The 111312-nt window shown below is 65.8% G+C and carries 107 protein-coding genes and 1 pseudogene (2 of these 108 only partly in view); 57 read left to right on the forward strand and 51 right to left on the reverse strand.

Annotated features, from left to right (window positions below; translation table 11 throughout):
- From FAS41_RS06160 to ppnN, 5 genes are all read left to right on the forward strand, one after another.
- Positions 1 to 4646, forward strand: partial view of an Ig-like domain-containing protein gene (locus FAS41_RS06160; protein WP_171049448.1) — the 3' end only. 10948 nt of this gene lie to the left of the window's left edge; the window shows 4646 of its 15594 coding nt (coding positions 10949–15594); its start codon lies off the left edge, out of view; its stop codon occupies positions 4644 to 4646.
- Positions 4647 to 5031: 385 nt separating this feature from the next.
- Entirely contained in the window at positions 5032 to 6453 is a 1422-nt protein-coding gene (locus tag FAS41_RS06165; protein WP_138520727.1) for a TolC family outer membrane protein, read from the forward strand.
- The gene (locus FAS41_RS06170) at positions 6450 to 8558 is read left to right on the forward strand and encodes a type I secretion system permease/ATPase (protein WP_138520728.1); all 2109 of its coding nucleotides are present in this window, start codon (positions 6450 to 6452) and stop codon (positions 8556 to 8558) included. The genes FAS41_RS06165 and FAS41_RS06170 overlap by 4 nt, the downstream gene beginning before the upstream one ends.
- Positions 8555 to 9796, forward strand: a complete 1242-nt coding sequence (locus FAS41_RS06175) for an HlyD family type I secretion periplasmic adaptor subunit (RefSeq protein WP_246084819.1) — start codon at positions 8555 to 8557, stop codon at positions 9794 to 9796. Before FAS41_RS06170 ends, FAS41_RS06175 begins: the two co-directional genes overlap by 4 nt.
- A gap of 305 nt (positions 9797 to 10101) precedes the next feature.
- Positions 10102 to 11496: a nucleotide 5'-monophosphate nucleosidase PpnN gene (gene ppnN, locus FAS41_RS06180; RefSeq protein WP_138520729.1), complete on the forward strand. Its 1395-nt coding sequence runs from the start codon at positions 10102 to 10104 to the stop codon at positions 11494 to 11496.
- 164 nt (positions 11497 to 11660) lie between these two features.
- Here ppnN and FAS41_RS06185 read toward each other — a convergent pair whose 3' ends face one another.
- The 8 genes from FAS41_RS06185 to rsxA form a co-directional block, all read right to left on the reverse strand.
- Entirely contained in the window at positions 11661 to 11843 is a 183-nt protein-coding gene (locus FAS41_RS06185) for a PA3496 family putative envelope integrity protein (RefSeq protein WP_017521020.1), read from the reverse strand.
- Positions 11844 to 11950: 107 nt separating this feature from the next.
- Complete coding sequence (gene nth, locus FAS41_RS06190; protein ID WP_037016056.1) at positions 11951 to 12589, reverse strand: endonuclease III; 639 nt, start codon at positions 12587 to 12589, stop codon at positions 11951 to 11953.
- The gene (locus FAS41_RS06195; RefSeq protein WP_138520730.1) at positions 12586 to 13299 is read right to left on the reverse strand and encodes an electron transport complex subunit E; all 714 of its coding nucleotides are present in this window, start codon (positions 13297 to 13299) and stop codon (positions 12586 to 12588) included. Before FAS41_RS06195 ends, nth begins: the two co-directional genes overlap by 4 nt.
- The gene (rsxG, locus tag FAS41_RS06200; RefSeq protein ID WP_138520731.1) at positions 13292 to 13927 is read right to left on the reverse strand and encodes an electron transport complex subunit RsxG; all 636 of its coding nucleotides are present in this window, start codon (positions 13925 to 13927) and stop codon (positions 13292 to 13294) included. The genes FAS41_RS06195 and rsxG overlap by 8 nt, the downstream gene beginning before the upstream one ends.
- The gene (locus FAS41_RS06205) at positions 13924 to 14964 is read right to left on the reverse strand and encodes an RnfABCDGE type electron transport complex subunit D (RefSeq protein WP_138520732.1); all 1041 of its coding nucleotides are present in this window, start codon (positions 14962 to 14964) and stop codon (positions 13924 to 13926) included. The genes rsxG and FAS41_RS06205 overlap by 4 nt, the downstream gene beginning before the upstream one ends.
- Complete coding sequence (gene rsxC / locus FAS41_RS06210; protein ID WP_138520733.1) at positions 14964 to 17285, reverse strand: electron transport complex subunit RsxC; 2322 nt, start codon at positions 17283 to 17285, stop codon at positions 14964 to 14966. The genes FAS41_RS06205 and rsxC overlap by 1 nt, the downstream gene beginning before the upstream one ends.
- On the reverse strand, positions 17282 to 17836 hold the full coding sequence (gene rsxB / locus FAS41_RS06215; RefSeq protein ID WP_138520734.1) for an electron transport complex subunit RsxB: 555 nt from the start codon (positions 17834 to 17836) through the stop codon (positions 17282 to 17284). The genes rsxC and rsxB overlap by 4 nt, the downstream gene beginning before the upstream one ends.
- Positions 17833 to 18417 carry an electron transport complex subunit RsxA gene (gene rsxA, locus FAS41_RS06220; protein WP_138520735.1) on the reverse strand — a complete coding sequence of 195 codons (585 nt, stop codon included), beginning with the start codon at positions 18415 to 18417 and terminating at the stop codon, positions 17833 to 17835. The genes rsxB and rsxA overlap by 4 nt, the downstream gene beginning before the upstream one ends.
- A 208-nt stretch (positions 18418 to 18625) precedes the next feature.
- On the opposite strand from rsxA, the gene FAS41_RS06225 reads away from it, so the two are divergent.
- Positions 18626 to 19156, forward strand: a complete 531-nt coding sequence (locus tag FAS41_RS06225) for a hypothetical protein (RefSeq protein ID WP_138520736.1) — start codon at positions 18626 to 18628, stop codon at positions 19154 to 19156.
- Here FAS41_RS06225 and FAS41_RS06230 read toward each other — a convergent pair.
- Genes FAS41_RS06230 through metG form a run of 5 tightly spaced genes read right to left on the reverse strand, consistent with a single transcriptional unit; the run spans position 19150 to position 23869 of the window.
- A complete protein-coding gene (locus FAS41_RS06230; protein WP_138520737.1) occupies positions 19150 to 19548 on the reverse strand; it encodes a DUF350 domain-containing protein in 399 nt (132 codons plus the stop codon). The two genes, FAS41_RS06225 and FAS41_RS06230, sit on opposite strands and share 7 nt — an antisense overlap.
- Before the next feature lie 10 nt (positions 19549 to 19558).
- Positions 19559 to 20674, reverse strand: coding sequence for a glutathionylspermidine synthase family protein (locus FAS41_RS06235; protein WP_138520738.1), 1116 nt, complete (start codon positions 20672 to 20674; stop codon positions 19559 to 19561).
- The gene (locus tag FAS41_RS06240) at positions 20674 to 21003 is read right to left on the reverse strand and encodes a hypothetical protein (protein ID WP_138520739.1); all 330 of its coding nucleotides are present in this window, start codon (positions 21001 to 21003) and stop codon (positions 20674 to 20676) included. The genes FAS41_RS06235 and FAS41_RS06240 overlap by 1 nt, the downstream gene beginning before the upstream one ends.
- Entirely contained in the window at positions 21000 to 21797 is a 798-nt protein-coding gene (locus FAS41_RS06245; protein WP_425048988.1) for a DUF4349 domain-containing protein, read from the reverse strand. The genes FAS41_RS06240 and FAS41_RS06245 overlap by 4 nt, the downstream gene beginning before the upstream one ends.
- A gap of 35 nt (positions 21798 to 21832) precedes the next feature.
- The gene (gene metG / locus FAS41_RS06250) at positions 21833 to 23869 is read right to left on the reverse strand and encodes a methionine--tRNA ligase (protein WP_138520741.1); all 2037 of its coding nucleotides are present in this window, start codon (positions 23867 to 23869) and stop codon (positions 21833 to 21835) included.
- Between the two features lie 289 nt (positions 23870 to 24158).
- On the opposite strand from metG, the gene apbC reads away from it, so the two are divergent.
- Both apbC and FAS41_RS06260 read left to right on the forward strand, forming a co-directional pair.
- Positions 24159 to 25253 (forward strand): iron-sulfur cluster carrier protein ApbC, encoded by a 1095-nt coding sequence (gene apbC, locus FAS41_RS06255; protein ID WP_138520742.1) that lies wholly within the window; start codon positions 24159 to 24161, stop codon positions 25251 to 25253.
- A gap of 15 nt (positions 25254 to 25268) precedes the next feature.
- Positions 25269 to 25883 carry a hypothetical protein gene (locus FAS41_RS06260; RefSeq protein WP_138520743.1) on the forward strand — a complete coding sequence of 205 codons (615 nt, stop codon included), beginning with the start codon at positions 25269 to 25271 and terminating at the stop codon, positions 25881 to 25883.
- Between the two features lie 4 nt (positions 25884 to 25887).
- Here the strand turns inward: FAS41_RS06260 and FAS41_RS06265 are convergent, their stop codons facing one another.
- Positions 25888 to 26382: a rod shape-determining protein gene (locus tag FAS41_RS06265; protein ID WP_138520744.1), complete on the reverse strand. Its 495-nt coding sequence runs from the start codon at positions 26380 to 26382 to the stop codon at positions 25888 to 25890.
- A 145-nt stretch (positions 26383 to 26527) separates the two neighbouring features.
- Between FAS41_RS06265 and dcd the strand changes: the two genes are divergently transcribed.
- Together dcd and FAS41_RS06275 are read left to right on the forward strand one after the other, a co-directional pair.
- Complete coding sequence (gene dcd / locus FAS41_RS06270; protein WP_017521037.1) at positions 26528 to 27094, forward strand: dCTP deaminase; 567 nt, start codon at positions 26528 to 26530, stop codon at positions 27092 to 27094.
- Between the two features lie 27 nt (positions 27095 to 27121).
- Complete coding sequence (locus tag FAS41_RS06275) at positions 27122 to 27712, forward strand: hypothetical protein (RefSeq protein ID WP_138520745.1); 591 nt, start codon at positions 27122 to 27124, stop codon at positions 27710 to 27712.
- On the opposite strand, the gene FAS41_RS06280 is transcribed toward FAS41_RS06275, so the two are convergent.
- The 4 genes from FAS41_RS06280 to FAS41_RS06295 all read right to left on the reverse strand — a co-directional run bounded on the left by FAS41_RS06280 (position 27686) and on the right by FAS41_RS06295 (position 31858).
- Positions 27686 to 28243 (reverse strand): AAA family ATPase, encoded by a 558-nt coding sequence (locus FAS41_RS06280; protein WP_138520746.1) that lies wholly within the window; start codon positions 28241 to 28243, stop codon positions 27686 to 27688. The genes FAS41_RS06275 and FAS41_RS06280 overlap by 27 nt on opposite strands.
- A gap of 196 nt (positions 28244 to 28439) precedes the next feature.
- Positions 28440 to 30980, reverse strand: a complete 2541-nt coding sequence (locus FAS41_RS06285) for a penicillin acylase family protein (RefSeq protein WP_138520747.1) — start codon at positions 30978 to 30980, stop codon at positions 28440 to 28442.
- Positions 30981 to 31163: 183 nt separating this feature from the next.
- Positions 31164 to 31364 (reverse strand): SEC-C metal-binding domain-containing protein, encoded by a 201-nt coding sequence (locus FAS41_RS06290; RefSeq protein ID WP_017521040.1) that lies wholly within the window; start codon positions 31362 to 31364, stop codon positions 31164 to 31166.
- Between the two features lie 8 nt (positions 31365 to 31372).
- Positions 31373 to 31858 carry an LEA/WHy family protein gene (locus FAS41_RS06295; RefSeq protein WP_138520748.1) on the reverse strand — a complete coding sequence of 162 codons (486 nt, stop codon included), beginning with the start codon at positions 31856 to 31858 and terminating at the stop codon, positions 31373 to 31375.
- A gap of 122 nt (positions 31859 to 31980) precedes the next feature.
- On the opposite strand from FAS41_RS06295, the gene FAS41_RS06300 reads away from it, so the two are divergent.
- A complete protein-coding gene (locus tag FAS41_RS06300) occupies positions 31981 to 32541 on the forward strand; it encodes a hypothetical protein (RefSeq protein ID WP_138520749.1) in 561 nt (186 codons plus the stop codon).
- Here FAS41_RS06300 and FAS41_RS06305 read toward each other — a convergent pair whose 3' ends face one another.
- From FAS41_RS06305 to FAS41_RS06315, 3 genes are all read right to left on the reverse strand, one after another.
- Entirely contained in the window at positions 32542 to 33168 is a 627-nt protein-coding gene (locus FAS41_RS06305) for a trimeric intracellular cation channel family protein (RefSeq protein WP_138520750.1), read from the reverse strand.
- Positions 33169 to 33291: 123 nt separating this feature from the next.
- Positions 33292 to 33765: a YchJ family protein gene (locus FAS41_RS06310; protein WP_138520751.1), complete on the reverse strand. Its 474-nt coding sequence runs from the start codon at positions 33763 to 33765 to the stop codon at positions 33292 to 33294.
- Between the two features lie 2 nt (positions 33766 to 33767).
- On the reverse strand, positions 33768 to 34256 hold the full coding sequence (locus FAS41_RS06315; RefSeq protein WP_138520752.1) for a DUF6231 family protein: 489 nt from the start codon (positions 34254 to 34256) through the stop codon (positions 33768 to 33770).
- 141 nt (positions 34257 to 34397) lie between these two features.
- On the opposite strand from FAS41_RS06315, the gene FAS41_RS06320 reads away from it, so the two are divergent.
- The 3 genes from FAS41_RS06320 to FAS41_RS06330 all read left to right on the forward strand — a co-directional run bounded on the left by FAS41_RS06320 (position 34398) and on the right by FAS41_RS06330 (position 36209).
- Positions 34398 to 35030, forward strand: coding sequence for a PA1041 family peptidoglycan-binding anchor lipoprotein (locus FAS41_RS06320; RefSeq protein WP_138520753.1), 633 nt, complete (start codon positions 34398 to 34400; stop codon positions 35028 to 35030).
- A gap of 119 nt (positions 35031 to 35149) precedes the next feature.
- Entirely contained in the window at positions 35150 to 35452 is a 303-nt protein-coding gene (locus FAS41_RS06325) for a DUF1145 domain-containing protein (protein ID WP_045209864.1), read from the forward strand.
- Complete coding sequence (locus FAS41_RS06330; RefSeq protein ID WP_138520754.1) at positions 35445 to 36209, forward strand: collagen-like protein; 765 nt, start codon at positions 35445 to 35447, stop codon at positions 36207 to 36209. The genes FAS41_RS06325 and FAS41_RS06330 overlap by 8 nt, the downstream gene beginning before the upstream one ends.
- A 55-nt stretch (positions 36210 to 36264) precedes the next feature.
- Here the strand turns inward: FAS41_RS06330 and FAS41_RS06335 are convergent, their stop codons facing one another.
- Positions 36265 to 36729, reverse strand: a complete 465-nt coding sequence (locus FAS41_RS06335; RefSeq protein ID WP_138520755.1) for a CopD family protein — start codon at positions 36727 to 36729, stop codon at positions 36265 to 36267.
- Positions 36730 to 36851: 122 nt separating this feature from the next.
- Between FAS41_RS06335 and dinG the strand changes: the two genes are divergently transcribed.
- The 7 genes from dinG to FAS41_RS06370 all read left to right on the forward strand — a co-directional run bounded on the left by dinG (position 36852) and on the right by FAS41_RS06370 (position 47215).
- On the forward strand, positions 36852 to 38996 hold the full coding sequence (dinG, locus tag FAS41_RS06340) for an ATP-dependent DNA helicase DinG (protein ID WP_138520756.1): 2145 nt from the start codon (positions 36852 to 36854) through the stop codon (positions 38994 to 38996).
- 79 nt (positions 38997 to 39075) lie between these two features.
- Positions 39076 to 41355 carry a beta-galactosidase gene (locus FAS41_RS06345; protein WP_138520757.1) on the forward strand — a complete coding sequence of 760 codons (2280 nt, stop codon included), beginning with the start codon at positions 39076 to 39078 and terminating at the stop codon, positions 41353 to 41355.
- 132 nt (positions 41356 to 41487) lie between these two features.
- Positions 41488 to 42633: a serine hydrolase domain-containing protein gene (locus tag FAS41_RS06350; protein ID WP_138520758.1), complete on the forward strand. Its 1146-nt coding sequence runs from the start codon at positions 41488 to 41490 to the stop codon at positions 42631 to 42633.
- Between the two features lie 227 nt (positions 42634 to 42860).
- A complete protein-coding gene (locus tag FAS41_RS06355) occupies positions 42861 to 43661 on the forward strand; it encodes an OmpA family protein (RefSeq protein ID WP_138520759.1) in 801 nt (266 codons plus the stop codon).
- Between the two features lie 108 nt (positions 43662 to 43769).
- Complete coding sequence (gene pdxH, locus FAS41_RS06360) at positions 43770 to 44417, forward strand: pyridoxamine 5'-phosphate oxidase (protein ID WP_138520760.1); 648 nt, start codon at positions 43770 to 43772, stop codon at positions 44415 to 44417.
- Between the two features lie 247 nt (positions 44418 to 44664).
- Positions 44665 to 46020 (forward strand): GntP family permease, encoded by a 1356-nt coding sequence (locus FAS41_RS06365; protein WP_138520761.1) that lies wholly within the window; start codon positions 44665 to 44667, stop codon positions 46018 to 46020.
- Positions 46021 to 46075: 55 nt separating this feature from the next.
- Complete coding sequence (locus tag FAS41_RS06370; RefSeq protein WP_138520762.1) at positions 46076 to 47215, forward strand: glycerate kinase; 1140 nt, start codon at positions 46076 to 46078, stop codon at positions 47213 to 47215.
- Here FAS41_RS06370 and FAS41_RS06375 read toward each other — a convergent pair.
- Positions 47200 to 47436: a hypothetical protein gene (locus FAS41_RS06375; protein WP_138520763.1), complete on the reverse strand. Its 237-nt coding sequence runs from the start codon at positions 47434 to 47436 to the stop codon at positions 47200 to 47202. The two genes, FAS41_RS06370 and FAS41_RS06375, sit on opposite strands and share 16 nt — an antisense overlap.
- A 205-nt stretch (positions 47437 to 47641) precedes the next feature.
- Between FAS41_RS06375 and FAS41_RS06380 the strand changes: the two genes are divergently transcribed.
- The 11 genes from FAS41_RS06380 to FAS41_RS06430 all read left to right on the forward strand — a co-directional run bounded on the left by FAS41_RS06380 (position 47642) and on the right by FAS41_RS06430 (position 57683).
- Positions 47642 to 48106 carry an outer membrane lipoprotein gene (locus tag FAS41_RS06380; protein WP_045209875.1) on the forward strand — a complete coding sequence of 155 codons (465 nt, stop codon included), beginning with the start codon at positions 47642 to 47644 and terminating at the stop codon, positions 48104 to 48106.
- A 257-nt stretch (positions 48107 to 48363) separates the two neighbouring features.
- The gene (locus FAS41_RS06385) at positions 48364 to 51162 is read left to right on the forward strand and encodes a monovalent cation/H+ antiporter subunit A (protein WP_138520764.1); all 2799 of its coding nucleotides are present in this window, start codon (positions 48364 to 48366) and stop codon (positions 51160 to 51162) included.
- Entirely contained in the window at positions 51162 to 51503 is a 342-nt protein-coding gene (locus FAS41_RS06390) for a Na+/H+ antiporter subunit C (RefSeq protein ID WP_138520765.1), read from the forward strand. Before FAS41_RS06385 ends, FAS41_RS06390 begins: the two co-directional genes overlap by 1 nt.
- Positions 51500 to 52996 (forward strand): monovalent cation/H+ antiporter subunit D, encoded by a 1497-nt coding sequence (locus tag FAS41_RS06395; protein WP_138520766.1) that lies wholly within the window; start codon positions 51500 to 51502, stop codon positions 52994 to 52996. Before FAS41_RS06390 ends, FAS41_RS06395 begins: the two co-directional genes overlap by 4 nt.
- A complete protein-coding gene (locus tag FAS41_RS06400) occupies positions 52993 to 53493 on the forward strand; it encodes a Na+/H+ antiporter subunit E (protein ID WP_138520767.1) in 501 nt (166 codons plus the stop codon). The genes FAS41_RS06395 and FAS41_RS06400 overlap by 4 nt, the downstream gene beginning before the upstream one ends.
- A complete protein-coding gene (locus FAS41_RS06405; RefSeq protein ID WP_138520768.1) occupies positions 53478 to 53747 on the forward strand; it encodes a K+/H+ antiporter subunit F in 270 nt (89 codons plus the stop codon). The genes FAS41_RS06400 and FAS41_RS06405 overlap by 16 nt, the downstream gene beginning before the upstream one ends.
- Positions 53744 to 54073: a Na+/H+ antiporter subunit G gene (locus tag FAS41_RS06410; RefSeq protein ID WP_138520769.1), complete on the forward strand. Its 330-nt coding sequence runs from the start codon at positions 53744 to 53746 to the stop codon at positions 54071 to 54073. Before FAS41_RS06405 ends, FAS41_RS06410 begins: the two co-directional genes overlap by 4 nt.
- 592 nt (positions 54074 to 54665) lie before the next feature.
- A complete protein-coding gene (locus tag FAS41_RS06415) occupies positions 54666 to 55571 on the forward strand; it encodes a DMT family transporter (protein WP_138520770.1) in 906 nt (301 codons plus the stop codon).
- Positions 55572 to 55609: 38 nt separating this feature from the next.
- A complete protein-coding gene (locus FAS41_RS06420; RefSeq protein WP_138520771.1) occupies positions 55610 to 56710 on the forward strand; it encodes a PLP-dependent cysteine synthase family protein in 1101 nt (366 codons plus the stop codon).
- A 17-nt stretch (positions 56711 to 56727) separates the two neighbouring features.
- Positions 56728 to 57417 (forward strand): aspartate/glutamate racemase family protein, encoded by a 690-nt coding sequence (locus FAS41_RS06425; RefSeq protein WP_138520772.1) that lies wholly within the window; start codon positions 56728 to 56730, stop codon positions 57415 to 57417.
- A 14-nt stretch (positions 57418 to 57431) separates the two neighbouring features.
- Positions 57432 to 57683 carry a hypothetical protein gene (locus FAS41_RS06430; protein ID WP_138520773.1) on the forward strand — a complete coding sequence of 84 codons (252 nt, stop codon included), beginning with the start codon at positions 57432 to 57434 and terminating at the stop codon, positions 57681 to 57683.
- A gap of 16 nt (positions 57684 to 57699) precedes the next feature.
- Here the strand turns inward: FAS41_RS06430 and FAS41_RS06435 are convergent, their stop codons facing one another.
- Positions 57700 to 58368, reverse strand: a complete 669-nt coding sequence (locus FAS41_RS06435; RefSeq protein ID WP_138520774.1) for a COG3650 family protein — start codon at positions 58366 to 58368, stop codon at positions 57700 to 57702.
- A 76-nt stretch (positions 58369 to 58444) separates the two neighbouring features.
- On the opposite strand from FAS41_RS06435, the gene FAS41_RS06440 reads away from it, so the two are divergent.
- Positions 58445 to 58843, forward strand: coding sequence for a DUF488 domain-containing protein (locus FAS41_RS06440; protein WP_138520775.1), 399 nt, complete (start codon positions 58445 to 58447; stop codon positions 58841 to 58843).
- A gap of 225 nt (positions 58844 to 59068) precedes the next feature.
- Here FAS41_RS06440 and FAS41_RS06445 read toward each other — a convergent pair whose 3' ends face one another.
- Entirely contained in the window at positions 59069 to 59668 is a 600-nt protein-coding gene (locus FAS41_RS06445; RefSeq protein ID WP_138520776.1) for a short chain dehydrogenase, read from the reverse strand.
- 96 nt (positions 59669 to 59764) lie between these two features.
- Here FAS41_RS06445 and FAS41_RS06450 point away from each other — a divergent pair, with 96 nt between their 5' ends.
- From FAS41_RS06450 to FAS41_RS06460, 3 genes are all read left to right on the forward strand, one after another.
- A complete protein-coding gene (locus FAS41_RS06450) occupies positions 59765 to 60694 on the forward strand; it encodes a LysR family transcriptional regulator (protein ID WP_138520777.1) in 930 nt (309 codons plus the stop codon).
- 114 nt (positions 60695 to 60808) lie between these two features.
- Complete coding sequence (locus tag FAS41_RS06455; RefSeq protein WP_138520778.1) at positions 60809 to 61270, forward strand: outer membrane lipoprotein; 462 nt, start codon at positions 60809 to 60811, stop codon at positions 61268 to 61270.
- Between the two features lie 20 nt (positions 61271 to 61290).
- Positions 61291 to 61752 carry a sn-glycerol-3-phosphate transporter gene (locus FAS41_RS06460; RefSeq protein WP_138520779.1) on the forward strand — a complete coding sequence of 154 codons (462 nt, stop codon included), beginning with the start codon at positions 61291 to 61293 and terminating at the stop codon, positions 61750 to 61752.
- Between the two features lie 77 nt (positions 61753 to 61829).
- On the opposite strand, the gene FAS41_RS06465 is transcribed toward FAS41_RS06460, so the two are convergent.
- From FAS41_RS06465 to FAS41_RS06475, 3 genes are all read right to left on the reverse strand, one after another.
- Positions 61830 to 63152, reverse strand: a complete 1323-nt coding sequence (locus tag FAS41_RS06465) for an aspartate aminotransferase family protein (protein ID WP_138520780.1) — start codon at positions 63150 to 63152, stop codon at positions 61830 to 61832.
- Positions 63149 to 64234, reverse strand: a complete 1086-nt coding sequence (locus FAS41_RS06470) for a phosphotransferase (protein ID WP_138520781.1) — start codon at positions 64232 to 64234, stop codon at positions 63149 to 63151. The genes FAS41_RS06465 and FAS41_RS06470 overlap by 4 nt, the downstream gene beginning before the upstream one ends.
- 130 nt (positions 64235 to 64364) lie before the next feature.
- A complete protein-coding gene (locus tag FAS41_RS06475) occupies positions 64365 to 65393 on the reverse strand; it encodes an ABC transporter substrate-binding protein (protein WP_138520782.1) in 1029 nt (342 codons plus the stop codon).
- A 308-nt stretch (positions 65394 to 65701) separates the two neighbouring features.
- On the opposite strand from FAS41_RS06475, the gene FAS41_RS06480 reads away from it, so the two are divergent.
- Both FAS41_RS06480 and FAS41_RS06485 read left to right on the forward strand, forming a co-directional pair.
- On the forward strand, positions 65702 to 66436 hold the full coding sequence (locus FAS41_RS06480; protein ID WP_045209895.1) for an SDR family NAD(P)-dependent oxidoreductase: 735 nt from the start codon (positions 65702 to 65704) through the stop codon (positions 66434 to 66436).
- A gap of 72 nt (positions 66437 to 66508) precedes the next feature.
- Complete coding sequence (locus FAS41_RS06485) at positions 66509 to 67195, forward strand: GntR family transcriptional regulator (protein ID WP_138520783.1); 687 nt, start codon at positions 66509 to 66511, stop codon at positions 67193 to 67195.
- Between the two features lie 191 nt (positions 67196 to 67386).
- Here the strand turns inward: FAS41_RS06485 and FAS41_RS06490 are convergent, their stop codons facing one another.
- The gene (locus FAS41_RS06490; protein WP_138520784.1) at positions 67387 to 68586 is read right to left on the reverse strand and encodes a CaiB/BaiF CoA transferase family protein; all 1200 of its coding nucleotides are present in this window, start codon (positions 68584 to 68586) and stop codon (positions 67387 to 67389) included.
- 258 nt (positions 68587 to 68844) lie between these two features.
- Between FAS41_RS06490 and FAS41_RS06495 the strand changes: the two genes are divergently transcribed.
- From FAS41_RS06495 to recJ, 3 genes are all read left to right on the forward strand, one after another.
- Positions 68845 to 70023 (forward strand): GGDEF domain-containing protein, encoded by a 1179-nt coding sequence (locus FAS41_RS06495; RefSeq protein WP_138520785.1) that lies wholly within the window; start codon positions 68845 to 68847, stop codon positions 70021 to 70023.
- Positions 70024 to 70084: 61 nt separating this feature from the next.
- On the forward strand, positions 70085 to 70624 hold the full coding sequence (locus tag FAS41_RS06500) for a YaeQ family protein (RefSeq protein WP_138520786.1): 540 nt from the start codon (positions 70085 to 70087) through the stop codon (positions 70622 to 70624).
- A gap of 67 nt (positions 70625 to 70691) precedes the next feature.
- Positions 70692 to 72407 carry a single-stranded-DNA-specific exonuclease RecJ gene (gene recJ, locus FAS41_RS06505; protein ID WP_138520787.1) on the forward strand — a complete coding sequence of 572 codons (1716 nt, stop codon included), beginning with the start codon at positions 70692 to 70694 and terminating at the stop codon, positions 72405 to 72407.
- 229 nt (positions 72408 to 72636) lie between these two features.
- Here the strand turns inward: recJ and FAS41_RS06510 are convergent, their stop codons facing one another.
- From FAS41_RS06510 to FAS41_RS06520, 3 genes are read right to left on the reverse strand one after another with little or no spacing between them, the layout of a single operon-like run.
- Positions 72637 to 72960, reverse strand: coding sequence for a hypothetical protein (locus FAS41_RS06510; protein WP_138520788.1), 324 nt, complete (start codon positions 72958 to 72960; stop codon positions 72637 to 72639).
- Positions 72960 to 73481, reverse strand: coding sequence for a thiamine pyrophosphate-binding protein (locus FAS41_RS06515; RefSeq protein WP_138520789.1), 522 nt, complete (start codon positions 73479 to 73481; stop codon positions 72960 to 72962). Before FAS41_RS06515 ends, FAS41_RS06510 begins: the two co-directional genes overlap by 1 nt.
- The gene (locus tag FAS41_RS06520) at positions 73478 to 74662 is read right to left on the reverse strand and encodes a PepSY-associated TM helix domain-containing protein (RefSeq protein ID WP_138520790.1); all 1185 of its coding nucleotides are present in this window, start codon (positions 74660 to 74662) and stop codon (positions 73478 to 73480) included. The genes FAS41_RS06515 and FAS41_RS06520 overlap by 4 nt, the downstream gene beginning before the upstream one ends.
- Before the next feature lie 289 nt (positions 74663 to 74951).
- Here FAS41_RS06520 and FAS41_RS06525 point away from each other — a divergent pair, with 289 nt between their 5' ends.
- The 6 genes from FAS41_RS06525 to FAS41_RS06550 all read left to right on the forward strand — a co-directional run bounded on the left by FAS41_RS06525 (position 74952) and on the right by FAS41_RS06550 (position 81632).
- Positions 74952 to 75569 carry a hypothetical protein gene (locus FAS41_RS06525; RefSeq protein ID WP_138520791.1) on the forward strand — a complete coding sequence of 206 codons (618 nt, stop codon included), beginning with the start codon at positions 74952 to 74954 and terminating at the stop codon, positions 75567 to 75569.
- 13 nt (positions 75570 to 75582) lie between these two features.
- On the forward strand, positions 75583 to 75897 hold the full coding sequence (locus FAS41_RS06530) for a transcriptional repressor (RefSeq protein ID WP_138520792.1): 315 nt from the start codon (positions 75583 to 75585) through the stop codon (positions 75895 to 75897).
- Between the two features lie 17 nt (positions 75898 to 75914).
- Positions 75915 to 77090, forward strand: coding sequence for an efflux RND transporter periplasmic adaptor subunit (locus tag FAS41_RS06535; protein WP_138520793.1), 1176 nt, complete (start codon positions 75915 to 75917; stop codon positions 77088 to 77090).
- Positions 77084 to 79027, forward strand: a complete 1944-nt coding sequence (locus FAS41_RS06540) for an ABC transporter permease (protein ID WP_138520794.1) — start codon at positions 77084 to 77086, stop codon at positions 79025 to 79027. The genes FAS41_RS06535 and FAS41_RS06540 overlap by 7 nt, the downstream gene beginning before the upstream one ends.
- Positions 79027 to 80412: an efflux transporter outer membrane subunit gene (locus FAS41_RS06545; RefSeq protein ID WP_138520795.1), complete on the forward strand. Its 1386-nt coding sequence runs from the start codon at positions 79027 to 79029 to the stop codon at positions 80410 to 80412. Before FAS41_RS06540 ends, FAS41_RS06545 begins: the two co-directional genes overlap by 1 nt.
- Positions 80413 to 80525: 113 nt before the next feature.
- Complete coding sequence (locus tag FAS41_RS06550) at positions 80526 to 81632, forward strand: NADH:flavin oxidoreductase/NADH oxidase (RefSeq protein WP_138520796.1); 1107 nt, start codon at positions 80526 to 80528, stop codon at positions 81630 to 81632.
- A 46-nt stretch (positions 81633 to 81678) separates the two neighbouring features.
- On the opposite strand, the gene FAS41_RS06555 is transcribed toward FAS41_RS06550, so the two are convergent.
- Both FAS41_RS06555 and FAS41_RS06560 read right to left on the reverse strand, forming a co-directional pair.
- Entirely contained in the window at positions 81679 to 82071 is a 393-nt protein-coding gene (locus tag FAS41_RS06555; protein ID WP_138520797.1) for a TssQ family T6SS-associated lipoprotein, read from the reverse strand.
- Positions 82068 to 82700, reverse strand: a complete 633-nt coding sequence (locus tag FAS41_RS06560; RefSeq protein WP_138520798.1) for a hypothetical protein — start codon at positions 82698 to 82700, stop codon at positions 82068 to 82070. The genes FAS41_RS06555 and FAS41_RS06560 overlap by 4 nt, the downstream gene beginning before the upstream one ends.
- A 589-nt stretch (positions 82701 to 83289) precedes the next feature.
- Between FAS41_RS06560 and FAS41_RS06565 the strand changes: the two genes are divergently transcribed.
- Entirely contained in the window at positions 83290 to 83619 is a 330-nt protein-coding gene (locus FAS41_RS06565) for a hypothetical protein (RefSeq protein WP_138520799.1), read from the forward strand.
- Between the two features lie 147 nt (positions 83620 to 83766).
- Here the strand turns inward: FAS41_RS06565 and FAS41_RS31405 are convergent, their stop codons facing one another.
- The 11 genes and pseudogenes from FAS41_RS31405 to FAS41_RS06615 all read right to left on the reverse strand — a co-directional run bounded on the left by FAS41_RS31405 (position 83767) and on the right by FAS41_RS06615 (position 96549).
- Entirely contained in the window at positions 83767 to 84498 is a 732-nt protein-coding gene (locus FAS41_RS31405) for a cache domain-containing protein (protein WP_425467700.1), read from the reverse strand.
- A 132-nt stretch (positions 84499 to 84630) separates the two neighbouring features.
- A pseudogene (locus FAS41_RS31410) lies at positions 84631 to 84924 on the reverse strand (methyl-accepting chemotaxis protein); the annotation flags it as partial.
- 289 nt (positions 84925 to 85213) lie between these two features.
- On the reverse strand, positions 85214 to 85690 hold the full coding sequence (locus FAS41_RS06575) for an ester cyclase (RefSeq protein WP_045209913.1): 477 nt from the start codon (positions 85688 to 85690) through the stop codon (positions 85214 to 85216).
- A gap of 86 nt (positions 85691 to 85776) precedes the next feature.
- A complete protein-coding gene (locus FAS41_RS06580; protein ID WP_138520801.1) occupies positions 85777 to 87639 on the reverse strand; it encodes an FAD-dependent oxidoreductase in 1863 nt (620 codons plus the stop codon).
- Between the two features lie 270 nt (positions 87640 to 87909).
- Positions 87910 to 89334 (reverse strand): gamma-aminobutyraldehyde dehydrogenase, encoded by a 1425-nt coding sequence (locus FAS41_RS06585; protein WP_138520802.1) that lies wholly within the window; start codon positions 89332 to 89334, stop codon positions 87910 to 87912.
- Between the two features lie 268 nt (positions 89335 to 89602).
- Complete coding sequence (locus FAS41_RS06590; RefSeq protein ID WP_024766933.1) at positions 89603 to 90409, reverse strand: ABC transporter permease; 807 nt, start codon at positions 90407 to 90409, stop codon at positions 89603 to 89605.
- On the reverse strand, positions 90399 to 91349 hold the full coding sequence (locus FAS41_RS06595) for an ABC transporter permease (RefSeq protein ID WP_425048981.1): 951 nt from the start codon (positions 91347 to 91349) through the stop codon (positions 90399 to 90401). Before FAS41_RS06595 ends, FAS41_RS06590 begins: the two co-directional genes overlap by 11 nt.
- Before the next feature lies 1 nt (position 91350).
- Positions 91351 to 92379, reverse strand: a complete 1029-nt coding sequence (locus FAS41_RS06600; protein ID WP_138520803.1) for an ABC transporter ATP-binding protein — start codon at positions 92377 to 92379, stop codon at positions 91351 to 91353.
- Between the two features lie 203 nt (positions 92380 to 92582).
- The gene (ydcS, locus tag FAS41_RS06605) at positions 92583 to 93728 is read right to left on the reverse strand and encodes a putative ABC transporter substrate-binding protein YdcS (RefSeq protein WP_138520804.1); all 1146 of its coding nucleotides are present in this window, start codon (positions 93726 to 93728) and stop codon (positions 92583 to 92585) included.
- A gap of 119 nt (positions 93729 to 93847) precedes the next feature.
- Complete coding sequence (locus FAS41_RS06610) at positions 93848 to 95302, reverse strand: gamma-aminobutyraldehyde dehydrogenase (protein ID WP_138520805.1); 1455 nt, start codon at positions 95300 to 95302, stop codon at positions 93848 to 93850.
- A gap of 335 nt (positions 95303 to 95637) precedes the next feature.
- On the reverse strand, positions 95638 to 96549 hold the full coding sequence (locus FAS41_RS06615; protein WP_045209919.1) for a LysR family transcriptional regulator: 912 nt from the start codon (positions 96547 to 96549) through the stop codon (positions 95638 to 95640).
- A gap of 250 nt (positions 96550 to 96799) precedes the next feature.
- On the opposite strand from FAS41_RS06615, the gene FAS41_RS06620 reads away from it, so the two are divergent.
- From FAS41_RS06620 to eco, 3 genes are all read left to right on the forward strand, one after another.
- Positions 96800 to 97519: a tellurite resistance TerB family protein gene (locus FAS41_RS06620; protein WP_138520806.1), complete on the forward strand. Its 720-nt coding sequence runs from the start codon at positions 96800 to 96802 to the stop codon at positions 97517 to 97519.
- A gap of 195 nt (positions 97520 to 97714) precedes the next feature.
- Positions 97715 to 98512 carry a tellurite resistance TerB family protein gene (locus FAS41_RS06625; protein WP_138520807.1) on the forward strand — a complete coding sequence of 266 codons (798 nt, stop codon included), beginning with the start codon at positions 97715 to 97717 and terminating at the stop codon, positions 98510 to 98512.
- A gap of 110 nt (positions 98513 to 98622) precedes the next feature.
- A complete protein-coding gene (gene eco / locus FAS41_RS06630; RefSeq protein WP_138520808.1) occupies positions 98623 to 99105 on the forward strand; it encodes a serine protease inhibitor ecotin in 483 nt (160 codons plus the stop codon).
- A gap of 141 nt (positions 99106 to 99246) precedes the next feature.
- Here the strand turns inward: eco and FAS41_RS06635 are convergent, their stop codons facing one another.
- From FAS41_RS06635 to FAS41_RS06645, 3 genes are all read right to left on the reverse strand, one after another.
- Entirely contained in the window at positions 99247 to 99714 is a 468-nt protein-coding gene (locus FAS41_RS06635; protein ID WP_138520809.1) for a BRO-N domain-containing protein, read from the reverse strand.
- A 172-nt stretch (positions 99715 to 99886) separates the two neighbouring features.
- Entirely contained in the window at positions 99887 to 100273 is a 387-nt protein-coding gene (locus FAS41_RS06640) for a hypothetical protein (protein ID WP_138520810.1), read from the reverse strand.
- 158 nt (positions 100274 to 100431) lie between these two features.
- Positions 100432 to 101337 (reverse strand): LysR family transcriptional regulator, encoded by a 906-nt coding sequence (locus FAS41_RS06645; protein ID WP_138520811.1) that lies wholly within the window; start codon positions 101335 to 101337, stop codon positions 100432 to 100434.
- A 124-nt stretch (positions 101338 to 101461) separates the two neighbouring features.
- Between FAS41_RS06645 and FAS41_RS06650 the strand changes: the two genes are divergently transcribed.
- The 3 genes from FAS41_RS06650 (at position 101462) to FAS41_RS06660 (ending at position 105411) form a co-directional block, all read left to right on the forward strand.
- Positions 101462 to 103126, forward strand: coding sequence for a GMC family oxidoreductase (locus tag FAS41_RS06650; protein WP_138520812.1), 1665 nt, complete (start codon positions 101462 to 101464; stop codon positions 103124 to 103126).
- Between the two features lie 230 nt (positions 103127 to 103356).
- Entirely contained in the window at positions 103357 to 104979 is a 1623-nt protein-coding gene (locus FAS41_RS06655) for an MFS transporter (RefSeq protein ID WP_138520813.1), read from the forward strand.
- Between the two features lie 147 nt (positions 104980 to 105126).
- A complete protein-coding gene (locus FAS41_RS06660) occupies positions 105127 to 105411 on the forward strand; it encodes a hypothetical protein (RefSeq protein WP_138520814.1) in 285 nt (94 codons plus the stop codon).
- Between the two features lie 94 nt (positions 105412 to 105505).
- Here the strand turns inward: FAS41_RS06660 and FAS41_RS06665 are convergent, their stop codons facing one another.
- The 3 genes from FAS41_RS06665 to FAS41_RS06675 all read right to left on the reverse strand — a co-directional run bounded on the left by FAS41_RS06665 (position 105506) and on the right by FAS41_RS06675 (position 108229).
- Positions 105506 to 105895 carry a hypothetical protein gene (locus tag FAS41_RS06665; RefSeq protein WP_138520815.1) on the reverse strand — a complete coding sequence of 130 codons (390 nt, stop codon included), beginning with the start codon at positions 105893 to 105895 and terminating at the stop codon, positions 105506 to 105508.
- A 118-nt stretch (positions 105896 to 106013) separates the two neighbouring features.
- Positions 106014 to 107624 (reverse strand): methyl-accepting chemotaxis protein, encoded by a 1611-nt coding sequence (locus tag FAS41_RS06670; RefSeq protein ID WP_246084820.1) that lies wholly within the window; start codon positions 107622 to 107624, stop codon positions 106014 to 106016.
- Between the two features lie 167 nt (positions 107625 to 107791).
- Positions 107792 to 108229 carry a YqaA family protein gene (locus FAS41_RS06675; RefSeq protein WP_138520817.1) on the reverse strand — a complete coding sequence of 146 codons (438 nt, stop codon included), beginning with the start codon at positions 108227 to 108229 and terminating at the stop codon, positions 107792 to 107794.
- 207 nt (positions 108230 to 108436) lie between these two features.
- On the opposite strand from FAS41_RS06675, the gene FAS41_RS06680 reads away from it, so the two are divergent.
- The 3 genes in view from FAS41_RS06680 to FAS41_RS06690 are tightly spaced (each overlapping or abutting the next) and all read left to right on the forward strand, a layout consistent with a single transcriptional unit that may run on beyond the window.
- Entirely contained in the window at positions 108437 to 110056 is a 1620-nt protein-coding gene (locus FAS41_RS06680) for a methyl-accepting chemotaxis protein (RefSeq protein WP_138520818.1), read from the forward strand.
- Positions 110031 to 110543: a chemotaxis protein CheW gene (locus FAS41_RS06685; protein ID WP_138520819.1), complete on the forward strand. Its 513-nt coding sequence runs from the start codon at positions 110031 to 110033 to the stop codon at positions 110541 to 110543. Before FAS41_RS06680 ends, FAS41_RS06685 begins: the two co-directional genes overlap by 26 nt.
- Positions 110540 to 111312, forward strand: partial view of a CheR family methyltransferase gene (locus FAS41_RS06690; protein ID WP_138520820.1) — the 5' portion only. Its footprint extends 472 nt past the window's final position; the window shows 773 of its 1245 coding nt (coding positions 1–773); it begins with the start codon at positions 110540 to 110542; the stop codon falls past the right edge of the window. Before FAS41_RS06685 ends, FAS41_RS06690 begins: the two co-directional genes overlap by 4 nt.

The following is a 111312-nucleotide window of genomic DNA, read 5'->3' on the forward strand; positions in this document are numbered from 1 at the left end:
CAGCGCCGACTGCGCCGAGCGCCAACGTCGCGGCGAACGCTGATGGCGGCCTGACCGTGAGCGGTACGGCCGAGGCGGGCAGCACTGTCACCGTAACCTTCCCGGATGGCACCAGCGGCACGGCAGTCGCCGGCACCGACGGCAGCTACAGCGTCACCACCCATGTGCCGCAAACCAGCGGTGACGTCAGCGCCCTGGCGACCGACGCAGCCGGCAACAACGGTCCGGCCACTACCGCCGCCTACACGGACACCAGCCTGCCGCAAGCGCCGGTGCTCGACCCGCTGGTGAACAATGCCGATGGCAGCGTCACCGTCAGCGGCAGCGCCGAAGCGGGCAGCAGCGTCACTGTGACCTACCCGGATGGCACCAGCGGATCGGTGACCGCCGGGACCGATGGCCGCTTCAGCGTCACCTCGCCGGTTGGCCAGCCCAGCGGCGAAGTCAGCGCCAGCGCCACCGACCTGGCGGGTAACGTCGGCCCGGCTGCCACCGCAGACTTCACCGACACCACCGCACCAGGTGCGCCGAGCGTGAACATCACGGTCAACGCCGATGGCGGCCTGACCGTGAGCGGCAGCGCGGAGGCGGGCAGCACCGTCACCGTGACCTTCCCCAGCGGCGCTACCGGTACGGCCATTGCCGGTTCCGACGGCAGCTACAGCGTTACTACCCACGTCCCGCAGAGCACTGGCGAAGTCAGCGCCGCTGCCACCGACGCGGCCGGCAACACCGGTACGTCCGCCTCCGCGGACTACGCCGACAGCACCGCGCCGCTCGCTCCCAGCGTGCTGGTCAACGCCAATGCCGACGGCACCCTGGTGGTCAGCGGCAACGCCGAAGCCGGCAGCAGCGTCACCGTGACCTTCCCCGATGGTACGCAGCAGACCGTCACCGCCAGCGCCGCGGGCACCTACAGCGTTACCAGCGCTGGAGCCCAGGGCAGCGGCGAGGTCAGCGCCGTAGCCACTGACGCCGCCCATAACAGCAGCGCCAGCGGCAGTGCGCACTACGCGCTGGCGACTGTCAGCGGCATCTCCGAAGACAACGGCCTGAACAGCGGCGACTTCATCACCAACGACAACACCCTGGTGGTCAGCGCCACCGTGGACGGCCAGCTCAACGCCGGCGACAAGGTGCAGATATCCATCGACGGCGGCCAGACCTGGCACGACGCCGTCGATCAGGGCAACGGCACCTATGTCTTCGACAACAGCGGCACCACCCTGGGCGATGGCGACTATGTGTTCATGGCCCGCGTGGTCGGCAGCGAAGGCAATGTCAGCCTGGCTGGCAGCCAGGCGGTACAGATCGATACCCAGGGTCCGTCCGCCAGCCTCACCATCAGCTTCGATGGCATCAGCGACGACAACGGCTACCTCGGCAACGACTTCGTCACCAACGACAATACGCTGCTGTTCCACGGCCACCTGAGCCAGAACCTGGCGGCTGACGAGGGTGTGGAAATCAGCCTCGACGGTGGCCAGACCTGGCAGCGCGTCGAGGTCAACGGCACCGACTGGAGCTTCGACAATACGGGCAAGGTACTGGGTGACGCGGTGTACGACGTGCAGGTACGGGTGGTCGACGATGCCGGCAACGTCGGCAACAGCGCCAGCCACAACGTGCAGATCGATACCGACGGACCGAGCGCCGACAAGACCATTACCCTCGACGCCATCAGCGACGACAATGGCGCCCAGGGCAATGACTTCATCACCAACGACAACACCCTGGTGTTCTCCGGCAAGCTGGGCGTTGCCCTCGGCGCCGGCGAAGGCGTGGAGATCAGCCTGGATGGCGGCCAGACCTGGCAGCGTGCCGAGGTCAATGGCACCGACTGGCGCTTCGACAACACCGGCAAGGTGATCGCCGACGGCAGCTACACCGTGGTTGTGCGGGTGGTGGACGACGCCGGCAACATCGGCCAGAGCGCCCAGCACGACCTGAGCATCGACACCCAGGCGCCGACCTTCACCAGCTTCGTCCTCGACCTGGATACCGCCAGCGACAATGGCAGCAGCACCACCGACAACAAGACCAGCGTGATGACGCCGAGCTTCACCGGCACTGTTGCCGGTCTCTCCGCGGCGGACGCTGCGGCTGCCGCGGCGGGCAAGATCACCGTGATGCTGTTCGACGACAAGAACGGCGACGGCGTCTATGGCGAGGGCGATGTCCTCTACGCCCAGGACCTGGCGCTGACGATGAACGGTACCGGCGGCACCTTCAACGTGACGCTGCCGTCGATGTTCGATGGCAGCTACAACATGAAGGCGGTGCTGGTGGACGAAGCGGGCAACCGCTCGCAGGTCGGCCTGCTCGACAACAATGCCGATGCCAGGCTGGTCATCGACGTGGCCGGTACGCCGTCGGTGGCTTCCAGCACCCAGGCCGCCGACGGCCTCGGCCTGTCGATGTCGTCCATCGGTGACTTCAATGGCGACGGCTACGAGGACTTCGTGGTCTCCGCGCCGCATGACATCTATGGCTCCACCGCGGCCTACCAGTCGGACATCTATGTGCTCTACGGCAGCGCCAATGGCCTGCCGTCGTTGAAGAACATCGACAACCTGACACCCGACCAGGGCTTCCGCATCAAGCAGAGCGGTGTCACCGGCACGGGGGGCGACTCCGGAATCCAGGGGCAACTGGTTACCAACCTCGGCGACATCAACGGCGATGGCTATGACGACTTCGCCATCACCGGCACGCTCAACGACCGCGCCTACATAATCTTCGGTCGTGAAGGCAACACCCTCAGCACCCTCGATCTGCAGAGCCTGGAGAATGGCGCCACCGCCAATGGCTTCGTGATCAAGAACAACAACACCGGTGGCTGGCCGGCCAACAGCATCAGCGGTGGCGACATCAATGGCGACGGCTACGCCGATCTGATCATCGGCTCGCCCGACGGCAACGGCGGCAACGGCATGTATGTAGTGCTCTATGGCCATGCCGGGGATGCGGGCAGTTCCGCCTGGAGCAACCTGCTGCTGCGCAACTACGCCAGCGACGCCGATCCGGGTGGCCTCTACTACGCCACTGGTGCGACCTCGTCCACCCTGGGCTCGCGCGTCGAGAACCAGACCAACGTGCGCACCACCTATGCGCCCGATGCCGATTCCGACCTCGGTTCGGTGATCAAGATCATCGGCGACGTCAACGGCGATGGCTATGCCGACTACATCGTCACCGCCCCACGTACCAATGGGCTGACCGGCAGTACCGTTACCAACAGCGGCACCGCCTACCTGATCTGGGGCAGCGCCAACGGCCTGGGCAACAGCTACAACCTGGCCAACCTGACACCCGACCAGGGCGTGCGCCTGGTGGGTTCGGAAACCGGCGAGTGGCTGGGGGGCGCGACGGTGGACCAGGGTGGCGGCGAGCTGAACGCTGGCCAGTGGTATGCCGAGTTCTCCTCGATCCAGAACATCGGTGATATCAACGGCGATGGCATCGAAGACTTCGCCATCGGTTCGCCGGGCTGGGGTGACAGTGCCGCCGATACCTCCGCACCGGGCCGTGTCTATGTGATCTACGGCAAGGAGGCCGGCGTAGCCTGGGCTGACATCAAGCTGGGCAACCTGAATGGCAGCGATGGCTTCATCATCTCCAGCAGCAGCAACGGCACCGCCATCAGCGGCTCGACGACCACCGCAAATGGCCAGCTCGGCTATGCGGTCAGCTCTGGCGGTGACGTCAACGGCGACGGCATCGACGACTTCCTGATCGGCATGCCCGGCTACGACAACGGCGTCACCAACCGTGGCGCGGTGTACCTGGTGTACGGTCGCGCCGACGGCAGCTTCGACGCCAATACCGACCTGGACGCGCTGGTCGCGGCCGGGCTGGCGGTGAAGTACACCGGGGTCAACGCCAATGACTATGCCGGTACCGGCCTGGCCATGGGCGACTGGAATGGCGACGGCATCGCCGATTATGGCTACGGCGTCTGGCAGAGCGACACCGGAGCGACCAACGCCGGTGGCTACAACATCTACAGCGGCTCCATCGCGCTGCTGACCCACAGCTACACCGTCGGTGACGACGAAATCTGGGCCGGCACCACCAGCCCGGGAGCGTCCGTCATCAACAACGGCGTGGACATCATCAGCGGCGGCCAGGGCAACGACATCATCCACGGCATCGGTACCGACACCACTGGTACCACCGATACCAGCGTGCAGCATGACGTGGCCATGGGCGGTGCCGGCAACGACACCATCGGTCTGGTCGGGACGACGTTCACCCGGGTCGACGGTGGCCTGGGCATCGATACCCTGAAGTTCGAGGCCTCCGGCCTGCAGCTGGATCTCACCAGCTACGGCACGCGGGTCAAGGGTTTCGAGATCTTCGACCTGGGCAGCAGCCAGGAGGGCAGCGGCAACAACACCCTCTCGCTGCGCCTGGCGGACGTGCTCAAGCAGGTCGACACCACCAGCGCCGAGGTGCCCAACCTGATGATCAAGGGTGATGGCAGTTCCACCGTGGACCTGGCCGAAACGGTCGGTTCCGGCGGCTGGGAAGTCAGCGGCAGCAAGAACGTGAACGGCGTCGATTACGACATCTGGCACAACGCGAGCATGGGGAGCAACACCAATGCGGACCTGCTGATCCAGCACGGCATCAACGTGGTCTGACGACCGGGGCGAGGGGCGCTGCGTGGCCGGCGCCCCTCGGCTTTGTCACAGGCCGTGGCTCTTCTGCCTGACCTCCGGAGTGCTCGTCGCTTCCCGGTGGTTGGGCGTTTGTCGTTTAGGAAACGTCTCATTCTTGCCAGGACGCAGGCTTCGGATAATGGCCCGGACGATTCGCAACAGGCCGTTCTGAGCGGTCTCTTTCTACAGCGGGCACTCCCCGGTCACCCCCCGGCGACCATTAGCAGGCCCACCTCTCCACGCCCGCCACGGGCGCTGCAGACGAACGTCGCGTATCCAACGCGCGCCGGCACTCCAGGACGAGTTCCCCGAATACGAGTATGGAAGACCGTACCGGCGCGCCTCCATTGACTCCGGGAGGCCCTCGGTGAACGCCTGGAAATTCGGACCCCTGGCCTGGCTCTGCCTGGCCGGTTTCTCCACCGCAACGCTCGCCAGTGTCCTCGATGATGGCTGGTTCGGTGCCAGCAGCCCCGAACAGCGCAGCCTGGCACCCAGCCAGCTGATCGAACGCACCGGCGGCCAGCGCCAGACACCGGAGCTCGACGCGCCGGCGGCGCGGCGCCTGCTGGATCTCAATCAGGCCGTGCAGATGGCCGTCAACCGCCACCCTTCCATCGCCGACGCCATCGCCACCCTGGCACAACAGGGCGACGGCATCGCCATGGCGCGCTCCGGCTATTACCCCCAGGTGAAAATGGGCCTGGGGCGTGGGGATACCACCCAGAACGGCACCAGCCAGACTGCCTCACTGTCGGTCTCGCAACTGCTCTACGACTTCGGCAAGGTCGCCGGCAGCGTCGATAGCGCCGAGGCACAATCGCGCCGGCAGCAGGCGCTGGTCCTCAAGCAGATCGACCTGATTTCCCGGCAGACCGCCGAGGCGACCATCGACCTGCACCGCTACCGCCTGCTCGGGCGCATCGCCGATGAGCAGGTGAGTGCCATGGAGCGTGTCTATGCCATGACTCAGGACCGCGCGGGAGCCGGCGTCACCAGCCGATCCGACCCGATCCAGGCACTGGCCCGGGTCGACGCGGCGCGTGCCAGCCAGTTGCAGATCCGCTCGCAGTACCACCAGGCGCAGGAGCGTCTGCGCACCCTGGTCGGTGGCCCGGTTTCCGGCGATATCGCCGCGCTCTCCGACGACCAGGCCGCCCGCGTCGACCTGGCGCGGCGCCTGGACACCAGCATCCTGCCCGATGTGCTGGCCGCCGAAGCCGAGCGCCAGACTGCCGAGGCGCAGTTGCGGGTCGCCAAGGCCGACCGCATGCCCACCGTGAGTATCGAGGCCGCCAGCACCAAGGCGCTGAGCGGCGACAACCCCAGTACCTATGAGCGTCACGGCAGCGACAACAGCATCAGCCTCAACTTCACCTCGACGCTTTACCAGGGCGGCGGCCTGCGTGCCCAGGTGCGCGCCGCCACCAATGCCCTGGAAGCGGCACGGCAACGCATCGAGGACGCACGCCTGTCGGCCAGCGACCAGATGCGCAATATGCGCGAACAGATCATCGGCAACCGCGCGCGCCTGGGAGTGCTCGGCAGCCGCAAGCGCAACCTCGACGAATCCCGCGAGCTGTACCGCGAGCAGTACAAGCTCGGCACCCGCTCGATTCTCGACCTGCTCAACACCGAGCAGGAGTACTACCAGGCACTCTCCGACGAGGAAATGGTGCGCCATGACCTCTGGCTGGGCCAGGTCGGCCTGGTCGACGCCCAGGGCCGTGGCCGTGAGTTCTATGGCCTGAACTACACCACCGTTCAAGGTATGGAGGTGCTGCCATGAGCCTCGCTCCGCAATCCGCTCGCTGGCTGGACGCGATGCTCGCCGTCGCCCGCCACTACGGCATCGGTGTCTCCGAAGAGGGCGCGCGTGTCGCCCTGGCCTGGGAGCAGGGCGCTTCCGCCGACCTGATGCTGCTGCACATGGCCAAGAGCCTGGGGCTCGCCCTGCGCTTCGGCAAACTCTCGGTCGAGCTGCTCGACGCCTGGCGCCTGCCACTGGTGGCAGAGTTCGACGACGGCAGCGTCTGCGTCGTGCAGACCATCGACGGCGAGGGCAACCTCGGCGTGCTGTTCAGTGGTGACAAGGGCCTGGAAACCCGCATCGGCGTCGACGAGTTCCGCCAACGGGTGCGCCGTGTGGCGATCCTCCGGCCGCAGGTGGCGGTGCCCGACGCGCGCGTCGACCAGTACATCCGTCCGTACCGGCGCAACTGGTTCTGGAGCATCGCCCTGCGCGACTGGAAGCGCTACGGCGACGTCATGCTCGCCTCGCTGGTGGCCAACGTCCTGGCCCTGGCCGGGGTGATCTTCTCCATGCAGGTCTACGACCGGGTAGTCCCGGCCAACTCCGAGGCAACCCTCTGGGTGCTGTTTGGCGGGGTGATGCTGGCGATCTTCTTCGAGTTCTGCCTGCGCGTCTCGCGCACCCATATCTCCGACACGGTCGGCAAGCGCGCCGACCTGCGCATCTCCGACGTGGTTTTCGGCCGCGCGCTGCGCCTGCGCAACTCGGCACGCTCGCGCTCCACCGGCACCTTCATCTCGCAGTTGCGCGAGATCGATCAGGTGCGCGACCTGTTCACCTCGACCACCGTCGGGGCACTGGCTGACCTGCCGTTCTTCCTGCTGTTCCTGGTGGTGCTGTGGATGGTCGGCGGCCCGCTGGTGTTCGTCGCCCTGGGCGCCGTTCCGCTGCTGGTGATTCCCGGCCTGCTGATCCAGAAGCCGCTGGAACGCCTGTCCAACGAAGGCATGCGCGAGTCGGCGCTGCGCAACGCGATGCTGGTGGAGGCGGTGCAGGGCATCGAGGACATCAAGCTGCTGCGGGCCGAGGCGCGCTTCCAGAACCAGTGGAACAACGTCAACGATGTGTCCGCCGGCATCAGCATGCGCCAGCGCTTCCTCACCAGCCTGCTGATGAGCTGGACCCAGGAAGTCCAGGGCATCGTCTATGCCCTGGTGCTGGCCCTGGGCAGCTACCTGGTGATGCAGGGCGACATGACCACCGGCGCCCTGGTGGCCTCGTCGATCCTCGCCTCGCGGATGATTTCGCCGCTGGCGCAGATGGCCTCGGTGTTCTCCCGCTGGCAGACCGCCAAGGTCGCGCGCAAGGGCCTGGACGAACTGATGAGCCGCCCGGTGGACCAGCCCGAACGTGCCCGCCGGGTTCACCGCGCGGCACTCAACGGCAATTACCAGCTCGACGGTGTGAGCTTCCGCTACGGCGACAACGACAAGCGCCCGGCGCTAATGGTGCCGCAGCTGCAGATCCGCGCCGGTGAGAAGATCGCCATCCTCGGCCGCATCGGCTCCGGCAAGTCGACCCTGCTCAACCTGCTCTCGGGCATGCACAGCCCGCAGGAGGGTCGCGTCTCGCTGGATGGCCTGGACCTGGCGATGATCGACACCGCCGACGTCCGCCGCGACATGGCCATGCTGCCGCAGAGCTCGAGGCTGTTCTACGGCACCATCCGCGAGAACATCCTGCTCGGCGCGCCGATGGCCAGCGACGCCATGGTCACCCAGGCGCTGTCCCTGTCCGGGGCGCTGTCCTTCGTGCAGGCGCTGCCCGATGGACTCGACGAGGTGATCCTCGAAGGCGGCCAGGGCCTGTCCGGCGGCCAGCGCCAGACCCTGCTGCTGGCCCGCACGCTGATCCGCAATCCGTCCATCGTGCTGCTCGACGAGCCGACCGCCAACTTCGACGAGATGACCGAGCGCCAGGTGATCGACGCCATGGGCCCGTGGATGGCACCGCGCACGCTGGTGGTCGCAACCCACCGCATGCCGGTCCTGAAATGGGTCGACCGGATCATCCTCGTCGACAACGGGCGGGTGGTGCTGGACGGTCCCAAAGACAAGGTTCTCAAGGAGCTGACCCAATGACCGATCTCAAGCTCCCGGTAGCCAGGGCGGACGTCCCGCCGGCTATCCCGCAGACCACGGTTTCCACTCCGCGTGCGCACCAGCGCGGCGCCCCGGCAGAACCGCCACTGCCGCGCTCCAGCCTGGTTGTGTGGCTGATCGCAGCCATGCTCGCCGCATTTGCCGTGTGGGCCAGCCTGTTCTCCCTGGACGAAGTCTCCACCGGCAGCGGGAAGGTGGTCCCATCCTCGCGCGAACAGGTCATCCAGTCCCTCGAGGGCGGCATCCTGGTCTCGCTCAACGTCCACGAGGGCGATCTGGTCGAAGCCGGCCAGGTCCTTGCCCAGCTCGACCGCACCCGCAGCGAGTCGGCGGTGGAAGAGAGCGCCTCGCGCATGCGCGCCGCCAAGGCCGAGGCCGCACGGCTATATGCCGAGGTCAATGGCACGCCGCTGAACTTCCCTGACGATGTCCAGGCATTCCCCGATCTGGTGAGCAGCGAGACGGCGCTCTATCACTCGCGCAAGGACAGCCTGGCGAAGAACCTGGCGGGCATCAATGACGCCCTTGGTCTGGTCCGTCGTGAGCTGGCGATGACCCAGCCGCTGGTGGCGCGTGGCGCCGCCAGCGATGTGGAAGTACTGCGCCTGCGGCGCCAGGCCAACGAGCTGGAGCGCAAGGCCACCGAGCTGCAGACCCAGTACGTGGTCAAGGCCCGTGAGGACCTGGCCAGGGCCAATGCCGAGATCGAGGCACAAAGTTCGGTCACCCGTGGCCGCTCGGATGCCCTGCACCGCACCACCTTCACGTCGCCGGTGCGCGGCATCGTCAAGGACATCGCGGTCACCACGGTCGGCGGCGTCGTGCCGCAGGACGGCAAGCTGATGGAGATTGTGCCGGTCGATGAGAAGCTGCTGGTCGAGGCACATATCTCGCCGCGCGACGTCGCTTTCATCCGTCCCGGACTGGACGCCACGGTGAAGATCACCGCCTACGACTATTCGATCTACGGTGGCCTGCACGGCAAGGTCACGACCATCTCTCCGGATACCATCCAGGACGAGGTGAAGCGCGAGGTCTTCTATTACCGGGTATTCATCCGCACCGACGTCGATCACCTGACCAACAGGGACGGCAAGCGCTTCGACATCGTTCCGGGGATGATCGCCACAGTGGATATCCACACCGGTAACAAGACCATCCTCGACTACCTGTTGAAGCCGCTGAACAAGGCCCGCGAGGCACTGCGCGAGCGCTGAGTCTCCGGTGGCGTCAATCGGCCATCATTGATGGCCCGGAAGCCCCGCCAGCCAGGCGGGGTTTTTCTTTTCGGGCTGTCATCAGAAAGTCACCACAGCGTTCATACTCAAGAGGCATCGACGTCGGACGCGTCGATTGCGGAAGCAGTTTCCGCCATTCGCTTGTCACAGTCAGAAGGAGCGCGCTGCGGGCCGGAGAATCCCCGCCGCGACGCCCCCGGCAGTGACGGTCGAATGGACGGCCGCATCGATTTATCGGAAGGCCCGCGCCACGGCGCCCGGCTTCCTTCGTCAAGGAATACAGCATGTCCCCAAGACCGGTAAACAATGCCTCGGTCAGCCCCAAGGGCAGCCTCGAAACCCTCTCCCAACGTGAAGTCCACCAGCTCAGCGAAGCGGGCTCTGGCAGCACCTACAAACTCTTCCGCCAGTGTGCCCTGGCCATCCTCAACACCGGCACGCAGATCGATAACGCCAAGCACATCCTCGACGCCTATCGCGACTTCGAACTGGAAATCCACCAGCAGGACCGTGGCGTGCGCCTGGAACTGTTCAACGCGCCGGCCGACGCCTTCGTCGATGGCGAGATGATCGCCAGCACCCGCGAAATGCTCTTCAGCGCCCTGCGCGACATCGTCTACACCCAGAACGCCCTGAACAGCCGGCGTTTCGGCCTCGACAGCTCGGCCGGTATCACCGACTACGTCTTCCACCTGCTGCGCAACGCTCGCGCCCTGCACGCCGGCGTGGAGCCGAAGATCGTCGTGTGCTGGGGCGGCCACTCGATCAGCACCAACGAGTACAAGTACACCAAGAAGGTCGGCCACGAGCTGGGCCTGCGCAGCCTCGATGTGTGCACCGGCTGCGGTCCGGGCGTGATGAAGGGCCCGATGAAGGGCGCGACCATCGGTCACGCCAAGCAGCGCATCACCGACGGCCGCTATATCGGCCTGACCGAGCCGGGGATCATCGCCGCCGAGGCGCCGAATCCCATCGTCAACGAACTGGTGATCCTGCCGGACATCGAGAAGCGCCTGGAGGCCTTCGTCCGCGTCGGCCATGGCATCATCGTGTTCCCCGGCGGTGTCGGCACGGCGGAGGAGTTCCTCTACCTGTTGGGCATCCTCATGCACCCGGAGAACCAGGACATGCCGTTCCCTCTGGTGCTCACCGGCCCGCGCAGTGCGGCGGCCTACATCGAACAGCTGCATGCCTTCGTCGGTGCGACCCTGGGCGAGGCGGCGCAGAAGCGCTACCGCATCATCATCGACGACCCGGCGGAAGTAGCGCGCGAAATGAGTTCCGGGCTCAAGCAGGTCAAGCAGTTCCGCCGCGATCGCAACGACGCCTACCATTTCAACTGGCTGCTGAAGATCGACGAGGGCTTCCAGCGCCCGTTCGAACCGACCCACGAGAACATGGCCGGCCTGGACCTGGGCCGCGACGTGCCGCCCCACGAGCTGGCGGCGAACCTGCGCCGGGCCTTCTCCGGTATTGTCGCCGGCAACGTGAAGGACCGCGGCATCCGCATGATCGAGGAGTTCGGCCCGTACGAGATCCACGGCGACGCGGCCATCATGGAACCGCTGGATGCGCTGCTGCAGGCCTTCGTCGAGCAGCACCGGATGAAGCTGCCGGGTGGAGCGGCTTACGAGCCGTGCTACCGGGTTGTGCAGCGAGCCGGCGTGGCGGCAGTATGACTTTGTAGGAGCGAGCTTGCTCGCGAACCGCACAGCATCGGAGTCGCCGGGAAGTGTTCGCGAGCAAGCTCGCTCCTACGAAGAGCGCAAAACAAAAAGCCCCGCCAGGATGCGGGGCTTTTTCATGCGGGCTTTACGTACAGGACTTACATTCAGGAGAAGGCTTACAGATCGAAATCGTAGTCAGACAGTTGGCGCTGCAGGCGACGCTCTTCCAGGTAATTGTCGATGATGCGGCGCTTGGTCAGGTTGGTCTTGGCGACCTCTGCCGTGGCTTCTGCGCCGTCATCGCTGTCGTCAGTGCTGACATCGTCCTCGAGTTCGAGGTCTTCTTTGTCGTTTGCCATTCGGTGCACTCCACAACACGGGGTGTGTTGGCGCCCCTTATATCGACAAAGGCGTAAGCGGTAAAAAAGATTTTTTCAATCGGCCTGAAGGAATTTTCCCATAACGCTCAATCGTCCGAAGTCTTGTGCTTGTACTCGCACAGGTCCTCGATTCGGCAGCTGCCGCACTGTGGCTTGCGAGCCTTGCAGACGTAGCGCCCATGCAGGATCAGCCAGTGGTGCGCATCCAGCAGGTATTCCTTGGGCACGAACTTGAGCAGCTTGCGCTCCACCTCCAGCACATTGCGCCCCGGCGCGATATTGGTGCGGTTGGAGACGCGGAAGATGTGGGTGTCCACCGCCATCGCCGGCTGTCGGAAAGCCGTGTTGAGGACCACGTTGGCAGTCTTGCGGCCCACGCCCGGCAGCGCCTCGAGATCTTCGCGGTTTTCCGGCACCTGGCCGCCGTGCTTCTCGATGAGGATGCGGCAGGTCTCGATGGTGTTCTTCGCCTTGCTGTTGTACAGGCCGATGGTCTTGATGTACTCCGACAGGCCTTCCACACCGAGGGCATAGATCGCCTCCGGGGTATTGGCCACCGGGTAGAGCTTGGCGGTGGCCTTGTTCACCCCGACGTCGGTGGCCTGGGCGGAGAGCAGTACCGCGATGAGTAGCTCGAAGGGTGAGCTGTAGGCCAGTTCGGTTTCGGGGTTGGGGTTGTCTTCTTTCAGTCGGCGGAAAATCTCCGCGCGCTTGGCGGCATTCATTCGATCACTCCGGTCACGCGGACGCGTTGGCGCTCAGTTGCGGGTACGTCGCCCGCCTGCGCCTTGGCGCGGCCCGCCAGGCTTTCATCAATACGGTTCTTCAGTGCAATCAGCAGGCCCAGCACCAGGAAGGCGCCGGGCGGCAGTACGGCCAGCAGCAGGCCCTGGTAGCCGGGAATCTGCAGTTCCCAGTCGGCGGCGGCAGGGCCGAACAACAGGTCCATGCCGGCCAGCAGGGTGCCATGGCCGAGCAGTTCGCGCAGGGTGCCTATGGTCAGCAGGACCAGGGCGAAGCCCAGCCCCATCATCAGTCCGTCGAAGGCCGAGCGCGCCACGTTGTTGGTCGAGGCGAAGGACTGGGCACGGCCGAGGATCATGCAGTTGATGGTGATCAGTGGCACGAAGATGCCCAGCACCTCGTACAGCTCATAGCGCCACGCCTGCATCAGCAGCTCGGCGCAGGTGGTCAGGGTGGCAATGACCAGCAGGAAGGCCGGCAGGCGCACGGCCTCGCTGAGTGTGCCGCGGATCAGCGACACGATGACGCTGGAGCAGACCAGCACGAAGACCGTCGCCAGCCCCAGGCCGAGGGCATTGACCATGGAGCTGCTGGTGCCCAGCAGCGGACAGAGGCCGAGCAACTGCACCAGGCCGGGGTTGTTCTTCCAAAGGCCTTGCAGGGCGATTTCGCGGTAGCCGGGATTATTCATGCTGGACTCCCGAAGCAGCAGGGGCGAGCAGCTCGGCCTTGTGTGCATCGAAGTACTGCAGTGCCAGGTGCGTGGCCTTGACCACCGCGCGCGGGGTGACGGTGGCGCCGGCAAACTGGTCGAACTGGCCGCCGTCCTTCTTCACCTTCCAGCCGGCGTCGGCCGGGTCGTTCAGCGAGCGGCCGTCGAAGCCGTGCAGCCAGTCGCTCTTGCCCAGTTCGATACGGTCGCCCTGGCCGGGTGTCTCGTGGTGTGCCACGACTCGCACACCGAGCAGCCGGCCTTGCGCGGTCACGCCCACCAGCAGCTGGATCGAGCCGCCGTAACCATCCCGCGCGATGGGCTGGAGGATCACTGCCGTGGTCTGGCCCTGCAGTCGGGCAATGTAGGCAGGTGCTGGCTCGTCGCGGCCCAGCAGTTTGGGATCGAAAGCGCCGACTTCGGTTTCCAGCGGATGATTGTCATAGCTGGCCTTGGGCAGCAGCTCCAGCACTGAACGGCCTCGAAAATCGCGCTGTGCGGTGTCGATGCGCTGGACGGTGAATTGGTGAACGGTCGCCACCACGCCAGTGGCGATCAGCGCGACCAGGCCTAGCGCCAGGATGCTCTTGAGCAGCTCGCGGTTCATCGATCACCCGCCTTGAAGCCTCGCTCTGGCTTCTTGTGCCCATAGGTTCGCGGTCGAGTGAAGTAGTCGAGGGTCGGCGCGGCGAGGTTCATCAGCAGCACGGCGAAGGCCAGGCCGTCCGGGTAGCCGCCCCAGGCGCGGATCACATAGGTGAGCACGCCGACGCCGATGCCGAACAGCAGCCGGCCGCGGTTGCTGGTGGCGCCGGAAACCGGGTCGGTGACGATGAAGAAGGCGCCGAGCATGGTCGCCCCGCTGAACAGGTGCAGCAGGGGCGAGCCGTGGGAATCGGAGCCACTACCGTTCCAGAACAGCAGGCTCATGACGAACAGCCCGCCGAGCATGCCTACCGGCGCGTGCCAGGTGAACAGCTTGCGCCAGAGCAGGAACAGCCCGCCGGCGAGGAAGGCCAGGTTGACCAGCTCCACGCCGCGCCCGCCGATGCTGCCGAAGGCAGGCGACTGCGCCAGCAGTTCTTCCATGGTCAGGCTGTGGTTGTTGCGCACCACGTCCAGTGCCGTGGCGCCAACCCAGGCGTCCGGGCTCTGGCTGGCGAAACCGGCTATCTGCCGCAGGCCTTCGCCGAACCCCAGCGCACTGTCCGGTGCCGGCCACTGACTCATCAGCTGCGGGAAGGACACCAGCACCACCGCGTAGCCGACCATCGCCGGGTTGAACGGGTTCTGCCCGAGGCCGCCATACAGGTGCTTGCCGAAGATCAGCGCGAACACCGTGGCGACTGCGCTCAACCACCAGGGCGAGTAGGGCGGCAGGGCGAGGGCGAGCAGAACGGCGGTGACCAGTGCGCTTCCGTCCTTGAGGAAAAACGTCACCGGGCGGTCGCGCAGCTTGAGCATCAGCGCTTCGGTGGAGAGAGCGAGGAGGCTGCACCAGAACAGATTGAACAGCGTGCCGACGCCATACAGGCCGATCAGCACCAACGCGCCTGGAGCGCAAGCGGCCAGCAGGGTTAGCATGACTCTCTGCGTGCGGTTCGTGCCGGTGGCGTGGGGCGAGCTGATGCGTGGCAGCTTCATCAAGGGGCCTCCCCACTGGCATCGGCAACGGCACGTTCCGCCGCGTGCAGGCGCTCGCGGGCCGTGGCCAGGGCCTGATCGTCGGCGTCTTCGCGTTCGAGCTTCTTCAGGTCGGCTCGGGCGTAGGCCAGTTCGGTCTTGGCGGCGCGCAGGGCATCGGTGATCGGGCGCTTGTCGGTTCGCACGAGGTCTGGCGGCGCTTTGCCGCTGGCGTCCTCGGCAGCGTGCAGGGCAGCCTCTGCGGCGCTGAGCGTCTGGCGGATCGCTTCCAGCGCTTCGGCGGAGGCACCTTCGCGCTCAGCGGCGCGCAGGGCATCGCGCTGGGTGATGTAGGCCAGCTTGGCCTGGCGCAGGGCGAGAACACCGTCGACAGGCTGCTCGGTTTTCGGGTCGGTCGGCATGGCGTTCCCCTGCAACGGGTTGAGTTGGCGCTCGATGCGTTCGACGTCTGCGCGCAAGGAGGCAAGGGCCGCGCGCTGCTCGTCGTTGGGTGATTCGCCGAAGGCTTTCTCGGACTTCTTCAGCTGCGCCCGGGCCATCGCAGCCTCGATCCTGGCTTTTTTCAGCGCCGCTTCGCCCGTGGCGGAAACGGCAGTGGGGGCCGGCTCCGTGCTGGCACTTTGCATTTCGGCAGTCGCCAGCGCGGCTTTCGCCACTTCGGCGGCGATGCGCAGTTCGGCGACCTGGGTGCGCAGCTGTTCGGTGTCGTGGGCGGTCAGTTGCTTCTCGGCTTTCTTCAGCGCGACCTGGGCCATGCTCGCCTCGATCTTCAGGCGCTTGAGCTGGTCGGGCGCATTGCCCACGGATTTCTCGGCCTTGACCCGCTCGATCACCGACTGCGCGGCTGGCGCGGAGGGCGTTTCGGCTTCGGGCTGGTCTTCCTGCACGCGTGCCGCACGCTCCTGGCGGGCCAGGCGGTCTGCGGAGCGTTGTTCTTCGTCCCGGCGCAGACGCTCCTGGCGGTGCTCGAAGCGCAGGCGCCATTGTTCGGCTTTCAGCTGGCGTTGTTCCAGCTCCCGGATATCGGCCTTGGACGCACGGTAATACTGCACCAGCGGAATGCTCGACGGACAGACGTAGGCGCAGGCGCCGCACTCGATGCAGTCGAACAGGTTGTGCGCAATCAGCTGGTCGTGGTCTTCGGCAAAGAAGTACAGCTGCTGGGGCAACAGGCTGGCAGGGCAGACCCTCGCGCAATCGCCGCAGCGGATGCAGGGCAACGCCTGCTCTGGCGCCGGCAGCTCTTCGCTCGTGGCGGCCAGCAGGCAGTTGGCGGTCTTGATCAGCGGCACGTCCAGCGACGGCAGGCTGTCGCCCATCAGCGGGCCGCCGAGGAGCAGGCGGTCCAGCTTGGCACGGTCAAGGCCGGCGAAGTCCAGCAGCTCGCCGACGGGCGTACCGATCAGCGCTTCGACGTTGCACGGGCGCGCCAGTGCGGCGCCGGTCAGGGTGGTGATGCGGGAGATCAGCGGCCGCCCGCGCAGCACGGCGTCGGCCACGGCGACGGCGGTGCCGACGTTCACGCAGAGCATGCCGATGTCCGCCGGCAGCCCGCCGGAGGGTACTTCGCGGCCGGTGAGAACCTGGATCAGCTGGCGCTCGCCGCCGGACGGATAGCGGGTCGGGATCGGTTGCAGGCGGATCGCTCGTTCGCCGATGGCGGCCTGCACGGCAGCGATGGCCTCGGGCTTGTCGTCCTCGATGCCTAGCAGTACCTGCTGCGGCTGGAGGATGTGCATCAGCACCTCGATGCCTTCCACCAGTTCGGCGGCGCGCTCGCGCATCAGCAGATCGTCGGCGCTGATGTACGGCTCGCACTCGGCACCGTTGATGATCAGCGTGTGCAGATCGTCCTGCGCGCGGGAGGCCAGCTTGGCGGCAGTGGGGAAGCCGGCGCCGCCGAGGCCGGCAATACCCGCCCGGCGAATGCGCTCCAGCAGGTCGACTGCGGAGAGGGACGCATACTCGGGCTCAGCCAGGAGCTCGCCCCATTCCTCCGCGCCGTCGCTGTCGATGACAATGGCGGGCGCCGACAGGCCGGAGCTGTGTGGATAAGGTTGCTCACTCAGCTCGACCACGGTGCCGGAAGTCGGTGCGTGCAGCGTGCTGCCGATGGCGCCGCCGGTCTCGGCGATCAGTTGGCCCTTGAGAACGCGCTGGCCGATAACGACGCAGGGCACGGCGGGCGCGCCGATGTGCTGTTGCAACGGCAGCACCAGGCGGCGTGGCAGTGTCGGCTGCTGGATTGGCAGGGCAGTGGATTGCTGCTTGTTGGCCGGCAGGCTCAGACCACCGGGAAAGCTCCCGACCTGCGCGTTCATGCCGCCTGCTCCCGGTCGGTCCGGATCAGACGATCCTGCGGCAGCGGCCATTTCCAATCGGTGACGCGCACCGGGAGGTCGCGCATCTCGATGCAGTCCACCGGGCAGGGTTCCAGGCACAGGTCGCAGCCGGTGCATTCGTCGACTATCACCGTGTGCATCAGCTTGGCCGCGCCGACGATGGCGTCCACCGGGCAGGCGCGGATGCACTTGGTGCAGCCGATGCACTCGGCCTCGCGGATGTAGGCCACGCGTAGCGGTGTCGCTTCGGCGGCGTCCAGCGGTAGGGGGTCGACGTCCAGCAGCTCGGCGAGGGCGGCGATGGTCGCGGTACCGCCGGGCGGGCATTTGTTGATCGCGTCGCCTTCGGCGATGGCCTGGGCGTAGGGCCTGCAGCCGGCGTAGCCGCACTGGCCGCATTGAGTCTGCGGCAGCAGGTCGTTGATCTGCCTGGCGATGGGTTCACCCGCGACTTTCACTCGCGCCGAAACCTGGCGTAGAGCCACGGTGCCGGCGAGGCAAACAAAAAGGATCAGCAGCGCCGCGATCATGGCTTGAGCAGTCCGCTGAAGCCCATGAACGCCAGGGACATCAACCCGGCGGTGATCATGCCGATGGCCGCGCCGCGGAACGGCTTGGGCACGTCGGCGATGGCGATGCGTTCGCGCAGGGCGGCGAAAAGCACCAGCACCAGGGTGAAGCCCAGCCCGGCGCCGAAGCCCTGGAAGGTGGATTGCAGGAAGCCGAATTCGGCCTTGCGGGCGTTGAGCAGCGCCACGCCCAGCACGATGCAGTTAGTGGTGATCAGCGGCAGGAAGATGCCCAGTGTGCGGGCCAGTAGCGGGCTGGTCTGCCTCACCAGCAGTTCGGTGAATTGCACCACCAGGGCGATCACCAGGATGAAGCCGATGGTGCGCAGGAACTCCACGTCCAGTGGTTGCAGCACGTAACGCTGCAGGATGTAGCTCAACGCCGAGGCGAGGGTCAGCACGAAGGTGGTCGCCAGGGCCAGCGCCAGCGCGGTCTCGATCTTGCGCGACACGGCCATGAACGGACAGATGCCGAGGAACTGCACCAGTACGAAGTTATTGACCAGGATGGCGCTGACCAGGATCACGGCGAGTTCGGTCATGGCCGGGTACTCGCAGCCGGGCGCGAGGAGCGGTGGATCATGCTCGGAGGCCGATGGTCAGCGGGGTGATGGCGGCGAAGGGGCATAGGTCTGATACAGGAGGCGAAGTAGGTAATTGTACCTCCCCGAAATCAGTTGCGGTGCCAGGGGCGGTGGGAGGAATATCGGCGGCTGCCGAACCTGATCGGTTCCCCTCACGGAAGTCGCGATGCGCAAAACCCTGCCCGGACGCTTCACTGCCCTTTGCCTGCTGGTCACCAGTGGCCTGGCTTCGGCCGCACCCATCACCACCGATGACCTGGTCAGTTGGCCGCGCATGAATGTCGCCGACTTTGCCTGCCTGCTGGAGCAACGCACGGGGCACGCCGATGCGCAGTTCAGCTGCGCCGCCAGCAGGAAGCTGAGCAACTGGGGTGACGCCTGCCATAACACCGACCTCAGCTATGCCGGCCCGCAGTTGCCCGAAGCATTGGTGCGCCAGCTTGATCCGCGCATCGCGGCGGTTGACCTGGACTGGGAGTACGGCCGTCTGCAATCGGTCAACGTCACCTTCAGCGGGATCATGACCGCGGAGGAGGTGGCCGACATCTTTCCCCAGGTGAGCCTGGAAGACCCCACCTCGCGGGATAATCTGAGCAACGCCTCGCTGCAGGATTGTGCGTCGGATGCTTCGTGTCTCTACCTGGAAGGCTTCGAGCACCTGGGCGGTGGCGACGTCGATTGCGAGGACGCTCAGTAGGTCATGCAGGCGGCGTTGAGCAGCCCCACGCACAGCGAGGCCCCGCCCAGGAAAACGCCGTGGGCCAGGGTGTTGCTTTCGATGCCGCCCTTGAGCTCCGGCACCAGGCGCGACAGGCCGAGGAACACCAGTACCTGCACCAGCATGGCGATCACGCCCCAGATCAGCATGTCGCCCAGGCTGACGCTGTGGGCGATGGCACTGGCCAGCGGCAGGGCGAAGCCCAGCAGGGTGCCGACCAGCGCCACGGCGGCGCTGAGGTTGCCCTGGCGGATCAGCTGGATTTCCGCGTAAGGCGTCAGGCGGATGTAGAGGCTGGTGAACAGGCCGAACAGGCCGATGGCCGAAGCGAAGTAGGCGAGGAAGTTGGGCAGGGTCTGCAGCAGGTTCATGGCGGATCCTTCAGACGAAATAGTGGGGGACGAAGCGGCTGCTGTCGCGGGTGATGGCGCTGGCGTCCTCGCGGATGCCCAGGCCGGCGGCCTGGCCGTCGATCACCCAGCAGCCGAGCACCGCGTAGTTGCCTTCGTGGTTGGCCAGCGGTGCGTAGCCCTGGTAGATGCAGGGGGCGTTGGCATGGGGGCCGTCGCTTTCCAGCCGCAGGTCGCCGGCGACGATGCGGATGTTCTCGCCCTCGCGGGAATACAGCGGCTTGCGCACGTACGCGCCGGGGATGTCCTGGTGGTAGCTGGCCGGCAACAGGTTGGGGTGGTCCGGGTTGAGCTTCCAGAGGATCGGCAGCATGGCTTTGCTCGACATCAGCAGCTTCCAGGCCGGCTCCAGGAAGCGGATGGCGCTGCGCTCCAGGTGCTCGGCGAAGCTGTCCTGCAACAGCCATTCCCAGGGGTAGAGCTTGAAGCAGTGGCGGATGTCCTGCTCGTACTGGTCGATGAAGGTGCCGCGCCCGGCGTGGTGGCCAATGAATTCCAGCGGCAGGTAGCGCGTGGGCAGCCCGGCCTGGTGCGCGGTATCGAGCAGGTAGAGGGCGTTACCGGTGTCTTCCTCATGGCCTTCGATGGCGGTGAAATGCAGCAGTCCGTCCGGGGCGATGGCTCTCCAGCGCGCGATCAGCTTCTCGTGCAGCGAGTTGAACTGGTCGGCAGCCGGGTTCACGTCGTTCAGCCACTGCCACTGCACCACGCTGGCCTCCAGCAGGCCGGTGGGGGTGTCGGCGTTGTACTCGAGCATCTTTGGCTGGCCCTCGCCGGTCCAGGCGAAGTCGAAGCGGCCGTAGAGACTCGGGTCCTCGCGGTTCCAGGAACGGATGATTTCTTCGCGGGCACCCGCTGGCAGCTGGAAGGGCTCGAAGTGGTCGGTGCGGATCACCCATTCCACGCAATCCAGGTAGCGCTGGTGCAGGTCTTCGCTGGCGGCCTCCAGCGTCTCGATCTGTTCGAGGCTGAATTCGTAGGCCACCGATTCGTCCCAGTACAGGCCGTCGATGCTGTGGAAGGTGAAACCGACCGCCTCGCAGCGTTCGCGCCAGTCGGCGCGCGGCGTCATGGCCAGGCGACGCATCAGCCGCCTCCGGAGAAACGCGCGCCGGAGTGGCCGAATCCGCCACGGGTGACCAGCTGGCGCGATTGCACCTGGTAGGTCTGCGCGGTCTTCGGTCGCGAACCGTCTTCGTAGCTCGGCCCGCGATAGCGCCCGGAGCTGCTGCCGATGTAGCTGCCGCCGCTGCTGCTGGTGGACTCCGGCTCGCAGGCATTGGGCGTGTTGCCCCAGTCCTTCAGGCAGTCTTCGCGGTTGGCGTAAAGGTCGCGGTACACCGGGTCGTGGTGCAGCACGCTGTAGAGCACCCCGCCGGTGAGCAGGGTGGTGAAGACGATATTGGATTTCTTCATGCGGGTTTCGCGGAGCGCCGGGTTCCGAGTTTGCGCCACAGCCAGCGCAGGATCAGGCCGGCGATGAGCAGCACGACCAGCAGCGGCAAGCCGAAGGCGGCCACCTGGATGGCGTTGACGGTGCCGTCGGTGAGTTCGTCGAGCGAGTTGCCAAAGGCCTTGCCGATGCGCGACCAGCGGCCGGTGGGCTGGTATTCGCTGGAGAAGTCCAGGGTCAGCAGGTTGGTGGAGATGCGCCGCTGTTGCTGGGCGGAATCCTGGCGAGCGGCCTGCAGTTGCTGCTCGACCTCGGCGGTGGCCTTGGCCAGGGCCAGCAGGTCGCTGACGCTCATGTCCTTGCGGCCCTGGAAACTCTGCAGGGTCTGGTACTCGCGCTCCAGCCGGTCGCGCAGCTGCTGGTTGTCGCTGACGGCCTGGGCGAGGTCTTCGGCCTGGGTGCGGCGGCTTTGCAGCTGCCCGCCAACGGCTGCGAGGGTGACGAGTTTCTCCACGCCTTCGGGGACGATGCGCACGACGAGGTGCGCATTGCGCATCTGACTGTCGCCGCTCTGCTCGATGGCGATCAGCTCGCAGGAGCCGAAGCGGTCCTGAGTGCAGGCATCGCGCGAGGCGGCCAGTTGAGCGTCGATGCGCTCGCTGGCCAGGCGGATGCCGACCTGGTGTTCATAGGCGAGGAAGGAACCGGCTTTCGCCGCCTCCCCCTGGAACGCGGCGCCGGAGCCGGCGACGTGCTCCGAGGGAGCGCCGCAGCCGGCGAGGGCGGCGCTCAGGACGAGCGCTGCCCAGTACTTCAGTTTCATCGATGGCCTCCTTGCCGTGACGGGGCGTCTTACTTGACGCGCTGACCCGGCTTGGCACCGCTGTCGGGGCTCAGCAGGTAGATTTCTTCACCGCCGGGGCCGGCAGCCAGGACCATGCCTTCGGATACGCCGAACTTCATCTTGCGCGGGGCGAGGTTGGCCACGTAGAGGGTCAGGCGGCCTTCGAGCTTGCTCGGGTCCGGGTAGGCGCTCTTGATGCCGGAGAATACGTTGCGCTTCTCGTCGCCGATGTCCAGGGACAGGCGCAGCAGCTTGTCGGCACCCTCGACGAACTCGCACTTCTCGATCAGCGCGATGCGCAGGTCGACGGCGGCGAAGGCGTCGAAGTTGATTTCCGCGGCCAGCGGGTCCTTGGTCAGCTCACCGTTGCCGGTGGGTTTCGGAGCGCTGGCGAGGAGGTCTTCCTTGGAGGCTTCGATCATGGCTTCGATTTTCGCAGGCTCGATACGGGTCATCAGCGGGTTGAACGGGTTCAGCTGGTGGTTGGCCAGCAGTTGTTCGTGGTCGGCCCATTTCAGCGGGGCGACGTTGAGGAAGGCTTCGGCAGCTTCGGCGAGCTTCGGCAGCACCGGTTTCAGGAAGATCACCAGCTGGCGGAACAGGTTGACGCCCAGGGCGCAGATGGCCTGGACCTCGTCCTGCTTGCCTTCCTGCTTGTTCAGGGCCCACGGCGCCTTGTCGGCGATCCAGGCGTTGGCCTGGTCGGCCAGGGCCATGATCTCGCGCATGGCGCGGCCGAAGTCACGGGCTTCGTAGGCAGCGGCGATGCTCGGTGCGGCGGCCTGGAAGGCCTGAGCCAGTTCCGGCGCGGGGTTGGCGTCCACCAGCAGGCCGTTGTTGCCCTTGTGGATGAAGCCGGCGCAACGGCTGGCGATGTTGACCACCTTGCCGACCAGGTCGGAGTTGACCTTCTGTACGAAGTCCTCGAGGTTCAGGTCGAGGTCGTCCACGCCGCGGCCCAGTTTGGAGGCGTAGTAGTAGCGCAGGTATTCCGGGTCCAGGTGGTCCAGGTAGGTGCGCGCCTTGACGAAGGTCCCGCGCGACTTGGACATCTTCTGGCCGTTGACGGTCAGGTAGCCGTGCACGTTCAGCGCGGTCGGCTTGCGGTAGCCGGCGCCTTCGAGCATGGCCGGCCAGAACAGTGCGTGGAAGTTGACGATGTCCTTGCCGATGAAGTGGTACAGCTCGGCGTCGGAACCCTGCTTCCAGTAGGCGTCGAAGTCCAGCTCCGGACGGCGCGCGCAGAGGTTCTTGAAGCTGGCCATGTAGCCGATCGGCGCGTCCAGCCAGACGTAGAAGTACTTGCCCGGCGCGTCGGGAATCTCGAAGCCGAAGTAGGGGGCGTCGCGGGAGATGTCCCACTCCTGCAGGCCGGAATCCAGCCACTCGGAGAGCTTGTTGGCCACCGACTCCTGAAGGGCGCCGCTGCGGGTCCACTGCTGCAGCATGGCCTGGAAGTCAGGCAGCTTGAAGAAGTAGTGCAGCGACTCCTTGAGCACCGGGGTGGCGCCGGAGATCGCCGATTTCGGGTCCTTCAGCTCGGTCGGTGCGTAGGTCGCGCCGCAGGCTTCGCAGTTGTCGCCGTACTGGTCGGCGGTGCCGCACTTGGGGCAGGTACCCTTGATGAAGCGGTCGGCCAGGAACATCTGCTTTTCCGGGTCGAAGTACTGGGTCACCGGACGGGTGGCGATGTGGCCGGCGTCGCGCAGCTTCAGGTAGATGGCCGAGGACAGCTCGCGGTTCTCTTCCGAGTGGGTCGAATGATAGTTGTCGAACTCCACCAGGAAGTCGGCGAAATCGCCCATGTGTTCGGCGCGAACACCGTCGATCAGTTGCTCGGAGGTGATGCCTTCGCGTTCGGCGCGCAGCATGATGGCCGAGCCGTGGGCATCGTCCGCGCACACGTACACCGCCTGGTTGCCACGCATCTTCTGGAAGCGAACCCAGATGTCGGTCTGGATGTACTCCAGCATGTGACCGAGGTGGATCGAACCATTGGCGTAGGGCAGGGCGCTGGTGACGAGGATCTTGCGGGCTTCGGACATGATGATCGGCCGTTCCGGTTAAAACGAGGGAATCGGCAACTATATAGGGGCGGGGCGAAATTTTCATCCGTGGTCCGCTTGGCTGTAAGGGCTGATTCACCTTTGAGCATCAGGCGCTCGGGCTGTTCGCGAGCAAGCTCGCTCCTACGAAAAGCAGCCTCGCACGAGCCTGGGCTGTAGGAGCGAGCGTGCTCGCGAACCCCGCCTACCCCTGATGATCCCGAGCAAGGCGGCGGCGAGAGGCGTAAGATGCCCGCCTATTCTGCTCAGTCTTTCATCGGGAGTACCCATGAGCGCCGTTACCCGTGCCACGGTGGAGGCCGTCCTCCGCCAGATCAACGACCCCCACACCGGCCAGAACCTGCTGGAAGCCGGCTACCTGCGCGAGCTGGACATCCAGGGCGGGCGCATCTCGCTGACTCTGGAGCTGGGCTACGCCGCTGGCCTGTTCAAGAACGGCTTGGCGCAGACCGTGCAGATGGCCCTGGAAGCGCTGGACGGCGTCGACTCGGCCCAGGTCAAGGTGGAAACCCACATCGCCGCGCACAAGGCCCAGGCCCAGGTGCCGGGTATGAGCAACGTCAAGAACATCATCGCCGTAGCGTCCGGCAAGGGCGGCGTGGGCAAGTCCACTACCGCCGCCAACCTCGCGCTGGCGCTGGCCCGCGAGGGTGCCAAGGTCGGCATCCTGGACGCCGATATCTATGGCCCGAGCCAGGGCATCATGTTCGGTATCCCCGAAGGCACCCGGCCGAAGATCCGCGACCAGAAGTGGTTCATCCCGCTGGAGGCCCACGGCGTGGAAGTCATGTCGATGGCCTTCCTCACCGACGACAACACCCCGGTGGTCTGGCGCGGCCCGATGGTTTCCGGCGCGTTGCTGCAGCTGATCACCCAGACCGCCTGGAACGACCTGGATTACCTGGTCATCGACATGCCGCCGGGCACCGGCGATATCCAGCTGACCCTGGCGCAGAAAGTCCCGGTGGCGGGCTCGGTGATCGTCACGACGCCGCAGGACCTCGCGCTGCTCGATGCCAGGAAAGGCGTAGAGATGTTCCGCAAGGTCAACATCCCGGTGCTGGGCGTGGTCGAGAACATGGCCGTGCACATCTGCTCCAACTGCGGCCACGCCGAACACCTGTTCGGTGAAGGCGGTGGCGAGAAGCTCGCCGCGCAGTACGGCGTCGAACTGCTGGCCTCGATGCCGCTGTCCATGGCCATCCGCATGCAGGCCGACGGGGGCAAGCCCACCGTGATCGCCGACCCGGAAAGCCAGCTGGCGATGATCTACCAGGACATGGCCCGCTGCGTCGGCGCCCGCATCGCCCTGAGCGAGAAGGCCGCGCCGGACATGCCGAACATCTCCATCAGCGACGACTGATCCGCAGGGACTGCCATGCGCAAGGATGCGAAACGCGCCGTCGGCTGGCTGCTGGCCGCGTGCCTGGGCCTCACCGGCTCGGTGGCCTGGGGCGCCGACGAGGATTCCGCCAACTGGCAGGCGCAGTGCGTGATAGACGGACAGCCGGTGACCCTGGACTTCCGTTCTGCCTCGGGCGATGCCTTCGACGATGACATGGTTGTGCAGGCGCGCCGGGCCGACGGCTCCCGCCTGACCCTGCCACTGCCGCCAGCCCTCTACCACGCCACCGGCCCGCTCGGTCGTCCGATCAGTGCCTGCGACCCAGTGCCGCTACTGGACATGGGCAACGGCCTCGGCCTGCTGCTTGTGGTGCGCGACAACCGCCCCGGCCTGCCGGTGGTGGATGTACTGCTGCTGGACCTCGTCACCTTGCAGGTGGTGGACAAGCGCCTGGGCGACCCCGGTGCAGTGGAAGGCCTGCTGAAAACCGCCAGCCTGGTGCTGCGCCAGTCGCCGCAAGGTGTCGACCTGCGCCTGGTGCGCGAGGCCGTGCCGGGTGCCGAGTGCGATTGTGCCGACGGCTACGCCGAAGACTGGCTGCGTTTCTCGGTGGACCGGCGCAAGCTGCGCACGGACTGGCTGCCCTGAAGGTTCATGGAAACCATTCCGTCCCGGCACCGACAGGGAACTGACCGCTGCGTAATTCGTCCAGTGTGAGCTCGCGTCCTGTCCAGAGTCGGACCTTGCGCGCCCCGGCCCCGCGGCAGAGCTCGTACAGCCCCCGGACTTCCACTTGCGTCAGGCCACCTTCAAGTAGCTCCTGAGGGTGCAGGATCAACACCGGCGCGGCCTTGAGCAGAGACTTGGGCGCGAGTCGGCCGACCAGCAACTTCAGGGTCATCTCGGCGAAAGAGAAATTGGCCAGCAGGGAGCGGGGATGATCGAAGCCGTTGACGATCTCGATGCCCTCCTGGCCTCGCAGTTGCTGGGCGGCCTCGCCGGCCGCCAGGACTCTTGGCTTGCCATCCTCGTAGCGCAGGGCCAGCAGGGGTGGTTCGCCGAATGCTTCGCCGGACGGCAGCGCCACGCCGCTGATCCACTGGCGGGAGAGCTTCAGGTACAGGGTGGACGAAAAATGATCAAGCATGTGCGGGCTCTTCCATGAGTCGATGCGCCGCAGGGTACGTAAATCCACGCTCGAGCGTCGACCATCCGGCCGCACCCTTTGCCGGAAATTGTGACGCCCGGTAAGATTCGCCTTCTTTTTTCAACCGCCGCACAGGACACCCGCCATGAGCATCAAATCGGACAAGTGGATTCGCCGCATGGCTCAGGAACACGGCATGATCGAGCCGTTCGTCGAGCGCCAGATTCGTGGTGCCGATGACAGCCGGGTGATTTCCTACGGTGTTTCCAGCTACGGCTACGACGTACGCTGCGCCGCCGAATTCAAGGTATTCACCAACATCCACTCGGCGGTGGTCGATCCGAAGAACTTCGACGAGAAGAGCTTCGTGGATATCAACAGCGACGTCTGCATCATCCCGCCGAACTCCTTCGCCCTGGCCCGCACCGTCGAGTACTTCCGCATCCCGCGCGACGTGCTGACCATCTGCCTGGGCAAGAGCACCTACGCGCGCTGCGGCATCATCGTCAACGTCACCCCGCTGGAACCGGAGTGGGAAGGCCACGTGACCCTGGAGTTCTCCAACACCACCAACCTGCCGGCGAAAATCTACGCCCACGAAGGCGTGGCGCAGATGCTGTTCCTGCAGTCGGACGAAGCCTGCGAAGTGTCCTACCGCGATCGCGGCGGCAAGTACCAGGGCCAGACCGGCGTTACCCTGCCCAAGGCGTGATCGAGCCTTAATCAAGAGAAAACGGACATGACCTCGCAAGGACTGCGGGGCCTGCTTTGCGCCCTGTGGCTGGGCGCCAGCGGCCAACTGGCGGCAGCCGAACTCAACGTCACCCCGGGTGGCGAAGTGCTTGGCCTGCCGTCGAACGCTCCCCTGAACCAATTCGTCGAGCGTCTCGGCGAGCCCACTGCGCGCCTGCCGATGCGCGGTGGCGAGCAGGGCCTGCTCTACGGTAACTCCACCCTGCTGGTGTTCAAGGGCCAGCGTCTCACGCAGGTTCGCTGCTGGTTGCACAGCCAGTTCACACCCTCGCTGTTCCTTGGCTGGCTGGATCAGGTCGAGCCTGGCAAGGACCCGCTGACTTTCGCCGTCGACGGCCAACTGCATCTGGGCCAGGAGCGTGGTGCCACGGGGGAGTGGTTCAACACCCTGGATGGCGACGGTGACGAGCTTTCCGATGTCCGGGTGCGTAACGGCAGCGATATCTGGGGCGGCTATGGAAACTCCGACGACTACGGCATTCGCGGCGAGAGCCGTCAGGTCGTGGTGTCACTCAGCGTGAGCATTCCCGAGCCACCGGCCGCCGCGGCTTCAATGGGCGTGATGGGCCGTCCCTAGGACTTCCAGCACGAAGGCCGCTCGCTCCTCCAGACCTGCGAGCGGTAATTGCACGATGTGATACCCCAACCCCTCGTACACCTCGGCCATGGCTGCCGCCGTTAGCTGCGCTTCGCTGAAGTCCTGCCGGCGTTCGGCGTCGTTGCGGTAGATGGCCTCCCACGCCGGTGCCAGGAACACGGTCCGCCTGTAGCGCAGCTCCTGGACAGCGGTTTCCAGGGGTTCGGGAATCGACAGGCCACAGAGCCGCGCGTAGCCCAGCACGTCCGGTAGGCCGCGATCGAACAGCCACAGCCCTCCTGCTTCGAGCGCTCGCTCGCGGGTCGTCCGCGCGTGGTCGAACATCGCCTGGCAGAAGGCCTCCCGGTTTGCCCAGGGCAGTGCATCGCCGGCACAGGCCAGTTGCTCGCGGATGATGGCGCGGCCGCCTTCCTCGACGACGTTCAGGCCGTGATGCCGGTGCAGACGGTCGAGCAAAGTGCTCTTGCCGGCGCCTGGGCCGCCAGTGATGACGATAAGGGATTCGGACATGGCGATGACTCCTGTAGGAAAGGATGCGAGGGAGTACCGGCCGGGGAAGGGGTGCGAAGGGAGGTGCGGCGGAATCGGAGCGGGGAAAAAAGAAAGGCACCCAGAGGGTGCCTGAATATGATCATGGAGTAAGTCGACAATTCTGATCCCGGGGCGGAAGTGAAGTTCCCGTCCCCCGGAAATATTTTTCAGATCATCACTTCTCCGGCACCAGCGTCAGGCGTTTCACGCCGTAGACCTTCTCCAGGTTCTGCGACTGGAAGGGGAAGCTCATGTAGTTGCCCTTCAGCCAGGCGTCGATGCCGTCGGCGTAGTGCGGGCTGGCCGGGTTGCCGGATTGGCCGCTGCTGTTGAGGCCGATCATCGGCTCGCTCTGGCCGAAGTCGACGACGATGCGCATGGCCGGGATCAGCCAGGTATTGAAGTCCTGGCCCCAATGGTAGGCCGAGACGTTCAGGGTGCTGTGGTCGCCGCCGGCCGGGTAGGGGCCGCGATCCAGGTAGCCCTTGATCGCTCCGAGGCTGGCTCGCTCGCTGGCGCTCAGGTTGGGCGCCATCTTGGTGCTGTCGCTGACCCACTCGTACGTGTGCAGCTTGCCCCACTGCCAGGCACGGCGGTCGCTGCCCAGCTTCTGCTCGCAGAAGGCAGTGGCGGCGGCCAGGCTGCGGGCGAGGATCGCCGGCTTGTCTTCCTTCTGCGGTGTGCGGGTGTCGTCCCAGAACGGGCTGTCGTCGCGCCCCAGCAGATGGTCGGCCTGGGCCGAGTAGGAGAGGTTGGCGGTCTCGACGAAGGCCTTCCAGGACGGGCTGTCCTCCGGGCCCAGTTCGTCGAGGAAGATCTGCTTGGTGCTTTCCTGCAGGAAAGCTTCGTATAGCGCAGCGTCGCCGGAGGTAGCCGAGAGCTTGCCGTCGAACGCCATGATCCGGTCCAGCGCTTCGCGGGCGCGGGCGCGTTGGTCGGCGGGCAGGGCGTCGATGGCTTTCTTCAGCGGCTGAGCCATGCCCGGCGCGTCCAGCATCGACTGCAGCTTGCCGGCGAAGGGCGTGGTCTGGTCGTACTGCATGGCGATCATGCTGCGGTAGTCGTGGCTCTTGCTGCCGCCAGCCAGCTGGGCGATGCGTTCGTAGCGCTCCGGGTAGTACCAGGAACTGGACAGCTGCGCGCCATAGCCCGGCTGTACGCTGCGGTGGTTGGCGGTGCCCAGCCAGCCTTGCTGCGGGTCCTGGTCGGACGGATGGAGGATCGGGTCGGCATAGCCGTCCCAGTCGTAGCGGCTGTCCCAGCCGGGAGAGGGCAGCAGGCCGCGGCCTTCCTTGCGGTTGGGGAAGCGTCCAGTGACCTGCCAGCCGATGTGCTTCTCGTCGGCGAACACGATGTTCAGCGCCATGGCGCGCACATCGCGGGTGGCGTCGAAGGCCTGCTCGACGTTCTTCGCTCGGGACAGGTCGAAGAAGGCGTCGAGGGTGCGGTCGGTCTCGTTCTGGATGCTCTGGTAGGCGATGCCGTAGCCGCTGGACAGCGGCAGCGGCTGCAGGTCGTGCTTGCGCTCGCCCAGCGCGCTGTTGAGTAGCGGACCGTGGCGGGTTTCGTAGATGACCTCGCGGACCGGACTCTGGCCCTTGATGAAGAAGGTCTCGTTACGCTCGATGGCCGGCTTCCACTGGCCGTCGGCGAGGTAGTAGAGCTTGCTGCCCTGGCGCTTCACCTGTTCGAGGAAGAGGTCCTGGTTGTCGCCCATGACCATGGTCATGCCCCACGCCAGCTTGCCGTTGAAGCCGGCGACCACGCCCGGCACACCGGCGATGGAAACACCTGCGGCGTTGTACTTGGGCGAGCGGATCTGCACGTAGTTCCACACCGAGGGCATGGATAGCGGCAGGTGGGTGTCGTTGGCCAGGATGCTCTTGCCGCTGCGCGTACGCTGCGGGGCGATGGCCCAGTTGTTGGAAGCGGCGACGCCCATCATCTGCAGCGCGGCGATCTGGCCCGCGGCCTTGTCCAGTTGTTCCAGACCGGCAATCCTGCCGTCCAGGCGCAGGCCCTTGAGTTTCTCGGCTTCCTCGAAGGGCAGCGCTTCATCCGGGTAGATCGGCGTCAGCCAGGGCAGCTTGTCGGCGCCGACTTTCTGCGCCAGTACCAGGGAGGCGATCTCCTCCTGCAGGTTCACCGCCAGACCGAAGTTCAACAGGCTGAAGACCAGTGCGGAGTCTTCCGCTTTCCAGTACTCGGGACGGTAGCCGGATTCGGCCAGGTCCATCGGCAGGTTGTCGCGGTAGCGGTACAGGTAGGCGTTGACGCCGCGCGCGTAAGTCTCGAAGAAGCGCTTCAGGCGTGGTGAGGAGCCGGCATAGAGCGCATCGGCGGCTTTCTTCAGGTTCACCGTGCGCATGAAGCGGTCGGTCTCCAGGGCGCCGGGGCCGACCATCTCGGACAGGCGACCCTGAGCCATCAGGCGCAGGCCGACCATCTGGCTGATGCGGTCGCTGGCATGCACGTAGCCCAGGGTGAACAGCGCGTCGTGGAAGGTACTGGTCTCGATCAGCGGCATCCCCAGGCTGTTGCGGCGGATCGACACATTGTCCGCCAGGCCCTTGATCGGCTGCACGCCGTAGCTCGGCGGCAGGCTGCCCGAGTAGCGGTCGTTGAGCCAGCCCTGGCAGCCGGTGAGGCTGACAGCGGCAGTGACGGTGGCGGCAAGGCCGAAGCTGGGAAGCCGGCGGAAGGCTCGCGGGGCCATGGGGTGTGCTCCTGCACAAAAGAGGTCGCTTGAAATGGGATGCTTGAAGCGCGCTACGTTAGTGAGCCGAGGATAGCTGTGCAAGCCGCGCAGGGCGGGATTTTCAGCAGCCGACGAATAGTTGGGCCAGACAGCAGAAGGCCCGCGCTGGGCGGGCCTTCTTCGCAGTGCTCGGTACCTGGTTCAGGCGCCGTGGCACTTCTTGTACTTGCTGCCGCTGCCGCAGGGGCAAGGGTCGTTGCGGCCCACGTCCTTGAGCGGGTTACGGACCGGCTCGTGGCTGTGGTTGCAGTGCGGGCCGTGCACGTGGCCGTGATCATGGTGGTGGTCATGATCGTGGTCATGGTTGCAGTTCGGACCGTGTACGTGGGGTTCCTGGCTCATGGTGACGCTCACTCGGGGATGAAATCGCCGGGAATTATCTCGCCATTGCGGGCGATGTGCACGCTCTGTCCGAAGAGCAGGCCGGTCTTCACTTCACCGTCGAGGCGATAGCGGATCGGCTTGTCCGGGTCTTCCAGCAGCTTGACGATGTACTTCATGTGCCGCCACAGGTTGGTGGTTACCGGTACTTCGAAGGTTTCGTGACCGTTGGCCGGCACTGTGAACCAGTTATTCGACTCGCCTTCGGCCAGGTCGATATCGTTCAGCTTGACCTTGTAGGCCAGGCCGCGGACCGGAAGGCTGAAGTCGTTCGGGTTGTCGATGCGGAAATGCAGGACGAATTCCTGCTCCAGCAAACGAGCTTTCACGACGTCGACTTTCTGCAGCTTCACGTCGGGTTGCTCGAAATCACCTGCCATCCAGCCGCAGCCCGAAACAAGGCCGAACAGCCAGCACAGGCTGAGAATTCTTATCATTTGCGCCTGATAATTCATGTCTACCCCTCAAGACGCCCCAGTGTACCAAGCACCTGCTCGGCCGCAAGTTGTTGTTACGTTAAAAGAAGCTGCACCATACTGGCCGAATGTAACCGGCGGGTTAACACAGGAGAGTGAAGATGAGCCGCTATGAAATTGCCTTCTCGGGACAGACCGTTCCCGGTGCTCAGCTCGACACGGTGAAAGCCAACCTGGCCAGGTTGTTCCAGGCCGATGCCCAGCGCATCGAACTGCTGTTCTCCGGTCGCCGCATGGTGATCAAGAACAACCTCGACGCGGAGGCCGCGGAAAAGTACCGCAGTGTGATCGAGCGTGCTGGCGCTGTCGTCGAAGTGGTCGACATGGACGCGCAGATCGAGGAGATCGAGCTGGCTCCGCCGCCGCCCGCCGAGCCTGTCAGTGCACCGGTACAGCCGGCAGCGTCTGCCGCTGGAGCGCAGGGGCGTCTGAAGGTCGCGCCGCGTGACGAGTACATGGCCGCTTTCGCCGATGTGGATGCACCGGATTTCGGCCTGGCTCCGGTGGGCACCGACCTGCAGGACGAGAAGCCCGAGGCCCAGGCGCCGCGCGTGGACCTCAGCCAGTTCAGCGTCGCCCCGGTGGGCAGCGACATGGGCCAGGCCAAGCCCGAACCTGCGGGGCCTGCGCCGGACACCAGCCACCTCAGGCTGCAGGACTGATCAGTCGCCCTGGTGCGGGTCGTCCTTGTAGACGAACTTGGGCATTTCCCAGCGGAAGCGGATCGCCAGCATGCGGAACAGGAAGCCGGCGAACAGGGTGATCAGCATGGCCTGCTCCTTGGGCAGGTCGATCTGCAGGCAGATCAGGTAGCACCAGGCGCTGGCAAAGGACACGCTGGCGTACAGCTCGCGGCGGAAGATCAGCGGAACGTCGTTGCAGAGGATATCCCGCAGGATGCCGCCGAACACCCCGGTGATCACGCCGCTCACGGCGGCGATCAGCAGGCTGTGGCCCATCTCCAGGCTGACCTGGCAACCGATCAGGGTGAAGGCCACCAGGCCCACGGCGTCCAGTGCGAGGAACATCGAGCGCAGGTGGCGCATCAGCGGGGCGATGAACACGGTGAACAGTGCGGCGCCGGCCGTCAGTGCCAGGTACTCCGGATGACGCACCCAGGTCAGCGGGTAGTGGCCCAGCAGCATGTCACGCACCGAACCGCCGCCCAGGGCGGTGACGCAGGCCACCAGCACCACGCCGAACAGGTCCATGCTCCGCCGACCGGCGGACAGCGCGCCGGTCATGGCTTCGGCGGTAATGGCGATGATGTAGAGAACGGTCAGCAGCATGGCGAGGTCCGGCAGGGGTAGCCGGTGCGGCGAAACACCACCGCTCCGGAAAAAAGCGCGGATTCTAGCCCAGACACCGAACGCCCCCAAGTGGGGCGAGTTCGCGCCTCACTCGATCCTGTCCTACTCAATCCAGGGACCGCAGCATTTCTTCAGCTTGCCGCCGGCGCCACAGGGGCACGGATCGTTGCGACCGAGCTTCATCGGCACGGTGGGGTCGAGGAAGTACCAGCGCCCCTCGCGCTGGACGAATCCCGAGCATTCGCGATGGCTGTGCTCGCCGCCGGCATCATGCCAGCGCGCAATGAAAGTCACCCGCGCGTGCTCCGGCTGGCCACCGAGTACCTCGTGGCTGACTACTTCCAGGCCCAGCCAGGTGCTGCCCAGGCTCCAGGTGCGAATGGCCTCCAGGTCCAGCCCTGGTTGCTGGGCCGGCAGCGTGGTGTCGCGCAGGTAGTCCACCAGGCCGAGGGCGTAGGCGCTGTAGCGCGAGCGCATCAGCGCCTCGGCGGTCGGAGCCGCCACGCCGGCGTGGAAGCGTCCGCAGCAGTCGGACAATGGGCGGCCACTGCCGCAGGGGCAGGTCGGTTCGGTCATGGTCACCACCAGTACTTGCCGAAGTTTTCCGGGTTGGCCCAGAACTTTGCGTTGAGCCAGTCCGGGACCTGTTTGTATTCGTGCAGATCGTAGGTGAACAGGGTGATCACCTGGGCGTCGCGCTGGAAGCGCTCGCTGGCCTGCATCGCGAGGGCGTAGAAATCCGCGTCCTGTGCCTGCGCCGCGTCGAGGTCGACGAGTGCCGCCACGCGGCTGCTGTTGAGGTTGCGGATGCCGCCCACCAGTTGCTGTGCTTCGCGGCGCGGCATGTGCTCAAGGCAATCGGCGAGCAGGGCGAGGTCGTAGCGTTGACCGGCCAGCTCCGCCGGCAGCGCGCCGGCATCGGCGTGAAACAGTTCGCAATCCGGATGCGCCGCGAGAAAGGCCTCCACTGCCGGAATCTGGCTGGCGCCCACCAGTAGAAGACGCTGCGGTGCGTAGCGATCGAGCAGTGCGGCCAAGGCCTGTTGCGGTGTGCGTGTGGAAATCATGGGGCTCTTCGAAGACGGAAAAATAATGAACAAAGACTAGCGTGTGACACCCATATGGCCTAGTGCTGGCGCATTCTGTCAGTCACGTCTTTACTCGGTAATTGTCGGTCAAGACCCGATCATTAGAGGAGACTTAACTTTATGAGCATCAAAAGGACCGCTTTACCCCTGCTGCTGGTAAGCACGTTGCTCACCGGTTGCGCAGGGTTGCAGAAGTCCGACTGGCCGACTTGCGCCGTGGTTGGTGGTGTCGGTGGCGCAGGTTTGGGTTCCATTGAAAGCAGCGCCTGGGCGGGTTGGGGAGCCCTGATTGGTGGTGTGCTGGGGGCATCCTACTGCTGGGTGCATGGCGCCGAAGAGCAAGTGGCCGAGGTCCCGCCGCCTGCACCGGCTCCTGAACCTGCTCCGGCTCCGCTGCCCAAGGAAGAGACCATCGTGGTGCGTGACCTGCACTTCGCCTTCGACTCGTCGAAGATCGACGCGCAGGACAAGGACAAGCTCGACACCATCGCCACCCGCCTGAAAGGCGAGGCTGCGAGCACCGAGCTGAACATCGGCGGCCATACCGACAGCATCGGTACCGACGCCTACAACCAGAAACTGTCCGAGCGCCGCGCCAACGCCGTGTCCAACTACCTGGTCGATGCCGGCGTGCCTGCCAGCAGCATCAAGTCGGTGGTCGGTTATGGCGAGAGCCAGCCGGTCGCGGACAACAAGACCAAGGAAGGCCGCGCCGAGAACCGTCGCGTAGAAATCAAGATCACCCGCCAGTAACTTTGGCGTGATGTCCGCAAAGGGGGCCTTCTGGCCCCCTTTGTCATTCCCGGTTGCCACTGGCATCGCCGGGGGCAGAAGCGTATGTTCCCCGGCAAAGAAAAAACCGGGGGCCATTCATGAAAGCGTTGTTGGGGCTGGGCAAGCTGATTGCCCTGTTGTTCTGGCTGGCGGTGCTGGCGAACCTGATCCAACCCTTCGCACATCCCTTCGCGCTGCTGCTCAATGCGGCGGGCGCGCTGATCCTGCTGATCCATATCCTCGAAGTACTGGCGCTGCGCAAACGTCTGCAGGGCCGCCCGCATCCGGGCATGGATCGCCTGCAGATCCTGCTGTTCGGCGTCTTCCATTTCGCTACCCTGCCGCAGCCGGCAGCGGAGCAACCGGCATCGGCAAAAGTAGAAGGAGATACTCATGCGTAAGTCGTTGCTGGGCCTGGTGCTGTTCGCCCCGCTGGCGTGTTCGGCCGCGGGCACTGTCTCGGTGGAGGCCAATACCGTGCTGCGCCTGCCGGTGAAAGGCGACAGCCTTAGCCTGGATCGCATCAGCGTCGGCCCGGAAGGCGCGCTGCTGATTCCGTCGCGGGTCAAGGAGCTGAAGATCGGTGAGCTGGACCTGGCGAAGAACGCACGGATCGGCGTGTTCCCCGGTAGCGATGCGCTGCAGATCGATGTCCAGCACGGCAGTCTCGCCGACGGCAGCGTCATCGCCGCGCAGGGCAGTTCCGGCAGCTTCGAGAAACCCGCCAGCAGCGGTCGAAACCTGGTGCTGCGGCTGCAGGACGTGCAGGTGGAAAACCTGCTGATCGACGTCCGCGGCGGTGTTGGTGCGCCGGGCTACGACGGCCTGGACGGCGGCAGCGCGCAGACTTCCGGTTGCCTGTGGGGTGGCGGTCAGTCTGCCGGCAACGGCCAGAATGGTGCCGATGGCCAGACGGGTGCGTCCGGCGGTGTGGTGCGCCTGGAAGTGCCGGAGCAGTTCGATGTCGCGAAGGTCAGGGTGCGCCTGGAAGGCGGTGCTGGCGGAGCGGGCGGCAAACCCGGCAAGGCCGGACCGCGCAGCAGCGAGAAGGGCTGCTGGTTCTATTCGGTGGCGGGCGAGAAGCCCGGCGCGGAAGGTCAGGGTGGTGCGGAAGGGGCGAAAGGCAGCGAAGGCCGCCTGGACGTGAAGCGCTTCTGAACCGGTGGCGCGTTTCAAGTGAAGGCCCGCCCGGCAACCGGGCGGGCCTTTTTGTTTACCAGTGCGGACGGGCGGCGACGAAAGCCACCAGCGCCATGCCGATCAGCAGGTTCAGGCCCACGGTCTTGCGGATCTTGCCCAGCGCGGCGCCGCCGGCCGGCCAGTCTTCGGCGCCTACCGCCGCGCGCAACTCCGGCAATTGCAGTGCCTGGATGCGCAGGAAGAGCGCGAGCATCGCCACATACAGTCCCATCATCACCTGCACATAGCGCGGTGCGCCGGCCATGCCGTTGAAGCTCAGGTGCAGCATGCCCACGCCGGTCACTGGCAGCAGGATCACCGCCGCCCACACCCAGCGAAAGAAGCGTGGGAATACCTCCAGCCACAGCTTCAGCCGGGCCGGTGCTTCCAGCGCGGCGACGGCGGCCGGGCGCAGCACCATCCAGGCGAAGAACATGCCGCCCACCCAGACCAGGGCGGCCAGGAGGTGCAGGGCATAGACGAAGGCAAAGGGTGTCATTCGGACGATCTCCGCTGGCGATTGAAGTCAAGCGCGCTATCATAGCCGCCGATTCGAACCACTGAAAATTTATCCAGCATCCGGATGTGTCTCCAAGGCACGCTCCGGGGCCCGGGAAGTCCATGCTCAGCACCGAACTCAAGGCCACGATCCAGGGCGCCTACTCGCGTTTCCTCGAGGCCAAGGAACTCAAGCCGCGCTACGGCCAGCGCCTGATGATTGCCGAAGTCGCCAAGGTCCTGGGGACCATCGCCAGCGATGAGGAAGGCCATCGCCTGGGCGATGCCGCCGTGGTCGCCGTGGAAGCCGGCACCGGCACCGGCAAGACCGTTGCCTACAGCCTCGCCGCCATCGCCTGCGCCAAGGCGGCCGGCAAGCGCCTGGTGGTCGCCACCGCCACCGTCGCCCTGCAGGAGCAGATCGTCCACAAGGACCTGCCCGACCTGCTGCGCAACTCCGGCCTGTCGTTCAGTTTTGCCCTGGCCAAGGGACGCGGGCGCTACATGTGCCTGTCCAAGCTCGACCATCTGCTGCAGGAAGGCCAGGCGCAGAGCGCCACCGCCCAGCTGTTCGAGGAGGAAGGCTTCCGCATCGATGTGGACGAAACGTCTACCAAGCTGTTCAACCAGATGATCGAGCGCCTGGCGGGCAACCGCTGGGACGGCGACCGCGACTCCTGGCCCGAGGCCATCGAGGACGCGCAGTGGGCGCAGGTCACCACCGACCACAGCCAGTGCACCAACCGCCATTGCCCGAATTTCCAGCAGTGCGCCTTCTACAAGGCGCGCGAAGGCATGACCAAGGTCGACGTGATCGTCACCAACCATGACCTGGTGCTGGCCGACCTTGCCCTGGGCGGCGGCGCGATCCTGCCGGACCCGCGCGACACCCTCTACGTGTTCGACGAGGGCCATCACCTGCCGGACAAGGCCATCGGCCACTTCGCCCACTTCACCCGCCTGCGCGCCACCGCCGACTGGCTGGGCCAGGTGGAGAAGAACCTGACCAAGCTGCTGGCGCAGAACCCGCTACCGGGCGACCTCGGCCGCCTGATCGAGCAGGTGCCGGAGCTGGCCCGCGAGCTGCGCACGCACCAGCAGTTCATGTTCACCGCCTGCGAGGAAGTCGGCGACTTCCGCGCCGGCGAGGACATGGAAGGCCGCGAGCGGCCGCGCCATCGTTTCGAGGGTGGGGTGATCCCCGAGCACATCCGCGAGATGGGCATCGAACTGAAGAAGGGCTTCTCCAAGCTCACCGATCTCTTCACCCGCCTCACCGAACTGCTCAAGGAAGCCATGGACGGGGAGGGCAGTGTCGGTATCGCCAGCCACCAGGCCGAGGAATGGTACCCGCTGTTCGGCAGCCTGCTGTCCCGTGCCCAGGGCAACTGGGAGCTGTGGACCGCCTTCACCAGCGAGGACCCGGAAGACAGTCCGCCGATGGCGCGCTGGCTGACCCTCGCCGAGAGCGGCACCTTCTACGACATCGAGGCCAACGCCAGCCCGATCCTCGCCGCCGAGACCCTGCGCCGCAACCTGTGGAACGTGGCCTATGGCGTGCTGGTGACCTCCGCGACCCTCACCGCGCTAGGCACCTTCGACCGCTATCGCATGCGCGCCGGCCTGCCGCGTTCCGCCGTCACCGCGGTGGTGCCGAGCCCGTTCCACCATGCCGACGCCGGCGTGCTGCGCGTGCCCGACCTCAAGGCGGATCCACGCGATGCCGCCGCCCATACCGCGGCGATCATTCGCGAGCTGCCGGAAATAGTCGAAGGCTCGCGCGGTTCGCTGATCCTGTTCTCCTCGCGCAAGCAGATGCAGGAAGTCTTTGACGGCCTGGACCGCGACTGGCGCAAGCGCGTGCTGATCCAGGGCAACCTGTCCAAGCAGGAAACCCTGAACAAGCACCGCTCGCGGGTCGACGATGGCGAGCCGAGCGTGCTGTTCGGGCTGGCCAGCTTCTCCGAAGGCGTGGACCTGCCCGGCGCCTATTGCGAGCACGTGGTGATCGCCAAGATTCCCTTCGCCGTGCCGGATGACCCGGTGGAAGCGGCGCTGTCGGAATGGATCGAGGCGCGCGGTGGCAATCCCTTCATGGAGATTGCCGTGCCCGATGCTTCGCTGCGCCTGGTGCAGGCCTGCGGCCGCCTGCTGCGTACCGAGCAGGACCGAGGCACCATCACGCTGCTGGACCGACGCGTGGTGACGCAGCGCTACGGCAAGGCCATTCTTAACGCACTGCCGCCGTTCCGCCGTGAAATAGCTTGAGTGTGCGGGAGCAAGCTCCCGCGCTGGCTGTCAAACGAACGTCCGCCGCCCGGCGGGCGTGTTGCAAGGACTCGAATCCATGACATCGAAGCGTTGGCATCTGCCTCTGCTGCTCAGCCTGGCCATCGCCAGTGCCCCGGCCTGGTCGGCCGGCGGCAATGAAACCCTGTTCAATTTCGTCAAGCCGATGGCCGTGGTCACCGTCACCACGCAGAACGCCGACCTGCCCAGTTCCACCGCCGAGGCCACGCCCGAAGGGGAAATCCTGCGCCGGGTGAACTTCAACCCCGCGCCGCAACCGACCCTGCGCCTCGCACCCTCCAGCGGTAGCTGGGACTGGTCCCAGGCCGACAGCGTCAGCCTGCGCATCCAGAACGCCATGGACTGGGCCATCACCCTCGAAGTGGAGGTCGAAGGTATCGCCGGCGCCCCCGGCCTGCGCGCGAGCATCGCGCTGCCGCCCGGGCCTGCGCAGACCCTGGTGATCCCGCTGCACGCCATCGCCCCGGAAGACTTCGGCATGCGTGCCGGCGTGCCCATGCCCATCACCCAGGACGGCCAGCGCCTGCTGCTGGCGAGCAAGGTCACCGGCGAGCTGAACCGCAGCCAGGTCGGGGCGGTAAAGCTGTTCCTCACCTCGCCCAAGGCAGCGCAGGACATCCTCGTCGGCCGCTTCGGCACCCGCGCCGGCAACGACGAATACCACAAGGCCTACACCGGTATCGTTGACGGTTTCGGCCAGTCCACCCGCAGCGACTGGCCGGAGAAGGTGAAGAGCCCCGAGCAGTTGGCCAATGCCTGGAAAGCCGAAGGCGAACAACTGAAGAAGTGGCAGCCTGCGCCTGGCCGTGATGCCTTCGGTGGCCTGCTGGACGGCCCGGCCTTCGAAGGCACGGGCTTCTTCCGCACCGAAAAGCGCAATGGCCGCTGGTGGCTGGTGACGCCGGAAGGGCACTCGTTCTGGTCCATGGGCGTCAACGCGGTGAACGCCGACAGCAGCCAGACCTACGTGGAAGGCCGCGAATACATGTTCGCCAGCCTGCCCAAGGAAGACGAGCCGCTGGCTGCCTTCTACGGCCAGCGCGATGACCGCAGTGGTGTCGGCGCCCAGCAGGGCCGCGCGTTCGGTAACGGTCGCTGGTTCGACTTCTACGCCGCCAACCGCTTCCGCGCCGACGGTGGCCTCAACGCGGATGCCGCTGCGGCCGCCTGGCGCGAGCGCACGGTGCAGCGCCTCGGTTCCTGGGGCTTCAACACCCTCGGTGACTGGAGCGATCCGGCCTTCGCCGACGACCCACGCCTGCCTTACAGCGTTCCGCTGTCCATCAGCGGCGACTACGCCACGGTCAGCACCGGCTACGACTGGTGGGGCGCCATGCCCGACCCGTTCGACCCGCGCTTCGCCATGGCTGCCGAACGGGCCATCGCCATCGCTGCCCGCGACCACCGGGAGGACGCCTGGTTGCTGGGTTACTACGCCGACAACGAACTGGCCTGGGCCGGCCGTGGCGACGACGACCAGGCGCACTTCGCCCTGGCTTTCGGCACGCTCAAGCTGTCCACCGATAGCCCGGCCAAGCGCGCCTTCATCAAGCAGCTCAAGGACAAGTACGAGGATCACGAGCAGCTTGCCGAAGCCTGGGGTGTGCAACTGGGCTCCTGGGAAGACCTCGACGCGCCGGGCTACCAGGCGCCGGTCCCGAGCGAGGCGCACCCGGCCATCGCCCAGGACTACAGCGCCTTCCTGCGCCTGTACGCGGACCAGTACTTCAAGACCCTGAAGGACTCGCTGCAGTGGCACGCGCCCAACCACCTGCTGCTCGGCCCGCGCTTCGCCGTCAGCACGCCGGAAGCACTGGCCTCCTGTGCGCAGTACTGCGACATCCTCAGCTTCAACCTCTACGTGCCGTTGCCGCAGCAGGGCTTCGACGCCAACTACGTGCGCAGCCTGGACAAGCCGGTGCTGATCACCGAGTTCCACTTCGGTTCCCGCGACCGCGGGCCGTTCTGGGGTGGTGTCGCCGAGGTGTACAACGAGCAGCAGCGTGGCGAGGCGTATCAGCGCTTCCTCGCCGAGGCCGCGAAGGAGCCGAACATCGTCGGCGCGCACTGGTTCCAGTACCTCGACCAGCCGGTGACCGGCCGCCTGCTCGACGGCGAGAACGGCCACATCGGCCTGGTCGGCATCACTGACCTGCCGTTCATCGGCTTCGTCGATGCCGTGCGCAAGGCCAACCAGCAGACGCTGAAAGGCATCGACGAACTGGCCCGTGCTGCGGCCAAGGTGGCACCCGAGCCCGCGCCGAAACCGGCGCCCGCCAGCGATGACAGTGATGACGAGGAGCAGGCATCGCAGTGAAGGCGCGGCAATGATCCGACATTCGTGAGACCACACCCTGCCTTCGGCAGGGTTCCCAGAGGCGGAGGGCGCTGAAAGAATGGTGTCTTCCGCGCTTTGCGTCCCTGAGTATGCTCATTTCCGGAGTTTGAGATGACCCTGAACGGCCACTGCGATCCGCGCTTCACTCCCGTTGCCGATGCTTTCAGTGCGCTGTTCGAGGACCCGCAGGAGCGCGGCGCGGCGCTGTGCATCCAGATCGGCGGCGAAACCGTGGTCGATCTCTGGGCCGGCAGCGCGGGCAAGGAACCGGGCCAGGACTGGCAGGCTGACACGCTGCTCAACCTGTTCTCCTGCACCAAGACCTTCGCCGCCGTCGCGGCGCTACAGCTGGTGGGCGAGGGCCGGCTGGATCTGGACGCGCCGGTGGCGCGCTACTGGCCGGAGTTCGAGCAGGCCGGCAAGCAGAACATCACCGTGCGCCAGCTCCTGTGTCATCGCGCGGGGCTGCCGGCGATCCGCGAGCCGCTGGCGCCCGAGGCGCTGTATGACTGGTCGACCATGACCGCCGCGCTGGCCGGCGAAACGCCCTGGTGGACGCCCGGTACGGAACACGGCTATGCGCCCATCACCTATGGCTGGCTGATCGGCGAAGTGATCCGCCGTGTCGACGGTCGCGAGCCGGGAGCCGCCATCATCGCGCGCACCGCCGAGCCGCTGGGGCTGGATTTCCATATCGGCCTGGATGACGCCCAATTCCACCGCGTGGCGCATATCGCCCGGGGCAAGGGCAACCTGGGCGACGCGGCCGCGCAACGCCTGCTGCGGACCATGATGACCGACGCCGCCGCGCTCACTACCCGCGCCTTCACCAATCCGCCTTCGGTGCTGACCAGCACCAACAAGCCGGAATGGCGCCGCATGTCGCAGCCGGCAGCCAATGGCCACGGCAATGCGCGTTCGCTGGCCGGCTTCTACACCGGTCTGCTGCAGGGCAGGTTGCTGGACGAAGCGCTGCTGGCCGAACTCACCCGCGAGCACGCCGTTGGCGAGGATCGAACCTTGTTGACCTGTACGCGCTTCGGGCTGGGTTGCATGCTTGACCAGCCGAGCGTGGCCAACGCCACCTATGGCCTTGGCCCGCAAGCCTTCGGGCATCCGGGAGCCGGCGGCTCCATCGGCTTCGCCGATCCGGAGCGCGAGCTGGCCCTGGGTTTCGTCGTCAACACCCTCGGTCCCTACGTGCTGATGGACCCGCGCGCCCAGCGCCTGGCGCGCCTCGTCGGCGACTGCCTGTAACGACGAGTGGGAGGAACCTTCCTCCCGCTGCGCCTTCTTAATGGCGTCTGCTTGCCCCGGCATCTGGACAGGTTTCGTTCAGCTGCCGCTCGTCAGTTCGAGGTTAAAATCTCGTTCCAACTGAGTAAGTTATGCTCAACTCTTAAGCTGATTGCTGAAGTAAGGGTGTGGCTGCCTGCCTGTTGCACCCGGTCTTCCTTCATGTTCCGCCTTATGGAATCGCTCCCATGAACCTGCTGTTCTCGAATTCGCTGAAAGTCTCCACCCTTGCGCTGTGCGTCGGTCTTTCCGCCTGCAGCCAGTTCCAGTCCCAGGATCAGGCCAAGGCCCCGGACAGCGCGGCGGCGGTTGCCAAGCCCGGCACCGGCCACTGGTGGTGGCCCTTCGGCAGCGACGAGGAAGTGACTGCCGCAGCTCCCGCACCCGAGAAAAAGCCCGTCGAAGCGCCCAAGGTCGCCGATGCCGGCAGCCAGCAGCCCGGTGGCCACTGGTGGTGGCCGTTCGGCGTGAGCGAGAGCAAGCCGGGGGCCGACAAGGCCGCCAAGCCGCAGGACGTCAAGGTCACCAAGGAGTGGCTGGACCAGCACGAGAAGTCCCTGCGTGCGGCGGTAGCTGGCAGCAAGTTCACCGTCGAGCGCCGCGAGAATGCCTTGGTGCTGATTGCCCCGGTGGAAGGCTCCTTCAACCCCAAGCGTCCTGAGTTGCTGCTGCCGATCACCCTGGCGCCGCTGGGCAACGTGGCGAAGATGCTGCAGAACGATCCGGAAAGCGGCGTGCTGGTGCTCGGTCACAGCGACAGCTCGGGCGACAAGGCACTCAACGACAAGGTCAGCCTGCAACGTGCCCAGGCGGTGTCCTCGATCTTCCGCCTGAGCGGCCTGGGCGCCGACCGCCTGCGCCTGAAGGGTGTCGGCTCGAGCCTGCCGCGCGCCGACAACGCCAGCGCCGAAGGCCGCGCGTTGAACCGTCGCGTCGAAGTGCTGGTCACCCAGCGCACCAGCCTGCTGGCGCTCGCCCAGGCCAACTGATCCTCTGCAGGCAAAGCGTCATTCCGGACGGAATGACGCTTGTCGTGGATCAAGCGCGAAGGCGCAACTCTGGATAAGCTTAGGAACTTCTTCTGCAGGAGATTTCCGATGGCCCAGACCCTGGCCGATATGCGCCGCGAATACACCCGTGACGGACTGACCGAGACCCAGGCCCCCGCCGAACCGTTCAGCCTGTTCAACCAGTGGTTCGAGGACGCGGTGAAGACCGAGCAACTGCCGGTCGAACCCAACGCGATGATGCTCGCCACCGCGGACGCCGACGGCCAGCCGCACTGCCGTGTGCTCCTGCTCAAGGGCCTGGACGAGCGCGGCTTCACCTTCTTCAGCAACTACGAAAGCGCCAAGGGCCAGCAGCTCGGGGAAAACCCGCGTGCGGCCATGACCTTCTTCTGGCCGGCGCTGGAGCGCCAGGTGCGCATCGAGGGGCGAGTCGAGAAAGTCTCCGTTGAGGAGTCCGCCGCCTACTACCGCGTGCGCCCGCTGGGCAGCCGCCTGGGTGCCTGGGCTTCGCCGCAGAGCCGGGTCATCGATGGCCGAGGGGAACTGGAACAGTTGCTGGCCGAGACCGAACAACGTTTCGCCGATACGGCGCCCACTTGCCCGGATTTCTGGGGTGGCTTCCGTCTGCTGCCTAGCCGGGTCGAGTTCTGGCAGGGTCGCCCGAGCCGCCTGCATGATCGCCTCAATTTCCGCTTCGAAAATGGCGTCTGGGTACGCGAGCGCCTCGCCCCCTGAATGACATTGGGCGGCCGCTTGTGCCGCCCGGTTTCCAGGCACCCGTTCAGCGGGGCCCCTTCCTATAGCCAACGGCCTCGCTGCGGCGGGTACGTTCCGGCAGAACCTCGGCATGGAATGCCATCTCCCAGACGCTCGGATGAGCACGTGCTTGCGGCAACCCCCGGCGATCCGGTCGTGTTCCGGATCGACAGTGGCACCTGGCCCCGCGCCAGGGCGCGCAACAGGCTCACCCGAGAGGTTCGACATGGGACTGGTTCTGATTCTTCTGGCGTTGATCGCCTTCATCGTCCTTGCCACCACGCGACTGAAGCTGCATCCCTTCCTCGCCCTGCTGGCGGCGGCGTTCATTGCCGGCTTCGCCTACCAGGTGCCGAGCCTGGAGATCGTCAAGACCATCACCAGCGGTTTCGGTGCGATCCTGGGCTACATCGGTATCGTGATCGTGCTGGGCACCATCATCGGGGTGATCCTCGAACGCAGCGGTGCCGCCATCAGCATGGCGGAGTGCGTGATCCGGCTATTGGGCGAACGCTTCCCGACCCTGACCATGTCGATCATCGGCTACCTGGTGTCCATCCCGGTGTTCTGCGACTCGGGGTTCGTCATCCTCAACTCGCTGAAGAATGCCCTGGCCACGCGCATGCGCATTTCCAGCATTGCCATGAGCGTCGCCCTGGCGACCGGGCTGTATGCCACCCATACCTTCGTGCCGCCGACGCCGGGACCGATTGCCGCAGCGGGGAACCTCGGCCTGGAGTCCAGTCTCGGGCTGGTGATCGCGGTCGGTCTGCTGGTGGCCTTCGTCACCGCCATGGCCGGCATGTGGTGGGCCAACCGCTTCGTCAACCGCGACGTGCCGCTGGAAAGCGACGGGCAGGAAGCAGAGGAAGTGGAGTTCGCCGAGCTGCGTGCGCGCTACGGCGAACTGCCCAGCGCCGGCAAGGCGTTCGCACCGATCCTGGTGCCCATCCTGCTGATCTGCCTCGGCTCGGTGGCTGTGTTCCCCAGCAAGCCGCTGGGCGAAGGGGCAGTGTTCGCCAGCCTGAGCTTCCTCGGCCAGCCGGTGGTGGCCCTGGCGGTGGGGCTGGTGTTGTCGTGCCTGCTGCTCAAGCCCGGCAGCCGCCGTGAAGACTTTCAGGAACGGGTATCCGAAGGGCTGCAGTCCGCCGCGCCGATCCTGCTGATTACCGGCGCCGGTGGCGCTTTCGGGGCGATGCTGAAGGTCACCCCGCTGGGCGATTACCTGGGCACCACGCTATCCAGCCTGGGCATCGGGCTATTCATGCCCTTCATCGTGGCCGCCGCGCTGAAGACCGCCCAGGGCTCGACCACCGTGGCGCTGGTCACCACCTCGGCGCTGGTGGCGCCGCTGCTGGCCGAGCTCGGCCTGGACAGTGAAATGGGGCGCGTCCTGGTGGTCATGGCCATCGGCGCCGGCAGCATGACCGTGTCCCATGCCAATGACAGCTTCTTCTGGGTGGTCACCCGTTTCAGCCGGATGAACGTTGCCACGGCCTATCGCGCGCAGACCGCCGCGACCCTGGTGCAGGGCATTGCCGGGATGCTGACGGTTTGGCTTTTGAGCCTGGTGCTGTTGTGAGGGTTGGGCCGATGCTGCAGGATCTGCTCGATGCCGTGGATAGCGAGGTCGTTCGATGAAAGTCGTGATTGCTCCTGATTCGTTCAAGGAAAGCCTGTCGGCCCCGGAGGTCGCCCAGGCCATCGCCGCTGGCTGGACCCGCGCCCGGGCGCAGGATGAACTGGTGCTGCGGCCGATGGCCGACGGTGGCGAGGGCACGGTGGATGCGGTGCTGGCTGCGCGGCCGGGCGTGCGTCGTGAACTGGCGGTCTGCGGCCCACTGGAGCAGCCGGTGAAGGCCCATTGGGGCTGGCTGGAAGACGCTACGGCGGTAATCGAGATGGCTGCCGCCAGTGGTTTGCACTGGGTGCCGGAAGGTCAGCGCGATGCCACCCGCACCACCAGTCGAGGTACCGGAGAGCTGATCCGCGAAGCGCTGGATGCGGGAGCGAAGAAAATCATCATCGGCCTGGGCGGCAGCGCCACCAATGACGGCGGCCTGGGTCTGCTGCAGGCGCTGGGGGTGAGTTTCCTCGATGGCCAGGGCCAGGAGTTGGGCGCCGGCGGCGCACGGCTCGCGGAACTGGAGCGCATCGACCTGTCGAACCTCGACCCGCGACTGGGCGAAGTCGAGGTCGAAGTGGCCGCCGATGTGAACAACCCCCTTTGCGGTCCCCATGGCGCTTCGGCTGTCTTCGGCCCGCAGAAGGGCGCGACCCCGGCACAGGTGCAGCAGCTGGATACTGCGCTCAAGCGTTTCGCCGAGGTCGCGGCGCTGGCCCTAGGGCAGGATCACAGCCTGTTCCCCGGCGTCGGTGCGGCGGGTGGCCTGGGCTTCGCCTGCCGGGCTTTCCTGAAGGCGCGCTTCCGTCCGGGCATCGAGCTGATCGCCGAGCTGTCCGAGCTGGAGCCGGCGCTGGCCGGCGCATCGCTGGTCATCACCGGGGAAGGGCGGCTGGATGGCCAGAGCCTGCACGGCAAGACGCCGGTGGGCGTGGCCCATGTCGCCCGTCGCGCGGGCGTACCGGTGATAGCCCTGGCGGGCAGCGTCGGCGAAGGGCTGGCCGAATTGCGTGAAGTGGGGATCGAAGCGGCGTTCAGCCTGGCGCCGGGGCCCATCACCCTGGCCGATGCCTGCGCACGGGCGGCGCAGGAGCTGGAAAACCGCGCCGAGGCGTTGGCGCGCTTCTGGTCGCTGGCTCAGGCCGCGCGGTAATCGTCGGCGGCGCGCTGCAGCCAGTCGGGCAGGTCGCGGCGCTTCACTTTCTCGCGCTTGGCGTCGGCCAGGCGCTGCAACAGATAGATACGTTTCTGCGGATCATCGCCGGCCAGTGACAGCGCCAGGTCGCGGTCCATCCAGCGACGGATGCGCCAGTAGATCCACCAGTGGAAGTACAGGCCGGCGGCCGTGGTGACGATGATGATGAAGTAGTCCATGTGGGTATCCGTGTGGGGCGCTTCTGCTGCGGGCGCCAGCCTAACCTATCCCCCGACAGGAAAAACTGAGCCACGGCAGGCGTTTTTGGCGGATATGGCACAAACTGTACGAAAGCTGAATCGAGATCAGCTGTTTCATGACCTGGCGTGACAGGCGGGCTGCCGTCGGAGTCTAATAGCCGTAGCCCTACTCGGAGGTTCCCTAATGCGTAAAACTGCCCTGATCGCCGTGACTTTCGCTGCCCTGGCCATGACCCTCGGTGGTTGCCAGTCCAGCCTGACCGGCGATACCTACACCCGTGAAGAAGCACGTACCGTACAGAACGTTCGCATGGGTACCATCCAGGCCCTGCGCCCGGTGAAGATCGAAGGCACCAAGACCCCCATCGGCTCCGTTGCCGGCGCCGCCGTTGGCGGTATCGGTGGCAGCGCCATCGGTGGCGGCAAGGGCAGCTATGTCACCGCCATCATCGGCGCCGTGGCCGGCGGCCTGCTCGGTGCGGCAACCGAAGAAGGCCTGACCCGCACCCAGGGCGTGGAAATCACCGTCCGCGAAGACGACGGCAGCACCCGCGCCTACGTCCAGCAGGTCGACGAAGGTGCCGTGTTCCGCGTCGGCGAGCGTGTGCGCATCCTGACCGTCAACGGTACCAGCCGCGTCGCCCACTGACCGGCCATTGGCTGCCCGCCCGTGGCAGCCCGCGAAACCCAGCGCGCGACAGTCGAATCGACTGTCGCGCGCTATCGTTTGAGGGATCGGAAATCCGGCGCAGCTCAATGCGGACGCGGCTCACACCTGTATTTTCGTAATACTTCAATCCATGACGTGTAATCGATAGATATGGATAATCGTCGCCGTTGCAAGCCGGCCGCCTGTGCGCGGTGTTGTTTGTCTGGACGCCGCCCGGCGGTGATAAGGAGTGGGTCATGACGTTGGCGCTGATCATCGCGCTGCCTTTCTTCGGGGTATTGCTGCCGCTGCTGGCCGAGCGCTTCGGCCGTACTGCCTGCGCCGCCGCCACCGGGCTGGTGCCGCTGCTGGGCCTGATCCTGCTGATAAGCCAGCGCTCGGTATTGGGCTCCGATCCCCAGGTGCAACGCCTGGAGTGGTTGCCGGAACTGGGTCTGAACCTCAGCCTGCGCCTGGATGGCCTGGGCTTTCTGTTCGCCCTGCTGATCCTCGGCATCGGCCTGCTGGTGATCCTCTACGCCCGCTATTACCTGTCCGAGAGGGAGCCCGCCGGGCGCTTCTTCGCCTACCTGCTGCTGTTCATGGGCGCCATGCTCGGCGTGGTACTGAGCGAAAACCTGCTACTGATGCTGGTGTTCTGGGAGCTGACCAGCCTGTCGTCGTTCCTGCTGATCGGCTTCTGGGGCCATCGCTCGGACGCGCGCAAGGGCGCGCGCATGTCCCTGGCGGTCACCGGTGGTGGCGGCCTGGCGCTGCTGGCCGGCATCCTGCTGATCGGCCATGTGGTTGGCAGCTTCGAACTCTCCACCGTGCTCGGCGCCCGCGAGGTGCTGCAGGCCAGCCCGCTATTCCCGCTGGCGCTGTGCCTGGTGCTGCTGGGCGTGTTCACCAAGTCCGCGCAGTTCCCGTTCCACTTCTGGCTGCCCCATGCCATGGCGGCGCCGACGCCGGTGTCGGCCTACCTGCACTCGGCGACCATGGTGAAGGCCGGCGTGTTCCTGCTGGCCCGCCTGTACCCGCTGCTGTCGGGCAACGACCTGTGGTTCTACCTGGTCAGCCTGACCGGTCTGGCGACCCTGCTGATGGGCGCCTTCATGGCGCTGTTCCAGAACGATCTCAAGGGCCTGCTGGCGTATTCCACCATCAGTCACCTGGGCCTGATCACCCTGCTGTTCGGCCTGGATTCGCCCATGGCCAACGTCGCGGCGATCTTCCACATCATCAACCACGCCACCTTCAAGGCCTCGTTGTTCATGGCTGCGGGGATCATCGACCACGAGACCGGCAGCCGCGACATGCGCCGCATCAACGGCATGTGGAAATACATGCCGCACACCGCCGTGCTGGCGATGGTGGCGTCGGCGTCCATGGCCGGCGTGCCGCTGCTCAACGGCTTCCTCAGCAAGGAAATGTTCTTCGGCGAGACCCTGGCGCAGAACATGATGGGCAGCTTCAACTGGCTGATCCCGGCGCTGGCGACCGTGGGCGCGCTGTTCTCGGTGAGCTACTCGGTGCGCTTCATCCACGACGTATTCTTCAATGGCGAGCCGATCAACCTGCCCAACCCGCACCCCCACGAGCCGCCGCGCTATATGAAGGTGCCGGTGGAAATCCTCGTGCTGATCTGCCTGCTGGTCGGCGTCATGCCGGGGATCATCGTCGGCCCGCTGCTGGCCGGCGCCGCCGCGTCGAGCCTGAACGGCGCGCTGCCCGAGTACAGCCTGGCGATCTGGCACGGCTTCAACGCTCCGCTGCTCATGAGCTTCGTTGCCACCGTCGGCGGCGTACTGCTCTACGTGCTGCGCAAGCCTCTGTTCGACTGGTACGCCGGGCTGCCGGCAATAGACGCCAAGCTGGTGTTCGAGCAACAGGTGCAGCGGGTGGTGCGCTTTGCCGCGCGGGTCACCGGCTACCTGGAGAACGGCTCGCTGCAGCGCTATTCGATGCTGCTGGTGCTGGCCGCCGTGGTCGTGGTGTTCGCCGGCCTCGCGCCGCTGCCGGGTATCGAAGGCAACCGTGCGCAGACGCCGCTGGATGGCATCACCGCCCTGGGCCTGGTCCTGCTGGCCATCGCCGGGCCGCTCACCGTCTGGTTCCACCGCCAGCGCCTGACCGCGCTGGTCATTCTCAGTATCGCCGGCCTGCTGGTGGCGCTGGCCTTCGCCCGCTTCGCCGCGCCGGACCTGGCGCTGACCCAGCTGTCGGTGGAGGTGGTGACCATGGTCCTGCTGATGCTGGCGCTGTACTACCTGCCGGCACGTACGCCGAAGACTTCCAGCAGCCTGCGCCGCCTGCGCGATTTCATCATCGCCATCGGCGCTGGCCTGATGGTCACACTGCTGGCCTACGCCGTGCTCACGCGTCCCTACGACAGCATCGCTGGCTACTACCTGGAGAACAGCGTTTCCGGCGGCGGAGGACACAACGTGGTGAACGTGATCCTGGTGGACTTCCGGGGCTTCGATACCCTCGGCGAGATCACCGTGCTGGCGATCGCCGCGGTTGGCATCTTCGCGCTGCTTGACGGCCTGCGCCTGCTGCGCCGCGAGCAGGATGACGAGGGCCACGCCTGGGCGAAGGATCGCTTCCCGCCGATCCTTGCTGCCCTGTCGCGGCTGCTGTTGCCGCTGGCGTTGCTGGTCTCGGTCTTCATCTTCCTGCGCGGACACAACCTGCCGGGTGGCGGCTTCATCGCCGGGCTGATCACCGCGGTGGCGCTGATCCTCCAGTACATCGCCTGCGGCAGCCGCTGGGTGAGCACTCGCCTGCCGCTGGACTACAGCCGGCTGGCCGGCCTCGGCGTGCTGATTGCCGGGCTGACCGGGTTGGGCGCCTGGTTCTTCGGCTTCCCGTTCCTCACCTCGGCGTTTGGTCACTTCCACATTCCGCTGGTGGGTGAGATCGAACTGGCCACCGCCATGCTCTTCGACCTGGGCGTCTACTTCACCGTGGTCGGTGCGACGCTGCTGATCCTGTCAGGCCTTGGCTCGGTCACCGCACCACCGGACCCGCTGCTGTCCAAGGAGGCGCACTGATGGAAGCGCTGTTCGCCATCGCCCTCGGTCTGCTGACCGCCAGCGGCGTCTACCTGCTGTTGCGCGCGCGTTCCTTCCCGGTCGTGCTGGGGCTGACCTTGCTGTCCTACGCGGTCAACCTTTTCCTCTTCGCCATGGGGCGGCTAGCCGGTGACCCGGCAGTGATCGGCAAGGTCGCCAACGCTGGCGACCCGATTCCCCAGGCGCTGGTACTGACCGCCATCGTCATCGGCTTCGCCATGACCGCCTTCGTCATCGTGCTGGCCCTGCGCGGGCTGGCGGATACCGGCGGCGATCATGTGGATGGTGGCGATGGCCACGAAGGAGAGCAGAGCCGATGAACCACTGGCTGATACTGCCCGTCCTGCTGCCGCTGTTTGCCGGTTGCGCCTTGCTGCTGGTGGGCGAGCGCCTGCAACGCGGCCTGTCGCTGCTCGCCACGCTGGCGCTGCTGCCGCTTTCCGCGGTGCTGCTGCAACAGGCCGATAGCGGCGTGGTGCAGTTCTACGCGCTGGGTAACTGGCAGCCGCCGTTCGGCATCATCCTGGTGCTGGATCGCCTCAGTGCGCTGATGATTGCTGCCACCGCGCTGCTCGCCAGCCTGTCGCTGATCTACGCGGTGCGTGGGGATGATCAGCGCGGCAAGCGCTTCCACGCGCTGTTCCAGTTCCAGTTGCTCGGCCTCAACGGTGCGTTTCTCACCGGAGACCTGTTCAACCTCTTCGTGTTCTTCGAGATCCTGCTGATCGCCTCCTACGCGCTGCTGCTGCATGGCGGCGGGGCCGGGCGGGTGCGCGCGGGGGTGCATTACGTGGTGCTCAATCTCGTCGGCTCGGCATTCTTCCTGATTGCGGTGGGTACGCTCTACGGCATCACTGGCACCCTGAACATGGCGCACATGGCCGAACGCGTGGCCCAGCTGAGCGCCGAGCAGGCGCCGCTGGTGCGTGCGGCGGCACTGTTGCTGCTGGTGGTGTTCGGTCTGAAGGCAGCGCTGCTGCCGCTGTACTTCTGGCTGCCCAAAGCCTATGCCGAGGCCAGCGCGCCGGTGGCGGCGCTGTTTTCGATCATGACCAAGGTGGGCATCTATTCGATCCTGCGGGTCTACACGCTGATCTTCGGCGAGCAGGCCGGCGAGCTGGCGAACCTGGCACAAGCCTGGCTGTGGCCGCTGGCGCTGGCCGGGATCGTCGCCGGGGCGCTGGGCGCGCTGGCGGCGACCACGCTGCAAGGCCTGCTGTCTTACCTGGTCGTTGTCTCCGCCGGCACGCTGCTGGCGGCCATCGCCCTGGGAACGCCGGAAGCGCTGTCCGCCGCGCTCTACTACCTGCTGCACAGCATCTGGGTAGCCGGTGGCCTGTTCCTGCTGGCCGACCTCATTGCCCGCCAGCGTGGCGACAAGGGCGGCCGACTGGTACAAGGCCCGGCGCTGCTGCAACCGCATCTGCTGGGTGGTGCGTTCTTCTTTGGCGCCATCGCGGTCGCCGGCTTGCCGCCGCTGTCGGGATTCCTTGGCAAGCTGATGCTGCTGCGTTCGGTGAGTGGTGGCAGCGAAGCCATCGCGCTATGGAGTGTGGTGCTGGTCAGTGGTCTGGTCACCATCGTCGCGCTGAGCCGTGCTGGCAGCACGCTGTTCTGGCGCACCGGACTGAGCGTGCTGGGTAGCGCCAATCGCGAACCGGTGAAGATGCTGGCGAGCTTCGGTCTGCTGGCCAGCGCGCCGCTGATGGTGATCGCTGCGCGGCCGCTGATCACTTATGCACAGGCCACGGCGGTGCAGTTGCTGGACGCCGGGCTCTACCGCCAGGCGATCCTGCTGGGAGGTGGCGCATGATTCGGCGCATCTTTCCGCACCCGTTGCTCAGCGGCGTGCTGCTGCTGAGCTGGCTGTTGCTGGTCAACGATTTCTCCCTTGGTCACTGGCTGCTCGGTGGGTTCCTTGGCCTGACGATCCCGCTGCTGTGCCGCAACCTGCTGCTGGCCGCGCCGCGCATCCAGCGGCCGGGCCTGCTGCTGCGTTTCATCGGCCTGGTGCTCTACGACATCGTGGTTGCCAACCTGCAGGTGGCAAAGCTGGTGCTCGGGCCGAAGGCAAACCTGCAGCCGGGCTTCGTCGAGATTCCCCTGGAGCTGACCGATGACCTGGCCATCAGCATCCTCGCCAGCGTTATCACCCTGACCCCGGGCACCTGTTCCGCCGACCTGTCCGCCGACCGTCGCACGCTGCTGGTCCATGGCATCGACGTACCGGACCCACAGGCGCTGGTGGCGGACATCAAGGCGCGCTACGAGGCGCCGCTGAAGGAGGTGTTCGCATGCTCGGCATCGTGATCCCAATCTGCCTGGCGCTGCTGGGTATCGCCGTGCTGCTCACCGTGGCGCGGCTGATTCGCGGGCCCTCGGTGGCGGACCGCATCCTCGCGCTGGACACCCTGTCCGTGGAAGCCATCGCGCTGATCGTGTTGTTCGGCATCTGGAAGGGCAGTGGCCTGTACTTCGAGGCGGCGCTACTGATCGCGGTAATGGGCTTCGTCAGCACCGTGGCCCTGTGCAAGTTCCTGCTGCGCGGAGACATCATCGAATGAGTGTTCTGATCGAAGCGCTGGTCTGCCTGCTGTTGCTGGCCGGCAGCCTGTTCGCCCTGCTCGGCGCCATCGGCCTGTACCGCCTGCCGGACTTCTACACGCGCCTGCACGCACCCACCAAGGCATCGACCCTGGGCGTGGGCGGGGTGGTACTGGCCTCGCTGCTTTACTTCAGCACGCGCGGCGAGGGCGTCAGCCTGCACGAGGTACTGATCACCGTGTTCCTCTTCATCACCGCGCCAGTCAGCGCGCACCTGCTGGCCAAGGCGGCGATGCAGCAGCGCGTGCCGGTGGAGCGTGGGACCCAGGGCAAGCCCTGGGAGTGATTTCGAACAGACCTTGCCTGCGATGCTTGCGGATTAGGTGCTCGGCGTCGCTTCGGCGTGCGCGTCAGCTTCTTGTTTCGCCCCCTCGGGCGAGTCCCTTTTGGCAAACGTCGGATAGCCGCCCTCCCAAAAGGAACCAAAAGGTCTTGCCCCGGACATCCGGTTTTTCGCTTAGGCGAAAAATTCCCTCGTTGAAGCGAAGTTTCAGGGGCACGCGTCGAAGGGCCATCCCTGGCCCATCGACGCTCTCGCGACATCCATGTCGCTCAACCCCTGAAACTCCGCTTCAACGAGGCCTCCTGAACGGGGCACTTGGCGCGTGCGGATATTTCTCTGGAAGCCTTCAGAGCCAGCGCCAGCGCCAGAATTAGAACCAGAGCTAGAGCTAGAGCTGGATCGGCAGCGGGGGCTCTTCGTAGGAGCGAGCTTGCTCGCGAACCGCCCTAGCGCCGGAGCCGTCGGTGAGTTTGTTCGCGAGCAAGCTCGCTCCTACAGTTCGAATTCGGCCCATACAGTTTCCCCTCCGTTCTGTACCTGTCGGTCTGATCCGCCCGCCTCCTATACTCCGGGGACCTTTTGACTGGAGCGTCCCGTGCAGCAATCCCGGCCGTTCGCCCTCGCGTGCCTGGTGCTGGCCATGGCGCTCTGGGGCAGTTCCTTCATCGCACTGAAGTTCGCCTTCCAGGAAATGCCGGCCATGTGGGTGATCTTCGCCCGGATGGCGCTGGGCAGCCTGATCTTCCTCGCCGCGTGGCGCTGGCGCGGGCGCATCGACTACCGCCCCGGCGACTGGAAGTGGCTGCTGGCGCTGGCCGCCTGCGAGCCCTGCCTGTACTTCATCTTCGAGTCCCTGGCATTGCAACAGACCAGCGCCGCGCAGGCCGGCATGATCACCGCACTGCTGCCCCTGCTGGTGGCGGTCGGCGCCTTCTTCCTGCTGCAGGAGAAGATCGCCCGCAATACCTGGCTGGGCTTCGCCCTGGCGGTGCTCGGCTCGCTCTGGCTGACGCTGGCCAGCGAGCCGGACCGCCACGCGCCCAACCCGCTGTTGGGCAACTTCTACGAACTGCTGGCGATGCTCTGTGCCACCGGCTACACCCTGCTGCTCAAGCACCTGTCGGCGCGCTATTCGCCCTTCATCCTGACCGCCATGCAGGCGTTCATCGGCTCGCTGTTCTTCCTGCCGCTGGCGCTGGCAACCTCCGGATTGCCGGCAGCGCCCGGCCCGACCGGCTGGTTCGCCCTGGTCTACCTGGGCAGCGTGGTCACCGTCGGCGCCTACGGCCTGTACAACTTCGGCGTGAGCCGCCTGCCGGCGAGCCAGGCGACCGGTTTCATCAACCTGATCCCGGTGTTCACCCTGATCTTTGCCGCCTTGCTGCTGGGCGAGGTGCTCAGCGGCCAGCAGGCGCTGGCCGCCGGCCTGGTGTTTGCCGGTGTCGCCCTCAGCCAGTGGCGCAGCGCGCCGCCCACATCGCCTGCCGGTGTGCTGGACTGAACCCATTGAACCGCTTGCCCTGCCAGGAGAACGACACGATGGCCACCCAGGAACGCAACTGGACCCGTGAGGCGATCCGCATCATCGAAGCGGATTTCCAGCGCAGCGCCGATACCCACCTGATCCCCCTGGACATGCCCGGCCTGCCGGGCGTGGACCTGTATTTCAAGGACGAGTCGAGCCACCCCACCGGCAGCCTCAAGCACCGACTGGCGCGCTCGCTGTTCCTCTACGCGCTGTGCAACGGCTGGCTGAAGCCGGGCGCACCGGTGATCGAGGCGTCCAGCGGCTCGACGGCGATCTCCGAGGCGTACTTCGCGCGGCTGCTCGGCGTGCCGTTCATTGCCGTGGTGCCGGCCAGTACCTCGAAGGAGAAGATCGCGCAGATCGCCTTCTACGGCGGCCAGGCGCATCTGGTCGACGACCCGACGCAGATCTACGCCGAGTCCGAGCGCCTGGCGAAGGAAACCGGCGGCCACTTCATGGATCAGTTCACCTATGCCGAGCGCGCCACCGACTGGCGGGCTAACAACAATATCGCCGAGTCGATCTTCCAGCAGATGCGCCACGAACGTTTCCCCGAACCGGCCTGGCTGGTTTCCAGCCCCGGTACCGGCGGCACCCTGGCGACCCTGGGGCGCTTCGCCCGCTACCGCCGACATGACACCCGCGTGCTCTGCGCCGACGCCGAGCGCTCGGTGTTCTTCGACTCTTATAAAACTGGTGACCGCGACCTGACCCTGAGCTACGGCTCGCGCATCGAAGGCATTGGCCGCCCCCGCGTGGAAGCTTCCTTCCTGCCCAACGTGCTCGATGCCTGCTGCAAGGTGCCGGACGACCTGTCGCTGGCGGCCATGCATTACCTGGCCCAGCGTCTGGGCCGGCATGTTGGCGGCTCCAGCGGCACCAACCTGATCGGCGCGCTGCTGGTCGCGCGGCAGATGGTGGCGCGGCGCGAGAGCGGCTCAGTGGTGGCGATTCTCTGCGACAGCGGCGAGCGCTACGAGACCACCTACTACAACCCGCTGTGGCTGATTTCCCAGGGCTTCGACCTCGATCCGCTGATCGAGGCCGTGCGCCAGTGCGCCGAGCACGGCGCGGCGCTGCCCGGCGATCTGCCCTGTATCGGACTGGACTGATCCCCAGGGAGGGAAGCATGAAAACCATCGGCCTGATCGGCGGCATGAGCTGGGAATCGACCATTCCCTACTACCGGCAGATCAACGAACGCATCAAGGAACGCCTGGGCGGCCTGCACTCGGCGAGGGTCGCGCTGTACAGCGTGGACTTCCACGACATCGAGCGCCTGCAGCATGCCGGCGACTGGGACGCCGCTGGCCGTGTGCTGGCGGACGCGGCTCGCTCGCTGAAGGCGGCGGGCGCGGACTTCCTCGTGCTCTGTACCAACACCATGCACAAGGTGGCGCCGGCCATCGAGGCGGCGGTGGACATCCCGCTGCTGCACATCGCCGACCCGACCGCCGAGGCGATCCGCGCGGCCGGCGTTTCCACGGTCGGCCTGCTGGGCACGCGCTTCACCATGGAGCAGGCGTTCTACAAGGATCGCCTGGTGGACAAGTTCGGACTGAAGGTCCTGACGCCGAGCGAGGCCGATCGCCAGGTCGTGCACCGGATCATCTATGAAGAGCTGTGCCTGGGTCAGATTCGCGATGCGTCGCGGGAGGAGTACCGGCGCATCATCGCCGCGCTGGTGGAGCAGGGCGCCGAGGCGGTGATCCTCGGTTGCACGGAGATTTCCCTGCTGGTCGGCCCGGCGGATGCCTCGGTGCCGCTGTTCGACACCACGGCGCTCCACGCCCTGCATGCGGCCGACGCCGCCCTTTGACGAGGACGAACAGCATGAGCTTCATCAGCCTGAAGGTACGTGCCGCGTTCATCATGCACGGCTATGACGAGCAGAACCGCGAGGTGATCGAGCAGGTCTCGGACCCGGACTTCGTCGAGAAGCTGGTGCGCCTCGAGCGCATCCAGTCGATCAGCGAGAAGTACGTGCTGGTAACGGCCAGCGATGGCCGGCTGGCGTACTGGGAATACGACGGGGAATTCGCCGTGCTGAAGGCGCGGCTGATGGCGGCGGGGCTGCTGGTCTGAGCCCCGCCGATGGCGATCAGTCGCCGCTGGAACCGCCCGGATAGGCGCACCCGCGCATGACCTTGTTATCCAGGCGCAGCTCGGCGGAGAGGTTGCTCAGCGCGCCGCTCATGCTGTCCTGGCAGCGTGCCGGGGCGACCCACAGTTCGACCTTCTCGCCGTTGGCCTCGCTGGAGTAACTGGTGCTGCCGTCTGGCACTCCCTCTGCGATGTAGGGCAGCGCCAGCGATTCCTTGCCCGGTTGCTCGATCAGCATGCCCTGGCTGTTCACCAGCACGCTCCAGCCCGGCTCGTTGCCGTGGGCGCGGACCACCGCACGCTTGAAGTTCGGGTCATCGCAGCCGGAGCCTTCGTTCTGCAGGCGATACACCTTGGCCACTTCCAGCTTGCCGTCGGTGCCCTGGGTGCTGCTGCCGCTGAAGCTGCCGCGCAGGTCGGCGTACAGCGAGGCGGCGCCGTCGTTGAACATCTCCAGCGCGTCGCGGGGCAGGCCGGTGTTGCCGGTGTCCTCGATGCTGAAGCGGCGCTGCTCGGTGCAACTGCGGAACACCAGCTTGCCGTCCTGACGAGTCAGTTCGCCCTGCAGGCGGGTGGAGGCGTTAAGATCGGTCTTGTTCGGCGTCCACACCTGGCAGGCGGCGAACAGGGGCAGCAGGCTGAACAGAATGAAACGGCTGGATCGCATGGAACGGGCTCCCTCGAAAGTGCGCCCACGTTACCCAGCGAAGCCGGCTACCTCAAGCTGACGAGGAGGATTTCGGATGATTCGTTGCAAGCGCGCCTATGAACCGGCGACGCAGGAAGATGGCCAGCGGGTGCTGGTCGACCGCTTGTGGCCACGGGGAGTTCGCAAGGAGGACCTGCACATGGAGCTGTGGGCCAAGGAGGCGTCTCCGTCCAACGAGCTGCGCCAGCGTTTCCACCACGACCCAAGCCTGTTCGAGGACTTCCGCAAGGCCTACCACGGCGAGCTGAATGCCCACCCGGAGCACTGGATGGGCCTGCTGGACCTGGCGCGCAAGGGCACGTTGACGCTGCTCTATGCGGCCAAGGACGAGGAGCACAACAACGCCCAGGTACTGGCGGAGTTCCTTGAGGACGAGTTGGAGAAGCAGGGTGAGGGGAGTTCTCCGGTGTGCTACGCCGGCAAGGCCGAATAGGGGCTGTTCGCGAGCAAGCTCGCTCCTACAGTTCCCGGCGAAGGCTTTTCTGTAGGAGCGAGCTTGCTCGCGAACCAGGGCCAACGACTGAGGCAGAAGCATCAGGACCGTAGGATGGGTGGAGCTTGCGATACCCATCGGCGATGTCTGCCGGTTCATTGACGGGTATCGCTTCGCTCCACACCATCCTGCGCAAAGCCTCCAAGCACACAGCATGCGAGGCGGTCACCAGATCTTGTACACCTGCCCGCTCTGCTTGCCTTCCACGCTGCGGGCGAAGCCCAGCGCGGCATTGGCGGCCGGCACCGGCTTGAAGCCGCGGAAGAACGGCGCGTAGCCTTCCATCGATTCCACCAGCACGTTCGGGCTCACCGCGTTGATCCGCTGGCCGCGCGGGAGTTCCAGGGCGGCGCTGCGCACAAAGCCTTCCACTGCACCGTTGACCAGGCTGGCCGAGCTGCCCAGGACGATGGGCTGTTCGCTGAGGATGCCGGTGGTCAGGGTGAAGGAGGCGCCATCATTGGCGTACTGGCTGCCGATCAGCACCAGGTTGACCTGGCCCATCAGCTTGTCCTTCAGACCGACTGCCATTTCCGCCTCGCCCATTTCCGAGAGTGCACCGAAATGCACCTTGCCAGCGGTACTGATCAACGCGTCGAAACCGCCGACCTGCTCGAACAGCTTGCGGATCGAGGTGCTGTCGGTGATGTCCACGCGATAGTCGCCGCTGCTGCGGCCGACGCGGATGATGTCGTGGCGCTGGCCCAGTTCATTGGCGACCGCCTGGCCGAGGGTGCCGCTGGCGCCGATCAGGATGATTTTCATGAGGCTCTCCACTGAGGGGTATGGCTGAAGGTGAATTCAGTCTAGAGTGGCTTCCTGTTGTGATAATCCAGCTAATCGATAACCTTTGGTTTTCATATGGAAACAATAACCAGCGACCTGGAAGACCTTTCCGCCTTCGCCGTGCTGCTGGAGTGCGGCAGCTTCACCCGTGCCGCAGAGAGGCTCGGCTGCAGCAAGGGGCAACTGTCCAAGCGAATTTCCGCGTTGGAGCGTGCTTTGGGGGCGACGCTGCTGCACCGTACGACGCGGCGTCTGTCGCTGACCGCCGCAGGCGCTGCGCTGTTGCCCGAGGCCCAGGCGCTTAACGCCCAGGCCGCAAGGGCGCGGCAGGCGGTGCTGGCTTTGCAGGAGGAGGCGCAGGGCAAGGTGCGGCTGAGCGTGCCGGTGTCCCTGGGCGAGACCTTCTTCGATGCCTGGCTGATGGAGTTTTCCCGCCAGTACCCGGATATCCGCCTGGAGCTGGACCTGTCCAACGAGCGCCGGGATCTGATGGCCGACGGCTTCGACCTCGCCATCCGCTCCGGCAGCCTGGCAGTGGACGAGCGCCTGGTGGCGCGGCCGCTGTTCGCCCTTCAGGAACTGACCTGCGCGACACCGGCCTATCTCGCCGAGCACGGCGTGCCGCAGGTTCCCGCGGAGCTGGCCGGACATTCCTGCCTGCAGAACACTCACTACCAGGACAGCGACGTCTGGCTCTATCAGCGGCACCACGAACTGTTCCGCGTGACGGTGAATGGCCTGCTGGCGAGCAACCACTACACCTTGCTGAAGAAGGCAGCGCTGGCCGGGGCAGGGATCAGCCGGTTGCCGTCCTACATGATTCAGCGGGAATTGGCTGAAGGCAGCCTGGTCTGGCTGCTGCGCGACTACCAGACCCGGACCCAGCCGGTGTTCCTCATCCATCCGTACCAGAGCCGCCTGCCGCGTCGTACGCAGCTGCTGGCGGACTATCTGCTGCGCTGGTTCGAGCGCAGTCGGATGCAGCTGGTTGCCCTGGAAGGCTGAAAGAAAGTTCGTTCAGCTTCGTTCAGCGTTGGTTCAGAGAGGGTTCAGGGGGAGTTCAGGGACCGATCGTTAGGCTTTCACCATCACTTTTGAGAGCCTTCCGAGGTCAACATCATGAACCGTCCCACGCTGATTCTGACTGCCCTGTTTGCCAGCGCCGCTCTGCTGAGCGGCTGCGCTTCCAACCTGTCGGGCTCTTCCTACTCCCGTGCCGACGCTCGCTCCGTGCAGAACGTGCGCATGGGCACCATCGAATCGCTGCGCCCGGTGCAGATCGAAGGCACCAAGACGCCCATCGGCACCCTGGCCGGTACGGCCATCGGCGGCATCGCCGGCAACTCCATCGGCGGCGGCCGCGGCAAGGCCATTACCACCATTCTTGGCGGCGTCGCTGGCGGCGCGGCAGGCTCGGCGGTGGAAGAGGGCATCACCCGCACCCAGGGCGTCGAAATTGTGGTCCGCGAGGATGACGGCGGCACCCGCGCCTATGTCCAGGCGGTGGATTCCCAGCAGTTCCGGGTCGGTGATCGCGTTCGCATCATGTCCGTCAACGGCGCCAGCCGCGTGACCCTTTGAGCTGACGCGGAGATCCCACCATGCGCCGCCTGTTGATCGCTCTGTTGCTGACCGTCGGCTATGGCACCGCCATGGCCGATGACGACGGGGGATTCTGGTACTTGCAGACCAGCGTCTACACCACCCACTGGACCAACGATCCGGAGCACAACAACCACCAGGAACTGATCGGCCTCGAGCGTAACCGCGCCGATGGCATCGTCTGGGGCGGCGCGACCTTCAAGAACTCCTTCAGCCAGCGCTCCAACTACGTCTACGCCGGCAAGCGCTTCGACTGGGACGGCACGCCGTTCTACGCCAAGGTCACCGGCGGCGCGCTGCAGGGCTATCGCGGCGATTATCGCGACAAGATTCCGCTGAACCGCTTCGGCGTGGCCCCGGCGATCATTCCTTCGGTCGGGGCGCATCTGGGGCCGGTCGGTGCTGAATTCGTGGTGCTGGGGGGCTCGGCGGCGATGGTCAACGTCGGTGTGCGCTTCTGATCTTTCTGTCAGTCGAAATGAAACGGGCCGCGATGAATGTTCATCGCGGCCCGCGTCGTTTCTGAAAGAGGAAAGTGTCAGGCAGTAACGTCCTTCAGCGTCTTGTCCAGGCAATCGATGAACAGCTCGGCATGTTCCTGCTCGAAGGCCAGCAACGGGCGAATCTTCAGGATATTCTCCAGCGGCCCTGCCGCGCTGATCAGCACGCCACGTTCGCGCATGCCGTTGACCACCTGGCGGGTCTGGTTGGCGGCAGGTGCTTTCGACGCACGGTCGGTGACGAGTTCTACACCGAGGAACAGCCCCGCGCCGCGCACGTCTCCAATCAGCTCATGGCGCTCGGCCAACTGGCGGATGCCGTCGGCGAGGAAGGCGCCGATGCGCTGGGAGCGTTCCTGCAACTGCTCGTCGCGTATCACGTCGAGCACCGCCTGGGCCGCCGCGCAGGAAACCGGGTTGCCGCCGAAGGTGTTGAAGTAGCGCACCTCCCGGCCAAAGCTCTCAAGGATTTCCGGGCGAACCACCACGCCGGCGATGGGCTGGCCGTTGCCCATGGGCTTGCCGAGGGTGACCAGGTCCGGCTGCACGCCGTGGCGCTGGAAGCCCCACATGGCATCGCCGGTGCGGGCGAAGCCGCTTTGTACTTCGTCGGCGATGTAGAGCAGGCCTTCGTCCTGGGCGACCTTCACCGCTTCGGCGAGGAAGCCGGGCGGGCCTGCCAGCACGCCGTCACTGGCGAAGATGCCGTCAAGCAGCAGCGCGGCGGGCTTGATGCCGTGGGCGCGCAGGTCGGCAATGGCGGCACGCACGTCGTCGGCGAACAACTTGCCGACATTCTCCGCGCCCAGCCGATAGGCATCCGGCGCACGCACGGTGCGTGCATGGGCGGGAAGAGTGATGCCGGAACCCAGGGACGGCGACAGCTCGGAAATGGTGCCGGTGACGCCGTGGTAGGCGAAGCGGGTGATGATCACCCCGGTGCCGCCGGTGTACTGGCGGGCGATGCGCAGGGCGAGGTCGTTCGCCTCGCTGCCGGTGCAGGTGAACATCACCTGGTCGAGGCCGGTGGGGAAGGTGGCGAGCAGGTCTTCGGCGTAGTCGAGGATGCCTTCCTGCAGGTAGCGGGTGTGGGTGTTCAGCACCGCCGCCTGGTTGGCGATGGCCTGTACCACGCGCGGGTGGCAATGGCCGATGGAGGCGACGTTGTTGTAGGCGTCGAGGTAGCGGTTGCCCTGGTTGTCGTAGAGCCACACGCCTTCGCCGCGCACGGTGTGCAGCGGGCGCTCGTAGAACAGGCGATAGGCCGGGCCGAGCAGGCGCGCGCGGCGCTCGATCAGGCGGCGCTCCTGTTCGCTCAGGCGCTCGGCGTCGGCGGCGCTGAATCCGTTGGGCATGGTCATGGGCGGGGCTCCTCTTCTTTCCTGGTGGCTTGGCAGGCCGCAATGATCTGCTCCTGCGCCTGTTCCCGGCTCAGGCCGGCCAGGCCCAGCAGGCTCTGCCAGGCGTGGCGGGTGTTGCGCAGGATGTAGTCGCGGTTCTCGGGGTGCAGGCTGGCGCGCCAGGCGGTGATGCTCAGGGTCATGATCAGGCGGGTGGCGATCAGGTCGGCAAGGATTTCCTGTTCCTCGGCCAGCAGCGGGCAGCGGCGGTGGTAGGCGGCGATCATCTCGCAGGCGGTGGCCAGCGGCGCGTCCGGTTCGCCCACCTGGTAGGCGGCGGCGACGCCGAGGTCGTTGATCAGCGGCGCGTGAACCATGTCGCCGAAGTCGAGGATGTTGCGCACCTGGTCCGGATGCCGCGCATCGACGATGACGTTGTGCGGGTTCAGGTCGTTGTGGATGACCTGGGCGCGCAACGTGGCCTGGCGGGGTAGGGCGTGGCGCTCGAAGTTGTCCAGGAAGCGTTCGACCAAAGCACGTTGCTCTTGATCCTGGATGTAGATCAGCAGGTTGCGCAGGCGTGAGGCGTGCTTGAGGTCCCAGAGCAGTTCATGGCCGGCGGTGGCCGGGTGCTCGAAGCCCTTGAGCGCCAGGCCCAGGCGGGCCAGGTCGTCGCCCAGGTTCTCGCGCAGGGCGCGACTGCGTTGCGGGACCCGGTGCAGCGGGACGCCGTCGACGAAGGAGAACAGCCGGGCAATCATCGGCTGACCATCGACGGTGATGGGAATCTGGTGCTCGCCGTTGAGCGAAGGGTAGACGCGCTGGACCGCCAGGGCCGGGTCTTGTGCCTCGACGCGGAGCAGGGCGCGGGTCTGGAAGTCCACGACCTGCGGGTCTTCCAGCGGGTGCGAAAGTTTCAGCAGGCGGTCGTCGCCATGGCCGTGGGCGATGTGGAAGTTCAGGTCGCGTTCGCCGGCGAGGCGATGCAGGGTGCCGCGCTGGCCGAAGTATTGCTCGGCGATGGCAGCGGCCTGGGCGTCGTTCACCTGGGCGGGGGCCGCTTCCAGCAGGTGGTCGTGGACGGGAGCGGTATTGAGGGGCACGGGTACATCTCCAGCAAGGTTCAGCGGGTCCAGCAGGTTCAGCGGGTGCAACAGGTTCAGTGGAACTTCGGTGGTGCGGTGTCCGGACGTTGCCGCCGTCCGGCGCGGGGCCGGACGGCGGCGCTGGGGGTTACTTGCTCGCCCAGGCGTTGAAGCGTGTCTCCAGTTCCTCGCCGTGGTCGATCCAGAACTCGGTGTCCATGGCGCGCGCGTTCTCCAGGTTCTGCGGCGCGGTGGGGAGTTTCGGCGCGATGGCGGCGTCGATCAGCGGAATGGTGTTCTTGTTGGTCGGGCCGTAGGGGATGTTCTCGGCGAAGACCTTCTGGTGTTCGGGCTTGTTGGCCAGGGCGATGAACTGCTCGGCCAGCTCCTTCTTCGGACTGCCCTTGACGATGGCCCAGTGGTCCAGGTCGTAGATGCTGCCGTTCCACTGGATGGCGAAGTCGCGGCCTTCCTTCTGGGCGGTGGCGACGCGGCCGTTGTAGGCCGAAGTCATCACCACGTCACCGGCGGCCAGCCATTGCAGCGGTTGTGCGCCGGCTTCCCACCACTGGATGTAGGGCTTGATCTCGTCGAGCTTCTTGAACGCACGATCCACGCCTTCCTTGGTGCCGAGCACCTTGTACAGGTCGGCCTGTTTCACGCCGTCGGCTTCCAGGGCGAATTCCAGGGTGAACTTGGCGCCACGGCGCAGGCCGCGCTTACCCGGATACTTCTTCACGTCCCAGAAGTCGGCCCAGCCGGTGGGGGCGCTGGCGAGCTTCTTGGCGTCGTAGGTAAGCACCGTGGACCAGATGAAGATGCCTACACCGCAATCGCTCACGGCGGCGTCGAGGAAGTCGGCTTGCTTGCCGAGCTTGGACCAGTCGAGCTGTTCGAACAGGCCTTCGCTGCAACCGCGCATCAGTTCCGGGGACTCCACCTCGACCACGTCCCAGCTGGTCTTGCCGGTGTCGGCCATGACCTTGATCTTGGCCATCTCGCCGTTGTACTCGGCGCCCTGGACGGTGACCTTGGCCTGCTGCTCGAAGGGTTTGTAGAAGGCCTTTTCCTGGGCCACCTTGTTGTCTCCACCGAAGGACACCACGGTGAGTGTTTCAGCCTGGGCCTGGGCGGCGGCGCCGGCCAACATCATCAGTGCTATGGCTTTCTTGAACATGCGATGACTCCTGAGCGGGCCAATCCGGCCCATGAATAAGAGGGCAGCTTCAAGAGTGGGGCGCTGCGCCGGACCAAGCTGGAAGGCCGGCTGATACGCCCTCGGACATCAGGGAGAGGAACGGGCGGAACGGGTGTGGTCGATCATGGGAAGGTGCTCCGTTTCTTGTTGTTGTTCGGATAGCTCGTTGTAGGACCAAGCTGAGCCGATTAAAACACCTTCCAAAACATGATGCATCATGTTTTTATTGGCGCCATTGGTCCACGGACGCAAACGAACAGCGCGCACTCAATAAAGGGAATGCATCTATGAACCAGACCCGTACCTTGCTTCTCACCGGTGCCAGCCGCGGCATCGGCCACGCTACGGTGAAGCACTTCAACGCCGCCGGCTGGCGTGTTTTCACTGCCTCGCGCCAGGACTGGAGCGCCGAATGCCCCTGGGCCGAAGGGCTGATCAACCACATCCACCTGGACCTGGAGGACATCGACAGCGTGCAGGCCAGCCTGCCGATGATCCGCGAGAAGCTCGGCGGCAGCCTGCATGCTTTGGTGAACAACGCCGGCATATCGCCCAAGGGCCCGGAAGGCGAGCGTCTAGGCGTGCTGGGCAGCGACTACGGCACCTGGCTCAAGGTGTTCAACGTCAACCTGTTCTCCACCGCATTGCTGGCGCGCGGGCTGTTCGACGAGCTGAAGGCGGCCAAGGGCTCGGTGATCAACGTCACCTCCATCGCCGGCTCCCGCGTGCATCCGTTCGCCGGTGCCGCCTACGCCTGCTCGAAAGCCGCGCTGGCGGCGCTGACCCGCGAGATGGCCCACGACTTCGGCCCGCACGGTGTGCGTGTCAACGCCATCGCGCCGGGGGAGATCGATACGGCCATCCTGTCCTCGGGTACCGAGCTGATCGTCGAGCGCGACATTCCCATGCACCGCCTGGGCAAGCCGGAGGAAGTCGCCTCGCTGATCCACTTCCTCTGCACCAGCGGCGCGTCCTACGTGAATGGTGCGGAAATCCACGTCAACGGCGGGCAGCATGTGTGAAACCGGCTGGCATTCGGCGCGATCAGCGACCATCATGCGCGCCCGAATGCCGCACCACGCGATGAGACAGCCATGAACTACCCGATCGAAGGGCTCAATCATTCCTACCTGGGCAGCGGTGTCTACGCGCTGCTGCGCGAGGCGCTGATCACCGGCCGCTTCAAGCCCGACGACCGCCTGCGCATCCGCGACCTGGCGCAGCAACTGGGCACCAGCGTCACCCCGGTGCGCGACGCCATCCTGCAACTGGCCAAGGAACAGGCGTTGGTGCTCAAGACCCCGCGCGATATCCGCGTACCGTTGCTGACTCGCGAGCAGTACCTGGAAATCCGCAGCATCCGCGTGGCGCTCGAAGGTCTCGCTGCGGAGACCGCCGCCGCCCGCGCCCGCGCTGACCAGCTGGATGAGCTGGAAGCCAACATCCGCGAGAACCTCGACGCGATCCACGCCGAGGACCTGGTCCTGGCGCTCAAGCTCAACCAGGCCTTTCACTTCGCCCTGGCCGACATCGCCGGGATGCCGCTGCTGCGCGCCTTCCTCGACAGCCTGTGGATGCGCACCGGTCCGCTGATCGCCCAGGCCTACGCTGACTTCAACGAACGCATGGCCATCGAGCACCACTGGGATGTCCTGCGTGCCCTGCGCGAGCGCAACGGCACTGCTGCCCGCGCAGCGATCCACGCCGACCTGCTGGACGGCAGCGAGAAGATGCTGGAGTTCATCGCCCAGACCGAAGAGCCGGAGCAGGAAGCCGGCTGAGCCTGCTCGCTCCCTGTAGGAACGGGCCACGCCCGTGATCGCGGGCATGGCCCGCTCCTACAGGTTTGGCTCCGAAGTTCGGGGTTTTGTAGGAGCGGATCTTATCCGCGACCCGGCCGCCCGGCCGGAAGTCTTGTCCCGGCTGCGCCGGATTTTCGCGGAGAAGCTCCGCTCCTACGAAGAGCGAACGCTCAGACCGCACCGTCCTTGCGCAGCGCGGCGATAGCCGCGGCGTCGTAACCCAGTCCGCTCAGCACCTCGTCCGTATGCTCACCCAGCTTTGGCCCGATCCATTCGGCGCTGCCAGGGGTATCGGACAGCTTGGGCACGATGCCGGGCATGCGGAAGGGTTTGCCGTCCGGCAGCTTGGCCGAGAGGAACATCTCCCGCGCGAGGAATTGCGGGTCGCTGAACATGTCCTCGGCGGAGAAGATACGGCTGGCCGGCACTTCGGCTTCGTTGAGTACCTTCAGCACGGTATCCAGCGATTCGGAGCGCGCCCAGCGGTCGATGATGCCGTACAGCTCGTCGCGGCGCGCATCGCGGCCATCGTTGCTGGCCAGGGTCGGGTCTTCGGCCAGGTCGAGGCGGCCGATGGCGGTCATGAAGCGGCGGAAGATCGCGTCGCCGTTGGCGGCGATCTGCACGTGCTTGCCGTCGGCCGTGGTGTGCACGGAGGAGGGGGTGATGCCGGGCATGATGTTGCCGGTGCGTTCGCGGATGAAGCCGAACACATCGAACTCCGGCACCATGGATTCCATCATGGCGAATACCGCCTCGTAGAGCGCCACGTCCACCACCTGCCCGGCGCCGCCATTCACCTCTCGATGGCGTAGCGCCATCAGCGCGCCGATCACGCCCCACAGCGCGGCGATGGAGTCGCCGATGGAGATGCCGGTACGCACCGGCGGGCGGTCCTCGAAGCCGGTGATGTAGCGCAGGCCGCCCATGGATTCGCCCACCGCGCCGAAGCCTGGCTGGTCCTTGTACGGGCCGCTCTGGCCGAAGCCGGAGAGGCGCACCATCACCAGCTTCGGGTTCAGCGCGTGGATCACCTCCCAGCCCAGACCGAGCTTCTCCAGCACACCGGGGCGGAAGTTCTCGATCAGGATGTCGGCCTCGGCCAGCAGCTTCTTCAGCACCTCGCGGCCGGCCTCGTGCTTGAGGTTCAGGGTCAGCGAACGCTTGTTGCGCGCCTGCACGAACCACCACAGCGAGGTGCCCTCGTAGAGCTTGCGCCACTTGCGCAGTGGATCGCCGCCGTCGGGCGACTCGACCTTGATGACTTCGGCGCCGAATTCCGCGCACAGGCGCGAGGCGAAGGGGCCGGCGATCAGGGTGCCGAGTTCGATGACCTTGAGGCCGGCGAGGGGTTTGGCGGTGCTGTTCATCGGTCTGTCCGATCAGATAGGAATCGCCGGACTCTAACGCTTGTGCGCCGCTTCGAACAGGCCGCCGGGCAGGCGTCTGGAAACGGTGCTTTGCGCTGGCCTTGAGCGCGCGTAGAGTAGCCACATTCAGATGTTTCCCACTTCGGCTCGCTCGGTTTCGCGCAGGTATACCGTGATGCGTTCGTCTTCCTTCCCACAGCCCGATGGTCTGACGGCATTCTCTGAGGAATGCGCGCAGGTGGGTGGCGAGGGGGCTGCATGACGTTGAACCTGCCGACGCTGGTAGTCGTCGACCTCTACGTGCTGACCCTGGTCGGCGTGCTGATGGCTTTCGCCTGGCACAGCGGTCGACGCGATCACACGCTGGGCTTCATGAGTGTCGCGCTGTTGCTGGGCGCTATCGGCACTTTCCTGGCCACGCTGCGTGGCATGGGCATCGACTGGTTGCCGATCCTGGTCGGTAACGTGGTCCTGCATCTCTCCTCGGCGATGACCTGGACTTCCATGCGCGTCTTCACTGGACGCAAGCCGCATTGGCCATTGATCGGAGCGGGCGCGGCGCTCTGGGCACTGCTGTGCCTGGTTCCGCCGTTCTATGAATCCCTGGCGGCGCGCATCGCGGTCAGTACGGGCATCACGGTCATCTATTGCATCGCAGCTATCAGCGAGTTGTGGCGGGACCGCCGGAAACTCGATGTGGAGCTCAAGCCGACGCTGGCATTGTTGCTGTTCCATACCCTCGTTTATTCGGTGCGCCTAGTGGTCGACCGTGGCATGCCGTTCGAGAGCGTGGCCAACAACGGCCAGGGCTCGACCTTCTTCACCTTCCTGGTCTTCGAGACCATGTTGTTTGCCATCGGCATCGCCTTCGCGACCCTGGCGATGGTCAAGGAGCGCGCCGAGCTGCAGTTCCGCAGCGCCGCCCTGAGCGATCCGCTGACCGGCGTGGGCAACCGCCGGGCGTTCATGGAAACCGGTGAGCGCCTGCTGCGCCTGTGTGCCGAACGGGGCGAGCAGGCCTCGCTGCTGCTCTGCGACCTGGACAACTTCAAGCGCCTCAACGATTCCTTCGGCCATCCGGCGGGCGACCGCGTGCTGGTGGAGTTCAGCCGCATCACCGCCTCGCGGATGCGCAAGCACGATCAGTTCGCCCGCATCGGTGGGGAAGAGTTCGCCTGCCTGCTGGTGGGTGCCGATACCGAAGGGGCGTGCCAGGTGGCGGAGCGGGTGCGCCGTGAATTCGCCGAGCTGCCATTCATGGCTGAGGGCCAATTGAGCGTGAGTATCGGCATCGCCACCAGCCGCGAGGCCGGGCACGACCTGTTGCGCCTTCTCTCGCTGGCCGACCAGGCGCTCTACGCCGCCAAGGCCAAGGGCCGCAACCGGATCGAGCTCGCCGCACCGGAGCCGGGAACCGACCGACGTCCGCGGACATAAGCCACGGCGTCGGTGCTTTCGCGGTAGACTTGCCGCCTTCGAAAATTCGCCGGGAACGCCCATGGCCCTGTCCGCCACGCCCTACAAAGCCGATATCAGCCTGACCGACCTCGACCGTGGGGTCTACGAGACCCTGCGCTTCACCGTCGCCCGCCATCCCTCGGAAACCGAGGAGCGCCTGGCGGTGCGCCTGCTCGCCTATGTCATCTGGTACAACGAGCAGCTGGCTTTCGGACGCGGCCTGTCGGACGTAGAAGAACCCTCGCTCTGGGAGAAGAGCCTGGACGATCGCGTACTGCACTGGATCGAGGTTGGCCAGCCCGACGCCGAGCGCCTGACCTGGTGCTCGCGCCGCTGCGAGAAGCTGACCCTGGTCGCCTACGGCAACCTGCGCGTGTGGACTACCAAGGTGCTCGACAGCGTGCGCCACTTGAAGAACCTCAACGTCGTCGCCATGCCCCAGGAAGCGCTGGAAGAAATCTCCCGCGACCTGCCTCGCTCGATCAACTGGACCGTGATGATCAGCGAAGGGACCATCTTCGTCACCGACGAGCGTGGCCAGCACGAGCTGCAAGTGGAGTGGCTGATGGGCGAGCGTTAATCGGCAGCTTCACCCGCTGTAACCAGGGCGCCGGGATCGGCGCCTGAATGAATCGACTGGAACACCCATGCGCATCGAATCCCGCCCGCTCCCGCAAACCCTGCCCAACCTGGGCGACCTGCCGCCGCTGCTGACCCGTCTCTACGCCGCCCGTGGTGTACAGAGCGCCGAAGAGCTGGACAAGGGGCTGGCGCGGCTGATCCCGTACCAGCAGCTCAAGGGCGTGGACGCGGCGGTGGAACTGCTGGTTGATGCACTGGAGAAGGGCCAGCGGATTCTCTACGTCGGCGACTTCGACGCCGACGGCGCCACTGCCAGCAGCGTCGGCGTGCTGGCTCTGCGCATGCTCGGCGCGGCCTGGGTCGACTATCTCGTCCCCAACCGTTTCGAGTACGGCTACGGCTTGACCCCGGAAATCGTCGCCGTGGCGCTGGAGAAGCGCCCGGACCTGCTGGTCACCGTCGACAACGGTATCTCCAGCATCGATGGCGTCGCCGCCGCCAAGGCCGCTGGCCTGCGTGTGCTGGTCACCGACCATCACTTGCCGGGGCATGAGCTGCCGGCCGCCGACGCCATCGTCAACCCGAACCAGCCCGGCTGCGACTTCCCCAGCAAGGCCATGGCCGGTGTCGGTGTGATCTTCTACGTCATGCTCGCCCTGCGCGCTCGCCTGCGCGAGCGCGGCTGGTTCTCCGCACGCGGCATCGCCGAGCCGAACCTCGCCGAACTGCTCGACCTGGTGTCCCTGGGCAGCGTCGCGGACGTGGTACCACTGGACGCCAACAACCGCATCCTGGTGCACCAGGGCCTCGCTCGCATCCGTGCCGGCCGAGCCCGCCCTGGCCTGCGGGCGCTGCTGGAGGTCGCCGGGCGCGATTGCCGGCGGATCACCTCCACGGACCTGGGCTTCATCCTCGGCCCTCGCCTGAACGCCGCCGGCCGACTGGACGACATGTCCCTGGGGATCGAGCTGCTGCTCTGCGACGACGAAAGCGTCGCCCGTGACATGGCGGTGCAGCTCGACCAGCTCAACCAGGATCGCAAGGCCATTGAGCAGGGCATGCAGCGCGAAGCACTGGCCCAGCTCAAGGAATTGCCGGTGGAGGAGATGCCTTTCGGCCTGTGCCTGTTCGACCCGGAATGGCACCAGGGTGTGATCGGTATCCTCGCCTCCCGCCTGAAGGAGCGTTACCACCGCCCGACCATCGCCTTCGCCGATGCCGGCGATGGCACGCTCAAGGGCTCGGCGCGTTCGGTGCCGGGATTCCATATTCGCGACGCACTGGATGCCGTGGCCGCCCGCCATTCGGGGCTGATCAGCAAGTTCGGCGGCCATGCCATGGCCGCCGGCCTGTCACTGCCGCAGGAGAACTTCGGCGCCTTCGCCGCCGCCTTCGATGCCGAGGTGCGCCGCCAGCTGGACGAGGAAGACCTCACCGGTCGCCTGCTCTCCGATGGCCAGTTGGGCGCCGAGGAGTTCCACCTGGAGCTGGCCCGCGCCCTGCGCCAGGCCGGTCCCTGGGGCCAGCACTTCCCCGAGCCGCTGTTCCACGGCATCTTCCAGATCGTCCAGCAGCGCGTGGTCGGCGAACGTCACCTGAAGCTGGTGCTCAAGACCGAATGCGGCTCGCTGCAGCTGGACGCCATCGCCTTCAACATCGACCGCGAAATCTGGCCAAACCCCACCGTGCGCTGGGCGGAAGTGGCCTACAAGCTGGACGTCAACGAGTTCCGTGGCAACGAGACCGTGCAGTTGATGGTGGCGCATATCGCGCCACGTTGAGAGGGCTTCAGGTCTGCGCGCTCACTGGCACAGGCAGGAACATCTGTCTGCTACTGAAAATCCGTGCCTGGGATCCCCCTCTCCCCGCCCTCTCCCTGAAGGGAGAGGGAGCCGCTCGGTATGGCCGGGAGGTACGGCGTTCCGCTTGCTGCCGTTCAGTCCCCTCTCCCTTCAGGGAGAGGGTTAGGGAGAGGGCCGATTCTTGCGCCGAGCTATCTCGTTGCGAAGCTCAGATGCCTTTGATCTCGCTCGGCTCGACCTCGACCTGATAGCCCGGCCCGACATCGAAGAGGATGTAGAAGTCCTCGGTAGGGCGCTTGAAGGTCAGGCTGGAGTCCGCCCCCAGCTTGCCGGGCATCAGCATCTTGTTGTCGGCGGCGCTCATCACGTCCAGCGTCACTCCCGGGGCGTCGCTGCCGTCGGTGAAGCCGCCGACGCAGCGGATGGTCTCGGCATCCAGCGCGGTGCATTCGCAGAAGGGGGCGTGTGCCAGGGCACTGACGCTGACGGCGAGGCCGAGCAGCGCGGTGGCGGTTTGCAGGATCGCTTTCATCAAGGGCTCCGGGTCTTTTCCAGCCACGCCACCAGCGTCGGCGAGGCCTTGTCGAGGGGAATCTGCGTCTGGTGCACGGCGCCGTCCCAGCCTTCCACCGTCAGCCAGAGCTGGTCGCTCGGGGTGACGCGGGCCGGGATCGTGACCTCGGCGAACAACTGGTGCGGCGTGCCGGAGAACAGCCCGCCGGCCGCCCGCAGGCTGCGCGGCTCGCCAATGCGCAGGTAGGCAGCTTTCACCTGTGGATAACAGCTGTCGCAGAAGGCCAGGGTGAACGCCTTGACGAAGCCTGCGCGGCCTTCGTCTTCCGGATCGCCCACCTCCCATTCGGCCATGCGCGCGGTCCAGGGGCCGACCTGCAGGTTGCCGATCTCGCGCTCGCCCAGGCCACGCAGGCCTCGGTCCAGCTTCGCTTCGTGGAAGTAGTGGGGCATGAAGCCCAGCGGGATCAGCACCAGCAGGGCGCTGAGGTGGAATCGCCAGCGCAGCCACTGGCGGCGCAGTTTGCTGTGGCCGCTCATTGGCTGGTCTCCGGGGTGGCCGCGACGGTGATCCGCTCACGGGCCTTCTGCTTCTTCAGTTCCTTGGCGGTGGCGATCAGGGTGCGCTTGCTCCAGATCATCAGGCCGCTGAGCACCATCATGCTGAGGATCAGGCCGAACACGAACCAGATCAGCTTGACCCACACGCCGCCGAAATCGCCGGTGTGCAGCGGGCGCATGGACTCGGTGACGAACTCCAGGCCCGAGCGGTCGCCCAGCAGGCGGGTCGAGGCCACGCTGCCGTCGTAGGGGTTCACCTGGGCGCTTTCGAACATCAGCGGGTACCAGGCCTTGCCGAAGATGGTCACGGGATCGTAGGCGCTGGAGGGCAGGCGGAAGAAGGTCGGCTCCAGGCCGGGAATTCGCTGCTGGGCGGCGAGCACGGCGGCGTCCAGGCCGATTCGCGGTGGTGCCTTGCCGTCGGCGCTCAGGGGAATGCTGTCGCGCTGAATGATGGTCGGCACGCCTTCGCTGGAGATGGAAATGGCGTTGTCGTAGAGCACCGCCTGGATCAGGAACCAGGTACCGGTGATGGAGATCACCGCGATGAACCAGATCGACCAGATACCCATCAGCCGGTGCACGTCGCCCCAGAAGATGCGCGCACCCTGGCGCAGGCGCAGCGTCGGCTTGAGGAAGCCGCGCCAGAAACGCTTGTACACCACCAGCCCGGTGACCAGCGAGGCGAGCATCGGCAGGCCGAGCAGCGAAACCAGGTACCAGCCCCAGCTGAAGCCATGGGTGAAGGGCACCAGCCACCAGCCGTGCAGCGCGCGGGTGAACTGGCGGAAGTCGAAGAGTGGCACCTTGCCCTGGATGACGCCGGTATAGGGGTTCACGTAGAGCGCGGCGCTGGAGCTGTCGGGGTAGGTGACGCGCGCCAGCAGGGCGAAATGCGATTCGCTCGGCGCACTGAGCATGTGCACGGCCGCTTGCGGCTGTTGCTGTGCGACGGCTGCCAGCACCTGGTCGTAACCCAGACGCGGAGTTTCGTCGTCCGGCGCATTGGCGCGTACGGCTGGGTCCACCAGCCAGACGATCTCCTGGCTCACCGTGGCCAGGGTGCCGGTGATGCACACCAGGAACACGAAGAACCAGATGGGCAGCGCCAGCCAGCTATGAACCAGGAACCAGAGCCTGGAGCGGGATTTCTTGGACATGGGGAATCACGGCCACGCAAGGAAAAAGACCAATGAAAGAGCCCCCGCCGGACGAGGCCGGCGAGGCGCGAAGACACCAAGGAGCAGCGGTGTTCTAGGAGTAAGGACGGATGAGATCGAAAAACCGGCCATGTGCAGTTGCAAATAAATGTTTCGGAGCGGCTTTTCGCGTCTTTTCCATTTCTTTACACATTTTCGGTGCGCGTTTTTGCCGGCTCATCCGTCTTGTATGTGAAAGCGATCGATTCGCAACGGAAGCGAACCTCAGCCCAACAACAGGAGAACCCGCATGACCCACTACCTTCGCCAGCTCACGCTGCTGGCCGTGGCGCTGAGCTGTGCGCCGCTGGCCAGCGCGGACTATCTGTGGCTGGAACGCGAAGCCGGCCAGAGCGCGAAAAGCTACTTCAGCGACCTGCAGCCGGGTGAGCGCCTGCCGGTGGCCCAGCTGCAGAACCCCCACGTCGTCCTGGGCGACGGCAAGACTGCGCCGATGAAGGCGGGCGTCGAGTCCTTCGAGATCGACAAGGCGCCGTCGGGTGACCTGCGCGCGGCCGCCCAGCGGGCCGAAGGCAGCACCCTGACCATCTATCAGGCCCGCGAGGGACGCACTGAAACCCGGGCGCAGAATGATCTGGAGCTGGTGCCCACCACGCCCGGCGGCAACACCTTCGCCCTGCACTGGAAAGGCACTGTGGTGCCGGCCTCGCAGGTCAACGTGTACACCTCCGAGCAGTGGAGCCGCAGCCTGAAGCCGGCGACGGATGGCACCGTCACCCTGGCCACGCCGTTCCCGGCGCGCTACGTGCTGGAGGTTTCCGCCCAGGTCAATGGCGGCGCCAGCGTCGATGGCAAGCGCTACGACAGCGTGATCCACGTTTCCACCCTGTCTTTCGAGGTGCGCTGAAATGAGAGTCGCGATGAAAGTCAGTACCCCGGCACCGGTCCGCCCACGCCTGCCGCGCCCGGCGCGGCAACTGCTGGAGCACGCCGGCCTGCGCAGCAGCCTGCCGCGCCTGAACATCCTCGATGCGCTGGTGATCTGCCGCAAGGCGACCGCCGTGGAGCTGCATGCCTACCTGGAGGAGCCGGGCCTGCCGATCTCCCTCAGCTGCGTCAGCCAGACCCTGCGCAGGCTACACCTCTCCGGCCTGCTGGAGCGTGACGAGAACAAGCGATACAGCCTGGCACCCGGAGCGGTGGCAGCCATGGGCAAGTCGAGCGGATTGCACTGACAGCAAGGATGTAGGGGATGGGACGGGGGAAAAAGGGCCGCCTGCTGACGCTGGCGGCCCTGTTGGTCGTTGTGGGGGGAGGCTTGGTCTGGGCGTTCGGCCGCAATGGCGTGCAGTACCAGACCCAGCCAGTGGCGCGGGGGGATATCGAGGCGACGGTGAGTGCCATCGGCACGCTCCGACCGCGCACCCAGGTGGAAGTCGGCGTACGGGTGTCCGGGCAGATCGACCGCCTGCTGGTGAAAGCCGGGGATGTGGTGAAACAGGGCCAGTTGCTCGCCGAGATCGACCCGAGGATTCCGCAGGCCACGGTGGATGCCGGCAAGGCACAGCTGGCCGACCTGCAGGCGCAGCTCGCCGAGCAGCGCGCGCAGCTGCAACTCGCCCAGCAGAAGCACGGCCGCCAGCGCCAGATGTTCGCGGAGGGCTCCACACGCCTGGAGGACCTGCAGACGGCAGAGGCCGAGCAGAAGGTGTCTGCTGCACGCATCGACCAGTTGCAGGCGAAGATCCAGCAGACCCGATCGACCCTGAGCGCCGACCAGACCCAGCTGGACTACACCCGCGTCTACGCCCCCATCGCCGGTGCGGTGATCTCGGTGAAGGCCGAGCAGGGCCAGACTCTCAATGCCACCTACCAGACCCCGGCTATCCTGCGCATCGCCGACCTCTCGTCGATGACCGTCTGGACCGATGTATCCGAGGCCGATGTGGGGCGCGTGCGCGCCGGTATGCCGGTGCGCTTCACCACCTTGGGCGGCGATGGCCGCAGCTGGACTGGCACGGTGCGCCAGGTACTGCCAGCGCCGGAAGAGCCCAAGACCGAGGACAGCGCTAGCAGCAGCCAGGCCAGCAGCGGCACCAGCAAGGTCGTGCTCTACACCGTGTTGTTCGACGTGGACAACGCCGACGGCGCGCTGATGCCACAGATGACTGCCCAGGTCACCTTCGTCAACGCTGCCGCCAAGGGCGTACTTGCCGTACCGCTCACCGCGTTGGAAGCCCTGCCACAACAGCGCGGCATCTATCGCGCGCGGGTGCTCGATGGTTCCGGCAAGGCGCAGACCCGCGACGTACGCATCGGCGTGCGCAATCGGCTGCAGGGCGAGGTGCTCGAAGGTCTCGCCGAAGGCGACGAGCTGATACTCGGTGAGCTGACTGCCCAGGAAGGTCCGCGGAGATTCACCTGGTGACCGCCGTGATCGAACTGGACGGCATCGTCAAACACTATGGCGGTGGCGCGAGCCCGACGGTCACGGTGCTGCATGGGGTGTCCCTGCGTATCGAACCGGGCGAATTCGTCGCCATCGTCGGTGCATCTGGCTCCGGCAAATCGACCCTGATGCACATCCTTGGTTGCCTGGACCGCCCGAGCGCCGGCCGCTACCGTTTTGCCGGCACCGACGTGTCGCAGATGGGCAGCGACGAGCTAGCCTGGCTGCGCCGCGAGGCGTTCGGCTTCGTGTTCCAGGGCTACCACCTGATTCCCACCTGCAGCGCGCGGGAGAACGTCGAGGTCCCCGCGCTGTACGCAGGCCGTCCCACAGCGCAGCGCCAGCAGCGCGCCGCCGACCTGCTGCGCCGCCTGGGCCTGGGCGAGCGCCTGGACAATCGCCCCAACCAGCTGTCCGGCGGTCAGCAGCAGCGCGTGTCCATCGCCCGCGCGCTGATGAACGGCGGGCGCATCATCCTCGCCGACGAACCCACGGGGGCGCTGGACAGTCGCAGCGGCGAGGAAGTCATGGCCCTGCTGGACGAACTGTCCGCCCAGGGCCACACGCTGATCCTGATTACCCATGACCGCGAAGTGGCGGCGCGGGCGAAGCGCGTCATCGAGATCCGCGACGGACACATCGTCGCCGACAGCGGCGGACAGGCGGGCGAAGCTGCGCTGCCATTACCCGATCTGCGGGATGCCCGCGATGCCGGTGGCGCCAGTTTTGCGGGAGATCTGCTGGAAGCCCTGCGCTCAGCGTGGCGAGTGATGTGGTTGAACCGCTTCCGTACCGCGCTGACGCTGCTGGGCATCGTCATCGGCGTCGCCTCGGTGATCGTCATGCTCGCCATCGGCCTGGGCACCAAGCAGCGTGTGGTGCAGCAGATGGCCTCCCTCGGCGCCACCATCATGTACGTCAGTGGCGACTATCCGCCCGAAGGCGGCCCCATGGGCGCGGTGACGGTCGAGGACTTGGCCGCCGTGTCCGAGCTGCCACAGGTGCGCCACGCAATGCCGGTGATCGGCAACGCCCTGACCGTGCGCTACGGCAACCTGTCGAAGTCGCTGTACACCTTCGCTTCGACCGAGGAGATGCCGCTGATCCATCGCTGGCCGGTGGTGCAGGGACGTTTCTTCACCGCCGCCGAAGACCGCGAGCTGGCGCCGCTGGTGGTGATGGGACACAAGGCCTGGACCTACTTTTTCCCCGATGGCGAGAGCCCGCTGGGACGGCAACTGCTGGTGGGCAACGCGCTGTTCGAGGTGATCGGCGTACTCAAGGAAAAGGGCGCCGACTCGGGGGTCGAGGACTACGACGAGATGCTCTTCATCCCTTACAACGCCGGGCGCGCGCGGGTCTACAAGGGCATGACCGACCCGGATTACGCGGTTATCGACGCCATGTCCCCGGCGCTGGTGAAAGAGGCCGAGGAGGCCATGCAGGAGCTGCTGCTGGAGCGCCACGGACGCAAGGACTTCGGCATCGGCAATGCCGCCGCCAAGTTGCAGGCCCAGGCCGAGGCGCAGGACAGCATGACCCTGATGCTCAGCCTGATCGCCGCCGTCTCGCTGCTGGTGGGTGGCATCGGCGTGATGAACGTGATGCTGATGACCGTGCGTGAACGCACCCGCGAGATCGGCATCCGTGTCGCCACCGGCGCGCGGCAACGGGACATCCTTCGCCAGTTCCTGTCCGAGTCCACCTTGCTGAGTCTGGTGGGCGGACTGATCGGCGTGGTCATCGGCCTGTCCATCGGCACCGTGCTGCTGCTCAGTGGTGTGCCGGTGGTGTTTTCGCTCACGGCGTGCCTTGGCGCTTTCGGCTGCGCGCTGGTCACCGGGCTGGTGTTCGGCTACGCGCCGGCCCGCAAGGCGGCGCGGCTCGATCCGGTCGTCGCCCTGGGAGGTGAGTGATGAGGGCCCGCCTTTCGCTGTTCTGCCTGCTGCTGGCCGGCTGCTCCTTGCAGGAGCCGGCGCCGCCGCACCAGATTGCCGCGCCCGCCGCCTGGACTCAGACGGTGGCGCCCGCCGAGGCAGAGTGGGACGAGCAATGGTGGAAGCAATTCGGCAGCGCCGAACTGGACCAATTGGTAGCGCGCGCCGCCCGCGACAGCTACGACCTGCAGGCCGCCGAGGCGCGCATGCGCCAGGCGCGTGCGACCTTGCGGGTCGCCGGTGCGCCCTTGCTGCCGGAGGTGAGCGGCACGCTGAACGCCTCGCGCCAGGGGCGTTTGGGCGGGAATGCCGATGTCGACGGCAACGCATTCGGCCTGGGCCTGCAAACCCGCTACGAGCTGGACCTGTGGGGCCGCAACCGCGCCCTGCGCGATGCGGCCCGTGCGCAATGGCAGGCCAGCGAATTCGACCTGCACAGCACCCATCTGAGCCTGACCGCCGCCGTCGCCACAACCTGGCTGGAACACGCCGGTCTGAGCGCACGCCTGCGCATCGCCGGGCTGAACCTGAAGAACGCCGAGGACGTACTCGCCACCCTGGAATCGCGCCAGCGCGCCGGGGCGGCCATGCCGCTGGAGCTGGCCCAGCAGCGTGCGTTGCTGGCTGGTCTGCGGGTGGAGCAGGCGGAGCTGCGCCAGCAACTGGCGCAGAGTGAGGTCGCGGTGGCCGTGTTGCTCGGCAGTCCGCGTCAGTCGTTGCGTTTACAGTCGGGGTCATTGAACGAGCTGAGCGATCCCGACATTGCGACGGGCGTACCGTCGCAGCTGCTGGCTCGCCGTCCGGACCTCGCCCGTGCCGAAGCACAACTGCGAAGCGCCGCCGCCGATCTGGGCGCTGCTCGTGCCGCGCTGTTCCCACAACTGACGCTGGGGCTGGACCTGGGCAGTGGCGGGGCCCGGCTGGGAGATCTCGCTGACAACCCTCTCTATAGCGTCAGTGGAGGCCTGCTGGCACCGGTCTTCAACAACGGCCGCCTGACCGGCCAGCGCGACCTGGCCCAGGCGCGGCAGGAGGAACTGCTCGCGAACTATCGAGCGGCGATCATCACCGCATTCGGCGAAGTGGAGTCCGGCCTGGACGCCATTGCCGGACTCGAGGCGCGTCTGCAGGCGCAGGCCGAGCAGGTGCGCCAGGCCGAGCGCGCCTTCGAACTGGCCAACTCGCGTTATCGCGCCGGAGCTGAAGACCTGCTGGTGCTGCTGGACGCCCAGCGCACGCTCTACAGCGCGCAGGATGGCCTGGCCAGCCTGCGCCAGCTGCGTCTGCAGGCCAGCGTGGCCTTGTACAAGGCCCTGGGTGGCGGTTGGCAGGCTGGAAATACCCCACTGGCGACCTCCCTGTAGGAGCGCGCCACCGCCAGGGCGAGCAGCTTGCCACCGATCATCTGAACCTATCCTTAGGCGATCCCGGTCTACAGTTGAAGTGACAAGTTCTGAAGACCCGAGGGAGTGCCACCATGAGCCAGTTGTTCGAGCCCCTGACCCTGCGCCAACTGACCCTGTCCAACCGCATCGCCGTATCCCCCATGTGCCAGTACTCCGCCCAGGACGGTCTGGCCAACGACTGGCACCTGGTGCACCTGGGCAGCCGAGCCGTCGGTGGTGCCGGTCTGGTGATAGTCGAAGCCACGGCCATCGCCCCGGAAGGGCGAATCAGCGCCGAGGACCTGGGTATCTGGAACGACGAGCAGGTCGAGCCGCTCCGGCGCATCACCCGCTTCATCGAATCCCAGGGCGCAGTGGCCGGCGTGCAACTGGCCCATGCCGGCCGCAAGGCGAGCACCTGGGCTCCCTGGTTGGGCAAGCACGGCTCCGTGCCGATCAGCGAGGGCGGCTGGACGCCGGTGGCGCCCTCGGCCATCGCTTTCGACCCGCAGCACACGGCGCCCATCGCCCTGAGCGAAGAGCAGATGGCGACCATCAAGCACCAGTTCGTGCGCGGCGCCGAGCGCGCCCTGGCCGCTGGCTTCAAGGTCGCCGAGGTGCATGCCGCCCACGGCTACCTGCTGCACCAGTTCCTTTCGCCGCTCTCCAACCAGCGCCGCGACCAGTACGGCACCTGCTTCGAGAACCGCATCCGCTTCCTCCTGGAAGTCACCGAAGCCGTGCGCACGGTCTGGCCGCAGGAGCTGCCGCTGTTCGTCCGCCTGTCCGCCACCGACTGGGTGGAGGACGGCTGGAACCCCGACGAAACCGTGGAGCTGGCGCGCCGCCTGAAGGCCCTGGGCGTGGACTTGATCGACGTGTCTTCGGGCGGTACCGCGGTGAACGCCGAGATCCCCGTGGGCCCGGGCTACCAGACGCAGTTCGCCGAGCGGGTGCGCAAGGAGGCGGGCGTCGCCAGCGGCACCGTGGGGATGATCACCGAGCCGGTGCAGGCCGAGCACATCCTGCGTACCGGGCAGGCCGACCTGATCCTGCTGGCCCGCGAGCTGCTGCGCGATCCCTACTGGCCGCTGCATGCCGCCGACGAGCTGGGTGGCCAGCCGGTGCCCTGGCCGGCGCAGTACCTGCGCGCCGCGCAACGCGGCACGCCCAAGCGCAAGGCCTACGGGCAGGTTTGACCCTTGAGCGGATCACGCGGGCCTGGGCCGCGTGATCCGGATTGAGTCAGCGACGGGCGGCCTGATCGAACACCGGCCCCCACAGTGGATGGCCCACTTCGGTGCTATCCAGATGGAAGTGCGGATCGATCTGCAGCGCGCTCTCGAAGGCGAAGCGGCATTGATTCGGTCGACCCGTCACGCAATAGCTGAACGCCAGGAGCTTGAGTGCCTGCGATTGCAGCGGCGAATCTTCGACCCAGATGGCAGGTGTGAGGAATTGCTCTTCGGCCGCGGCGTAGTCCCCCGCCTCGTAAAGCCGTATGCCTTCGCCGAAGGCTTTCTCGGCCTGAGCCTGGAAGGCATCCTCCTGCGGCTCTTCGTGGTGGCTCCTGCAGCCTGAGGCCGCCACCAGGCAGGCAATCATCAGCGGTGTCGACAGGGGACGCAGTATCTTCATGGACTGTCCGCGTTGGGGGTTGTGTGGGCCGGTGCCTGGAGAAAATCGTGCCGCAGCGTGACGGACTGCCCGGAGGGAATCTGCAACCGCTGGACGTGGCTGGGGCGTCCGGGATTGCGCAATTCCACCTGGTAGCACCCAGGTGGTAATTGCAGCCGGAACTGAGGAGGGCTGAATCCACGTTTCCGGCCATCGATCCAGACCTCGCCCCAGGGGTGCATGATGACGATCAGGGTGCCTGTCGCTGCTGGGGCCATTGCATTGCGTGGCGAGGAGGTGAGTTCCTTGCGGGTGGACTTCCTGGCCTGTGGCAATGCCGGAGGTTCCTTGTGCTGTGCCCTGGGAGGCGTGACGGCGGTTGGCGCTTCAGCCACCGTGGGGGCTTCTGCGGGCGGCAGTGTGCTGGGCGCAGCGGGATCGGGCAGGTCTGGCGACAGGTCGTCCGGTACTGGCGCGGAGGCTGGGATGATTGTCGAGTCGTCTTCCAGTGCTGGACGCTTCTCTTCCTGGCGCGTGATGACGTCCACTTGGGGAGTTTGACCGCCGTCTCCCAAGGGTTTGCACAGTGCTACGGCAAGCACGCCGAGGAGCGTACAGACAATGATGCCGACAGTTAGCATCCCGTTCATGGAAGGAACTGGCGTGGGCAGTGGGCGCTTGATCGCTGACGAGGCTTCTTGCGCTTCCGTTTGATGGGCCTGAACGGGTGCCCAGGCAGAACCTGAGGAAGGAGCCGCCGGACGTGGTATCACCGTGTAGGCGGTGCCCGGACCCTCCCAGGAGCTGAGGGAGTCTGCAGGAGCCGAGTCGGCGCTCGGTGTCGCCGGAGTCGCCCGGGAAGCGGAGTGGCGGGGAGCGTTCGCGGTCGGTTCCATCGGACGGCATCTTCAAGGGAGGCGAAGAAGGGGCCTGGCCCTCGTACTGGAAACGGGTCGCCGGATACGACGAGAAGCAGGCAGTCAAAGTTGGAAAAATGGCCGCGGATCATAGGGAGCCGATGTCGGTGGCTCAAACTCGCCGGGAGGTTTCCACTGCGCGGGCGGTTTTTTGAGGATCAGGTCGCGCTTTGCGGTGAACAGGCTTACCGGGCGAGCGTGACTGTGAAGTCAGGAAAAGAAATGAAATGTGATATCTGTCGCACAGTGGCGTTGTGATGCTACTCTCGGTGTGCTCGCGCAAGGACTGCGCACTACCCACCAGAGCATCACTGGAGCACGCATGGACGCTTCTGCAACGCCTGCTGTCATCCCGCAATCGGAAATCGCCCTGCTGGCGAATATCCTTGCCCTCGCCACCCGCAACATGTCTAACCTCAGCACGCTGATCACCCAGTTGTCGGTGGAACTCGGCCATAGCCCCGACCCGCACCTGCAGCGCGTGGGCCAGCGGGTGCTGGCGGATGTGGATGTGCTGGCGAAATCCCTGGATACCCAGTGGGAACTGATCGGTGCGCTGGCGCGCTTCTGCCCGTTGCTGTCGCGTACGCCGCTGGTGAAGCCGGCGCTGGTGACGGAAATCCATATCACCGAATTGCCCGATAGAGCATGACTCCCCGGCCTGAGGCATTGCGTAGGATGGGTGGAGCGTAGCGATACCCATGCTACTGCGGGTGCGCAGATATCGATGGGTATCGCTGCACTCCACGCCATCCTAATTGGGAGCTTTCGCCAGCACGATCAGCTGGCAGGATGATGATTATTCGCCGGCCTGCGCCAGCTCGAAGCTCATCATCAGGGCCCAGGGCGCATCGCTGTCGCCCACGCGGATGGGCTGCAACAGTTGCACACGGCGGCCTTTCACCTGTTCCCAACTTCGGCCCTGGGCGATGGCGTTGCGTGCTTCCTGTGGCAGTTCGCCGGCCTTGTCGCCCAGGCGTTTGGCGTCCGGGTGGGTGACGTAGACGCTGGCGTTGGACAGCAGCGTGTACTGGCCATTGCCCATGGGTGTCAGCTTGCCGAGGCTTTCCTGCAACTGGTGCAGGGTGTAGTCGGCGCCGAGGATACCGAGGAAGCGGCCGTTGGCAGTCATGGGCGACATGAACGAGGTCATCAGCACGGTGCTGCCGCCGACGCTGTACTCGTAGGGCTCCATGAACACGTCGCGGCCCTTGTCGCGGGGGATCTGGTACCAGTCGCCGCTGCCATCGGCCTTGTCGTAGCCGACCAGGCATTCGCGCTGGGCCACGCCGCTGCCGCGGTGCCAGTAGGCCATGAGACGACCGCTGGCGTCGTGACCCGGTGCGTTGACGAATTCGCTGTCACGGCCGTCGAAGGCGTTGGGCTCGCAGCCGCAGGCGAAGGCCAGCAGCTCGGGATTGCGGGTCAGGTACTCGTGCATCACCGCGTCGATCTGCTCGCGCTGCGGGCCGAGGTTGCGTGTCTTCAGGCCGAGCAGGAAGTGCTTCAGGCCGTAAAGCGCGGTGGCCATCACGGCGAAGCGTGCCTCCAGGCGCTGGGTCTCGCTGGCCAGCACCACGCGGGCGGTGTCCAGCAGGCTGGAGTGCTCGGCCTGTTCGACATCGGCCAGGGCCTTGGCGCTTTCGCTCTTGATCGAGGCGACGACGTTGCCGATATCGGCGGTGGCGTTGGCCGACTGGGTGGCCAGGCGGCGCACCTCATCGGCGACCACCGCGAAGCCGCGTCCGCTTTCCCCGGCGCGGGCAGCCTCGATGGCGGCATTGAGGGCCACCAGGTTGGTGTTCTTGGCGATCTGCTTGATGACTTCGGAGACTTTGCTGATCTCGGTCCAGCGCACATTGAGGCCGGCGATAAGCTGCTTGACCTGGTCGATGGTGGAACGGGTGCTGGAGCTGTCTTCGGCCTTGGCGGGCCGTGGTTCGAGTGTAATTGACATGGTTTGGGACACTGCAGTGGCGGAGGAGGGCAGGGGTAGACGAGGGCTGGGATTTTTCTTATGTCAGCCGCTTTCCAAAGCTGGGGCTGTGGTCGCAGGCGGGTCGTAGGATGGTGTGGAGCGAAGCGATACCCACCGTGCTTCGCGTAAACCGCATGGGTATCGCTGCGCTCCACCCATCCTACAAAGGCCTCCCGGAAGGCCCGTAGGGCGAATAACGCGTAGCGTTATCCGCCGCCATGGCTGGACGGCGGATAACCCGTTCCGGGTTATGCGCCCTACGTTTCCGTTACCAACCGAGCTGCTTGTGAAGGCCCAGGGCGTCGTAGTAGTCGCCCTGGTAGACGATCTTGCCGTCCTTGACCTTCACGTAGCTCACACCGTCGAACGACAGCGGCTTGTTGGTCGCCGGGGTCTGGGCGTCCCAGGCGCCGGTGTTGGTGCCGCTGAAGGTCCACTGGAAGGCGATGCCGTCCTTGTCGACGATCGGCTTGCCGTTCATCTTCCACTTCAGGTCCGGCACGGCCCCCACGAACACCTTGATCACGTTGTCGCGCGCGGCGTCGCGGCCTTTCTGCGGGGTGCCGACGGTGACGTCGAAGTACTCCGCATCCTTGGCCAGGTAGCCGGCGGCCTTCTCGGCGTCGTGGGCATTCCACGCGGCCATGTAGGCATCGACGATCTGTTTGGGCGACTCTGCGGCCTGTACCAGGCCGGCAAAGGTGAACAGCGACAGCAGGTAGAACGCTCTGACGAGGTGACGCATGCTTGCCTCCGTTGCGGGCGTGCCCGCGGGTTGTCGGCCGGATGGCCGTTGAGTGTGGCGCCACGCGTGACGTGGCGCCGGGACCATCAGGACAGTTCGCCCACCGCGCGCCAGGCTTCGTCGATGGCCGCGTGGGCGTAGGCGTCCCAGGCGGCGTCGGAGTTGGCGATGGTGACGTTGCCGACCCTGGTACGAGCCAGGTTCATCAGTTTTTCGCTCTCTTCCTCATCATCGAAGAGGCTGTTGGAGAAGTACGAATAGCCGTGCGACCAACGGTTGATGGTGATCGCCTGGATGTCCTTCTGGTGGTCGAAGCCGGCCGGGCCGAGCATGGCCTGCAGCTGGTCGCGGATCTGCGTTTCCATCTGCTCGAAACTCATGGCGTAGAGCTTGCCGCGGCCGACGCGGGCCTGGGTGCGCGCGTCCATGCCGGCGTTCGGGCTGGTGGGCACGTAGACCATGTGCAGGCCGATGGGCTGGTTCGGGTCGCGCGGGTGGCTGTAGCCGCCGATGTCCACCGGGTAGTCCAGCTTCACGCGGCTGTACGGCTGGCTCGGCGCGTAGATCTCGTGCACGCCCAGCTTCATGAAGCTCTGCCAGTTGCGGATCACCACCTTGGTGTACACCAGCGGGAACTTCACGTTCTGCGCCAGGGCGTGGCTCTGCTCGGCGGAGAGGTCGCGCAGGAGGTACGGGATGATCATGTTGTAGCAGGCCAGCACGCAGTGCTTGCCACGCACGCGGTGCAGGGCGCCGGCACGGCTGTAGCCGACGTCTACGCCGCCGTCGCGGTTCTTCACGCTCACCGCGGTGCTGTTCAGACGCAGGCGCACGGCGTTCTTCGGCTGGTCCAGTTTCGAATAGTCGAAGGTGGCCAGGACGATGTCGTTCATGTCCTTGCCCGGCGCCACGCCTGGAATCAGGCCGCGCACCAGCAGGCGCGCCAGCGAGGCGTTGCCGTCGGGGAAGTGGTAGATGTACGGCTCTTCCATCTCCGCCTTGAGCTCTTCGCTGATGGGCGAGAGGTCCATCGCGGCGAAGCCGGGGAAGCCCACGCCATAGGCGTCAGCGGCAGCCACGGCGTCGATGCTCAGCGCCGAGAAGTCGTTGGTGCGGCTGAGGAAGTAGCGGGTGGCGGCTTCGCTCAGGCCGACGTCCTTGCGCAGGAAGTCCTGGTAGCTGGTCTTGGCCAGGTGCGCTTCCTTCTCCTCGCGGGTCTTGCCGGCGAGGTAATCCCTGGGGGCTTCGTGCAGGTCGATCAGCGCCTGGCGGTCGGCCTCGGGCAGCGGGAAGTCGCCGATGAAGGCACGCCAGCTACGGGCGTTGAGTTTTTCCGGGGCGATGTCGTCGGCCACCATCGGCGTCGGGTCGCCGCTGACCATCTTCGCTTCGCCGAAGCCGGCCTTGTCGAAGAACACCCCGCGTGACAGGCCCAGGCCCGGATAGAAGTCGCGGTCGAAGGCGGTCTGGAAGCGATCGACGTCGACGTTCAACTGCTTGAGCAGGCCGTTCACCGTGTCGCTGTACAGGTGCTTGGGCGACTGGAAGGCTTCGCTGCCGCCGTAGCCGAGGATCATCCGGCCACCGGCCTGGAATTCGTTGCGCTTGGCGTGGCCGCCGAAGTCGTCATGGTTCTCGATGATCAGTACGCGCGCCTTGGGGTGCTTCTGCCGGTAGAACCAGGCCGCAGACAAGCCGCTGATGCCGCCGCCGACCACCACCAGGTCGTACTGCTCCTCGATCTTCAGGCCATCGGTATCGAATACCTTCTTCTCCCAGCCCATCTGGTGCGCGACCTCGAACGCGCCGGGATGGCTGCCGCGCATGCCGGTCAGGGCGGGCGGGTAGTAGCGGCCGGAGGGGGCGGCCTGGAGAAGTTGCAGCGGGGTGAGGCCCGCGCCGATGGTGAGGGCAACGCCGTTGAGGAAGTCGCGGCGGGTGATGGTCATGGGAAATCCTTGCAAGGTGATGGCCCGGGGCAGGGGCTGTCATGGTTTTGCCCTTCCATGCCGGAAGGGGTTGCGGCATGCGTGGCCGCGCGGCGGCCCCGGTCGAGCGGGGCGCCGATTTGAAGCTTTTGATCTTTACGGTGTAACGAGGAACCAACGACCGCGCGAGCTAGAGCAGGACGAGGCGGAAAGAGGGGCGGGCCCAGGAGGGTAAATAACTGGGCCCGCCCCTCTTTCCAACGCTGTACTGCCGACGCGCAGCCGGTTGTTTTAGTGTTTGATCATCACGTGGCGAATGGCGGTGTAATCCTCCAGGCCGTACATGGACATATCCTTGCCGTAGCCCGACAGCTTCATGCCGCCGTGGGGCATCTCGGTGGTCAGCATGAAGTGCGTGTTGACCCAGGTGCAGCCGTACTGCAGGCGCGCGGACAGGCGATGGGCACGGCCGATGTCGCTGGTCCACACCGAGGAGGCCAGGCCATAGTCGGAGTCGTTCGCCCAGGCCAGCGCCTGTGCTTCGTCTTCGAACTCGGTGACCGAAACCACCGGGCCGAAGATTTCGCGGCGGACCACTTCGTCGTCCTGGCGGGCGCCGGCCAGTACGGTCGGCTCGAAGAAGAAGCCCGCGCGGTCGGCACGCTTGCCGCCGGTAACGACTTCGATGTGCGGCACCTGGCGGGCGCGCTCGACGAAGCCGATCACGCGCTCCAGGTGCTGTTCGGTGATGACCGGGCCCAGCTCGGTGTTCGGGTCGTCCTGCTCGCCGTACTGGATGCTGGCCACGGCGGCGCCGAGCTTCTCGACGAACTTGGCGTAGATGCCCTTCTGCGCGTAGATGCGGCAGGCGGCGGTGCAGTCTTGGCCTGCGTTGTAGAAGCCGAAGGTGCGGATGCCTTCCACGGCGGCGTCGATGTCGGCGTCGTCGAAGATCAGTACCGGGGCCTTGCCGCCCAGTTCCATGTGCATGCGCTTCACGGTGTCGGCGGTGCCGGCGATGATGCGGCTGCCGGTGGCGACCGAACCGGTCAGGGACACCATGCGCACTTTCGGATGGGTGGTCAGCGGCTCGCCAACGGTCGGGCCACGGCCGAAGACCAGGTTGACCACGCCAGCGGGGAAGATGCCGGCCATCAGCTGCGCCAGGCGCAGGGCGGTCAGCGGGGTCTGCTCGGACGGCTTGAGCACCACGGTGTTGCCGGCGGCCAGGGCCGGGCCGAGTTTCCACGCGACCATCATCAGCGGGTAGTTCCACGGCGCGATGGAGGCGACCACGCCCACCGGGTCGCGGCGGATCATCGAGGTGTGGCCCGGCAGGTATTCGCCAGCGGCGGAGCCTTGCATCACGCGGCAGGCGCCGGCGAAGAAGCGGAACACGTCGGCCACGGCCGGCAGTTCGTCGTTCAGCGCGGCGGAGTAGGGCTTGCCGCAGTTGTTGGACTCCAGGCGGGCCAGTTCCTCGGCGTTGGCGTCGATGGCGTCGGCCAGTTGCAGCAGGAGCATCGCGCGGTCTTTCGGCGCGGTCTGCGACCAGCTGTCGAAGGCCGCATCGGCGGCCAGCACGGCGGCGTCGACCTGGGCCGGGGTGGCCTCGGCGATCTCCACCAGGGTGGTGCCCAGGGACGGGTTCAGGACGGCGAGCTTCTCGCCTTCGCCAGCGACCAGTTGGCCGTTGATCAGCAGGTTGGTTTGCATGGTTGGGTCCTCTTGTTCAGAAGCGTGGTGCAAATTCGGTTGGGGTGTTTCTTCTTGGGGGCCTGCCGGTTCTGGGAGCCGGCGGGCCTGAGGGGTTCTGTGAGTTCGGAGTGGGGGCTTTTCCCTTTCCCCCGCCCTCTCCCTGAAGGGAGAGGGAGCAGTTCGTGCCGGCTGAAACTGTGGTTTCCTCCGGCGCCGATCCAGTCCCCTCTCCCTTCGGAGCGGGGCGCGCAGCCAGGGTTAGGGAGAGGGCCGCACGGCACCCAGGTTATTTCCCGCTCCCCGCCACGCCTTCACCACCCTTGGTCAGGTAGTAGGCGCCGAGGATCGGCAGCATGGTCACGATCATCACCAGCATCGCCACCACGTTGGTCACCGGCACGTCGCGCGGGCGGCCCAACTGGTTGAGCAGCCAGATCGGCAGGGTGCGTTCATGGCCGGCGGTGAAGGTGGTGACGATGATCTCGTCGAAGGACAGCGCGAACGCCAGCATGCCGCCGGCCAGCAGCGCCGAGCCGAGGTTGGGCAGGATCACGTAGCGGAAGGTCTGCCAGCCGTCGGCGCCCAGGTCCATCGAGGCTTCGATGAGGCTGTGGGAGGTGCGGCGGAAGCGTGCGATGACGTTGTTGTAGACGATCACCACGCAGAAGGTGGCGTGGCCGATGACGATGGTCAGGAAGCCCGGCTCGATGCCGAGGGTCTTGAACGCCGACAGCAGCGCGATACCGGTGATGATGCCGGGCAGGGCGATCGGCAGGATCAGCATCAGCGAGATGCCCTCCTTGCCGAAGAAGTCGCGGCGATACAGCGCGGCGGCCGCGAGCGTGCCCAGAAGCATGGCGATCAGCGTGGCGACGCTGGCGATCTTCACCGACAGCTCGATGGCTTCGAGCACGTCCTGGCGCGCAAAGGCGACGCTGAACCAGTGCAGGGTGAAGCCCTTGGGCGGGAAGCTGAAGGCCGCGTCCTCGGTGTTGAAGGCGTACAGGAAGATGATCAGGATCGGGAAGTGCAGGAACACCAGCCCGCCCCAGGCGGCCGCTTTCAGGCCCCACGAAGCTTTCTCAGAGTGCATCGAAGGCCCCCAGACGTTTGACGATGGACAGGTACACGGCGATCAGCACGATGGGCACCAGGGTGAAGGCGGCGGCCATCGGCATGTTGCCGATCGCGCCCTGCTGGGCGTAGACCATGCTGCCGATGAAGTAGCCCGGCGGGCCCACCAGTTGCGGCACGATGAAGTCGCCCAGGGTCAGGCTGAAGGTAAAGATCGAGCCGGCGGCGATGCCGGGGATCGACAGCGGCAGGATGACCTGGAAGAAGGTCTGCCGCGGGTGCGCGCCGAGGTCCGCCGAGGCCTGCAGCAGTGACGGCGGCAGGCGCTCCAGGGAGGCCTGGATCGGCAGGATCATGAACGGCAGCCAGATGTACACGAACACCAGGAAGCGCCCGAAGCTGGAGGTGGACAGGGTGTTGCCACCGATACCCGGAATGCCCAGCAGCAGGTTCAGTATGGGCTCCAGGCCCAGGTGCTGGACGAACCACATGGCCACGCCGCCCTTGGCCAGCAGCAGGGTCCAGGCGTAGGCCTTGACGATGTAGCTGGCCCACATCGGCATCATCACGGCGATGTAGAAGAACGCCTTGGTCTTGCCGGTGGTGTAGCGCGCCATGTAGTAGGCGATGGGGAATGCCACCGCTCCGCTGGCAATGGAGACCGCGACCGCCATCAGCACGGTGCGCTGGATGATGTCGAAGTTGGAGCCACTGAACAGCGAGCCGAAGTTGGCCCAGGTCAGGTCCGGCGTCACCGTCATGGTGAAGTCGTCGAAGGTGTAGAAACCCTGCCACAGCAGTGTCAGCAGGGAGCCCAGGTAGATCGCGCCGAACCACAGCAGCGGCGGAATCAGCAGCAGCGAGAGGTACAGCGTCGGCTTGCGGTAGAGCAGGTTGGACAGGCGCCGCAGCGGGCCATTGCTGGCCGCGGGCAGCGCTGCATTCATCGTCAGTTCCATGTCACGCCCCCTCGTTCAGCACCACCATCGCCTCGCGTGCCCAGCGAGCGGTCACGCGCTGGCCCGGCTGATGGGCGAGGTCGATGTCGGCCCATTGGCTGTTGGCCTGGCTGAGGCAGAGGTTCTGGCCGTTGTCGAGACGGATCTCGTAGCGGGTCGCCGCGCCCTGGTACTGGATGTCGTGGAGCAGGCCGCTGATTTCGATGTCCGAGGCGCTGCGCTCGCCGTTGGCGAAGCGGATGTGCTCGGGGCGGATGGAGAAGGGCTGGACGTTGCCGGTCAGGCTCTGGGCGATGTCGCCGCGCAGCACGTTGGAGGTGCCGACGAACTCGGCCACGAACGGGGTGGCCGGCTTCATGTAGAGGTTGCGCGGGGTGTCGACCTGCTCGATGCGGCCCTTGTTGAATACCGCGACGCGGTCGGACATGGACAGCGCTTCGCTCTGGTCGTGGGTGACGAAGATGAAGGTGATGCCCAGCTGGCGCTGCAGCTTCTTCAGCTCGCTCTGCATCTGCTCGCGCAGCTTGAGGTCGAGGGCGCCGAGGGGTTCGTCCAGCAACAGCACGCGCGGACGATTCACCAGAGCGCGGGCCAGGGCGACGCGCTGGCGCTGACCACCGGAGAGCTGCACCGGCTTGCGCACGCCGTAGCCACCCAGGGCAACCATGGCCAGGGCTTCTTCGGCGCGCTTGAGGCGTTCGGCCTTGCCGATGCCTTTCACCTTCAGGCCGTAGGCGACGTTCTCCAGCACGCTCATGTGCGGGAACAGCGCGTAGTCCTGGAACACCGTGTTGACGTCGCGCTGGTACGGCGGAAGGCCTGCGGCCTCCTCACCATGGATGCGGATGGAGCCTGCGCTGGGTTGCTCGAAGCCGGCGATCAGGCGCAGGCAGGTGGTCTTGCCCGAACCCGACGGGCCGAGCATGGAGAAGAACTCGCCGTCCTTGATGTCGATGGACACCCGGTCAACGGCTTTCACCTCGCCGAACTGGCGGGAGACCTGGGTGAATTGAACAGCGGGGGTGGTCATGGTGCACGCTCCAAGGGGCAGGAATCCGGCGCGGCCGGGCCCTGCCCGTAAATCTGAGATACGGGTGAATCGATGCAATCGGATGGATGCCGTGAGGCTCGCCGGGATGGCGAGGTGCACGGGGCGGGTTCGCGAGCAAGCTCGCTCCTACAGGGGGCGATTGCTCTTCGTAGGAGCGAGCTTGCTCGCGAACACTCTAGGCCTTAACGGCCGCCCATGATCCCGATGTAGTCCTGGGTCCAGCGGCTGTACGGGACGAACTTGCCGCCTTCAGCCTGCGGGGTCTTCCAGAACGCGATCTTGTCGAACTGGTCGTAGCCGTTGGTGGCGCAGCCCTCGGCACCCAGCAGGGTGCTGGCCTTGCAGCCTTCGGGCACGGCCGGTACGGAACCGAACCAGGCCGCCACGTCGCCCTGGACCTTGGGCTCCAGCGACCAGTTCAGCCACTTGTAGGCGCAGCTCGGGTGCTGGGCTTCGGCGTGCAGCATGGTGGTGTCGGCCCAGCCGGTGACGCCTTCTTTCGGGAACACGGTGGCGATGGGCTGACCTTCGGCCTTCAGGGCGTTGGCCTGGTACGGCCAGGCGCTGGAAGCGGCGACGCCTTCGTTCTTGAAGTCGCTCATCTGCACGGTGGTGTCGTGCCAGTAGCGGTGGATCAGGTCATGCTGCTTGCGCAGCAGGTCGACCACGGCGGCGTACTGCTTCTCGTCGAGCTGGTACGGGTCGGTGATGCCCAACTCGGGCTGGATGGCCTTCAGGTACAGCGCGGCATCGGCGACGTAGATCGGGCCGTCGTAGGCCTGTACGCGGCCCTTGTTCGGCTTGCCGTCAGGCAGGTTCTGCGCTTCGAACACGACTTTCCAGCTGTCCGGCGCGGTGGGGAAGACCTTGGTGTTGTACATCAGCAGGTTCGGGCCCCACTGGTACGGCGCGCCGTAGGTCTTGCCGTTGACCACGTACCAGGCGGCGTCCTTCAGGCGTGGGTCGATGTTCTTCCAGTTGGGGATCAGCGACGGGTCGATCGGCTGCACGCGCTTGCCGTAGATCAGGCGCAGGGAGGCGTCGCCCGAGGCGGTGACCAGGTCGTAGCCGCCCTTGGCCATCAGGCTGACCATCTCGTCGGAGGTGGCGGCGGTCTTCACGTTGACCTGGCAGCCGGTGTCCTTCTCGAACTGGGTCACCCAGTCGTAGTTCTTGTCGGACTGGCCGCGCTCGATGTAGCCGGGCCAGGCGATGATGTCCAGGCGGCCTTCGCCTTGGCCGACTTCCTTCAGGGCCTCGGCGGCCTGGACGCCGGCGCTGGCCAGCAGGGCGGTGGTGATGGCACTGAGCAGTGCGGTCTTGCGCATCGGGTGTCTCCCTCTCGTTGTTGTCTCTATTGGTGGGGCAGTTCAATCGAGCAACAGCCCTCGCGCGGCGTACCGCCGGGGCGTTTCTTATGTGCCGGCGGGCGACCCCGCCGGATGGTTCAATCCAGTTGCTGGCCGTGGCGCGCCATGATGTGGCGCACCACGCTGTAGTCCTGCAGCGAGTCGCTGGACAGGTCCTTGCCGTAGCCCGAGCGCTTGAGCCCGCCGTGGGGCATCTCGCTGGCGAGCATGAAATGGGTGTTGATCCAGGTGCAGCCGTACTGCAGGCGGTTGGCGATCTGGAAGGCCTTGTCCAGGTTCTGCGTCCACACCGAGGAGGCCAGGCCGTATTCGGAGTCGTTGGCCCAGTCCACCGCCTGCTCCAGCTGGTCGAAGCGGGTCACGGTGACCACCGGGCCGAACACTTCGCGCTGGACGATCTCGTCCTGCTGCTTGCAGCCGGCCAGCAGGGTCGGCTGGTAGTAGAAGCCGGGGCCCGAATGCACGGCGGCGCCGGTGACGCGTTCGATGTGCGGCTGGCCGAGGGCGCGTTCGACGAAGCTGGCCACGCGGTCGCGCTGGCGGGCGCTGATCAGCGGGCTGATCTCGTTGTCGGCGTCGCGCTTGCGGGCGAAACGGATGCTGGCCACGGCGTCGCCCAGCTCGGCGACGAGGCGGTCATGGATGCCGGCCTGGGCGTAGATGCGGCAGGCGGCGGTGCAGTCCTGCCCGGCGTTGTAGTAACCGTGGGTACGCACGCCCTGGACCACGGCTTCGAGGTCGGCGTCGTTGCAGACGATCACCGGTGCCTTGCCGCCCAGTTCCAGGTGGGTGCGTTTGAGCGTGCGCGAGGCGGCCTGGAGAATCTTCTGCCCGGTGACGATGTCGCCGGTGAGCGAGACCATGCGCACCTTCGGGTGGCTGACCAGATGACTGCCGACGCCTTCGCCGCCGCCGCAGACGATATTGATCACGCCCGGTGGGAGAATCTCGACCAGCGCCGGCGCCAGCGCCAGGATGCTCAGCGGGGTGTGTTCGGACGGCTTGAACACCAGCGTGTTGCCGGCGGCGAGTGCGGGGGCGATCTTCCACGCGGCCATCATCAGCGGGTAGTTCCACGGTGCGATGGAGGCAACCACGCCCACCGGATCGCGGCGGACCATGCTGGTGTGGCCGGGCACGTATTCGCCAGCGAGCTGGCCCTGCTGGCAGCGCACGGCGCCGGCGAAGAAGCGGAACACGTCGGCGGTGGCCGGAATATCGTCCTGGCGCGCGAGATGCAACGGCTTGCCGCAGTTCAGCGATTCCAACTGGGCGAGATCATTCGCGCGCTTGTCGATGGCGTCGGCGATAGCCAGCAGCGCGGCGGAACGTTGTGCGGGGGTCGTGCGGGCCCAGGCGGGGAAGGCGCGGTGCGCGCTGGCGATGGCCTGCTCGACCTGGTCGATGGAGCCGTCGGCGATGCTGACGATGTTCTCGCCCGTGGTCGGGTTGATGATCGGTTCGGCCATGCCTTCGCCGGCGACCAATTGGCCGTCGATCAGCAAGGCGGTATGCAGGGTTGCGCCGGTCATCTTGGAAACTCGTCTTTTATCTGTCTTGTTTTCGGGGGCCATGTGCGTGCTCCGGCGTAGGGGCGGTGCCCGGAACTTGGCTCTTTGGTATGGGGCGAGAGACTAGAGTCCGGGCGTGGGGTCGACAAATTCTAATTACTGAAAGCGCCGTTCGATTAAATCGAACGCTGTAAGCCTCTAGTTCAAAAGGCGTTTTGCCATTGCGTAGCGGCTTTCGTAGGGCGCATAACGCTGCAAGCGTTATCCGTCGTTCATTTCTTCCCGGTCCATTCGGCGGATAACCGCTAGCGGTTATCCGCCCTGCGTTGGTCCGGCACGTACGGGTAAATCGGTTTTCAGATCGACAGGCGTTTTGCGTTGGGCTGCTCGCGGGCGACGGTAAGGAACGGGTCCACCAGTGCCGGCCGCGCGGTACCGCGCCGCCACGCCAGGCCCACGTCGAGCGGCTCGGACAGGTCCACCAGCGGCCGTGCTTCGATGATGTCGCCTTCCAGCGACCAGGGGCGATAGGTCATGTCCGGCTGGATCGACAGCCCCAGGCCCGCCGCCACCAGGCTTCGTACCGCTTCCACCGAGGCGGTGCGCAGCGTCACCTGCGGCACCAGCCCGGCACGCGACCAGATGCGCTGGGTGTGCAGGCCCATCTCGTCGGCGTTCAGCTGGATCAACGGCTCGCCCGCTACATCGGCCAGGCCGATGCTGTCGCGTTCCAGCAGCGGGTGCTGCGCCGGTAGCCAGAGGCGGTGCGGCGAGTGGGTCAGTACCTCGGTCTGCAGGGCGTGGCGGTCCTCCAGGTTGGAGAGGATCAGCACGCCGACATCGATCTCGCCGCTCACCAGCAGGTGTTCGATGTACGGGCGTTCGTCCTCCACCACGCGGGTCTTCACGTTGGGGAAGGCGCGTTGGAAGCGATTGATCAGGTCCGCCAGGTAATAGCCCGCCACCAGGCTGGTCACCCCGATGGTGAGGCTGCCCGCCACCTGGTCGGTGCTCTGCTGCAGGCTGCGCTTGGCGTTCTCCACCGTGGCCAGGATCAGGTGCGCCTGGCGCAGGAACTGGTGGCCCTGGTGGGTCAGGGTCATGCCCTTGGCGTGGCGGTCGAACAGGCGCACGCCGATCTCTTCTTCCAGTTGCTGGATGGCCAGGGTCAGGGTGGACTGGGAAATGAACACCGCCTGGGCAGCGGCGGAGATCGAGCCGGTCTCGGCGACGGCGATGAAGTGGCGGATCTGGCGGAGCGTCATCATGCTGATTGGCCGCTGGCGCACGGAGCCGCGATCTAGAGCCTTGTCTAGCCGGTCTCGGCGCTTTTCATTGTTGATTATCGAAAATCTATAGGAGCATTCTTTTTAATCGAATGAAAGCGGCCTATTTGCCCTGCGGACCCGCTGGCAAAGGCCCGCAATATCCGGAAGCACTCTGTGCCTGCGCTGTGACAAGGCTGCGAGCTAGAGTCGGAGGCCTGACTTTTCATCTCGATAGCTAGCGGAGATCGCCATGAACACACGTGGCCTGCTCGACCAACTGCTCAAGTCCGGGCAGGAACTGATGCAGAACAAGGGCCTCACCCAGCAGGGCGGCGGCCAGAGCTCGCAAGGCAGCAACAAAGGCGGCCTGGACCTGGGCAGCCTGCTGTCCGGCGCCGGAGGCGGTGCGTTGGCAGCTGGCGCGCTGGGTCTGCTGATGGGCAGCAAGAAGGCGCGCAAGGTGGGCGGCAAGGTCGTCGCCTATGGCGGTCTCGCGGCGCTCGGCGTGCTCGCCTACAAGGCCTACGGCAACTGGCAGCAGAAGCAGGCCAGCGCCCCGCGCGGTGAGCCGCAGACCGTCGACCGGCTGCCGCCTGCCCAGGCCGAGCAGCACAGCCATGCCATCCTTCGGGCCATCGTCGCTGCCGCGAAGGCCGACGGTCATATCGACGATCGCGAACGCCAGCTGATCGACGGCGAGATCGCCAAGCTCACCGGCGACGTCGAGCTGCAGGGCTGGCTCGACCGCGAACTGGCCAAGCCGCTGGACCCGGCCGAAGTCGCCCGCGCGGCCACCAGCGAGGAAATGGCCGCCGAGATGTACCTGGCCAGTCTGCTGATGGTCGACGAGACCAATTTCATGGAGCGCGCCTACCTCGACGAACTGGCCCGCCAGCTGAGCCTTGACGCTGGCCTCAAGGTCGAACTGGAGGCCCAGGCGCAGAAGGCGCTGGAGGCTGTTCCGGCCTAGTCCGTGACGACCCTCGCAAGCGTCGGATAAACCTCGCGACTGCGTTGCTTTGTCTGGCTCCGGACGGGGCTGCGCTTCAGGCTCCATCGCCGGGCGTCCCGACCATTCCGGGCCGGCTGGCGGACGGCGCTGGCGCATCGGTGTGGCGGGACTATCGTTGCCCAACGCACACCGCGCGATGGCGAGGGACTGGTCATGAACACAACCGATCTACTGGAACAACTGCTGCGGGCCGGACAGGGCTCGGCGGCGCAACAGCAACAGGGTGGCGCCGGCGGCGCAGACCCGCTGGGTGGCCTGGGTGGCTTGCTCGGCGGGCTTCTGGGCGGTGGCGGAGCCGGCGGTGGCGGCGGCCTGGGTGGGCTGGGCTCGATCCTCGGCGGCGGCAGTTCCGGTGGCGGTGGGCTCGGCGGCCTGGGTGGCGTGCTCGGCAGCATGCTCGGTGGTGGCAGCAGCGGTGGTGGCATGCCGCAGGGGCGTTCCAGTGGCGGCGGTGTCAACTACGCCATGCTCGCCTCGCTGGGGATGATGGCTTATCAGGCCTATCAGAGTTGGCAACGCAATCAAGGCGCCAATCCCTCGCAGCAGCAATCCCTGACCACCGTCGACCAGCTCGATGGCCCCGAGGCCGAGGCGCACAGCCACGCCATCCTCCAGGCGATGCTGGCGGCAGCCAAGGCGGACGGTCGAATCGATCAGCGTGAGCAGGCCGCCATTCAGGCCGAATTGCAGCGCCATGCCGGCGAGCCACAACTGCAAGCGTGGATCGACGCCGAGATGCGCAAGCCGCTGGACGCCGCCGATGTCGCCCGCGCGGCCCAGGGTGACCCTGCGGTGGCCGCGGAGATGTACCTGGTCAGCGTGATGCTGGTGGATGACCAGCAGGACGCCGAGCGTACCTACCTCGACGAACTGGCCTACAACCTCAACCTCGACCCGCAACTGCAGGCGCACCTGGAGCAACAGGCCAAGACGGGCGGCGAAGTAGCTTGATACAACTCAGGGCATGGCCGTAGGAGCATTCGTACAATCTTACGGTCAGAGAGGCTCGGACGAACGCACCTTCGCGGCGCGTTCGTTCCTCAATTCTGCAAGGAGGCTTCATGCCGTTCGCTCGTTACACCCTGCCCACTGCGCTGCTGCTCAGCGCCACCGCCACCCTGGCCAACGCCGCCAAGCTCGAAGATGTCGCGCCTTATCCCAAGGCCGATGAAGGCTTCGTCCGCCAGGTCATCCACCTGCCCAAGCAGGCCCATGAAGAGAACTTCAAGGTCGAGATCCTCGCCGGCAAGATGCTGAGCGTCGACTGCAATCGCCAGCGCCTGGGCGGCACCCTGGAAGAGAAGACCCTGGAAGGCTGGGGCTACACCTACTACCGCCTGGACAAGGTCAGCGGCCCGGCCAGCACGATGATGGCCTGCCCGGATGGCAAGAAGCACGAGGCCTTCGTGCCCGTGATCGGTGACGGCTTCGTGCTGCGCTACAACAGCAAGCTGCCCATCGTGGTCTACGCGCCGAAGGACGTAGAAGTGCGCTACCGCCTGTGGTCGGCCTCCGAGAAGGTCGAGAAGGCCCGCGCGGAGTAATCCCCGCGTTTTTCCCCTGTAGGAGCGATCTTGCTCGCGAACGCTTTCCCCCATGGCTCCTGCGTTGGGTGGGTTCGCGAGCAAGCTCGCTCCTACATGAAAGGCAACGCCCCGCCGCTATCGGCGGCGGGGCGCCTCATCTCATCCCAGGCTCAACGCCTGTGGCAACTCCGGCAGCGGCACCCACACCTGCCCCTGCCAATCCAGCACGCTCAACTGCTGGCGCTCCCAGCGCAGCAGGCGCCGGCGTGGCTGTTCATCTGGCGTCTGCCCATCCGCCCGCAGGCTCGGCACCACGGTCTGGGTGATCCACTGGCGGATGCAGCGGTTTTCCGGGTGGTAGAAGTAGATCAGCGAAGCGTACAGGCCGGATTCGCTGACCAGTTCCACGGCTTCAGCGGGCTCGTACTCGCCGAGAATCGTCACTCGGCGTACCTGGTCCGCATCGAGATTCTTGCCGACGCGTTCTTCCAGAAAGGCATGCATCAGCTTCGCCAGGTCGTGCACGACGAACCACGGCTGGCCTTCGATCAGCAAGGCGCGGAGGCGGCGTTTGTGGCGGTAGAAGGTGGTGGCAATGAATGGCGTTCGGGTTGTCGAAAGGGACATGGATTGGGCGTCCTATACGTAACGCTCCATGCTAACGGGCATGTATTCCGCCGCGAGGGTGTGTTCAGCACCATGGCGAAGGACGTTAGAAAATGTCCATGATCCGGTCAATCGAAGTAGTTGCTGAATTTGACGTCTGAAAAGGTTTGCTGCTCCCTGAGCCCGTTTGCTGCTAGATATTGCGCTGCAGTTCCTTCCGGTCTCTCCAGTAAATCGTCGACTCATATTGGAAGCTGACCAGGAATTGTCCGGTGGCTTGGTTCGAAATTGCAGTGATCAGTCTGTCCAGATCGTCCAACGGGGATAGTCCGTCCGGCGCAGGGCCCTTAATCCTCAGGTAGCCTCGCAACGCGACAGCAAAAGACATTCCTTTCGAATCTTCGGCGCGAATATTCTGGTCGGAGGAATAACTGACGCATATGGAAAGCCCTGACTCGAATACTGCTTCCAGTTCGTTTGGCAGTGCTTGGGTTGCACGAACGCCGATTGAGTTCAGCGTGCCTTCAATTAGCTCGATTGATAGATCGCTGCTGGCTTCCAGGAAAAAGTCCAGGCTCATAATTCTTCCCTGATACCGATGAGTGGTGATGTTGGTAGATTGGCGAGTATTTGCCACACCCTGTGCTGCTAGTTGATTCCTTGGGGCATGAGGGCGCATAACGCCCCAAGCGTTATCCGCCATCCCATCGGCGGATAAAGCGTTCCGCTTTATGCGCCCTACGCGGGTACTCCGGTTTTCCCTTCCACCAGAATCCCTTGTTCCCGCCCACAGACTTCCACCAGGAAATCCCACACCAGTCGCAGGCGCACCGAGCGGTGCAACTCCCGCCGAGTACACATCCAGTATTCCCGTTCGATGAATTCCTCCGGCAGCACCGGCACCAGCCGCGGGTCGTGCAGACCCATGTACTGCGGAAGGATGGCGATGCCGATGCCGGCCTGGGCGGCCTGTTGCTGGGCGACCACGCTGGTGCTGCGGAACACCACCTGCGGGTGGCGGCAGAAGCTGTGGTGGAACAGCAGTTCCTGGCTGAACAGCAGGTCGTCGACGTAGCCGATCCACGGGTGCTGGCTGAGGTCTTCGCGATCGCGCAGGGGTGGGGCTTTTTCCAGGTAGGCGGGGCTGGCGAACAGGCTCAGGCGGTAGCGGGTGAGCAGGCGGCTGATCACCAGGTCGGCGCTGGGGCGTTCCAGGGTGATGGCGATGTCCGCCTCGCGGTTGGTGATGCTGACGAAGCGCGGCACCGACACCAGTTCCACTTCCAGGCCCGGGTAGCGCTGCATCAGTTCGCCCAGGCGCGGGGCAAGGAACATGGTGCCCAGGCCTTCGGTGACGCCGATGCGGATCTGCCCCAGCGGCGAGATGGCCTGGCTCATGTCCTCCTGGGCGAGGAGGGCGGTGTTCTCCATGGCCTCGGCGTGCTTGAGCAGCGCCTGGCCGGCCGGGGTGAGCTGGTAGCCGCCAGTGTGCTGGGCGAACAACTGGGTGCCGAGGTCGCGCTCGATGCTCTCGATATGCCGTGCCACCGTGGCGTGGGTGGTGCCCAGGCGCTTGGCGGTGGTCAGCAGACGGCCGCTGCGGTGCAGCTCCAGGAAGTAGCGCAGGTCATTCCAGTCGAACATCTCGGCAGTCCTTGTTGTTAGAAAACGCACAGCAGCTGACTCGAAACGACTGTTCTTTTATCACGAACGAACGACTAGGCTCGGTCTTCAGATAAAAAGAACAAGCACGACGAGGTACTTCTCCATGCCCCAGGCACTGGATGCTTATGACTACCTGATCGTCGGCGCGGGCCCTGCCGGCTGCCTGCTGGCCAATCGTCTGTCCGCCGACCCTGCCAACCGTGTGCTGCTGCTCGAAGCGGGCGGCCCGGACAACTATCCCTGGATCCACATTCCCGTCGGCTACCTCTATTGCATCGGCAACCCGCGCACCGACTGGTGCTTCGACACCGAGCAGGTGCCGGGCCTGAACGGCCGCGCCATCAAGTACCCGCGCGGACGCACCCTCGGCGGCTGTTCCTCGATCAACGGCATGATCTACATGCGTGGCCAGGCGCTGGACTATGACGGTTGGGCGGCCGAGGGCAACTCTGGCTGGGGCTGGAACGACCTGCTGCCGCTGTTCATGAAGATGGAGGACCACTTCGGCGGGTCGAGTGAGCTGCATGGCGCGGGCGGCGAATGGCGGGTGGAGAAGCAGCGGCTGTCGTGGGCGATCCTCGATGCCTTCCGCGAGGCGGCGGCGCAGTCCGGTGTGCGTCCGGTGGAGGACTTCAACGGCGGCGACAACGAAGGCTGCGGCTACTTCCAGGTCAACCAGCGTTCCGGTGTGCGCTGGAATGCGTCGAAGGCCTTCCTGCGGCCCATCGCCAACCGACCCAATCTCACCGTGCTGACGAACGTCGAGGCCCTGCGCGTGCTGCTCGAGAACGGCCGCGCCGCCGGGCTGGAAGTGAACTGGCAGGGCGCGCGGCGCGAGTTGCGTGCTCGGCGTGAAGTGATTCTCTGCGCCGGGGCGATCAACACGCCGGTGCTGCTGCAACGCTCCGGCATCGGCCCACGTGACCTGCTGGAGAAGCATGGTATCGGCGTGCGCCATGAGCTTGCCGGCGTGGGCGGCAACCTGCAGGACCATCTGCAACTGCGCCTGATCTACCGCATGAATGGCGCGCCGTCGCTGAACCAGATCGCCTCGACGCTGTGGGGCAAGATGGGCATGGGCCTGGAGTACCTGCTCAAGCGCAGCGGCCCGCTGTCCATGGCGCCAAGCCAACTGGGCGCGTTCGCCAAGTCCGACCCGAACCAGCGCTCGGCCAATCTCGAGTACCACGTGCAGCCGCTGTCGCTGGAGCGTTTCGGCGAGCCGCTGCATAGCTTCCCGGCGTTCACCGCTTCGGTGTGCGACCTGCGTCCATTGAGCCGTGGCACGGTCACGCTGCGCTCGCTGGACCCGCGCGACAAGCCGGTGATCCAGCCCAACTACCTGAGCCACCCGCAGGACCTGCGCGTGGCCGCCGATGCCATCCGCCTGACCCGCCGTATCGCCGCGGCTCCCGCCCTGGCGCGTTTCAATCCGGTCGAGTTCAAGCCGGGCCCGGATTACCAGAGCGAGGAAGACCTGCAGCGCGCCGCCGCCGAGATCGGCACCACCATCTTCCACCCGGCCGGCACCTGCCGCATGGGGCAGGGCGAGGGTGCGGTGGTGGACAGCCAGTTGCGCGTCCACGGCATTCCTGGCCTGCGCATTGCCGATGCCTCGATCATGCCCAGCCTGACCTCCGGCAACAGTTGCTCGCCGGTGCTGGTGATCGCAGAAAAGGCCGCACAGATGATTTTGAGCGAACCCGCGCGCGGCGCGGAGGTCATCCCTTCCAGTGGGCGCACACAGGAGGAAGCTCCGGTGGCGTGAGGCTTACAGCGGAAAACCGCCCGCTTCGTAGGATGGGTGGAGCGCAGCGATACCCATGCGGTAGCTGCGCAGTCATCGATGGGTATCGCTGCGCTCCACGCCATCCTACGGATTTGATGTACAGAGACGCTCCTACAAAGAGCTGAAAAAACGGTATCGCGCGGTGTGACAACCGCGGCAGTCGAGGCTGACAAAAACAAGAGCCCCCAGAAGGGGCAGGAGAGCCCGTAATGACCGAAGCAGCACAGTCCAGCCCATACCAGGGGCAGGTGACGTCCCGCCGCGATGAGCGCAAGGTGATCTTCGCCTCGTCGCTCGGCACGGTGTTCGAGTGGTACGACTTCTTCCTCTACGGCTCGCTGGCAGCGATCATCGCCAAGCATTTCTTCGCCGGGGTCAACGACACCACCGCCTTCATCTTCGCCCTGCTGGCGTTCGCCGCCGGCTTCCTCGTCCGACCGTTCGGCGCGCTGGTGTTCGGCCGACTGGGCGACATGATCGGGCGCAAGTACACCTTCCTCGTCACCATCCTGCTGATGGGGCTGTCGACCTTCGCGGTGGGCCTGTTGCCGGCCTACGCCACCATTGGTGTGGCGGCGCCGATCATCCTCATCGTGCTGCGGCTGCTGCAGGGCCTGGCACTGGGCGGTGAGTACGGCGGCGCTGCAATCTACGTGGCCGAGCACGCGCCGGACCACAAACGCGGCGCCTACACCAGCTGGATCCAGTGCACCGCCACCGGCGGCCTGCTGCTCTCTCTGGTGGTGATCTGGGGCTGCCGCCAGATCACCGGGCCCGAGTTCGAAACCTGGGGCTGGCGCCTGCCATTCCTGATCTCCATCGTGCTGCTGGGCATCTCCACCTGGATTCGCCTGTCCATGCACGAGTCGCCAGCCTTCCTGAAGATGAAGGCCGAGGGCAAGGTGAGCAAGTCGCCGCTCAAGGAGTCGTTCACCAACTGGAGCAACCTGAAGATCGTCCTGATCGCGCTGTTCAGCATCAACGCCGGCCAGGCGGTGACCTTCTACGCGGCGCAGTTCTACGTGATGTTCTTCCTCACCCAGGTGTTGAAGGTCGACCCGGCGCTGTCCAACGGACTGTTGATCATCTCCCTGGTGATCGGCGCGCCGCTGTTCGTGATCATGGGCTGGCTGTCGGACAAGGTCGGGCGCAAGCCAGTGCTGATCACCGGTCTGCTGCTGGCCACGGTGCTGTACTTCCCGCTGTTCAAGGCGCTGACCCATTACGCCAACCCGCAGATCGACGCGGCCTCGCGCCAGGCGCCGGTGACGGTGATGGCGGACCCGGCGACTTGTACCTTCCAGTTCGACCCGGTGGGCAAGGCCAAATTCGACAGCGCCTGCGACAAGGCCAAGACCCTACTGGTGAAGGGCGGCGTGCCTTACAGCTCGGTGGCCGCGCCGGCCGGCAGCGAGTTGGTGGTGACCGTGGGCGAGAAGCGCATCGAGGGCTTCGACGCCGCCGCGCTGGGCGCTGCCGTGAAGGACGCCGGTTACCCGACCGTGGCCGACTCCTCGCTGGTGAACCGGCCGATGGTGGTGGCGATCATCGTCGCGCTGATCTTCATCGCCACCTGCTGTTACGGCCCGCTGGCGGCGCTGATGGTCGAGCTGTTCCCGACGCGCATCCGCTACACCTCGCTGTCGCTGCCGTACCACATCGGCAACGGCTGGTTCGGCGGCTTGCTGCCGACCATCTCGTTCGCGCTGGTGGTGTACACCGGCAACATCTTCTACGGCCTTTGGTACCCGGTGCTGATCACGGCGATGAGCCTGGTCTGCTCGCTGCTGTTCCTGAAGGAGACCAAGGACAATGATATTCACGCCGACTGACGGCGCAAGGTGGAGAGAAGGGCGCCATTGGGCGCCCTTTTGCTTTTACTGGCGGAATCCGGGCTCGCCTGGCGGCCGGCGCTGGAATACCCTTGCGCTATTGCCTGGCGCGCCTTGCGCCGAACCCATCGCGGAGAGTCATCGAACATGAAACAGGAAATCGCCACCGTGACCGTCAGCGCCGAGCATTGGGGCCGCGAGACTGAAGCGGTGGACAATGCCCGCGTAACGGTGAGCCTGAGCGCGCCGGAAGAGGGTGTGATCGAGGTGAGCTTCAAGGGCCAACTGGATGCGCCGGAAGAGCCGACCCACGTCTGTGTGACGCTGGAGAACGGGCTTTCCTATTACGGCGAGATCAAGGATGGCGAGGCGAATGAAGAAGGTGGGTCGATTCGTTTCGAGGGCGAACTGATCGATCTGGAAGGGTTCTGACTCCTCCGGAGACCGCGGGCCCAGACCTGCAAAAAAGCCCGTCCAATGAAAAACCGGCCACAGGGGCCGGTTTTTCATTGCCTGCGGATATCCCTCACTGCTGCGGGAGCATCCCCTCGATGCGTTTGGCGAAGGCATTGGCCAGCGGGCCGTCGGCGAGCAGCAGCAGGTAGTCGTGCTCGGATTTGGCCGCCGGGGCGATCTGGTATTTCAGGGTGCCCGAGGCCACCTGGCCGACTACCGGTACGGTCAGGGTGCCGACGCATTCCAGGACGCCGCTGTCCGGGTCCTTTTCGATGATCGCCACATCTTTCAGCTCGGCTTTGCTCAACGCGTCGGACTGCGCGGACAGCGCGCCGGACAGGAAGATCTTCACCAGCTGGTTCTTCACGTCGTCCGAACCGCAGACCTTGGCTTCGTTGCCTCCGCAGGCGCTCAACAGCGCGGCGGCGGCCAGCACGGCCGACAATTTCAACAGTTTCATCTATCCACCCTGTGGCGTTCCATGATGGCCATTGGATAGGAAAAGGCCGGAAAAATTCCCCGTCGCCCCCTCCAGTTTCGTTACTCAGTTGGCGAAACGGGAGAAGGACTGCTGGTCGTCAGACCACGAAGCGCGCCACCATCCCGTTCAGGTCCACGGCCAGGCGCGACAGCTCCTGGCTCGCTGCGCTGGTCTGGGTGGCGCCGGCAGAGGTCTGGGTCGCCAGGTCGCGGATGTTCAGCAGGTTGCGGTCCACCTCGCGGGCGACCTGGGCCTGCTCCTCGGTGGCGCTGGCGATCACCAGGTTGCGCTCGTTGATCAGCGACATGCGCTCCAGGATCACCACCAGCGAAGCGCCGGCCTCGCCGGTGCGACTGACAGTACGCTCGGCGTGGGCGGTGCTGCTGAGCAACGCGGCGACGGTGCGGTCGCTGCCGTTCTGGATGGCCGAGACCAGCTCTTCGATCTCGCGGGTCGAGCTCTGGGTGCGCTGGGCCAGCGAGCGCACCTCGTCGGCGACCACGGCGAAGCCTCGCCCGGCCTCGCCAGCGCGGGCCGCCTCGATGGCGGCATTGAGCGCCAGCAGGTTGGTCTGCTCGGCGACGCTGCGGATGACTTCCAGCACCTTGCCGATGTCCTGTGCCTGGTTCGCCAGCACTTCTGCCTGCTGCGACGCCTGGCCCACTTCGCCGGCCAGGGTGCCGATGGCGCTGGAGGTTTCGTCCACCCGCTCGCTGCCGCTACGTGCGGCGTCGATGGCCTCGCGGGAAGCGGCGGAGGTGGAGGCGGCGTTGCTGGCCACTTCCTCCACGGCGCTGGTCATCTGGTTGACGGCGGTGGCGGCCATTTCGATCTGGTCGCTCTGTTGTTGCAGCGCGCGGCTGCTTTCCTCCATGACGCTGTGCATTTCCTCGGCGGCCGAGGCCAGCTGGCTGGCCGAGTTGCCAATGCCACGGATGGTTTCGCGCAGGCTGTTCTGCATGTCCGACAGGGCGTTGAGCAACTGCGCCGGCTCGTCACGGCCCTCTACGGTGAAACGCTGGCTGAGGTCGCCGCTGGCGATGGTCCGGGCTACGCGCACGGCCTGGTTGAGCGGCACGACGATACTGCGGGTGAGTTGCCAGGCCAGCAGCAGGGTGAGGCCGATGCTCAGTAGCAGGATGGCGCCGACTACCAGCCGGCCACTCTGGTATTGCTCCACGGCGCGGTCGGCGGCAGCGGCGGCGCCGTTGCGGTTGAGGTCGATCAGGGCGGTGAGGCGCTTGTTCAGCTCCGCGCCCTGCTGGGCGATGTTGCCGTTGAGGATGTGCAGCGCGCCTTCGTTGTCATCCTGGCGGACCTTCTCCAATAGCTGGTCAACGTAACCAAGGTAGCCGTCCAGCGCCTGGCGTAGCTCATCGGTGTGCTGCTGCTCCTCCGCACTGAGGATCAGCCGGCGGTAGTCGGCAAGCACCTTGTCCTTGTCCTGCCGCGCTTCGGCGATCAGCTCCAGGCTGTGCTGGCGGGTGGCACTGTCATGGTTGACCAGCAGGCGCATGGATTCCAGGCGGATGCGGGCGATGTCTCCCGACAGCTGGTTCATGTGGTTGATGCTCAGCAGCCAGTTGCTGTCGATTTCTTCTGAAGCGGCGCGCAAGGTCGAGAGCTTGTACAGCGAGAACAAGCCGAGAAACACCAGGAGCAGGCCCATGGCGGCGAAACCCAGGGACGCGCGGCGACCAATACTCATGCTTCTGAACATCGTGAATTTCCCTTTTCTTCATCCATTGTGTTGGGGCCATGGCCCTGCCATGTGCAGTGATGGCGCGGTGATATTACTGGGCGCCATTTTTTCGCAGCAGTGGCAAAACAGGACTAGCAGACGAAAAACCTGTCCGCTTTCGGGGAGGGGATCGTTCAGACGAGCGTGAGCCAGGCCAGCACGACGTAGCGCCCGACCTTGGCCAGCGTGACCAGCAACAGGAAGCGCCACAACGGCTCGCGCATGACGCCGGCAATCAGCGTCAGCGGGTCGCCGATCACCGGCGCCCAGCTCAGCAGCAACGACCAGCAGCCGAAGCGTCGGTAGTGGCGCTGGGCTTTTTCCAGCGCCGCATCGCTTACCGGGAACCAGCGTCTACCGTGCCAGCGCTCGATTCCGCGCCCTAGCAACCAGTTCACCAGCGAGCCGAGCACATTGCCCAGGCTGGCCGCCAGGAGCAGCGACCAAAGCGGGTACTGGCCGCCCAGCAGCAGGCCGACCAGCACGGCCTCCGATTGCAGGGGCAGCAAGGTGGCGGCGACGAAGGCGGAGAGGAAGAGACCGGCGTGGGCGGCGAGGGCGAGACTGAACATCGGCTAGGAGGGAAAAGGTCTTGAAAAGGGGCGGTCAGAATGACAGGAACCGCCGTACTAAAAATTTGGAATAAAGAGAGGAGCTTCAGACGTCTCCGGATACTATATGTCCTATCTTGCTGAGGATTTAGTAGGAATTTACATTCGCGCGATCACTCGCCCGAATCCATCATCCGTCGGCACGCCACACATCTTCTGGGGAACGCTGTGAAGAACTGGACTCTACGCCAACGCATCCTGGCCAGCTTTGCCGTCGTCATCGCGATCATGCTGCTGATGGTGGTGATTTCCTACACCCGTCTGCTGCGCGTGGAGGCCAGCACCAAGCGGGTCAGCGAAGACGCCATGCCGGGTACCTACGCCCTGACCACGGTGCGCTCGGCCTGGACCGACAGCATCCTGCTGACCCAGGTGACCATCGGGCTGAGCGACGGCAAGCCGCTGGACCAGGCACGCCGCCAGGAATTCCGGGCCATCCACGACTCGCTGGTGGAGCGTATTGCGCTGTATGAGCGTACGGTCAACGACACTCGCGACAAGGAAATCCTGGCCCGCTTCAAGCAGCAGGTGCAGAGTTACGACGCGTTGCTGGCGCAGCTGTTGGACCTTTACGGGAATGACCGCGAAGCGGCCCGCAAGGTGTTGCTGGAGCGCCTGGAGCCGGATTGGGAAACCGGCCGCAAGACGCTCAACGAACTGATTTCGCTGAACAAGGAAATCGCCGATGCGGCGGCCTCGGACATCGTCACCGAGGTGTCCACTGCCAAGGCGATCATGCTGATTTCCCTGCTGCTGGCTATCGTTGCCGCGGCAGTCTGTGGGCTGCTGCTGATGCGCGCCATCACCGAACCGGTCCGTCAGGTGGTGAAAGGCTTGCAAGTGATGGGCAGCGGTGATTTCACCACGCGTCTGGCCATGGAGCGCAACGACGAGTTCGCGGTGATCGAGACCGGCTTCAACGGCATGGCCGAGGAGCTCAAGGGCCTGGTATCTCAGGCCCAGCGCTCGGCCATCCAGGTGACTACCTCGGTGACCGAGATCGCCGCTACGTCCAAGCAGCAACAGGCCACCGCCACCGAAACGGCCGCCACCACCACCGAGATCGGTGCGACCTCACGGGAAATCGCCGCCACCTCGCGTGACCTGGTGCGCACCATGACCGAGGTGTCCTCGGCCGCCGAACAGACATCCACCCTGGCTGGCTCCGGCCAGCTGGGCCTGGCGCGCATGGAAGAGACCATGCACCACGTGATGGGCGCCGCCGAACTGGTCAACGCCAAGCTGGCGATCCTCAACGAGCGTGCCGGCAATATCAATCAGGTGGTCACCACCATCGTCAAGGTGGCCGACCAGACCAACCTGCTGTCGCTCAATGCTGCCATCGAGGCGGAGAAGGCCGGCGAATATGGCCGTGGTTTCGCGGTGGTCGCCACCGAAGTGCGCCGCCTGGCCGACCAGACCGCCGTGGCCACCTACGACATCGAGCAGATGGTGCGCGAGATCCAGTCCGCCGTGTCCGCCGGCGTGATGGGCATGGACAAGTTCTCCGAGGAGGTGCGCCGCGGCATCTCGGAAGTCGGCCAGGTCGGCGAGCAGCTCTCGCAGATCATCCAGCAGGTGCAGGCGCTGGCGCCCCGCGTGCAGATGGTCAACGAAGGCATGCAGGCCCAGGCCACCGGCGCCGAGCAGATCAACCAGGCGCTGGTGCAGCTCGGCGAGGCCACCGGGCAGACCGTGGAATCCCTGCGCCAGGCCAGCTTCGCCATCGACGAGCTGAACCTCGTGGCCAACGGACTGCGCAATGGCGTCTCCCGCTTCAAGGTCTGACGCCGCCGCGGCGGGCAGGCTGTACCTGCAGTTCCGCCTGGGTGGGGACCGCTATGCGCTGGATGTCCACGACGTCATCGAGGTGCTGCCGGTGCCTGCGCTCAAGCGTGTGCCGGAAGCACCGGCCTGGGTTGTCGGACTGTTCCCCCATCGCGGCGAGTTGCTGCCGGTGCTCGACCTGAGCCAACTGGCCTTCGGGTACAGCGCGCCGCGTCGCACCAGTACGCGCCTGGTGCTGGTGCGTTATCGCGCCAGGGGCGACGCTGTTGAACAGCGGCTCGGGCTGATCCTCGAGCAGGCGACCCACACCCTGCGCCGCGATCCGGCGGCCTTCCACGACTACGAACTGGATAACGGCAGCGCCCGTTACCTGGGCCCCGTGCTGGAGGACGAGCAAGGGTTGCTGCAGCGCGTGGGTGTCGATCAGTTGCTCAGTGACGAGGCCCGCGCGCGCCTGCTGCGTGATGCAGGAGAGGCGTCGGCATGAGCGATCCGCGTTTCGCCCAGTTGCTCAAGGAGCGCATCGGACTGGATGCCGAGTCGGTCGGCGAAGCCGTGATCGAGCGCGCTGTGCACCAGCGCATCAACAAGGTCAGCGGCGGCAGTGCCGAGCACTACTGGATGCTCCTGCAGGGTTCCGCCGAGGAAGTGCAGGCGCTGATCGAGGCGGTGATCGTCCCGGAGACCTGGTTCTTCCGATATCCCGAATCCTTCGGCGCGCTGGCCGACCTCGCGTCCCGGCGCGTGCTGGAACTGGCCGGCTCCCGGCCGCTGCGTATTCTCAGCCTGCCGTGCTCCACCGGCGAGGAACCGTACTCCATCGTCATGGCGCTACTGGACGCCGGTCTCGCGCCGTCTGCGTTCCAGGTGGATGCGTTGGACGTCAGCCGCGCGGTGCTGGAGCGGGCCGAGGAGGGGCGCTACGGGCGCAACTCGTTCCGCGGCTCCAATCTGGCATTCCGTGACCGTTACTTCCGCGCCGACGGCAACGATTTCCAATTGGCCGAGGCCGTGCGCCACAAGGTTCGCTTCCGCGTCGGCAACCTGCTGGCACCGGGCTTGCTGGCCGGCGAGGCGCCCTATGACTACGTGTTCTGCCGCAACCTGCTGATCTACTTCGACCGCCCGACCCAGGAGCAGGTGGTGGATGTGCTGCACCGTCTGGCGCGACCCGATGGCGTGCTGTTCATCGGCCCCGCTGAAGCCAGCCTGATGTCGCGCATCGGCCTGCGCCCGCTGGGTGTGCCGCAGTCCTT

This window comes from Pseudomonas nicosulfuronedens (assembly GCF_005877905.1).
In the GTDB taxonomy this organism is placed as follows: Bacteria; Pseudomonadota; Gammaproteobacteria; order Pseudomonadales; family Pseudomonadaceae; genus Pseudomonas; species Pseudomonas nicosulfuronedens.

Bases quoted from the DNA above. Each gene is read 5' to 3' on its own strand.
- FAS41_RS06560 (WP_138520798.1), bottom strand. From the start codon at position 82,700: ATGAACGGGATGCTAACTGTCGGCATCATTGTCTGTACGCTCCTCGGC.
- FAS41_RS06315 (WP_138520752.1), bottom strand. From the start codon at position 34,256: ATGATTTCCACACGCACACCGCAACAGGCCTTGGCCGCACTGCTCGAT.
- FAS41_RS06435 (WP_138520774.1), bottom strand. From the start codon at position 58,368: ATGCGATCCAGCCGTTTCATTCTGTTCAGCCTGCTGCCCCTGTTCGCC.
- FAS41_RS06350 (WP_138520758.1), top strand. From the start codon at position 41,488: ATGACCCTGAACGGCCACTGCGATCCGCGCTTCACTCCCGTTGCCGAT.
- FAS41_RS06205 (WP_138520732.1), bottom strand. From the start codon at position 14,964: ATGAAGCTGCCACGCATCAGCTCGCCCCACGCCACCGGCACGAACCGC.
- FAS41_RS06670 (WP_246084820.1), bottom strand. From the start codon at position 107,624: ATGAGTATTGGTCGCCGCGCGTCCCTGGGTTTCGCCGCCATGGGCCTG.
- nth (WP_037016056.1), bottom strand. From the start codon at position 12,589: ATGAATGCCGCCAAGCGCGCGGAGATTTTCCGCCGACTGAAAGAAGAC.
- FAS41_RS06640 (WP_138520810.1), bottom strand. From the start codon at position 100,273: ATGAGCCTGGACTTTTTCCTGGAAGCCAGCAGCGATCTATCAATCGAG.
- FAS41_RS06320 (WP_138520753.1), top strand. From the start codon at position 34,398: ATGAGCATCAAAAGGACCGCTTTACCCCTGCTGCTGGTAAGCACGTTG.
- FAS41_RS06615 (WP_045209919.1), bottom strand. From the start codon at position 96,549: ATGATGACGCTCCGCCAGATCCGCCACTTCATCGCCGTCGCCGAGACC.
- FAS41_RS06500 (WP_138520786.1), top strand. From the start codon at position 70,085: ATGGCCCTGTCCGCCACGCCCTACAAAGCCGATATCAGCCTGACCGAC.
- FAS41_RS06380 (WP_045209875.1), top strand. From the start codon at position 47,642: ATGCGTAAAACTGCCCTGATCGCCGTGACTTTCGCTGCCCTGGCCATG.
- FAS41_RS06485 (WP_138520783.1), top strand. From the start codon at position 66,509: ATGAACTACCCGATCGAAGGGCTCAATCATTCCTACCTGGGCAGCGGT.
- FAS41_RS06595 (WP_425048981.1), bottom strand. From the start codon at position 91,349: ATGGAACTGACGATGAATGCAGCGCTGCCCGCGGCCAGCAATGGCCCG.
- FAS41_RS06625 (WP_138520807.1), top strand. From the start codon at position 97,715: ATGAACACAACCGATCTACTGGAACAACTGCTGCGGGCCGGACAGGGC.
- FAS41_RS06455 (WP_138520778.1), top strand. From the start codon at position 60,809: ATGAACCGTCCCACGCTGATTCTGACTGCCCTGTTTGCCAGCGCCGCT.
- FAS41_RS06565 (WP_138520799.1), top strand. From the start codon at position 83,290: ATGGACGCTTCTGCAACGCCTGCTGTCATCCCGCAATCGGAAATCGCC.
- FAS41_RS06335 (WP_138520755.1), bottom strand. From the start codon at position 36,729: ATGACACCCTTTGCCTTCGTCTATGCCCTGCACCTCCTGGCCGCCCTG.
- FAS41_RS06635 (WP_138520809.1), bottom strand. From the start codon at position 99,714: ATGTCCCTTTCGACAACCCGAACGCCATTCATTGCCACCACCTTCTAC.
- FAS41_RS06410 (WP_138520769.1), top strand. From the start codon at position 53,744: ATGAGTGTTCTGATCGAAGCGCTGGTCTGCCTGCTGTTGCTGGCCGGC.
- FAS41_RS06295 (WP_138520748.1), bottom strand. From the start codon at position 31,858: ATGAATTATCAGGCGCAAATGATAAGAATTCTCAGCCTGTGCTGGCTG.
- FAS41_RS06490 (WP_138520784.1), bottom strand. From the start codon at position 68,586: ATGAACAGCACCGCCAAACCCCTCGCCGGCCTCAAGGTCATCGAACTC.
- FAS41_RS06355 (WP_138520759.1), top strand. From the start codon at position 42,861: ATGAACCTGCTGTTCTCGAATTCGCTGAAAGTCTCCACCCTTGCGCTG.
- FAS41_RS06430 (WP_138520773.1), top strand. From the start codon at position 57,432: ATGAGCTTCATCAGCCTGAAGGTACGTGCCGCGTTCATCATGCACGGC.
- FAS41_RS06535 (WP_138520793.1), top strand. From the start codon at position 75,915: ATGGGACGGGGGAAAAAGGGCCGCCTGCTGACGCTGGCGGCCCTGTTG.
- FAS41_RS06445 (WP_138520776.1), bottom strand. From the start codon at position 59,668: ATGAAAATCATCCTGATCGGCGCCAGCGGCACCCTCGGCCAGGCGGTC.
- FAS41_RS06660 (WP_138520814.1), top strand. From the start codon at position 105,127: ATGAAACAGGAAATCGCCACCGTGACCGTCAGCGCCGAGCATTGGGGC.
- FAS41_RS06555 (WP_138520797.1), bottom strand. From the start codon at position 82,071: ATGAAGATACTGCGTCCCCTGTCGACACCGCTGATGATTGCCTGCCTG.
- rsxA (WP_138520735.1), bottom strand. From the start codon at position 18,417: ATGACCGAACTCGCCGTGATCCTGGTCAGCGCCATCCTGGTCAATAAC.
- FAS41_RS06530 (WP_138520792.1), top strand. From the start codon at position 75,583: ATGAAAGTCAGTACCCCGGCACCGGTCCGCCCACGCCTGCCGCGCCCG.
- rsxB (WP_138520734.1), bottom strand. From the start codon at position 17,836: ATGATCGCGGCGCTGCTGATCCTTTTTGTTTGCCTCGCCGGCACCGTG.
- ydcS (WP_138520804.1), bottom strand. From the start codon at position 93,728: ATGCGCAAGACCGCACTGCTCAGTGCCATCACCACCGCCCTGCTGGCC.
- FAS41_RS06515 (WP_138520789.1), bottom strand. From the start codon at position 73,481: ATGAGCGGCCACAGCAAACTGCGCCGCCAGTGGCTGCGCTGGCGATTC.
- FAS41_RS06650 (WP_138520812.1), top strand. From the start codon at position 101,462: ATGCCCCAGGCACTGGATGCTTATGACTACCTGATCGTCGGCGCGGGC.
- FAS41_RS06185 (WP_017521020.1), bottom strand. From the start codon at position 11,843: ATGGCAAACGACAAAGAAGACCTCGAACTCGAGGACGATGTCAGCACT.
- metG (WP_138520741.1), bottom strand. From the start codon at position 23,869: ATGTCCGAAGCCCGCAAGATCCTCGTCACCAGCGCCCTGCCCTACGCC.
- FAS41_RS06260 (WP_138520743.1), top strand. From the start codon at position 25,269: ATGCGCAAGGATGCGAAACGCGCCGTCGGCTGGCTGCTGGCCGCGTGC.
- FAS41_RS06475 (WP_138520782.1), bottom strand. From the start codon at position 65,393: ATGTTCAAGAAAGCCATAGCACTGATGATGTTGGCCGGCGCCGCCGCC.
- FAS41_RS06685 (WP_138520819.1), top strand. From the start codon at position 110,031: ATGGCGTCTCCCGCTTCAAGGTCTGACGCCGCCGCGGCGGGCAGGCTG.
- recJ (WP_138520787.1), top strand. From the start codon at position 70,692: ATGCGCATCGAATCCCGCCCGCTCCCGCAAACCCTGCCCAACCTGGGC.
- apbC (WP_138520742.1), top strand. From the start codon at position 24,159: ATGAGCGCCGTTACCCGTGCCACGGTGGAGGCCGTCCTCCGCCAGATC.
- FAS41_RS06290 (WP_017521040.1), bottom strand. From the start codon at position 31,364: ATGAGCCAGGAACCCCACGTACACGGTCCGAACTGCAACCATGACCAC.
- FAS41_RS31405 (WP_425467700.1), bottom strand. From the start codon at position 84,498: ATGGCCACCGCGCTTTACGGCCTGAAGCACTTCCTGCTCGGCCTGAAG.
- FAS41_RS06525 (WP_138520791.1), top strand. From the start codon at position 74,952: ATGACCCACTACCTTCGCCAGCTCACGCTGCTGGCCGTGGCGCTGAGC.
- FAS41_RS06385 (WP_138520764.1), top strand. From the start codon at position 48,364: ATGACGTTGGCGCTGATCATCGCGCTGCCTTTCTTCGGGGTATTGCTG.
- FAS41_RS06510 (WP_138520788.1), bottom strand. From the start codon at position 72,960: ATGAAAGCGATCCTGCAAACCGCCACCGCGCTGCTCGGCCTCGCCGTC.
- FAS41_RS06280 (WP_138520746.1), bottom strand. From the start codon at position 28,243: ATGTCCGAATCCCTTATCGTCATCACTGGCGGCCCAGGCGCCGGCAAG.
- FAS41_RS06665 (WP_138520815.1), bottom strand. From the start codon at position 105,895: ATGAAACTGTTGAAATTGTCGGCCGTGCTGGCCGCCGCCGCGCTGTTG.
- FAS41_RS06285 (WP_138520747.1), bottom strand. From the start codon at position 30,980: ATGGCCCCGCGAGCCTTCCGCCGGCTTCCCAGCTTCGGCCTTGCCGCC.
- FAS41_RS06405 (WP_138520768.1), top strand. From the start codon at position 53,478: ATGCTCGGCATCGTGATCCCAATCTGCCTGGCGCTGCTGGGTATCGCC.
- FAS41_RS06325 (WP_045209864.1), top strand. From the start codon at position 35,150: ATGAAAGCGTTGTTGGGGCTGGGCAAGCTGATTGCCCTGTTGTTCTGG.
- FAS41_RS06645 (WP_138520811.1), bottom strand. From the start codon at position 101,337: ATGTTCGACTGGAATGACCTGCGCTACTTCCTGGAGCTGCACCGCAGC.
- FAS41_RS06495 (WP_138520785.1), top strand. From the start codon at position 68,845: ATGACGTTGAACCTGCCGACGCTGGTAGTCGTCGACCTCTACGTGCTG.
- FAS41_RS06300 (WP_138520749.1), top strand. From the start codon at position 31,981: ATGAGCCGCTATGAAATTGCCTTCTCGGGACAGACCGTTCCCGGTGCT.
- ppnN (WP_138520729.1), top strand. From the start codon at position 10,102: ATGTCCCCAAGACCGGTAAACAATGCCTCGGTCAGCCCCAAGGGCAGC.
- FAS41_RS06545 (WP_138520795.1), top strand. From the start codon at position 79,027: ATGAGGGCCCGCCTTTCGCTGTTCTGCCTGCTGCTGGCCGGCTGCTCC.
- FAS41_RS06620 (WP_138520806.1), top strand. From the start codon at position 96,800: ATGAACACACGTGGCCTGCTCGACCAACTGCTCAAGTCCGGGCAGGAA.
- FAS41_RS06580 (WP_138520801.1), bottom strand. From the start codon at position 87,639: ATGACCATCACCCGCCGCGACTTCCTCAACGGCGTTGCCCTCACCATC.
- FAS41_RS06390 (WP_138520765.1), top strand. From the start codon at position 51,162: ATGGAAGCGCTGTTCGCCATCGCCCTCGGTCTGCTGACCGCCAGCGGC.
- FAS41_RS06305 (WP_138520750.1), bottom strand. From the start codon at position 33,168: ATGCTGCTGACCGTTCTCTACATCATCGCCATTACCGCCGAAGCCATG.
- FAS41_RS06170 (WP_138520728.1), top strand. From the start codon at position 6,450: ATGAGCCTCGCTCCGCAATCCGCTCGCTGGCTGGACGCGATGCTCGCC.
- FAS41_RS06600 (WP_138520803.1), bottom strand. From the start codon at position 92,379: ATGACCACCCCCGCTGTTCAATTCACCCAGGTCTCCCGCCAGTTCGGC.
- FAS41_RS06310 (WP_138520751.1), bottom strand. From the start codon at position 33,765: ATGACCGAACCGACCTGCCCCTGCGGCAGTGGCCGCCCATTGTCCGAC.
- FAS41_RS06330 (WP_138520754.1), top strand. From the start codon at position 35,445: ATGCGTAAGTCGTTGCTGGGCCTGGTGCTGTTCGCCCCGCTGGCGTGT.
- FAS41_RS06230 (WP_138520737.1), bottom strand. From the start codon at position 19,548: ATGAACCTGCTGCAGACCCTGCCCAACTTCCTCGCCTACTTCGCTTCG.
- dinG (WP_138520756.1), top strand. From the start codon at position 36,852: ATGCTCAGCACCGAACTCAAGGCCACGATCCAGGGCGCCTACTCGCGT.
- FAS41_RS06425 (WP_138520772.1), top strand. From the start codon at position 56,728: ATGAAAACCATCGGCCTGATCGGCGGCATGAGCTGGGAATCGACCATT.
- dcd (WP_017521037.1), top strand. From the start codon at position 26,528: ATGAGCATCAAATCGGACAAGTGGATTCGCCGCATGGCTCAGGAACAC.
- FAS41_RS06345 (WP_138520757.1), top strand. From the start codon at position 39,076: ATGACATCGAAGCGTTGGCATCTGCCTCTGCTGCTCAGCCTGGCCATC.
- pdxH (WP_138520760.1), top strand. From the start codon at position 43,770: ATGGCCCAGACCCTGGCCGATATGCGCCGCGAATACACCCGTGACGGA.
- FAS41_RS06550 (WP_138520796.1), top strand. From the start codon at position 80,526: ATGAGCCAGTTGTTCGAGCCCCTGACCCTGCGCCAACTGACCCTGTCC.
- FAS41_RS06460 (WP_138520779.1), top strand. From the start codon at position 61,291: ATGCGCCGCCTGTTGATCGCTCTGTTGCTGACCGTCGGCTATGGCACC.
- FAS41_RS06195 (WP_138520730.1), bottom strand. From the start codon at position 13,299: ATGAATAATCCCGGCTACCGCGAAATCGCCCTGCAAGGCCTTTGGAAG.
- FAS41_RS06395 (WP_138520766.1), top strand. From the start codon at position 51,500: ATGAACCACTGGCTGATACTGCCCGTCCTGCTGCCGCTGTTTGCCGGT.
- FAS41_RS06480 (WP_045209895.1), top strand. From the start codon at position 65,702: ATGAACCAGACCCGTACCTTGCTTCTCACCGGTGCCAGCCGCGGCATC.
- FAS41_RS06575 (WP_045209913.1), bottom strand. From the start codon at position 85,690: ATGCGTCACCTCGTCAGAGCGTTCTACCTGCTGTCGCTGTTCACCTTT.
- FAS41_RS06440 (WP_138520775.1), top strand. From the start codon at position 58,445: ATGATTCGTTGCAAGCGCGCCTATGAACCGGCGACGCAGGAAGATGGC.
- FAS41_RS06370 (WP_138520762.1), top strand. From the start codon at position 46,076: ATGAAAGTCGTGATTGCTCCTGATTCGTTCAAGGAAAGCCTGTCGGCC.
- FAS41_RS06590 (WP_024766933.1), bottom strand. From the start codon at position 90,409: ATGCACTCTGAGAAAGCTTCGTGGGGCCTGAAAGCGGCCGCCTGGGGC.
- FAS41_RS06585 (WP_138520802.1), bottom strand. From the start codon at position 89,334: ATGCAAACCAACCTGCTGATCAACGGCCAACTGGTCGCTGGCGAAGGC.
- FAS41_RS06610 (WP_138520805.1), bottom strand. From the start codon at position 95,302: ATGACCGGCGCAACCCTGCATACCGCCTTGCTGATCGACGGCCAATTG.
- FAS41_RS06240 (WP_138520739.1), bottom strand. From the start codon at position 21,003: ATGAAGAAATCCAATATCGTCTTCACCACCCTGCTCACCGGCGGGGTG.
- rsxC (WP_138520733.1), bottom strand. From the start codon at position 17,285: ATGAACGCGCAGGTCGGGAGCTTTCCCGGTGGTCTGAGCCTGCCGGCC.
- FAS41_RS06225 (WP_138520736.1), top strand. From the start codon at position 18,626: ATGCGCAAAACCCTGCCCGGACGCTTCACTGCCCTTTGCCTGCTGGTC.
- FAS41_RS06365 (WP_138520761.1), top strand. From the start codon at position 44,665: ATGGGACTGGTTCTGATTCTTCTGGCGTTGATCGCCTTCATCGTCCTT.
- FAS41_RS06420 (WP_138520771.1), top strand. From the start codon at position 55,610: ATGGCCACCCAGGAACGCAACTGGACCCGTGAGGCGATCCGCATCATC.
- FAS41_RS06655 (WP_138520813.1), top strand. From the start codon at position 103,357: ATGACCGAAGCAGCACAGTCCAGCCCATACCAGGGGCAGGTGACGTCC.
- FAS41_RS06375 (WP_138520763.1), bottom strand. From the start codon at position 47,436: ATGGACTACTTCATCATCATCGTCACCACGGCCGCCGGCCTGTACTTC.
- FAS41_RS06235 (WP_138520738.1), bottom strand. From the start codon at position 20,674: ATGCGTCGCCTGGCCATGACGCCGCGCGCCGACTGGCGCGAACGCTGC.
- FAS41_RS06265 (WP_138520744.1), bottom strand. From the start codon at position 26,382: ATGCTTGATCATTTTTCGTCCACCCTGTACCTGAAGCTCTCCCGCCAG.
- rsxG (WP_138520731.1), bottom strand. From the start codon at position 13,927: ATGAACCGCGAGCTGCTCAAGAGCATCCTGGCGCTAGGCCTGGTCGCG.
- eco (WP_138520808.1), top strand. From the start codon at position 98,623: ATGCCGTTCGCTCGTTACACCCTGCCCACTGCGCTGCTGCTCAGCGCC.
- FAS41_RS06520 (WP_138520790.1), bottom strand. From the start codon at position 74,662: ATGTCCAAGAAATCCCGCTCCAGGCTCTGGTTCCTGGTTCATAGCTGG.
- FAS41_RS06465 (WP_138520780.1), bottom strand. From the start codon at position 63,152: ATGACCATGCCCAACGGATTCAGCGCCGCCGACGCCGAGCGCCTGAGC.
- FAS41_RS06450 (WP_138520777.1), top strand. From the start codon at position 59,765: ATGGAAACAATAACCAGCGACCTGGAAGACCTTTCCGCCTTCGCCGTG.
- FAS41_RS06675 (WP_138520817.1), bottom strand. From the start codon at position 108,229: ATGTTCAGTCTCGCCCTCGCCGCCCACGCCGGTCTCTTCCTCTCCGCC.
- FAS41_RS06175 (WP_246084819.1), top strand. From the start codon at position 8,555: ATGACCGATCTCAAGCTCCCGGTAGCCAGGGCGGACGTCCCGCCGGCT.
- FAS41_RS06400 (WP_138520767.1), top strand. From the start codon at position 52,993: ATGATTCGGCGCATCTTTCCGCACCCGTTGCTCAGCGGCGTGCTGCTG.
- FAS41_RS06275 (WP_138520745.1), top strand. From the start codon at position 27,122: ATGACCTCGCAAGGACTGCGGGGCCTGCTTTGCGCCCTGTGGCTGGGC.